At 67.4% G+C, this 115,343-nt stretch carries 84 protein-coding genes and 4 pseudogenes (2 of these 88 running past the window's edge); 48 read left to right on the top strand and 40 right to left on the bottom strand.

Annotated elements, in window-relative coordinates:
* The 4 genes from WS70_RS19430 to WS70_RS19445 form a co-directional block, all read left to right on the top strand.
* Window positions 1-223, top strand: the final stretch of a protein-coding gene (locus tag WS70_RS19430; RefSeq protein WP_059598118.1) for a 3-carboxy-cis,cis-muconate cycloisomerase. 1,136 nt of this gene lie to the left of the window's left edge; the window shows 223 of its 1,359 coding nt (coding positions 1,137-1,359); the start codon falls outside the window, past its left edge; the stop codon is at window positions 221-223.
* A 12-nt stretch (window positions 224-235) separates the two neighbouring features.
* A complete protein-coding gene (gene pcaD / locus WS70_RS19435; RefSeq protein WP_059598119.1) occupies window positions 236-1,021 on the top strand; it encodes a 3-oxoadipate enol-lactonase in 786 nt (261 codons plus the stop codon).
* Between the two features lie 15 nt (window positions 1,022-1,036).
* Window positions 1,037-1,420 (top strand): 4-carboxymuconolactone decarboxylase, encoded by a 384-nt coding sequence (gene pcaC, locus WS70_RS19440; protein WP_059470278.1) that lies wholly within the window; start codon window positions 1,037-1,039, stop codon window positions 1,418-1,420.
* A 140-nt stretch (window positions 1,421-1,560) separates the two neighbouring features.
* On the top strand, window positions 1,561-2,916 hold the full coding sequence (locus WS70_RS19445) for an MFS transporter (RefSeq protein WP_059470277.1): 1,356 nt from the start codon (window positions 1,561-1,563) through the stop codon (window positions 2,914-2,916).
* Between the two features lie 46 nt (window positions 2,917-2,962).
* Here WS70_RS19445 and WS70_RS19450 read toward each other — a convergent pair whose 3' ends face one another.
* The 3 genes from WS70_RS19450 to WS70_RS19460 all read right to left on the bottom strand — a co-directional run bounded on the left by WS70_RS19450 (window position 2,963) and on the right by WS70_RS19460 (window position 5,139).
* Complete coding sequence (locus tag WS70_RS19450; RefSeq protein ID WP_059470276.1) at window positions 2,963-3,211, bottom strand: hypothetical protein; 249 nt, start codon at window positions 3,209-3,211, stop codon at window positions 2,963-2,965.
* Window positions 3,212-3,311: 100 nt separating this feature from the next.
* Entirely contained in the window at window positions 3,312-3,929 is a 618-nt protein-coding gene (locus WS70_RS19455; RefSeq protein WP_059470275.1) for a LysE family translocator, read from the bottom strand.
* A 151-nt stretch (window positions 3,930-4,080) separates the two neighbouring features.
* Window positions 4,081-5,139, bottom strand: coding sequence for an IS630 family transposase (locus WS70_RS19460; RefSeq protein WP_226382921.1), 1,059 nt, complete (start codon window positions 5,137-5,139; stop codon window positions 4,081-4,083).
* A 504-nt stretch (window positions 5,140-5,643) separates the two neighbouring features.
* On the opposite strand from WS70_RS19460, the gene WS70_RS19465 reads away from it, so the two are divergent.
* From WS70_RS19465 to WS70_RS19535, 15 genes and pseudogenes are all read left to right on the top strand, one after another.
* On the top strand, window positions 5,644-7,221 hold the full coding sequence (locus WS70_RS19465) for an ABC transporter substrate-binding protein (protein WP_059470274.1): 1,578 nt from the start codon (window positions 5,644-5,646) through the stop codon (window positions 7,219-7,221).
* Window positions 7,222-7,308: 87 nt separating this feature from the next.
* Entirely contained in the window at window positions 7,309-8,262 is a 954-nt protein-coding gene (locus WS70_RS19470; RefSeq protein WP_059470273.1) for an ABC transporter permease, read from the top strand.
* Window positions 8,263-8,297: 35 nt separating this feature from the next.
* Window positions 8,298-9,254 (top strand): ABC transporter permease, encoded by a 957-nt coding sequence (locus WS70_RS19475; protein WP_059598120.1) that lies wholly within the window; start codon window positions 8,298-8,300, stop codon window positions 9,252-9,254.
* Window positions 9,255-11,123 (top strand): ABC transporter ATP-binding protein, encoded by a 1,869-nt coding sequence (locus tag WS70_RS19480; protein WP_059598121.1) that lies wholly within the window; start codon window positions 9,255-9,257, stop codon window positions 11,121-11,123. It begins immediately after the preceding gene.
* Between the two features lie 93 nt (window positions 11,124-11,216).
* Window positions 11,217-13,259 (top strand): hydantoinase/oxoprolinase family protein, encoded by a 2,043-nt coding sequence (locus WS70_RS19485; RefSeq protein ID WP_059598122.1) that lies wholly within the window; start codon window positions 11,217-11,219, stop codon window positions 13,257-13,259.
* A gap of 13 nt (window positions 13,260-13,272) precedes the next feature.
* Entirely contained in the window at window positions 13,273-15,282 is a 2,010-nt protein-coding gene (locus tag WS70_RS19490; RefSeq protein WP_059598123.1) for a hydantoinase B/oxoprolinase family protein, read from the top strand.
* A gap of 227 nt (window positions 15,283-15,509) precedes the next feature.
* A complete protein-coding gene (locus WS70_RS19495; protein WP_059598124.1) occupies window positions 15,510-16,991 on the top strand; it encodes an aldehyde dehydrogenase family protein in 1,482 nt (493 codons plus the stop codon).
* Between the two features lie 435 nt (window positions 16,992-17,426).
* Window positions 17,427-18,095: a haloacid dehalogenase type II gene (locus tag WS70_RS19500; RefSeq protein WP_059470267.1), complete on the top strand. Its 669-nt coding sequence runs from the start codon at window positions 17,427-17,429 to the stop codon at window positions 18,093-18,095.
* A 64-nt stretch (window positions 18,096-18,159) separates the two neighbouring features.
* Complete coding sequence (locus WS70_RS19505; protein WP_059598125.1) at window positions 18,160-19,437, top strand: NAD(P)/FAD-dependent oxidoreductase; 1,278 nt, start codon at window positions 18,160-18,162, stop codon at window positions 19,435-19,437.
* A gap of 79 nt (window positions 19,438-19,516) precedes the next feature.
* Window positions 19,517-19,825 carry a (2Fe-2S)-binding protein gene (locus tag WS70_RS19510; RefSeq protein WP_059470265.1) on the top strand — a complete coding sequence of 103 codons (309 nt, stop codon included), beginning with the start codon at window positions 19,517-19,519 and terminating at the stop codon, window positions 19,823-19,825.
* A complete protein-coding gene (locus WS70_RS19515; RefSeq protein ID WP_059470264.1) occupies window positions 19,807-21,225 on the top strand; it encodes an FAD/NAD(P)-dependent oxidoreductase in 1,419 nt (472 codons plus the stop codon). The genes WS70_RS19510 and WS70_RS19515 overlap by 19 nt, the downstream gene beginning before the upstream one ends.
* Window positions 21,225-22,376, top strand: coding sequence for an NAD(P)/FAD-dependent oxidoreductase (locus tag WS70_RS19520; RefSeq protein WP_203236027.1), 1,152 nt, complete (start codon window positions 21,225-21,227; stop codon window positions 22,374-22,376). The genes WS70_RS19515 and WS70_RS19520 overlap by 1 nt, the downstream gene beginning before the upstream one ends.
* Before the next feature lie 10 nt (window positions 22,377-22,386).
* Window positions 22,387-22,872 carry a helix-turn-helix domain-containing protein gene (locus tag WS70_RS19525; RefSeq protein ID WP_059598127.1) on the top strand — a complete coding sequence of 162 codons (486 nt, stop codon included), beginning with the start codon at window positions 22,387-22,389 and terminating at the stop codon, window positions 22,870-22,872.
* Between the two features lie 135 nt (window positions 22,873-23,007).
* A pseudogene (locus WS70_RS19530) lies at window positions 23,008-23,407 on the top strand (hypothetical protein); the annotation flags it as partial.
* A gap of 346 nt (window positions 23,408-23,753) precedes the next feature.
* Entirely contained in the window at window positions 23,754-24,131 is a 378-nt protein-coding gene (locus tag WS70_RS19535; protein WP_059470259.1) for a VOC family protein, read from the top strand.
* A 209-nt stretch (window positions 24,132-24,340) separates the two neighbouring features.
* Here the strand turns inward: WS70_RS19535 and WS70_RS19540 are convergent, their stop codons facing one another.
* Both WS70_RS19540 and WS70_RS19545 read right to left on the bottom strand, forming a co-directional pair.
* Window positions 24,341-25,360, bottom strand: a complete 1,020-nt coding sequence (locus WS70_RS19540; protein WP_059470258.1) for an AraC family transcriptional regulator — start codon at window positions 25,358-25,360, stop codon at window positions 24,341-24,343.
* Between the two features lie 18 nt (window positions 25,361-25,378).
* Window positions 25,379-25,831 carry a GNAT family N-acetyltransferase gene (locus WS70_RS19545; RefSeq protein WP_059470306.1) on the bottom strand — a complete coding sequence of 151 codons (453 nt, stop codon included), beginning with the start codon at window positions 25,829-25,831 and terminating at the stop codon, window positions 25,379-25,381.
* Window positions 25,832-26,297: 466 nt separating this feature from the next.
* Here WS70_RS19545 and WS70_RS19550 point away from each other — a divergent pair.
* From WS70_RS19550 to WS70_RS19565, 4 genes and pseudogenes are all read left to right on the top strand, one after another.
* Window positions 26,298-27,016 (top strand): annotated as a pseudogene (locus WS70_RS19550) (ABC transporter permease).
* Complete coding sequence (locus tag WS70_RS19555) at window positions 27,013-28,044, top strand: extracellular solute-binding protein (RefSeq protein WP_059470257.1); 1,032 nt, start codon at window positions 27,013-27,015, stop codon at window positions 28,042-28,044. Before WS70_RS19550 ends, WS70_RS19555 begins: the two are co-directional and overlap by 4 nt.
* 670 nt (window positions 28,045-28,714) lie before the next feature.
* Complete coding sequence (locus WS70_RS19560) at window positions 28,715-29,023, top strand: H-NS histone family protein (protein WP_059598159.1); 309 nt, start codon at window positions 28,715-28,717, stop codon at window positions 29,021-29,023.
* Window positions 29,024-29,142: 119 nt separating this feature from the next.
* A pseudogene (locus WS70_RS19565) lies at window positions 29,143-29,824 on the top strand (transposase); the annotation flags it as partial.
* Window positions 29,825-30,036: 212 nt separating this feature from the next.
* Here WS70_RS19565 and WS70_RS19570 read toward each other — a convergent pair.
* Together WS70_RS19570 and WS70_RS19575 are read right to left on the bottom strand one after the other, a co-directional pair.
* Window positions 30,037-31,431 carry an amidase gene (locus WS70_RS19570; protein ID WP_059469779.1) on the bottom strand — a complete coding sequence of 465 codons (1,395 nt, stop codon included), beginning with the start codon at window positions 31,429-31,431 and terminating at the stop codon, window positions 30,037-30,039.
* A gap of 414 nt (window positions 31,432-31,845) precedes the next feature.
* A complete protein-coding gene (locus WS70_RS19575; RefSeq protein WP_059598128.1) occupies window positions 31,846-32,817 on the bottom strand; it encodes a LysR family transcriptional regulator in 972 nt (323 codons plus the stop codon).
* A 158-nt stretch (window positions 32,818-32,975) separates the two neighbouring features.
* Here WS70_RS19575 and WS70_RS19580 point away from each other — a divergent pair, with 158 nt between their 5' ends.
* From WS70_RS19580 to WS70_RS19600, 4 genes and pseudogenes are all read left to right on the top strand, one after another.
* Window positions 32,976-34,484: a M81 family metallopeptidase gene (locus tag WS70_RS19580; RefSeq protein WP_059598129.1), complete on the top strand. Its 1,509-nt coding sequence runs from the start codon at window positions 32,976-32,978 to the stop codon at window positions 34,482-34,484.
* 315 nt (window positions 34,485-34,799) lie between these two features.
* A pseudogene (locus tag WS70_RS19590) lies at window positions 34,800-35,795 on the top strand (alpha/beta hydrolase).
* 288 nt (window positions 35,796-36,083) lie between these two features.
* Window positions 36,084-38,162, top strand: coding sequence for a carbon starvation CstA family protein (locus WS70_RS19595; protein ID WP_059598130.1), 2,079 nt, complete (start codon window positions 36,084-36,086; stop codon window positions 38,160-38,162).
* Window positions 38,163-38,172: 10 nt separating this feature from the next.
* A complete protein-coding gene (locus tag WS70_RS19600; RefSeq protein ID WP_059469902.1) occupies window positions 38,173-38,379 on the top strand; it encodes a YbdD/YjiX family protein in 207 nt (68 codons plus the stop codon).
* Window positions 38,380-38,517: 138 nt separating this feature from the next.
* On the opposite strand, the gene WS70_RS19605 is transcribed toward WS70_RS19600, so the two are convergent.
* The 11 genes from WS70_RS19605 to ispH form a co-directional block, all read right to left on the bottom strand.
* Complete coding sequence (locus tag WS70_RS19605) at window positions 38,518-38,943, bottom strand: transcriptional regulator (RefSeq protein WP_059598131.1); 426 nt, start codon at window positions 38,941-38,943, stop codon at window positions 38,518-38,520.
* A 669-nt stretch (window positions 38,944-39,612) separates the two neighbouring features.
* Window positions 39,613-40,971, bottom strand: a complete 1,359-nt coding sequence (locus WS70_RS19610; RefSeq protein ID WP_059598132.1) for an aspartate aminotransferase family protein — start codon at window positions 40,969-40,971, stop codon at window positions 39,613-39,615.
* A gap of 332 nt (window positions 40,972-41,303) precedes the next feature.
* Window positions 41,304-41,741, bottom strand: coding sequence for a hypothetical protein (locus tag WS70_RS19615; RefSeq protein ID WP_059469785.1), 438 nt, complete (start codon window positions 41,739-41,741; stop codon window positions 41,304-41,306).
* Between the two features lie 73 nt (window positions 41,742-41,814).
* Complete coding sequence (locus tag WS70_RS19620) at window positions 41,815-43,293, bottom strand: efflux transporter outer membrane subunit (RefSeq protein ID WP_059469786.1); 1,479 nt, start codon at window positions 43,291-43,293, stop codon at window positions 41,815-41,817.
* A 9-nt stretch (window positions 43,294-43,302) separates the two neighbouring features.
* The gene (locus WS70_RS19625; protein WP_059469787.1) at window positions 43,303-44,217 is read right to left on the bottom strand and encodes an HlyD family secretion protein; all 915 of its coding nucleotides are present in this window, start codon (window positions 44,215-44,217) and stop codon (window positions 43,303-43,305) included.
* Window positions 44,218-44,233: 16 nt separating this feature from the next.
* Window positions 44,234-44,428 carry a DUF1656 domain-containing protein gene (locus tag WS70_RS19630; RefSeq protein WP_059469788.1) on the bottom strand — a complete coding sequence of 65 codons (195 nt, stop codon included), beginning with the start codon at window positions 44,426-44,428 and terminating at the stop codon, window positions 44,234-44,236.
* The gene (locus tag WS70_RS19635) at window positions 44,418-46,472 is read right to left on the bottom strand and encodes an FUSC family protein (protein WP_226382922.1); all 2,055 of its coding nucleotides are present in this window, start codon (window positions 46,470-46,472) and stop codon (window positions 44,418-44,420) included. Before WS70_RS19635 ends, WS70_RS19630 begins: the two co-directional genes overlap by 11 nt.
* A gap of 162 nt (window positions 46,473-46,634) precedes the next feature.
* Complete coding sequence (locus WS70_RS19640) at window positions 46,635-47,558, bottom strand: LysR family transcriptional regulator (protein ID WP_059469904.1); 924 nt, start codon at window positions 47,556-47,558, stop codon at window positions 46,635-46,637.
* A gap of 186 nt (window positions 47,559-47,744) precedes the next feature.
* The gene (locus WS70_RS19645; protein ID WP_059469790.1) at window positions 47,745-48,098 is read right to left on the bottom strand and encodes a DOPA 4,5-dioxygenase family protein; all 354 of its coding nucleotides are present in this window, start codon (window positions 48,096-48,098) and stop codon (window positions 47,745-47,747) included.
* A gap of 517 nt (window positions 48,099-48,615) precedes the next feature.
* A complete protein-coding gene (hpnH, locus tag WS70_RS19655) occupies window positions 48,616-49,776 on the bottom strand; it encodes an adenosyl-hopene transferase HpnH (RefSeq protein ID WP_059598135.1) in 1,161 nt (386 codons plus the stop codon).
* Between the two features lie 12 nt (window positions 49,777-49,788).
* The gene (gene ispH, locus WS70_RS19660) at window positions 49,789-50,730 is read right to left on the bottom strand and encodes a 4-hydroxy-3-methylbut-2-enyl diphosphate reductase (RefSeq protein WP_059598136.1); all 942 of its coding nucleotides are present in this window, start codon (window positions 50,728-50,730) and stop codon (window positions 49,789-49,791) included.
* Window positions 50,731-51,111: 381 nt separating this feature from the next.
* Between ispH and WS70_RS19670 the strand changes: the two genes are divergently transcribed.
* Window positions 51,112-52,302 (top strand): glycosyltransferase, encoded by a 1,191-nt coding sequence (locus tag WS70_RS19670; RefSeq protein ID WP_059469793.1) that lies wholly within the window; start codon window positions 51,112-51,114, stop codon window positions 52,300-52,302.
* Between the two features lie 464 nt (window positions 52,303-52,766).
* On the opposite strand, the gene WS70_RS19675 is transcribed toward WS70_RS19670, so the two are convergent.
* Both WS70_RS19675 and hpnA read right to left on the bottom strand, forming a co-directional pair.
* The gene (locus WS70_RS19675; protein ID WP_059598137.1) at window positions 52,767-54,239 is read right to left on the bottom strand and encodes a hypothetical protein; all 1,473 of its coding nucleotides are present in this window, start codon (window positions 54,237-54,239) and stop codon (window positions 52,767-52,769) included.
* An 877-nt stretch (window positions 54,240-55,116) separates the two neighbouring features.
* Window positions 55,117-56,124 (bottom strand): hopanoid-associated sugar epimerase, encoded by a 1,008-nt coding sequence (hpnA, locus tag WS70_RS19680; protein ID WP_059598138.1) that lies wholly within the window; start codon window positions 56,122-56,124, stop codon window positions 55,117-55,119.
* Between the two features lie 162 nt (window positions 56,125-56,286).
* Between hpnA and WS70_RS19685 the strand changes: the two genes are divergently transcribed.
* From WS70_RS19685 to WS70_RS19695, 3 genes are all read left to right on the top strand, one after another.
* Window positions 56,287-56,583 carry an acylphosphatase gene (locus tag WS70_RS19685; protein ID WP_059469796.1) on the top strand — a complete coding sequence of 99 codons (297 nt, stop codon included), beginning with the start codon at window positions 56,287-56,289 and terminating at the stop codon, window positions 56,581-56,583.
* A gap of 431 nt (window positions 56,584-57,014) precedes the next feature.
* The gene (locus WS70_RS19690; RefSeq protein ID WP_059469797.1) at window positions 57,015-58,130 is read left to right on the top strand and encodes an OpgC domain-containing protein; all 1,116 of its coding nucleotides are present in this window, start codon (window positions 57,015-57,017) and stop codon (window positions 58,128-58,130) included.
* A gap of 413 nt (window positions 58,131-58,543) precedes the next feature.
* Entirely contained in the window at window positions 58,544-60,223 is a 1,680-nt protein-coding gene (locus WS70_RS19695; protein ID WP_059598139.1) for a phosphodiester glycosidase family protein, read from the top strand.
* Window positions 60,224-60,264: 41 nt separating this feature from the next.
* Here the strand turns inward: WS70_RS19695 and WS70_RS32165 are convergent, their stop codons facing one another.
* The 3 genes from WS70_RS32165 to WS70_RS32170 form a co-directional block, all read right to left on the bottom strand.
* A complete protein-coding gene (locus WS70_RS32165) occupies window positions 60,265-60,468 on the bottom strand; it encodes a hypothetical protein (RefSeq protein WP_059469799.1) in 204 nt (67 codons plus the stop codon).
* Window positions 60,469-60,579: 111 nt separating this feature from the next.
* A complete protein-coding gene (locus tag WS70_RS19705; RefSeq protein WP_059598140.1) occupies window positions 60,580-62,082 on the bottom strand; it encodes a peptide MFS transporter in 1,503 nt (500 codons plus the stop codon).
* Window positions 62,079-62,510: a hypothetical protein gene (locus WS70_RS32170; RefSeq protein WP_162498992.1), complete on the bottom strand. Its 432-nt coding sequence runs from the start codon at window positions 62,508-62,510 to the stop codon at window positions 62,079-62,081. Before WS70_RS32170 ends, WS70_RS19705 begins: the two co-directional genes overlap by 4 nt.
* Here WS70_RS32170 and WS70_RS33650 point away from each other — a divergent pair.
* The 8 genes from WS70_RS33650 (at window position 62,490) to WS70_RS19750 (ending at window position 70,714) form a co-directional block, all read left to right on the top strand.
* Window positions 62,490-62,735: a hypothetical protein gene (locus WS70_RS33650; protein ID WP_082715967.1), complete on the top strand. Its 246-nt coding sequence runs from the start codon at window positions 62,490-62,492 to the stop codon at window positions 62,733-62,735. The two genes, WS70_RS32170 and WS70_RS33650, sit on opposite strands and share 21 nt — an antisense overlap.
* Window positions 62,719-63,300, top strand: coding sequence for a cupin domain-containing protein (locus tag WS70_RS19720; protein ID WP_059598141.1), 582 nt, complete (start codon window positions 62,719-62,721; stop codon window positions 63,298-63,300). Before WS70_RS33650 ends, WS70_RS19720 begins: the two co-directional genes overlap by 17 nt.
* Window positions 63,301-63,489: 189 nt before the next feature.
* Window positions 63,490-65,109 carry a peptide ABC transporter substrate-binding protein gene (locus WS70_RS19725; protein WP_059598142.1) on the top strand — a complete coding sequence of 540 codons (1,620 nt, stop codon included), beginning with the start codon at window positions 63,490-63,492 and terminating at the stop codon, window positions 65,107-65,109.
* A gap of 12 nt (window positions 65,110-65,121) precedes the next feature.
* Window positions 65,122-66,060, top strand: coding sequence for an ABC transporter permease subunit (locus WS70_RS19730; protein WP_059469803.1), 939 nt, complete (start codon window positions 65,122-65,124; stop codon window positions 66,058-66,060).
* A 12-nt stretch (window positions 66,061-66,072) separates the two neighbouring features.
* Window positions 66,073-66,975: an ABC transporter permease gene (locus tag WS70_RS19735; protein WP_059469804.1), complete on the top strand. Its 903-nt coding sequence runs from the start codon at window positions 66,073-66,075 to the stop codon at window positions 66,973-66,975.
* Window position 66,976: 1 nt separating this feature from the next.
* The gene (locus tag WS70_RS19740) at window positions 66,977-67,966 is read left to right on the top strand and encodes an ABC transporter ATP-binding protein (RefSeq protein WP_059598143.1); all 990 of its coding nucleotides are present in this window, start codon (window positions 66,977-66,979) and stop codon (window positions 67,964-67,966) included.
* Window positions 67,963-69,096 carry an ABC transporter ATP-binding protein gene (locus WS70_RS19745; RefSeq protein ID WP_059469806.1) on the top strand — a complete coding sequence of 378 codons (1,134 nt, stop codon included), beginning with the start codon at window positions 67,963-67,965 and terminating at the stop codon, window positions 69,094-69,096. The genes WS70_RS19740 and WS70_RS19745 overlap by 4 nt, the downstream gene beginning before the upstream one ends.
* Window positions 69,097-69,253: 157 nt before the next feature.
* A complete protein-coding gene (locus WS70_RS19750) occupies window positions 69,254-70,714 on the top strand; it encodes an OprD family porin (RefSeq protein ID WP_059469807.1) in 1,461 nt (486 codons plus the stop codon).
* Between the two features lie 154 nt (window positions 70,715-70,868).
* Here the strand turns inward: WS70_RS19750 and WS70_RS19755 are convergent, their stop codons facing one another.
* From WS70_RS19755 to WS70_RS19770, 3 genes are all read right to left on the bottom strand, one after another.
* Window positions 70,869-71,858, bottom strand: a complete 990-nt coding sequence (locus tag WS70_RS19755; RefSeq protein WP_059598144.1) for a DedA family protein/thiosulfate sulfurtransferase GlpE — start codon at window positions 71,856-71,858, stop codon at window positions 70,869-70,871.
* 158 nt (window positions 71,859-72,016) lie between these two features.
* Window positions 72,017-72,289 (bottom strand): hypothetical protein, encoded by a 273-nt coding sequence (locus WS70_RS32175; protein ID WP_059469809.1) that lies wholly within the window; start codon window positions 72,287-72,289, stop codon window positions 72,017-72,019.
* Between the two features lie 338 nt (window positions 72,290-72,627).
* Complete coding sequence (locus WS70_RS19770) at window positions 72,628-74,031, bottom strand: GntP family permease (RefSeq protein WP_059469810.1); 1,404 nt, start codon at window positions 74,029-74,031, stop codon at window positions 72,628-72,630.
* Between the two features lie 285 nt (window positions 74,032-74,316).
* Here WS70_RS19770 and WS70_RS19775 point away from each other — a divergent pair, with 285 nt between their 5' ends.
* From WS70_RS19775 to WS70_RS19795, 6 genes are all read left to right on the top strand, one after another.
* Window positions 74,317-75,858: a sigma-54 interaction domain-containing protein gene (locus tag WS70_RS19775; protein ID WP_059469811.1), complete on the top strand. Its 1,542-nt coding sequence runs from the start codon at window positions 74,317-74,319 to the stop codon at window positions 75,856-75,858.
* 79 nt (window positions 75,859-75,937) lie between these two features.
* On the top strand, window positions 75,938-76,558 hold the full coding sequence (locus tag WS70_RS19780; protein ID WP_226382923.1) for a BON domain-containing protein: 621 nt from the start codon (window positions 75,938-75,940) through the stop codon (window positions 76,556-76,558).
* A 55-nt stretch (window positions 76,559-76,613) separates the two neighbouring features.
* Window positions 76,614-76,913, top strand: coding sequence for a hypothetical protein (locus WS70_RS33035; RefSeq protein WP_226382988.1), 300 nt, complete (start codon window positions 76,614-76,616; stop codon window positions 76,911-76,913).
* A gap of 102 nt (window positions 76,914-77,015) precedes the next feature.
* Window positions 77,016-77,306: an H-NS histone family protein gene (locus WS70_RS19790; RefSeq protein WP_059469812.1), complete on the top strand. Its 291-nt coding sequence runs from the start codon at window positions 77,016-77,018 to the stop codon at window positions 77,304-77,306.
* Complete coding sequence (locus WS70_RS31695) at window positions 77,264-77,665, top strand: hypothetical protein (protein WP_159082930.1); 402 nt, start codon at window positions 77,264-77,266, stop codon at window positions 77,663-77,665. The genes WS70_RS19790 and WS70_RS31695 overlap by 43 nt, the downstream gene beginning before the upstream one ends.
* Window positions 77,666-78,822: 1,157 nt before the next feature.
* A complete protein-coding gene (locus WS70_RS19795; protein ID WP_059469813.1) occupies window positions 78,823-81,177 on the top strand; it encodes a bifunctional acetate--CoA ligase family protein/GNAT family N-acetyltransferase in 2,355 nt (784 codons plus the stop codon).
* A 331-nt stretch (window positions 81,178-81,508) separates the two neighbouring features.
* On the opposite strand, the gene WS70_RS33450 is transcribed toward WS70_RS19795, so the two are convergent.
* From WS70_RS33450 to WS70_RS19815, 4 genes are all read right to left on the bottom strand, one after another.
* On the bottom strand, window positions 81,509-81,640 hold the full coding sequence (locus WS70_RS33450; protein ID WP_257791904.1) for a hypothetical protein: 132 nt from the start codon (window positions 81,638-81,640) through the stop codon (window positions 81,509-81,511).
* 212 nt (window positions 81,641-81,852) lie between these two features.
* The gene (locus WS70_RS19805) at window positions 81,853-82,404 is read right to left on the bottom strand and encodes a hypothetical protein (RefSeq protein WP_059469814.1); all 552 of its coding nucleotides are present in this window, start codon (window positions 82,402-82,404) and stop codon (window positions 81,853-81,855) included.
* Window positions 82,405-82,535: 131 nt separating this feature from the next.
* A complete protein-coding gene (iaaH, locus tag WS70_RS19810) occupies window positions 82,536-83,939 on the bottom strand; it encodes an indoleacetamide hydrolase (protein WP_059598145.1) in 1,404 nt (467 codons plus the stop codon).
* A 102-nt stretch (window positions 83,940-84,041) separates the two neighbouring features.
* Complete coding sequence (locus WS70_RS19815; protein WP_059598161.1) at window positions 84,042-84,866, bottom strand: IclR family transcriptional regulator; 825 nt, start codon at window positions 84,864-84,866, stop codon at window positions 84,042-84,044.
* 564 nt (window positions 84,867-85,430) lie between these two features.
* Here WS70_RS19815 and WS70_RS19820 point away from each other — a divergent pair.
* A complete protein-coding gene (locus WS70_RS19820; protein ID WP_059469816.1) occupies window positions 85,431-86,279 on the top strand; it encodes an ureidoglycolate lyase in 849 nt (282 codons plus the stop codon).
* Between the two features lie 163 nt (window positions 86,280-86,442).
* Here the strand turns inward: WS70_RS19820 and WS70_RS19825 are convergent, their stop codons facing one another.
* The 9 genes from WS70_RS19825 to WS70_RS19865 all read right to left on the bottom strand — a co-directional run bounded on the left by WS70_RS19825 (window position 86,443) and on the right by WS70_RS19865 (window position 111,891).
* On the bottom strand, window positions 86,443-87,750 hold the full coding sequence (locus tag WS70_RS19825; protein ID WP_059469817.1) for an O-acetylhomoserine aminocarboxypropyltransferase/cysteine synthase family protein: 1,308 nt from the start codon (window positions 87,748-87,750) through the stop codon (window positions 86,443-86,445).
* Window positions 87,751-87,981: 231 nt separating this feature from the next.
* Window positions 87,982-88,374: a VOC family protein gene (locus WS70_RS19830; protein WP_059469818.1), complete on the bottom strand. Its 393-nt coding sequence runs from the start codon at window positions 88,372-88,374 to the stop codon at window positions 87,982-87,984.
* 593 nt (window positions 88,375-88,967) lie between these two features.
* A complete protein-coding gene (locus WS70_RS19835) occupies window positions 88,968-91,931 on the bottom strand; it encodes a salicylate synthase (RefSeq protein ID WP_059469819.1) in 2,964 nt (987 codons plus the stop codon).
* A gap of 15 nt (window positions 91,932-91,946) precedes the next feature.
* Complete coding sequence (locus WS70_RS19840) at window positions 91,947-92,714, bottom strand: thioesterase II family protein (protein ID WP_059598146.1); 768 nt, start codon at window positions 92,712-92,714, stop codon at window positions 91,947-91,949.
* Complete coding sequence (locus WS70_RS19845; RefSeq protein ID WP_059598147.1) at window positions 92,711-93,829, bottom strand: Gfo/Idh/MocA family oxidoreductase; 1,119 nt, start codon at window positions 93,827-93,829, stop codon at window positions 92,711-92,713. The genes WS70_RS19840 and WS70_RS19845 overlap by 4 nt, the downstream gene beginning before the upstream one ends.
* Window positions 93,826-103,581: a type I polyketide synthase gene (locus WS70_RS19850; RefSeq protein ID WP_059598148.1), complete on the bottom strand. Its 9,756-nt coding sequence runs from the start codon at window positions 103,579-103,581 to the stop codon at window positions 93,826-93,828. The genes WS70_RS19845 and WS70_RS19850 overlap by 4 nt, the downstream gene beginning before the upstream one ends.
* Window positions 103,574-104,806 (bottom strand): MFS transporter, encoded by a 1,233-nt coding sequence (locus WS70_RS19855; RefSeq protein ID WP_059598149.1) that lies wholly within the window; start codon window positions 104,804-104,806, stop codon window positions 103,574-103,576. Before WS70_RS19855 ends, WS70_RS19850 begins: the two co-directional genes overlap by 8 nt.
* Complete coding sequence (locus tag WS70_RS19860) at window positions 104,803-111,216, bottom strand: non-ribosomal peptide synthetase (RefSeq protein ID WP_059598150.1); 6,414 nt, start codon at window positions 111,214-111,216, stop codon at window positions 104,803-104,805. Before WS70_RS19860 ends, WS70_RS19855 begins: the two co-directional genes overlap by 4 nt.
* A 231-nt stretch (window positions 111,217-111,447) precedes the next feature.
* Window positions 111,448-111,891 carry a hypothetical protein gene (locus WS70_RS19865; RefSeq protein ID WP_059598151.1) on the bottom strand — a complete coding sequence of 148 codons (444 nt, stop codon included), beginning with the start codon at window positions 111,889-111,891 and terminating at the stop codon, window positions 111,448-111,450.
* 193 nt (window positions 111,892-112,084) lie between these two features.
* Here WS70_RS19865 and WS70_RS31700 point away from each other — a divergent pair, with 193 nt between their 5' ends.
* Window positions 112,085-112,333, top strand: a complete 249-nt coding sequence (locus WS70_RS31700; RefSeq protein WP_159082931.1) for a hypothetical protein — start codon at window positions 112,085-112,087, stop codon at window positions 112,331-112,333.
* Here WS70_RS31700 and WS70_RS19870 read toward each other — a convergent pair.
* Complete coding sequence (locus WS70_RS19870) at window positions 112,317-113,276, bottom strand: helix-turn-helix transcriptional regulator (RefSeq protein ID WP_059469825.1); 960 nt, start codon at window positions 113,274-113,276, stop codon at window positions 112,317-112,319. The two genes, WS70_RS31700 and WS70_RS19870, sit on opposite strands and share 17 nt — an antisense overlap.
* A 342-nt stretch (window positions 113,277-113,618) precedes the next feature.
* On the opposite strand from WS70_RS19870, the gene WS70_RS19875 reads away from it, so the two are divergent.
* A protein-coding gene (locus tag WS70_RS19875) for a TonB-dependent receptor (protein WP_082715974.1) crosses the window boundary here: on the top strand, window positions 113,619-115,343 show its 5' portion. 396 nt of this gene lie beyond the right edge of the window; 1,725 of the gene's 2,121 nt are visible here — the first part of the coding sequence; its start codon is at window positions 113,619-113,621; the stop codon falls past the right edge of the window.

Raw genomic sequence — 115,343 nt, forward strand, 5'->3', positions numbered from 1 at the left:
CGACAAGATCGGCCGGCTCGATGCGCATCATCTCGTCGAGCGCGCATCGAAAGAATCCGTGCGAAGCGGCCGCTCGTTGCATGACGTGCTCGCCGCGGACCCGGACGTCGCCGCGCACCTCGCGCTCGACGCGCTGCGGCAGTTGCTCGACCCCGCTCACTACGTCGGCGAGGCGCACGCCTACGTCGACGCCGTGCTCGCGCTTCACGCGAGCCGCCACTAAGGAGAGATTCCCATGCCTTTCGCTTCAGTCAACGGAGTGCGGCTGCATTACCGGATCGACCGCGCGACGCGCGCTGACGCGCCGTGGCTCGTGTTGTCGAATTCGCTCGGTGCGGATCTGTCGATGTGGGCGCCGCAGATCGGCCCGCTGACGGCGCACTTCAACCTACTGCGCTACGACACGCGCGGCCACGGCCACTCGGATGCACCGGCAGGCTCGTATACGATCGATCAGTTGACGGGCGACGTGATCGGCCTTCTCGATCACGTCGGGATCGCGCGCTCGCACTTCTGCGGAATCTCGATGGGCGGCCTGACGGGCGCGGCGCTCGCCGCGCGCCATGCGAACCGAACCGATCGCGTGGTGCTCTCGAACACGTCGGCGAAAATCGGCTCGCCGGAAGTATGGGGGCCGCGTGCGCAGAAGGCGCGTGCCGAAGGAATGGCGGCGCTTGCCGACGCGGTGCTGCCGCGCTGGTTCACGGCCGCGTTCTTCGAGCGCGAGCCGCGCCTCGTCGACGTGATCCGCGACACGTTCAATCACACCGACAAGGACGGCTACGCGGCGAACTGCGATGCGCTGAACGCCGCCGATCTGCGCGACGAAGTGAAGGGCATCGACGTGCCGACGCTCGTCGTGACGGGCACGCACGACATGTCGACGCCGCCCGACCAGGGCCGCGCGCTCGCCGCGGCGATCGAGGACGCGAAGCACGTCGAATTCGACTGCGCGCACATCTCGAACATCGAGTGCGCGGACGGCTTCAACCAAACGCTGATCGATTTCCTGACGGCCTGACGCGAGAGCATCGAGATGAACGACGATCAACGTTACGAAGCGGGCATGAAGGTGCGCCGCGCTGTGCTCGGCGATATGCACGTCGACCGCTCGCTCGCGAATCGCACCGAGCTGACCGATGAGTTCCAGAACCTGATCACGCGCTATGCGTGGGGCGAGATCTGGACGCGCGACGGGCTGCCGCGCCACACGCGCAGTCTGCTGACGATCGCGATGATGGTTGCGCTCAATCGCGGCGAGGAGCTTGCGCTGCATCTGCGCGCGGCGAAGAACAACGGCGTCACGCGCGACGAGATCAAGGAAGTGCTGCTGCAGACTGCGATCTACTGCGGCGTGCCTGCGGCGAATTCGGCGTTCCATCTCGCGCAGCGCATCTTTGGCGAAGAAGACGCGGCCTGACGCCGCGCGACGCGAAACACGAAGCACACACCGCACGGGCGGCCCGCCGAACGGCTGCTGCCCGTGCGCGACGACATGCGCCGGCATCGCATCGGCGCAGGACGCGAAAGGCGTCGATGACAAACCCAACGGAGACAGCAATGACCGATTTCGCGCGCCAGCTCGATGTGCAGCAGTTCATCGACGAGCGGCGCTTCTCGCCCTATCAGTGGCTGATTCTGATCCTGTGCTTTTTGATCGTCGCGGCGGACGGCTTCGATACCGCCGCGATCGGCTTCGTCGCGCCCGCGCTCGGCCAGGAATGGCACGTGACGAAGGCCGCGCTCGGACCGGTGATGAGTGCGGCGCTCGTCGGCCTCGCGTTCGGCGCGCTCACGGCGGGCCCGCTCGCCGACCGGATCGGTCGCAAGCGCGTGCTGGTCGGCTCGGTCGTGTTGTTCGGACTCTTCAGCATCGGCTGCGCGTTTGCGCAATCGGTGACGGAGCTGGCCGTGCTGCGCTTGCTGACGGGACTCGGTCTCGGCGCCGCGATGCCGAACGCGACGACGCTGATGGCCGAGTACGCGCCGCACGCGAAACGCTCGTTTCTCGTCAACACGATGTTCTGCGGCTTCACGCTCGGCTCGTCGGCGGGCGGCCTCGTCGCCGCCGCGCTGATCCCGGATCACGGCTGGCGCAGCGTATTCGTCGTCGGCGGCATCGCGCCGCTCGTGCTCGGCGCGTTGTTGATCGCGTTGCCCGAGTCGATCCGATTCATGGTGCTGCGTGGCGCGCCGCGCGAGCGGATCGCCGCGGTGCTGCGCCGGATCGCGCCCGGCACGTCGTTCGACGGCGTGCGCTTCGTGCTGCCCGAAGACCGTGGCGAACAGCAGCGCTCGGGTGCGGCCGTCGTGCTGTCGCCGCGCTACCGCGCGGGCACCGCGATGCTGTGGCTCACATACTTCATGGGACTGCTCGTCTACTATCTGCTGACGAGCTGGCTGCCGACGCTGATCCGCGACACCGGCTTCACCGTGCGCGATGCGGCGCTCGTCACCGCGCTCTTTCCGCTCGGCGGCGGCATCGGCGCGATCGCAACCGGCTGGCTGATGGACCGCTTCGAGCCGCATCGCGTGATCGCGGTCACATACGCATTGACGGCGCTGTTCGTCTGGATGATCGGGCTGCAGGCCGGGCATCTCGCGCTGCTCGCGACTGTCGTGTTCGTCGCGGGCGTTTGCATGAATGGCGCACAATCGTCGCTGCCGGCGCTCGCAGCCGCGTTCTATCCGACGAGCGGACGTGCGACGGGCGTCGCCTGGATGCTCGGCGTCGGACGCTTCGGCGGGATTCTGGGCGCGTTTTCAGGCGGCTTGCTGCTGCAGGCGCAGCTCGGGTTCGGCACGATTTTCTCGATGCTCGCGGCGCCGGCGTTGATCGCGGCGGGCGCATTGATGGTCAAGCGCACGGCCGCGTTGCGCGACGCGGAACCGAACGCGCCGACGCGGGCGGCGTGACCGGTTGAGACGACAGGCGGGGCGGCGCGGGGCGCGTTTGGCCCCGTTATTCTTCGGCGTCGTGGATCTTTGCGAAGTGGCGCAGATACGCGCGCAGTGCGGCTTCGCGGCTGCGGTGATCGGCAGGCGTCGACGCGCCCATCTCCTCCTCGTCGCCGAACAGCGCGGACGGTGCGCCGTAAGTACCCACTTCGACGCGCTCACGCAGCACGCGAATCAAGTGTGCGCGATGGCGGTATTCGGCGACCCAATGCAGGCCTTCGATCCGATCGCCTGCTTTCAGCAGTGGCTTCATCTGCGTTCTCCCGGCCGGGACGGGGTCGCGGAACAGCGAACCGGCGTCCGGAAGAACAGCGTACGCTTTACCGGATCGGATCACAACGGTGCGCCGCGTCTCAGTGGCCGGTGATCTTGGCGAACATCGGATAAAGCGACAGAACGAGCAGCGCGGCCATCGTGATGTTGAACACACGCAACCAGCGCCGGTTCGACAGGAAGCCGCGCAACCCTTGGCCGAACGCGGCCCAGACGCTGATGCTCGGCAGACCGACGAAGACGAATACGAGCGCCATCCAGACGGCGTTGCGGCCGTAGTCGGCGGAGAGCTGGATCGTCGTGCCGGCGGTCAGCACCATCATCCATGCCTTCGGATTGACCCATTGGAACGCGATCGCCTCGATGAATGTCATCGGACGCGATTTGCCGTTGTGAGCGCGCACTTCGCCGGACGTGCCGATGCGCCACGCGAGATACAGCAGATAGGCGACGCTCGCGGTCTCGAGCAACGTATAGAGGACCGGGATGCGCTTGAATGCTTCGCCGAGACCGAAGCCGACCGACAGCATCAGGATCGCGACGCCGGCGCTGATGCCGAGCATGTGCGGCAGCGTGCGGCGAAAGCCGAAATTGACGCCGGATGCAAGCAACATCGTGTTGTTCGGGCCGGGGGTGATCGAGGTGACGAGCGCGAACAGCATGCCGGCGGGCAGCGCACTGATGGTGAGGTAGTCCATGGTGATGCTCTCTTCGTCTTTGGAATTCAAGGATGACGAAGGGAGTTTAGTGGACTGTGGCGGTACAGTACCGATACAGTTTGTGGGATGGTTGCCAGTACGGGACGGGGCATCGGCAACAACGGTTCGCACAGTTGTGTCGGCCCCTCAATTACGATGCGCCGTCTTGTAGCGGATAGCTGCGGAAACTCCATTTGAAGGGGCGCGCGGCCCGATTGTGCTCGCTGACGAACCGCTCGGTCCGCTCGCGCAGGTGCGCAGTGCTGGCGTGACTGGCATGGCGCAGCACCCGGCGGGTATAGCGCGCAAACCAGAGTTCGATCTGATTGGCCCAGCTCGCGTGCAACGGCGTGAAGTGGAAATGAAACCGGTTGCCATGCCGCGCGTTGAACTCCTGCCAGACGACCTGGGCGCGATGCGTGTTCAGGTTATCCCAAACCACGTGCACTTGTTTGCCCGGGTGCGCGACTGCCACGCGCTCCATGAAGGCGACCAGATCGTCCTGGGTGCGTCGATCGCGGCACTCGGCGAGCACCTTCCCGGTATGCGCATCGAGCGCGGCAATCAACGTCTGGGTGCCGTGACGGATATATTCGAATTCACGACGACGCAGCCGTCCTGGTGCGGGCGAGCGTTCCGGGTGCTTGCGCTCGATGGCCTGAATGCCGGTCTTCTCGTCGATACTGAGTACCACCGCGTTTCGAGGCGCCTTGCGATACAGCTTGCAAATCCAGTTGACCGTTTCGCGAAAGGCCGGGTCTGAGCTGTGTAGCCATTGCTGGACCCGGTGCGGGCGTACATGCCGGCCCGCAAAATGCGCTGTACCTGGCTGCGGCTGATCTGCCCGACGACACCGCGCTCCACGGCGCGCCACAATCTCGTCGAGCGTCGGTGTGACCCGTCCCTCAGGTTCCTGCGTTTCACACGCCAGCGCGATCAATTGCAGCCGCGCTTCGTGCGTGATGCGTGGCGGACGGCCACTTCGCTCGCCCTCGCGAATGCCTTGGACACCTTGCCGCGCAATGCGCTTGCGCCACAGGCAGACCGTTTTCACCGATACCCCCAGCTCCCGCGCAATGACCGTGTTGGAGTAACCCTCGTGCGCCCACAACGCGATTTGCGCGCGCATCACATCTCGCTGCGCAGCGGTCTTGCGCTCGATCAGCGATAGCAGTTCCTGTCTTTCTTTCCTCGCCAGCTTCACTGGCATTGCTTGGTGGCCTCGGCTCATCCCGCCATCATGTCCGAGGCGATCAATTATTCAATCTATTTATGGGATGTTGTGCTAGGGCGAACTTCTCGTTGGCCCGCCCAGAACCACCTCGCGCGCGAATCGATGCAAAACGCATGGTCCGGCGCGCGAGAACGCGTCGGTTGTGCCGAATCGACTTTTTTGTCGACGATTGCCGGGACGCGCGCCCCTTTACGATTTTCGCCAGGACGTGACGCGTCAAACCGGCGTCGCCGGAACGCCGCTCGCCGCCGGGGTTTTCGCGGACGCGCAGCAAATCGTGCTGCGCTGACCACCTAAAACGGTCGAATCATGTCGTCAAGGCGCGTCGAATCGCGACAATCGGCATTTTTTTCGATGCTTAAATCGTTTTGAAGCGCGCATCGCGGGAACCGGCACCAGCAGGCGGACCCGGACCATACGTCGGAACAAGAAACTGCTGGACACCCAGGATCAACCTTCTCATTGTTAGGAGCTGTTCGGATGAGCGACGAAATCAAACATGGCGGTTTCACGCGCCGCGACATGATGCGTGTGATGGCCGCGGGGGGCGTGTTGGCGACGGGTGCCGCAGGCGGGTTGCTGGCCGGCGCGAAATCCGCGTTCGCCGCTCCGGCGCCGAAGCGCGGCGGCAAGATCCGCGTCGCGTACGACGCGAGCTCGACCGCCGACACGCTCGATCCGGCGAAGGGCTCGACGGGCGCCGATTACATCCGTTTCTTCCTGTTCTACAGCGGCCTGACGCAGCTCGACGAGAGCCTGACGCCGCAGCCGAACATCGCCGAATCGGTGCAGACGAAGGATGCGAAGACCTGGGTCGTCAAGCTGCGCCGCGGCGTGACGTTCCACGACGGCAAGCCGCTCGCGCCCGCGGACGTCGTCTACTCGCTGATGCGCCACAAGAACGCGGCGACCGCGTCGAAGGTGAAGTCGCTCGCCGACCAGTTCGCCGACATCAAGGCGACCGGCCCGAACGAGGTCACGCTGACGCTCGACAACGCGAACGCCGACCTGCCGGTGATCCTCGCGACGCCGCAGTTCGTGATCGTCAAGGACGGCACGACCGATTTCTCGCAGGCGATCGGCACGGGCCCGTACAAGCTGAAGTCGTTCAAGCCGGGCGTGTCGACGGTCGGCGCGCGCAACGACGGCTACTGGAAGTCGGGCGCGCCGTACCTCGACCAGATCGAGCTGATCGGCATCGGCGACGCGGCCGCGCGCGTGAACGCGCTCTTGTCGGGCGACGTGCAGCTGATCAACGGCGTCGATCCGCGCGCGACGCAGCGAGTCGCGTCGACGGCGGGCTATGCGGTGAAGGAGACGAAGTCGGGCCTTTACACCGACTTGATCCTGCGCCGCGACAGCGCGATGACGGGCAACATGGATTTCGTCAACGGGATGAAGTACCTGTTCGATCGCGAGCAGATCCGCTCGGCCGTGTTCCGCGGCTACTCGGTGGTTGCGAACGACCAGCCGATTCCGCCGGGGCATCGCTACTTCAACGCGTCGCTGGCGCAGCGGCCGTTCGACCTCGACCGCGCGAAGTTCCATTTCCAGAAGGCGGGTGCGATCGGCACGACGCTGCCGCCCCTCTATGCGACGACCGACGCGAACGGCTCGGTCGAGATGGCCGTGCTGCTGCAGCAGACGGCGGCGAAGATCGGCGTGAACCTGACGGTGAACCGCGTGCCCGCCGACGGATACTGGTCGAACCACTGGATGAAGCATCCGCTCGGCTTCGGCAGCATCAATCCGCGCTCGAGCGCCGACGTGCTGTTCACGCAGTTCTTCAAGTCGGATGCGACGTGGAACGAGTCGGGCTGGAAGAACCCGAAGTTCGACCAGCTGCTGCTCGCCGCGCGCTCGGAAACCGACGAAGCGAAGCGCAAGCAGATGTACGGCGAGATGCAGGCGCTCGTCGCCGAGCAGGGCGGGATCGGCATTCCGGCGTTCATCAGCATGCTCGATGCGCACGACAAGCGCCTGAAGGGCCTCGGCTCGATCCCGACGGGCGCGCTGATGGGCTTCCAGTTCGCCGAGCACGTCTGGTGGGAAGCGTGATGCGCACGTGATGGAGCCGGCATCGCCGGGCGCCGGGCGCGCATCGCTCCCGGGCCCGGCCCGCGTCGTTTCGAAGAGGCCCCGCAGATGAACCAGACCATAGTCGAGTTGATCGGCAAGCGGATCGCGCTGACGGCGCTCACGCTGCTGATCGTGTCGGTGATCATATTCGCGATCACGAACCTGCTGCCGGGCGACGCCGCGCAGGCGGCGCTCGGCCAGTCGGCGACGCCGGAGACGGTCGCCGCGCTGCGCCTGCAGTTCGGCCTCGATCAGCCGGTCCATCTGCGCTACGGCCACTGGCTCGCGCAGGTGCTGCACGGCGATTTCGGCAAGTCACTGTCGAGCGGGCTGCCCGTCGCCGAGATGATCGACGGGCGGCTGCCGAAGTCGCTGACGCTCGCCGCGATCACGACGGCGTTGTCGGTGCCGGTCGCGCTCGTGCTCGGCATTCTCGCGGCGGTGAAACGCGAGACCGTGATCGATCGGATCGTGAGCCTCGGCACGCTGTCGCTCGTCGCGACGCCCGAGTTCCTGATCGCGACGGTCGCGGTGCTCGTGCTCGCGGTCAAGCTGCACTGGCTGTCCGCGCTGTCGTACAACGGCGAGATCGACAGCGTCGATCACGTCCTGCGCGCGTATGCGATGCCGGTGCTCACGCTGTGCGCGGTCGTGATCGCGCAGATGGCGCGGATGACGCGCGCGGCCGTGATCGAGCAGCTCGGCGCGTCGTACGTCGAGATGGCAATGCTCAAGGGCGCGAGCCCCGCGCGCGTCGTGCTGCGCCACGCGTTGCCGAACGCGATCGGTCCGATCGCCAATGCGGTCGCGCTGAGCCTGTCGTATCTGCTCGGCGGCGTGATCGTCGTCGAGACGATCTTCAACTATCCGGGCCTCGCGAGCCTGATGGTCGACGCGGTCGCGAACCGCGATTTCCCGCTCGTCCAGGCGTGCACGATGATCTTCTGCTTCGGCTATCTCGTGCTCGTGCTGCTCGCCGACCTGTGCTCGATCGTCTCGAATCCGAAGCTGCGGACATGACGAATCCCGGACCCCTTTCGACGGAGACGCGGCCCATGAACCACGCCGATCTGATTCAACGCAGCAGCGCCACCCCCGCCGACGGCCGCGAGCCGTCGTGGAGCGGCGGCGCGCCGTCCGGCGCGCCCGCCTCGCGCGCCGCGCGCAAGCCATTCGCCGCGCGGCTGCGGCTGTCGAAAGGCGGCTGGGTCGGTCTCGCGATGGTGAGCATCGCGCTCTTCGTCGCGGTGTTCGCGCCGTGGCTCGCGCCGCATTCGGTCGGCTCGATCGTGTCGACCGACGTGTTCGCTCCCTTCAGCGCGAAGCTGCCGCTCGGCTCCGACTACCTCGGCCGCGACATGCTGAGCCGCATCGTCTACGGTACGCGCCTGACCGTGCTGCTCGCGCTCGCCGCGGCGCTACTCGCCGCGATCACCGGCACGTCGCTCGGCCTGTTCGCGACGGTCGCGGGCCGTGCGGTCGACGAGACGATGAGCCGCCTGCTCGACGCGATCACGTCGATTCCGTCGAAGATGTTCGCGCTGATGCTCGTCGCGGCGTTCGGCTCGTCGCTGCCGCTCCTGATCCTGACGGCCGCGATCAGCTACATGCCCGGCTCGTACCGGATCGCGCGCTCGCTCGCGCTCAACATCAGCACGTACGAATACGTGCAGGTCGCGCGGGCGCGCGGCGAGCGCCCGGCCTACATCGCGTGCGTCGAGATGCTGCCGAACATGATCCACCCGATGCTCGCCGATACGGGCCTGCGCTTCACGTTCGTCGTGCTGCTGCTGAGCGGCCTGAGCTTCCTCGGCCTCGGCGTGCAGCCGCCGTACGCGGATCTCGGCTCACTCGTGCGGGAGAACATCGCCGGGCTCGGCGAAGGCTCGCCCGTCGTCATCATGCCGGCGCTCGCGATCGCGATCCTGACGGTCGGCGTGAACCTGCTGATCGACGGCCTGCCGCATCGCGGCCGCCGCAGCGACGCGGCAGGCGCCGCAGGAGAATACTGAATGAACGTCGATCGCGACAATCTCGTCGAGGTGCGCGGGCTGCGCGTCGTCGTCGGCCGCCCGGGCGAGCCCGTCACGACGATCGTGCACGGCGTCGACTTCGACGTGCGGCGCGGCGAAGTGCTCGCGCTGATCGGCGAATCCGGTTCCGGCAAGACGACGATCGCGCTGTCGCTGATGGGCCATGCGCGAAGCGGCTGCCGGATCGCGGGCGGTGCGGTCCGCATCGGCGACGCCGACGTGCGAGCCTTGTCGGACAAGGCGCTCGCGTCGCTGCGCGGCCGCAAGGTCGCGTACATCGCGCAGAGCGCGGCCGCCGCGTTCAACCCGGTGCGCACGATCCTCGATCAGGTGATCGAGAGCGCGCTGATCCACAAGACGATGACGCGGCGCGCCGCCGGGGCGAAAGCGGTCGAACTGTTCCGTGCACTCGCGCTGCCCGAGCCGGAGAAGATCGGCGCGCGCTATCCGCACCAGGTGTCGGGCGGGCAACTGCAGCGGCTGATGGCCGCGATGGCGCTGATCACCGATCCTGAGCTCGTGATCCTCGACGAGCCGACCACCGCGCTCGACGTGACGACGCAGATCGACGTGCTGCAGGCGTTCAAGCGCGTGATCCGGCAATGCGGGATGACGGCCGTGTACGTGTCGCACGATCTCGCAGTCGTCGCGCAGATGGCGGACCGCATCGTCGTGCTGAGCGACGGCCGGATCCGCGAGATCGGCGACACCGAGCAGATCCTGCACGCGCCCGCGCATCCGTATACGCAGAGCCTGATCGCGGCGGTGACGCCGACCGATTTCGAGCGCGCGGCCGCGCAGGCGAAAGCCGACGCGGGCCCGCTCCTCGAAGTGCGCCGCGTGACCGCCGGCTACGGCCGCAAGGACGGCAACGGCCGGCCGGCGAAGACGATTCTCGACGACGTCGATCTGAGCATCGGCCGCGGGCAGACGGTCGGCGTGATCGGCGAATCGGGCTCCGGCAAGACGACGCTCGCGAAGGTGATCGCGGGCCTCGTGCCGGCCGCGGGCGGGCAACTGCTGCTCGACGGCGAACCGTTGCCGAGCGACCTGGGCCGCCGCACGAAGGAGCAATACCGGCGCATCCAGATCGTGTTCCAGAACGCGGACACGGCGCTCAATCCGGTGCATACGGTCGAGCGCACGCTCGCGCGGCCGCTCGCGTTCTATCACGGGATGAAGGGCGAGCGCGCGCGGCGGCGCGTCGCCGAGCTGCTCGAGCTCGTGCGGCTGCCGGCGTCGATCGCCGCGCGCCGCACGGTCGAGCTGTCGGGCGGACAGAAGCAGCGCGTGAACCTCGCGCGCGCGCTCGCCGCCGAGCCGGAGCTGATTCTTTGCGACGAAGTGACGTCCGCGCTCGACACGGTCGTCGGCGCGGCGATCATGGACCTGCTGGGCGATCTGCAGCGCAAGCTCGGCGTGTCCTACCTGTTCATCACGCACGACATCGCGAAGGTGCGCGCGATCAGCGACGACATCGTCGTGCTGTACGCGGGCCAGCGCGTCGAGACGGGCAGCCGCGAGGCGCTGTGCGCGCCGCCGTTCCATCCGTATTCGCATCTGCTCGTGTCGTCCGCGCCCGAGCTGCGCGCGGGCTGGCTCGACGACGCGACCGAGCGCTGCCGCCGTCCGCTCGCGCCGATCGGTCCCTCTGCCGGCAACCCGGAGCTGTGCTCGTTCCTGTCGCGCTGCGCGGTGCGGATCGACGGCGTCTGCAATCAGGCGACGCCGTCGCTGCGCACGCTCGACAACGGCGCGCAGGTGCTCTGCCATCGCAGCGAGGCCGACCTGATCCGTTTCCAGGCGCCGCCCGCGAAGGCGGCGCTCGCGCCCGCGGGGCGCTCGTGATGAGGGCGGCGCGTCCTGAAGCGCGGCTTCGGGTGGTCTTTCCTGTCGCCCGGCGGGCCGCGCCTGCCGGGCATCAATGAGCAAGGAATCTTCGTGGGAATCAGAATCGGGGTGGACATCGGCGGCTCGTTCGCCGATTTCGCGGTACTCGACGACGCGACGGGCGAACTGAAGACGCTGAAGGTGTTTTCGCGGCCGGACAGTCCCGGCAGCGAAGTGCTGTGCGGGATGGCGTCGCTCGGCGAGCGCTACGGGATCGCGCCGCGCGATGTCGCGTACTTCACGCACGGCACGACGGTCGGCGTCAACGCGGTCGTGCAGCGCAAGGGCCTGCGGCTCGGTCTCGTCACGACGCGCCACTTCGAGGACGTGCTCGACCTCGCGCGGCTGAAAGGCCCCGACATGTACAACCTGCTGTCGAAGCGGCCCGCGCCGCTCGTGCCGCGCGAGCGCGTGTTCGGCGTGATCGAGCGGCTCGCGGCGGACGGCAGCATCGAGACGCCAGTCGAAGAATCGAGCGTGCTCGACGCGATCGCGCGGCTGCGGCGCGCGAAGTGCGACGGCGTCGTCATCGCGCTGCTGCATTCGTATCGCAATCCAGCGCACGAGCACGCGGTGAAGGGGATCGTCGAGCGTGAGATGCCGGGCTTCTTCGTGTCGTGCTCGTCCGACGTGTGGCCGATCATCCGCGAGTACGAGCGCACGTTGACCGCGGTGATCGGCGGCTATGTGCAGCCGAAGGTGTCGCACTATCTCGGCTCGCTGCAGCGCGCGCTCGCCGAGACGGGCGTTTCGTGCGACATGAAGGTCACGAAATCGAACGGCGGCGTGATGAGCGCCGAAGCGGGCAAGACCAACTGCGTGCAGATGATCCTGTCCGGCACCGCGTCCGGCGTGATCGGCGCGGCATACGTCGCGAAGCAGAGCGGTCTGCCGCGCTGCATGAGCCTCGACATCGGCGGGACGACCGCCGACGTCGCGCTGATCGTCGACGGCGAGCCGCAGTACGCGACCGGCGAATACATCGGCGACTTCCAGATTCACATTCCTTCGGTGTCCGTGTCGTCGATCGGCGACGGCGGCGGTTCGATCGCCTGGGTCGACGATTTCGGCGTGCTGAAGGTTGGCCCGGACAGCGCCGGCTCGAATCCGGGCCCCGTCTGCTACGGGCGCGGCGGCACGCGCGCGACGATCACCGACGCGTTCGTCGTGCTCGGCGTGATCGGCAACGCGAGTCTCGGCTACGACTCGGTGAAGGTCGATCGCGCGGCCGCGCATCGCGCGATCGACGCGCTCGCCGCGCGGCTCGGCAGCGACGCATACCGGACCGCCGAGGCGATCGTCGACGTCGCGGTGTCGGGAATGTATGCGGGCGTGAGCCGGATCGTGTCGCGCTTCGGGATCGATCCGCGCGCGTTCGCGCTGCTGCCGTTCGGCGGCGCGGGGCCGATGCTCGCGTGCCACTTCGCGCGTGCGATCGGCATCGACGAGATCGTCGTGCCGGCCGCGCCGGGCGTGCTGAGCGCGCTGGGCGGCCTGATCGCCGATACGCGCAACGACTTCGTGAAGACGACTTACTACGACCTCGACGCGGCGTCGCTCGCGCAACTCGGCGCGGACGCGCGCGCGCTCGAACGCGCGGCGCGCAGATGGATCGTCGGGCAGATCGGCGACGATCGCGACGCGCGGATCGTGGTGTCGGCCGACATGCGCTACAAGGGCCAGTCGTTCGAGATCGACACGCCGCTCGAGCTCGGCTGGCTGCACGGCGACGATCCGGCGCCGCTGCGCGACGCGTTCGATCGCGAGCACGCGCGCCTGTACGGCCACAGCGATGCGTCGGCGCGCGTGCAGGTCGTCGCGCTGCGGCTCGTGATCTCGGCCGCGACGCCGAAGCCGGCGCTGAAGCCCGTCGACGCGAGCGACGCGCCGCCGACGCCCGCGAACACGATCCGCGTGTTCATGAACGGCGCATTCCACGACGCGGCGCTCTATCTGCGCCGCGACCTGAAGGCGGGCCAGCGCTTCGACGGCCCGGCCGTGATCGCGCAGGACGACTGCACGACGACCGTGCTGCCCGGCTACCGGGCCCGCGTCGACGCGCTCGGCCAACTGATCCTGAACCGTGCGAGCTGATCCGGAGGACGCAATGCAACTCGACAAATCGGTGCTGCAGATTTTCGCGAACTATTGCGTCTCGGCGGCGGAAAGCATGGCGTACACGCTCGTGCGGACCGCGCATTCGACGTTCGTGAAGGAAACCGAAGATTTCTCGTGCGCGATCATGACGCCGGACGGGCTCACGTTCGCGTCACCGAAGACGCTCGGCGCGACGTGGTACGTCGGGCTCGACTACGGCTCGGTGATCCGGATGATCGACGATTACGCGCCGGGCGACGTCTGCATGACGAACGATGCGTACAGCGGCTTCGTCGCGACGCACACGCCCGACATCGTGATCTGGAAGCCCGTGTATTACGGAGACGAGATCGTCTGCTTCGTCGGCGGGCACATCCACAACACCGACATGGGCGGCGCGGTCCCGGCTTCGCTGTCGCGTACGCTGACCGAGATCCAGCAGGAAGGCGTGCGCTTTCCGCCGTGCAAGATCGCGCGCGCGGGCGTCGTCGACGACGCGCTCGTGCGGATCATGGCGACGAATGTGCGCGCGCCCGAGCAGAACGTCGGCGACTTGCTCGCGCAGCTCGCGTCGCTGCACACGGGCGAGCGGCGCGTGCTGGAGATCGTCGAGCGTTTCGGCCTCGACGGCTTCAAGGCCGGGATGCGCGCGCTGCTCGACTATTCCGAGGAACAGGCGCGCACGATCCTGCGCGGCATCCCCGACGGCGACTACGGCTTCGCCGAATACGCGGACGAGGATTCGGTAAACGGCAAGCCGATGCGCGTCGCGCTGACCGCGCGCATCCGCGGCGGCGAAGTCGAGATGGACTACTCGGGCAGCGATCCGCAACTGCAGTCGTCGCTGAACATGCCGACAGGCGGCCACGAACGGCATGCGCTCGCGCTCGTCGGCCTCGTCTACGTGCTGTACACGCTCAATCCCGACATCCTGTTGAACACCGGGATGCTGCGCGTCGCGCGCTGCGTGCTGCCCGAAGGCTCGGTCGTCAACGCGGCGCCGCCCGCCGCGGTCGGCATGCGCAGCCTCACGTGCAAGCTGCTGCATCTGCTGACGTTCGGCGCATTCGCGCGCGCGGTGCCCGAGCGTCTCGCCGCTTGCCCGGCGGGCGGGCTGTCGATCCTCAGCGTGAAGACGATGAGCCGCGAAGGCGAAACCGTGATGGCGTCGATCGGACCGATCGGCGGCGGCGCGGGCGGCAGCGCGACCGACGACGGCGAGGACGGCTCCGGCGCGAACAACGCGTTCCTGCGCAACACACCGGTCGAGATCAACGAGGCCGAGGTGCCGATCCGGATCACGCGCTACGGCGTCGCGCCGGGCTCGGGCGGCGCGGGCCAGTATCGCGGCGGGCAGGGGCTCGTGATGGAGTTCCAGGTGTTCGCGCCGAACACGCTCGTGACCGCGCGCAATCGCGACCGCACGCGCTTCGCGTCGTGGGGCCTCGATGGCGGACTGCCGGGCGGCAACGCGCGCTTCACACGCAATCCCGACACGCCGCAAGCGGAAGCGCTCGACAACAACGATCTCGTCGTGTGCGCGCCCGGCGACGTGATCCGGCTCGTCGGCGCGGGCGCGGGCGGCTACGGCCGGCCGATCGACCGCGAGCCGGCGAAGGTTCGCGACGACGTGCTGCGCGGCTATGTGAGCGCCGATGTCGCGCGCGACGTGTACGGCGTCGCGCTCGACGGCGACGAGGTCGACGTCGAGCAGACCGCCGCGTTGCGCGATGCGGCGCGCGAACGGCTCGCGGGCGAATTCGCGCCGGCGTTTTCGTTCGGTACGTACCGCGAAGCATTCGAGGCGAAGTGGACTCGCGCGCGCTACGCGGCGCTCACGCGCATCCTCACCGGCGTGCCGGTGCCGTGGCGCTACTTCATCAAGCATCGCTTGTTCGATGCGCTCGACGCGCGCATCGCGGTGGATCCGTACGGCTGCGGGGACGGCGGCGGCGAGATCGTCGACGTGCTGTTCGCGGAGCTGTGCCGCGCGTATCCGCAACTGACGCGGGCGGCGTGACGCGATGGGCCGCGCCGCGCGCCGGGAATGCATGAGGCGGGCCGCGTGCACTGCGTCGCGGGCGTGGCGCGAGGCGGCGGTCGCGACGCGGCTCCGGTTCGCATCGCACGAGGCGTTCGCATTGCCTGTGTCGCTTGCGGCGGGAGGTCGCGACGCCGCCGGGCACGGCGAAGCGTGTCGCCGCGCGCCTCGCCGCTCCCTTTCCCTACGTTTCAGGAACACACACGATGGATAGTTTCGATCCGGCGCGCGTCGCGGTACGCAGCGCGCATTTCATCGGCGGCCGGCATGTCGACGGCCCGGGCGTCATCGACGTCAAGCGGCCGTCGGACGGCGTCGTCTATTCGGCGCTGCCGGCGGCGGACGCATCGCTCGTCGACCAGGCGGTCGAAGATGCGTGGCGCGCGTTCAGGACGAGCGACTGGGCGCGCCGCGCGCCGCGCGAGCGCGCGCGTGCGATGCGTCGCTGGGCCGATCTGATCGAGGCGGACGTCGCGACGCTCGCGCCGCTCGAAGCGGTCGGCTCGACGCGCCCGATCGCCGATGCCGCGCGCTGGGACGTGCCGTTCACCGCCGAAGGAATTCGCTTCTTCAGCGAATACGCGGACCGCGTCGGCGGCGAAGTCGCGGCGACGCGCACCGACCATCTCGGGATGACGATCGCCGAGCCGTACGGCGTCGTCGGCGCGATCGCGCCGTGGAATTTTCCGCTCGTGATGGCTTCGTGGAAGGTCGCGCCGGCGCTCGCCGCCGGCAACGCGGTCGTGCTGAAGCCGTCGGAGCTGACACCGTTCTCGTCGGTGCGGTTCGCCGAGCTCGCGATCGAAGCGGGCATTCCGCCCGGCATCTTCAACGTCGTGCACGGCGATGGCCGCACGACAGGCGACGCGCTGTGCCGGCATCCGAAGGTGTCCAAAGTGACGTTCACCGGATCGAGCCAGACGGGCGCCGCGATCATGACCGCGTGCGCGCAGCACGGCACGAAGCCCGTGACGCTCGAATTGGGCGGCAAGAGCCCGCAGCTCGTGTTCGCCGACGCGCCGGATCTCGAGCGCGTCGCGCGTCGCGTCGCGGCGGCGATCGCGGGCAATGCGGGGCAGGTGTGCGTCGCGGGCTCGCGGCTCATCGTCGAGCGCAAGGTCGAGGCGCGCTTCGTCGGCGCGGTCGCGGCCGCGTTCGCCGAGCTGCGGGCGGGCGCGACGTGGGCGCGCGGCACGACGCTGCCGCCGATCATCTCGATGCCGCAGCTACAGCGGATCGACGGCATCGTGCAGCGGACGCTCGACGGCGGCGCGCACGCGGCGACGGGCGGCGCGTGGATCGAACTCGCGGGCGACGGCGCATTCTACGCGCCGACGATCCTGACGGGCGTGACGCCGCAGGCGGAAGCGGTGCGCGAGGAGATCTTCGGGCCGGTGCTGACCGTACAGACGTTCGATGGCGAAGAAGAAGCGCTCGCGCTCGCCGCGCACGACAAATACGGGCTGGCGGCGGGCGTGCATACGGCCGACGTGAGCCGTGCGCTGCGGATGATGCGCGGAATCGAGGCGGGCACGGTATGGATCAATCGCTACGGCCGCACCGCGGATTTCGTGATACCGACGGGCGGCTACAAGCACTCGGGAATCGGCAAGGATCTCGGGCGGCAGGCGTACGAGGCGAATCTGCGCGTGAAGAGCGTGCTGATCGATTTTGGCGAGCACGCGTGATGCGGGGCGGACGGCGAACGGCGCTCTGTGATTGGACGGTGGCCACGGCACGCGCCGGCGTCGCGATCGCGGCTTGTACATCGCTTGCCGCCGCCCGCGATGCAGCGTGCAAGCGGCGGCAAGCCGCCGAAACGCCGCTGAAAAGCGATCGAAAAATGCCGCGCCGCGGCCCTGAAACCCGCGCCGCATAGTGTGCTGCGCCGGCCGCGAAAAACGGCGGATTCTATGCTGCGCGACCGCCAATACAAGACAACTTGGCTTTTTGAAGGTGATTAAATGCTTGGCAACAGGCGTAGTCGACAGCGTGATCGCGGTGCGCCGCAGCTTCGCGACGACGAATGTCCAGCACGCGCTTCGCGCCGGTCGCCGCATGGTTTTCGCGTTTCGAATGGCCCCGTCGCACGGGTTCGATTTTGCTGACAACAGGACAAGGACATGACCCGTTTCAAGCCCAAATACATCACGTTCGATTGCTACGGCACGCTGACGCGCTTCCGGATGGGCGACCTCGCGCGCGAGCTGTTCGCCGGCCGCGTGAGCGCCGGGAACATGGAGCAGTTCGTCATGGATTTCGCCGCGTACCGGCTCGACGAAGTGCTCGGCGCATGGAAGCCGTACCAGGACGTCGTGAAGAACGCGGTCTACCGGACCTGCAAGCGCTGGAACATCGCATACGACGATGCCGAAGCGCAGAAGTTCTACGATGCGGTGCCGACGTGGGGGCCGCATCCGGACGTGCCGGAAGGACTCGCGAAGGTCGCGAAGGAGATTCCGCTCGTGATCCTGTCGAACGCGTCGAACGACCAGATCCAGCGCAACGTCGACAAGCTCGGCGCGCCGTTCCATCGCGTCTACACCGCGCAGATGGCGCAGGCGTACAAGCCTCGGCTGCAGGCGTTCGAGTATCTGCTCGACAACCTCGGCTGCGGCCCCGAGGACATCCTGCACGTGTCGTCGAGCCTGCGCTACGACCTGATGTCCGCGCACGACATGGGCATCGAGCACAAAGTGTTCGTCTCGCGCGGCCACGAGCCGTCGACGCCGTTCTACGGCTACACCGAGATCAAGGACATCGGCGGCCTCGCGGGCGTCGTCGGTCTGTGATCGGCGCGGACCGGCGTCGTGTGACGCCGGTCCGCAACCGTTGGCGAATCGTACGAAGGAACCGATGAAACTCGAATCGTACTGGCTGGATACGCGTCCCGCATTCGACGGAGGCTGCAATGCGCCCGTCGAAGGACGCGCGGACGTCGTCGTGATCGGCGGCGGATTCACCGGGTTGTCGGCCGCGCTCGAACTCGCGAAGCGCGGCGTGCAGGCGGTCGTGCTCGAAGCGGGGCAGGTCGCGGCCGAGGCGTCCGGGCGCAACGGCGGCCAGTGCAACACGGGGCTCGCGCAGGATTACGCAGCGCTCGTCGCGCGAATCGGCGCGCCGCGCGCGCAGGCGTTCTACCGGGCTTACGAGAGCGCGGTCGCGACGGTCGATTCGATCGTCACCGAGCATGCGATCGACTGCAACTTCCTGCGTACCGGCAAGCTGAAGCTCGCCGCGAAGCCGCAGCATTTCGAAGGGCTCGCGAAGACCTGCGAGCTGCTGCGTCGCGACGTCGATCCGAACGTCGAGCTGATCGAGCCCGCGCGGATGCGCGACGAAGTCGGCTCGGACCGTTTCTACGGCGGCCTGCTGCAGCGCACGGGCGCGCAGATGCACATGGGCAAGTTTGGCGTCGGGCTCGCGCGCGCGGCCGTCGCGCACGGCGCGCGGATCCACGAGCACGCGGGCGTCACGCAACTGAAGCGCCTCGACGGCGAGCGCTACGAGATCGCGAGCACGCGCGGCACGATCCGCGCCGATCGCGTGCTGGTCGCGACGGGCGCGTCGCAGTTCGGCCCGTTCCAGTGGTTTCGCCGCCGCATCGCGCCGGTCGGCAGCTTCATCGTCGTCACCGAGCCGCTGCCGAAGGCGCAGCTCGACCGCTTGTTCCCGCAGCGACGCGCATACGTGACGACGCGCCACATCGGCAACTACTTCCGCGTGACGCCCGACGATCGCCTGCTGTTCGGCGGGCGCGCACGCTTCGCAATGTCCAATCCGCGCTCCGACGCGAAGAGCGGCGACATCCTGCGCGCGGGAATGGCCGCGTATTTTCCCGAGCTCGCGAACGTGCGCCTCGACTATTGCTGGGGCGGGCTCGTCGACATCACGGCCGACCGCCTGCCGCGCGCGGGCCAGCACGAAGGGCTGTATTACTCGATGGGCTACAGCGGGCACGGCGTGCAGATGTCGGTGCATATGGGCCGCGTGATGGCGGACGTGCTGTACGGCGCGACCGCGAGCAACCCGTGGCGCGGGCTCGACTGGCCGGCGATGCCGGGCCATTTCGGGCATGCATGGTTCCTGCCGCTCATCGGCGCGTACTACCGCTTGCAGGACATCCTGCATTGATGCCGATGCCGACCGACGCCCGTTGCGCCGCTTCCAACCACGACGCTTTTCGCGCAAGCGAAGCGACTGGAGTGCACGCATGAAATCGCGATTTGTTCGGCTAGCCGAGACCGAACGCCGAACCGTGACGTTTCGCATCGACGGACGAAAGGTCGACGCGCTCGAAGGCGACACGTTGCTCGTGGCGATGCTCTGCAACACGGACCGCGTTCGGCAATCGGAATTCGGCCCCGAGGTGCGCGCGGGCTTCTGTCTGATGGGCGCTTGTCAGGACTGCTGGGTGTGGACGGCCGACGGCGAGCGCGTGCGCGCGTGCACGACGGTCGTCGACGCATCGCTCGACGTCGTCACGCGACAACCGGAGGCGCAATGGCCGAATCTCGTGTGATCGTCGTCGGCGCGGGGCCGGCGGGCGTGCGCTGCGCGGAAGCGCTGGTGCGCGCGGGCGTCCGTCCGCTCGTGGTCGACGAAGGGCGGCGCGACGGCGGGCAGATTTATCGTCGGCAGCCCGAACCGTTCGTGCGGCCGTATGCGAAGCTCTACGGCACCGAGGCGGAGCGCGCACGCAGCCTGCACGACACATTCGAGCGGCTGCGCCCCGTGCTCGACTACTCGCCGGATACGCTCGCGTGGAACGTGTCGGGCGGCGCGCTCTACACGATGCGCGCGGGGCGCTCATATCGGCATCCTTACGATGCGCTGATTCTGTGTCCTGGCGCGACCGACCGTCTGATTCCCGTCAAGGGCTGGCAATACGCGGGCGCATACAGTCTCGGCGCGTCGCAGATCGCGCTGAAGGCGCAGGCATGCGCGATCGGCTCGGAAGTCGTGTTCATGGGCACCGGGCCGCTGCTGTATCTCGTCGCGAGCCAGTACGTGCAGGCGGGGGCGAGCGTCGCCGCGGTGCTCGACACGTCGCTCGCGAGCGACCGGCTGCGCGCGCTGCCGAAGCTCCTCGCGCGCCCGGACGCGCTGTTCAAGGGGACGCGGCTCGTCGCGTCGCTAAAGGATCGCGGCGTGACGATCGAGACCGGCGTGACGCCCGTCGAGATTCACGGCGACGACGCGCGCGGCGTGTCGGGCGTCAGCTATCGCGATGCGCAGGGCGAAGTCCGCCGCATCGGCTGCGATGCGATCGCGCTTGGCTACCACCTTCGTCCCGAGACGCAACTGGCCGATCTCGCCGGCTGCGCGTTCCGCTTCGACGAACAGACGCGCCAATGGCTGCCGCAGCGCGATGAGATGGGGCGCGGCTCGGTCGAGCGCATCTATCTCGCGGGCGACGGCGCGCGGATCCTCGGCGCCGATGGCGCGGAGGCGGCGGGCGAGCTCGCCGCGCTCGCCGCATTGAACGACCTTGGCCGTGCGGTCGACGCACGCCGGATCGCCGCCTTGCAGCGCGTGCTCCAAAAAATGGACCGCTTCCGCGCGGGCCTCGCGCGGGCGTTTCCGTGGCCAGCGCGGCAGGCGGCGCAACTGTCCGACGACACGATCGTATGCCGCTGCGAGGGCATCAGTGCGGGCGAGCTGCGTCGCGTGATCCGCGACGAAGGCGCGTGCGAGGCGAATCGCGCGAAGGCGTTCAGCCGCGTCGGGATGGGGCGCTGCCAAGGGCGCTATTGCGGCCATGCGGCGGCCGAAGTGATCGCGGATGCGGCGAAGCTGCCGCTCGAGGCGGTCGGCCGGTTGCGCGGGCAGGCGCCCGTCAAGCCGCTTGCGATCGCGACGCATGAGATCGCGGACGCGCCGCGGACGCGCGCGACGGACGAAACAGTGGAGGAATCGTGATGCGGGCCGATGCGGATGTGGTGATCGTCGGCGGCGGTTTCATGGGCGCGGCGGCCGCGTTCTTCCTGCGGCAGCGCGGACGCTCGGTGATCCTGCTCGAACGCGCGCTGATCGGGCAGCAGGCGAGCGGCACGAACTTCGGCAACGTGCGCCGGCAAGGCCGCTATCTGCCGCAACTGCCGCTCGCGAACCGGTCGCGTGAGATCTGGGGGAGGCTGCCCGAGCTGATCGGGCACAGCGCGGAATTCCTGCAGACCGGGCACATCCGCGTGTGCTACCGGCAAGAGCAGGACGATTCATTCGAAGTCTATGCGAAGGAAGCGAGCCACTACGGGCTGAAGCTCGACCTGTACCGCGGCGCGGCGATGCGCGCGAAGTTCCCGTTTCTCGGTCCGGAGATCCTGAGCGCATCGCATTCGGAGAAGGACGGCCATGCGAACCCGCGGCTCGCCGCGCCGGCATTCGGCCGCGCGGCGGCGCGCGCGGGTGTGCGGATCGAGGAGAACACCACGATCGCGACCGTCGAGAAGGACGGCGACACGTTTCGCGCGACCGCCGTCGACGGCCGCGTGTTCTGCGCGCCGAATCTGCTCGTGACCGCGGGCGCGTGGGGCAGTCAGTTGAGCGCGCAATTCGGCGAAGCGGTGCCGATCGCGGTGAATGGTCCGCAGATGGCCGTCACGGAGCCCGTGCCTTACGCGATCCGGCCGGTGGTCGGCGTGTCGTCGCCGCACATCGAGGAAGTCGTGTATTTCCGGCAGGTCGAGCGCGGCAACATCGTGATCGGCGGCTGCGCGCGCGCGCCTGCGTATCTCGACGAACGCCGGGCGAAGGTGTTGCCGGAGAGCACGCTGCTGCAGTTCCGTCAGCTCGCGCGCGTCGCGCCGGCGTTGACGCGGCTGAACATCATCCGCGTGTGGAGCGGCGTCGAAGGCTACATGCCGGACGATCGGCCAATCATGGGGCGCAGCGCGAAGGTCGACGGCCTCTATTACGCGTTCGGTTTCTGCGGGCACGGCTTCCAGCTCGGACCCGGCGTCGGCGACACGATGGCTGAGCTGATCGACACGGGCGCGACGAGCACGCCGATCGAGCCATTTTCGATCGCGCGCTTCGTCGAGCCGGCCGCGGTTGCGCACGCGGCGACGTGACGGAGCACGCATGGCGAACGTTCCGGATCGCATTGACGGCGCCGCACCCGCTGCGGCGCGCCCCGGGGCGCGCCCCGTGTCGCGCGCCGTGCGTTGCGCGCTGCGCTTCATCGACACGCACTTCGCGCAGCCGCTCAATCTGCACACGCTCGCGGACGTCGCGGGCCTGAGCGTGTCGCGATTCGCGGCGCGCTTTCGCGACGAAGTGGGCCTGTCACCGCATCGCTATCTGTGCCGCGTGCGGATACGTCGCGCGCAGGATCTGTTGCTGCGAGGCATGCCGCCTTCCGTCGTCGCGACCGAAGTCGGCTTCTTCGACCAGAGCCATCTCGGCCGGCATTTCCGGCGGGCGGTCGGGCTCACGCCGTGCGACTACGTCGCGCGGCCTGTCGCGCAGCTCGGCGAACCGAATCTGGATGCGCCTGACGATGCGCCCGCGCTTACGAGCCGCGCGCGTGCGGCTCGACGCCTGCGCACGTCGCCCGTTGCCGGATAGTCGTTTGCAATGAGCATTTCGCAAATCAATGTTTGTTCCGCTTCGGGCGATTCCATAAGCTTGGCGTTTCGTCGGTCGTGCGCGGCAACGCTTGTTCGAGAGGCTTCCGCCGATGAATCGTCGCGCTTTCCCGCCGCCGTTCGCCGCCCGCCGCCGCGCGTCGGCTCGCCTGCGTCGCTCGGCACTGTCGTGCAGCCCGATTCGCCGGTGCGCGACGTCGCCGACCTGAAGGGATGGACGGTTGTCGTATCGTCCGCGCGCGGCAGCATTTCGCAGTACCAGCTAAACGGGCGGGGCGCTGGGCGCTCGCGCATCCGGACGATCATGCGAAGGTCAATGCGTCGCTCACGCGTCTGTCGCTCGACACGGCCGCCGACATCACGCGCCGCTCGGCGCTCGCGTAGCGGGCGTTCGGCGCGGCCGACGTCGCGGCGCAGCAGCCGGTGGCCGATCGCGCGGTGCGCGACGCGATCCTGCCGCGCCGTGCCGCGTCGACATCGCGTCGATCGCGGTGCAACGCATCGGCGTCGCTTGATCCGCGAGCGGCCTTCGTTGCAGCGCGATGCGATGCCGCACGGCGCGCGGCTTATCGGCCGCTCTGGCGATAAGCGTCGGCTTCGATGATCGAGACGCCGCGCCGGCCCCGCTACGCATCGCGCCGTCGAATCAGGCCGTTCCCGATCGCTGTCGTTTCGATGAAATCCGTCTGTTCGCCGGTCGGCGTCGCGCGCGCTGGTAGGTTGCGCCGACATAGACGTCGCGCTTTCGCAAGGACAGCTTCTTCCGCCGAAATTTCGCACCTCGACCTATTCTTGTATTCGGAGACGATTCTCGCGATCCGGGTGCGACTTACATGGGGTCGCATTCGGCAAGGAGACGACATGAGTGCGCAACTGAACCATACGATCGTCTGGTGCCGCGACAAGCGGCGCTCGACGCAATTCCTGATGGACATCCTCGGCTTGCCGAAGCCCGTTACGTTCGGCCCGATGCTGGTCGTGTCGCTCGCGAACGACGTGTCGCTCGATTTCTACGAAAGCGGCGGCCCGATCTCGACGCAGCATTACGCGTTCCTCGTCGGCGACGACGAATTCGATCGCGCGTTCGCGCGCATTCGCGAACGGGGGCTGACGTACTGGGCCGATCCGGCGAGGCAACGCGCGGGCGAGATCAACACGCACAACGGTGGCCGCAGCGTGTATTTCGACGATCCGGACGGACATTTCCTGGAGTTGCTGACGCGGCCCTACGACGTGTGAACCAAGCTGTTGATCCGTCGAGTCGAACGATCGCATCTTTGCCGTGGTCACTCGGGCCGTCGCTTCGGGCGAGGCGTTCATTGTTGACTACGGATTTGAAATTGCCGAACGCGATCTCGAACGGGCGCGCCGCGAATGCGCTTGCCGTTGCGGCGCCGTAAAGTGCCGAGGCGCGATGATAGCGCTCGAGTGATCGCGACGGGCCAGGATCAATCGACAGTGACTTTTGACCAGCGCTTCATTGCCCGGCTAAACGCGGATGTGTTCTTGTATCCTAATCTCGCCGCAATCTCCTTGGTCGTGAACTGATTTTCAGCAAGATATTGTGACGCGATATCGCGGCGCACCAGATCAAGCAAGGCGCTGAAGGATGTACCCATTTCCTTTAATTTACGCTGCAAACTGCGCGGCGACATTCCTAGCTTTTCTGTAAACCTGGCCACATCTTGGTACATCGGATTCTCGTACATTACTCCGAGTAATCGCTCGACGAGATCGGCAGGTACCCAATGTGACAGCTCGAACTCACGCTTGACGCAAGCTTTTCTCGCGATCTCAAATTCAATCGAATGTGCAAGGGGTAATTTTGTATTTAACAGGTAAGCGTCGAATTCCAGAAAATTATTCCCCGCCTCAAATATCACCTCGCATTTGAATATGTCAGCGTAAACATCGGCATGAGGAGGAGGGGGGAAGGCAAGTCCGACTCGCTTGAATTCCGGAACCCGCCCTATTAGGTCGATCATTTCCCGTCTTACCGCAGCGAGGCACATATCGGTATTGAGAACTAGAAGATCAGTACGATAGGTGTACTCGCCAACGGTAACGCGTGCAGTATCCCCATCCACGTCTAGCGATATCCGAAAATAGCTAATCGCCAGAAGCGGATGGTCGTACGCCAGCCGCATCGCATCACCCAGCGTCGGGCTGACCAACATTGCATGCCCTCTGAGACCATATGCGGTTACCGGTATTTCGCTTCCAATATGAAGTCCGATAGCCGAGTTCCCAGTCGCATCGAGTGCATTCGCAAACAGCACCATTTCTTGAGCGTGCGTTACCATTGCGTTCGCTTGCTCGACCTCTGCCGGTGAAATGCCGGTGTCCCTTAAAAGAACTTCGGCGGGCACACCCATCTCGTTCATCACGTTGAGCGCGATGATGATGGTGTGAAGTGGCGCGGGGCGCTGCGCAGCTGTGCGACTCGACACGTTGGCTACTGGCTTCATCTGAATCCTTCAGGTGGTTCAGTATTTTAGTGATTTCGTGAATATGACCTGACACCCATATTCGTCCAATCCGCCGCGCGTCCAACCGAGGCGTTGATAGAAGCCATCAGCTCGCGAACCTGGATCAGTGACCAACGTAGCTTGTTCCGCACCGTTGTCTTTCAGCCATTTCAACGCACGCTCGAGCAGTTCACGTCCGACGCCCATTCCGTGAAAGGAAGGTCTCACGAAGAGCGCGCAGATAAACGGCGTAGCGGTAATGACAGGAAGGCATACTCCGGCTGCCTCGCCTCGAAATTCGCAGATCCAGCCGCCCTCTTGCCTGATCTGCTCGATCAGAAGATCTCGATCAAGCAGATGGATCTGATGTGGGTGTATCCGATTTTCCCGTACGGAGAACCGCACGTCGTAAAACATTCCGATATCGCTTTCTCTCATGGAGCGGTATTCCAGTTTGTCGGCCATGGTCATATTGATTATCATCACTCTTTTCATAATGTGAAATATTCGAGCGCTAACGCTGAAGCGCCAGAGTCAGTGCTGTAATTGTTGCATAGATGCCGCAGCTGTTCCGTATCGGTGGTTCGAAGCATAAGCTTTGCTACCGGACATCACTCAGTGCATACGAGCCAGCACGACAATTGCGATATCACTACCACAGGTTAATAAACGAATTAGTACGGGAAAGCTGCGTGACTCTCGGGCAATAATCAGTCTGAGAATATTTTGCTATGTGAAACATAGGGGGTGATTGATGCCGGACTGATTATCTGTAACAAATTTGACGCTTAGGGATAACAGATTGGCGCGTTCAGCACAGACGCGCCCTATAAATATGACAGCCAATTTGCTATGCTTTCTATCCGATGAGCTGACCGATTCGAGGTAATTGGTGGTTTTTCGAATATTTATTCGAAATCGACTTAAATCATGGCGAGTGATTTGTGATCCGACAGTACTCGTCACAATTTTCGGCGTCGTGATTCCGTTTATCGTCCTAGCAGTCGCATCGCTTAGCGCCCCGCTCGAATTTGGCGGTATGGCGTGGGGGGGGGATTTCACGATCCGTGCATATGAACGAGTGGCATTCGATCGGGATTGGGACGGCTCGCTCGTGCTCCAGCAAGGCTACGTAAACATCTTTCTTCGTCTTGTGATTACCCACGATTTGATGGTGTTTTCCATGTTCGCATTCGAAGTTGGCTTCGTTGCAGTCCTGTTTGCACACGTGGTCTTTTGCGTGCCGCTCGCGTATCTCACGATCAACGCCCGGGTGAAAACGATCGACCGCACATTGCTCGAAGCCGCTGCCGACTTATCGGCGCCTCCGTGGGCGGCATTTCGACAAATCATCGTTCCTTTGGCTTTGCGCGGCATCGTCGCGGGCGCTCCGCTTTCGTTCGTCGCGTCGATGAACGACTACGTCATGAGCTATTTCCTGGCTGGGGCCGGCATGACTACCTTGCCTATGTACATCTTCAGTGCGTTGCAGATCGGGACTACACCGAAGGTAAGCGCCATTTCAACGGCGGTTATCGCGCTTTCATCGGCTCAGTTGCTCGCGGTCTGGGCTCTCGGTATGCGAGGAGAAAAAAGGGCGCGCCTGAATTATCCGAAACGTACCAATCGAACGTCCAAACAATAGGAACGGTATGAAAAAAATAGTTGGGGCAATGTTGCTTCTTGCTGCCGGTAGTGCGGCGGCCGCTGAGCTTCACATCGGGAGCTGGCCGGATTATCTACCCGACACGCTGATCAAGAGGTTTCAGGCAGAGACAGGGATCAAGACGACACTCGACACGTACGCGAGCGATGCGGCGCTGACTCAGAAACTGCAGTCTGGCGGAGGCGGGTACGATGTCGTGATCGCCGGAGACTACTACGTGCCCGTGCTCGTGAAATCCGGACTCCTGCTTAAGCTCGACAAGAGCAAGTTGCGGAACATCGCGAACATCAAGCCGGAGTATCGACACCCATCGTTCGATCCCCAACGGGATTATGCGATGCCATATACGGTCGTGTTGACCGGTTTTGCCTACGATGGTGCACGCGTACCCGGTGGAAAACTCGATGACAGCTGGAAGTCCTTTTTCGATCCGCCTGCAGAATTGCGCGGGCAGATCGGCGATCTGGACGTCGAAGAGGAACTGTACATGGCCGCGAGCTGGTATTTGGGACAGGACGAATGCACCGAAAACCCTGCCGATGCGAAGCGCGTGCTCGAGGTCTTGCAAAAGCAGAAGCCATTCGTGAAGACGTATAGCAACGATGGAACGATCGATCGCCTCGCCTCCAAGCAAATTACGGTACAGCACATCTGGAGCGGCGCCGCTGCACGCGCCCAGGAGCGTCTTTCGACTGTCACATTCGTGTATCCGAAGGAGGGCGTCCGTCTATTCATGGATAGCCTGCTCATCCCGGCGAAGGCGCGGAATGTCGATTCGGCTTATCAGTTCGTCGACTGGATGATGCGGCCTGAGAATATCGCTCAAGTGACGAACGCCGTTCGCTATAACAGTGAGATTGTCGGGGCCGACCGCTACGTAGATGCGGCGCTGCTGAAGAACCCAGCGATCAAGACGCCGGACTCATACAAAGAGCGGCTCAAACCATACAAGCTGTGCTCACCAACAGCGATTCAGTTGCGAAACAAGGTCTGGTTGAAGTTGAAGGGAAATCGATGAACTGCGGCGGCGCCCGCCGATTGCTGAAAAGGCGGGCTTTGCCGAGGGAAGGAAATTGACCGCTACGGCGACTCGTTCAGTTACCTGGGGCGAAGCGAGTCGTCTTGACCAGAGATCCGAGATGAAGCGGCCGCGGGCGATGCTGTGAACATTGCCCACGGCCTAACCTGGGTGTACACATTGAGAGACCACCATAGCTGCCCGTATTCTACGGCAACATTTGTGTCGTCGCATGTTCACAACGGTGACGATTACCTATGAGCACAAGCGATCCACCCAACGTGTCCGATCTTCGACAAGGGCGCTTCGTTGCGCGATCACGCTGTCCCGACGAAATAGAGCAGTGCTCATGGACCGTTCACACCAAGTGCGTCGAGCGCCGTCGCTTCGCGACCGCCGGTTCAGCGAGATTTCGATTCTCCACTCCAGATGCACTCACGTCTGGGCGTTCGCCCGTACCGTGTAAGCGATTCATAACCACATCGCTTGCGTAGGTCACCGCCTGCTGCTCTCCGATCTGCCTCGGAGCAGGCGGTTTTGCGATCGTCGGTCTCGACGATCGCCTTTTTATTCCTATCGTGCGGACCGGAGCCGTCCGCCCGGAATTGCTCGGCCAGTGCGTCTCGCGACGAGTGCGCATGCCGGGACGACTGCCTATTGGAGATTGACCGTGGCAACCTATGAAGAACTGAAGGTGAAACTCGATGCACTCAATAAGGAAGCCGAAGCAGCCAGGCAGCGAGAGATTTCAACGGTCCTGTCGGATATTCGAGAGGCAGTGTTGAGATATGAGATCCGACCTGAGCAGATTTTCCCGACGTGGACGAGATTGCGTTCGCCCGAAAGGAGACGTGGCCCGCTCCCCTCAAAATATCGAAACCCGATGACGGGACAGACGTGGAGCGGCCGAGGCCGAGTGCCGAAATGGCTTGCCGGTCCGTCGCGCGATGATTTCCTCGTCGATCGGCCGACGCCGTAAGCCACTGGGCCTCGGCGCGAATTTCGGGCCGCAGAAATGGCTGCGCAAATTCGGACAGCCGGATAAGTGGAACGCCCGGGGCCTGAGCCAGCGATAATGCGGGTGAGGGAACCCAGAGGATGACGAAGAGAAACCGGCGGACGCATTCGGCGGCGTTCAAAGCAAAAGTTGTACTGGCAACGATCAAATGTGAGCGGACACTGGCCGAATTGGCGCAGCAGTTCGATGTACATCCGAACCAGATCACAGAATGGAAACGGCAGCTGCAAGAGTGGGCGGCGGACGTGTTCGGTGCAGCCGGCACGTCCGCGAATGAGCCGCCGGTAGATCTGAAGGCGTTGCACGCGAAAATCGGGGCAGTAGTCGCTGGAGAAAGTTTTTTTAGAAGGTGCGCTCACCAAGGCGGGATTGCTGAGCGCAAAGCGATGATCGGCCATACGCGTGCGCTGCCTGTTTCGCAGCAGGCCCGGCTCGTCGGCATCGCGAGATCGAGCGTATATTGCCGGCCGCGGCCGGTGAGCGAGGCGGATCAGTTGTTGATGCGGCGGATCGACGAGCCGCACATGGAGTCCGTTTGCCGGCGCGCGGACGCCGGTGCGTCTCTTGCGCCGCGAGCGCCATGAGGTCGGCAGTCGGCGCGTGCGCATGCTGATGAAGCGCACGGGCGTGGAAGCGCTGTGCTGCAGGCCGGACACGCGCCATCGCAATGCAGAGCACAAGATCTGGTCGTACCTGCTGCGCGGTATGAAGATCGACCGAACCAATCAGGCGTGGGCACTGGACAAAACTTACATTCCGATAAGCTGTACAACCGGAAACGGTCCCATTCGAGCCCGGCGGATCAGACGCCGGATGACGCATACTTCATGACGCTGCCTGCGATCAAATCGGCGGCATGATTGCCTCGGACGTTTCACTTAAAAATCTCAGAAAACTACCCGAGCGAGCGACGCTACATTTTGATGAGTGTGCACTTCGTCAAAATCTTTTGTGGATCCGCATTGAGAATGCCATTAATACGCCACGTCGACGGGATGATTTGCATGCCAGCTGGTCGCCGATTGGTATGCAATGGACGCGTTCACCAATGCCGCTTCAGTAAAGGGCGCGCCGATCAACTGGAAAACAAGAGGCATATTGTTAGCGGAGATTCCACACGGCAAGACCACCGACGGCACGCTCGCCATATTGAACGGGCACGTGAAACGGTGGATGTCGGCAATAAGCTCGTCGTCGATTTTCGACATGCGCTCAATCGTGGGCACACCGGCGGGCAATACGGGCAGCGCCACGACATCGACTCGATCAAACAGCGCGAGCAGCCTTCTACGGAACCCCCGACGGCGCAGCAACAGTCGCTGGTACTGGGTGCCCGACAGCGCGCGCCCTTGCTCGATCAGTGCGGCGAGACTCGGACCGTATTCATTGCTGCGGGATGGGTAGGTTACTTCATGCGCGACCGCCGTTTGCACCGCGCAAACCGGAAACCAGTCCCAGATCATCTCCTCGACGCTTGGCAGGGCAATCTCGACGATCGTGGCGCCAAGGTCGGAGAGTGTCGCAATGGCATCGGATATGGCCGCAGACGTCGCATTGTCAAGGCGCGCGCCGAGCCACGTCGTGTCAACGCCGAGTCGAACGCCTTCGATGTGGCGGCAAGGTTCGACGGGGAATTGAGGCACGGGCCGGGTCGACGTAGTGGGATCGGCAGGGTCCGTGCCGGCGACGGTCTGAAGGACGGCCGCAGCATCGGCGGCCGAGCGTGCGATCACGCCGACGTGGTCAAGCGTCGAGGCCAGCTCGAATGTTCGATGGCGGGATACGCGGCCCCATGTCGGCTTGATGCCCGTGACGCCGTTGGCCGCGGCGGGCAGGCGGATCGAGCCGCCAGTTTCGGACGCGAGCGACGCGTAACAAAGGCCGGCAGATACGGCAACCGCGCTGCCACTCGACGATGCCCCCGGCCAATGGCCCGCATGCCAGGGGTTGCGTGGCGTCGGAAAAGGCGGCCGATGCTCGGCATAAGCGCCTTCCGTCATAGCCAGCTTGCCAAGAATCACAGCGCCCGCCTCGCGCAGACGCCGGATGACTGTGGCGTCTTCTGTTGCGACGGCATCGGCGTGAATACGCATGCCGGCCGTTGTTGGAACGCCTTTCATGTCGAAGATGTCTTTCACGGCGATGGGCACGCCATGCAACGGTCCGCGATTGATTCCCCGCGCGATTTCCTGGTCGGCGCGGTCAGCCTCGGTGAGCGCCGAAGCTGACGTCACCTGGATGTATGCGTGCAGGAATGGGTCGAGCGCGTCGATACGCGAGAGCATGGTCCGCGTAAGCTCAGTCGCGGAAAGTAGTCGGCTCTTCAGCATCGACGAGATCTCGGTCAGGCCTAAGTGTGCGATTTCCATGATGATATTAATTCTATTTATACAGGGGGATTTATAAATTACATTGAGGAGGATGAGTTGGCGGGTCGCTCGATTCATTTGGCGCGATCTTGGGTTGCAAATCGGATCGACGAATACTCTCAAGCATGCTACCGCATTTCTTAAGCATTCATGTTGAAGTTGCTCGTCTTTCGCAGGTGCTTATTTGGGTTGAAAAATTCTGCGGATATGATGCCGGCTATTGGATATCTATCACTATTCCGTGTGAGATTTAACAATCATGATCGAACGGATCGATACTATTGGAAAGGTTAAATGTGAGCATGCGATATATTGGCAGGATGTTATTCGCCGAATATATTGCCGATCAGAATCAATCATACAACCAGACGCGTCGAGAGATTTTCAGGCATCGTTGATTCAACAAGTTTTTGGTCAAGTCGGCGTAGGCTTGCCGTGTCGACCCGTTCGTCTCCCATCGCCGTCGCCGGCAGCCGGCGCCGAAAACACCGCCAACCGAGTCTCGATCCATTTGAGCAATTCGAGCGGACCGGGCGCGAGCGGCCGTCCCGACTTGACGAGCACTCTCGCATGCGTCTCCTCGAATAGCGGATGCGCGATCGGCACCGTCGTCAGCTCGCCGTTCGCGATCTCCCGATAGGCGGCGAATTCGCCGATCAGCGTGATGAAGTTCTCCGCGGTGACGATGCGCTTCAAGGCCGTCAGCGAATTCGTCGTCAACGTCGGCCGGATCGCGACGTTCTCGGCCAGCTCCAGCATCTTCACCACGTGACCGATGCCGAACGTCGGCGGCATCAGCGCGAGCGGGTACGCGCGAAGATCGTCGATGGTCGCCGGCCGCTTGCGCCGCGCGAGCGGGTGATCGCGCCGCAGCAACAGCACGACCGGCTGCGGCGAGCTCGCGCGATACGCGATCTGCGGATGGGGCGGCGGATTGTACGCGAGCCCGATGTGTGCGCGGCTATGCGCGACCTCTTCGAGAATCGAATCGACCGCCAGCATGTCCACGCCGATCGCGAGCTTCGGGTATGTCGCGCAGAACGGCGCCAGCACGTCGTCGACGAGCGTGTCGACGAAGCCTTCGCTGACGACGATCCGGACGTGCCCCTGCTGAAGGTCCTTCAGCACGTGAAGCTGGTCTTCGAGCTTTTCCTGTTGCGACCGGTAGCCCCGCCAGAACTCGAGCAGATGCGCGGCGGCCTCCGTCGGCCGCACGCCGCGCGCCTGCCGCTCGAACAGCGCGGTGCCGAGCTCTTCCTCGAGCAGCCTGATCTGCCGCGTGATGACGGACGGCGACGTGTTGATGTGCTCCGCTGCGCCGCGAATGGCGCCGTGCGTCAGCACTCCATGAAAGTACCGGAGACGCTGATGGTCGATGTCTCGCATCGGGGGCTCCCGTGTCGATCTGTCGTGGCTCACGAGTCAACGATATGTGAACTGAGTTGCTCTTGCCAGTGGCGCCACGCGCTGCCAACATGAACGCCATGCAGCGATCGTCCGACGAAGGCAAGCACGAGATGCCGTCCTCCATACGGAAAAGCGAAATGAACATTCTGATTGCAGGCTTCCAGCACGAGACCAATACGTTCGCGCCGACGCGGGCGTCGTATCAGAGCTTCGTTCGCGGCGAAGGCTTTCCGCCGCTGGCGCGCGGCGCGGACGTGCTGTCGCTGCGCGACGTCAACGTTCCGGTCGGCGGCTTCATCCGGGCCGCTCAGGCGAGCGGACACGTGCTGCTGCCCGCGATCTGGGCGGGCGCGTGCCCGTCCGCGCACGTCACGGCCGACGCGTTCGAGCGGATTGGCGGCGAGATCGTCGCCGCGGTCGAGGCGGGCGGGTTCGACGCGATCTATCTCGACCTGCACGGCGCGATGGTCACCGAGCAGCACGACGACGGCGAAGGCGAGATCCTCGCGCGCGTGCGGCGGATCGTCGGCGGCCGGATGCCGATCGTCGCGTCGCTCGATCTGCACGCGAACGTCACCGCGCGGATGGCCGCGCACGCGAGCGCGCTCGTCGCGTATCGCACCTATCCTCACGTCGACATGGCGGCAACCGGCGAGCGCGCCGCGCAGGTGCTCGAGCGAATCGTGTCCGAGCGCCGGCCGCTGCATTGCGCGATGCGCCGGCTGCCGTTCCTGATCCCGATCAACGCCATGTGCACGCACGCGGAGCCTGCATGCGGCGCGTATCGATTGCTCGCGCAACTCGAAAAGGATGGCGTCGTATCGATGTCGTTCGCTCCGGGCTTTCCGGCAGCCGATTTTCCGGAATGCGGGCCCACGGTGTGGGCGCACGCGTTCGACGGCGATGCGGCCGAGCGCGCGGTCGACGCGCTGTGTGCGAAACTCGTCGACGACGAAGCGCGCTGGAGCGTGCCGTTCCTGATGACCGACGCCGCAGCAGCCGAAGCGATTCGCCTGAGCCGCGGCGCGACGAAGCCCATCGTCATCGCCGACACGCAGGACAACCCCGGCGCGGGTGGCGACGCCGACACGATGGGCATGGTGCGGGCGCTGCTTCGCCACGCGGCGACGGACGCGGCGGTGGGCGTGATCTGGGATCCCGACGCCGCGGCCGCCGCGCACCGCGCGGGCGTCGGCGCGCGCATCCGCCTGCGCCTCGGCGGCCGCTCTGGCGTGCGCGGCGATGCGCCGCTCGCGGCCGATTTCGAGGTCGAGCATCTGTCCGACGGGTGTTTTCGTTTCGACGGCCCGATGTTCAACGGCGCGCGCGGCGATCTCGGTGCGGTGGCCTGCCTGCGCATCGACGGCGTCAGGATCGCGGTGAGCACGAACAAGATGCAGACCTTCGAGCGCAACCAGTTCCGTGTCGCGGGCATCGAGCCCGAGCGGATGCGGATCGTCGTGAACAAGAGCTCGGTTCATTTTCGTGCGGACTTCGAAGCGATCGCCGAGGCGATCCTCGTCGCGAAAGCACCGGGGCCGATGGCCGCCGATCCCGCAGACCTCGCGTGGACGCGCCTCGATCCGGACATTCGCCTCCGGCCGAACGGGCAGACCTTCGCGGCGTTTCGCGCGGCGATGCGTTAGTTCGTTTCTGCTTCCATTCGATTGCACGTCACCGGCGCGCGCGACGTTCGCCTGTCGGCCCGGTTCGCGCCTGCCGTTCCGCGAATGCGGGCGCGGCCCGCGTGTCCGGTGACGCCGATGGTTCGCAGTCCGTCGATTCGATGCATTGCTTCGTTCCGGGAGACCGGGCGATGCCGCGCAATGCCGATCGATCGCCTGTTTACGCGGCGCGCCATGCGCCGCGCATTTTGCCGCCGCGTGCGATTCGGCATGTTCCGGCAACCTTGAAGGAGGACTGATCATGTCCAATGCGATAACGTCCGGCGCCGTCGGCTGATGGGAACCGCGCTCGCGGGCGTCAGCGTGATGAACCTCGGTCTCGACGGGCTCGCCCGCGCGCAGTCCGCGCTGCGATCGACGGGCGCGAACGGCGCAATGGGCGTTTCAAGCGCCCCGAACACCCCGAGCGCCGCGACGTTCGACACGATCGATCAGATCGACGCCGGCCCGCTCAACGTCGGCTACGCGCAAGCCGGGCCGAAGGACGGTCCGGTCGTTATCCTGCTGCACGGATGGCCGTACGACATTCACAGCTTCGTCGATGTGGCGCCGTTCCTCGCATCGACCGGCTATCGCGTCGTCGTGCCGTACCTGCCGGTTACGGCTCGACGCGCTTCCTGTCGGACGGCACGCCGCGCAACGGCCAGCAGGCGGTCATCGCCGCCGCCGTCGTCGCGCTGATGGATGCGCTGAAGATCGATCAGGCCGTGCTCGGCGGCTTCGACTGGGGCGCGCACGGCGGCCGTCGTCGCGGCGTTGCGGCCGCAGCGATGCAAGGCGCTCGTATCGGTGAGCGGCTATCTGATCGGCAGCCAGGAGGCGAACCGCAAGCCGTTGCCGCCGAAAGCCGAGCTTGCATGGTGGTATCAGTTTTACTTCACGACCGAGCGTGGCGCGGCCGGGTATGCAGCGAACCGCGACGATTTCAACCGGCTGATCTGGCGGCTCGCGTCGTCGAAGTGGCAATTCGACGACGCGACGTACGAACGCTTCGCGCAGTCGTTTCGAAATCCGGATCACGTGGCGGTCGTCATCCGCAATTACCGATGGCGTCTGGGGCTCGCGCAGGGCGCGCGTCGATACGACGCGCTCGAGAAGCGTCTCGCGGCCGCGCCGGCGATCTCGGTGCCGACGATCACGCTCGAAGCCGACGCCAATGGCGCGCCGCACCCTGAGCCCGCCGCTTACGCGAAGAAGTTCACCGGCAAGTATCTGCATCGCGACGTCGCGGGCGGCATTGGACCCGCTTCGCCTGCCATCAGGCCCGGGTGAAGGACCGCGATTTCATCTTCACGCGGTTCGCGTCGTAGCGCGTCCGTGCGCGGGCGGTTTTCTTTGTCGCCGTTCGGTTTTATATTCCGACGAATCGAACGGCGCTCGCCCCCCTCGCAAACCCGTACGCAATGCTACGTAGCCGCCGTACGTAGTCATGCGCTTGTTAGGTTTGTTCCGAAGGCGAACAATATGGCCCCATCGCTACGTCCCGACGGAGCGTGACGCTTGCCGTCGTTGCGCGCGGCCGCCCGCCGCGCATATTTCGAAAAATAGACAGGAGACGCCATGAATCGGGCTTCCAGTTATCTGCTCTGGATTGCAGTCGCGCTGCTCGGCGCGTTCGCGTTCGGCACGATCGCGCTTGCGCACGGCGAGCGGGTCAGCGCGCTGTGGATCGTGATCGCCGCCGTTTGCGTGTATTTGATCGCGTACCGCTTCTACAGCCGCTTCATCGCGAGCAAAGTCGTCCAGCTCGACGGCCTGCGGATGACGCCCGCCGTCAAGTTCAACGACGGCCTCGACTACGTGCCGACCAACAAGTACGTGCTGTTCGGCCATCATTTCGCCGCGATCGCCGGCGCCGGGCCGCTCGTCGGCCCCGTGCTCGCCGCGCAGATGGGCTACACGCCGGGGATGCTGTGGATTCTCGCGGGCGTCGTGTTCGCAGGCGCGGTGCAGGATTTCATCGTGCTGTTCATCTCGACGCGCCGCGACGGCCGTTCGCTCGGCGATCTCGTCAAGATGGAGCTCGGCACGGTGCCCGGCGTGATCGCGCTGTTCGGCGCGTTCCTGATCATGGTGATCATCCTCGCGGTGCTCGCGCTGATCGTCGTGAAGGCGCTGACGAACTCGCCGTGGGGCACGTTCACCGTCGCCGCGACGATTCCGATCGCGCTCTTCATGGGCATCTACACGCGCTACATCCGGCCCGGCCGGATCGGCGAAGTGTCGATCATCGGCTTCGTGCTGCTGATGGCGTCGATCGCGTACGGCCAGCACGTGCACGATTCGCCGGCGCTCGCCGCGTGGTTCACGTTCAGCGGCACGGAGCTCACGTGGATTCTGATCGGCTACGGCTTCGTCGCATCGGTGTTGCCGGTGTGGCTGCTGCTCGCGCCGCGCGATTACCTGTCGACGTTCCTGAAGATCGGCACGATCGTCGGTCTTGCGATCGGCATCCTGATCGTCGCGCCCGAGCTGAAAATGCCGGCGCTGACGAGGTTCGTCGATGGCACGGGCCCGGTGTGGTCGGGTAATCTGTTCCCGTTCCTGTTCATCACGATCGCGTGCGGCGCGGTGTCGGGCTTCCATTCGCTGATCGCGTCGGGCACGACGCCGAAGCTGCTCGACAACGAAACCAACGCGCGCTTCATCGGTTACGGCGCGATGCTGATGGAATCGTTCGTCGCGATCATGGCGCTCGTCGCCGCGTGCGTAATCGAGCCGGGCGTCTACTTCGCGATGAACGCGCCCGCGGCCGTGCTCGGCGCGACGCCGGAGGCGGTCGCGCAGACCGTCACGCAATGGGGCTTCATGCTGACGCCCGACATGCTGACCGAAACCGCGAAGGCGGTCGGCGAGACGACGATCATCGCGCGCGCCGGCGGCGCGCCGACGCTCGCGGTCGGCATGGCGCAGATCCTGCATCAGGTGATCGGCGGCCAGGCGATGATGGCGTTCTGGTATCACTTCGCGATCCTGTTCGAAGCGCTCTTCATCCTGACCGCGGTCGACGCGGGCACGCGCGCGGGCCGCTTCATGCTGCAGGATCTGCTCGGCACGTTCCATCCGGCGTTGAAGCGCACCGAATCGCTGCCCGCGAACCTGATCGCGACGGCGCTCTGCGTCGCCGCGTGGGGCTACTTCCTGTATCAGGGCGTGGTCGACCCGCTCGGCGGCATCAACACGCTGTGGCCGCTGTTCGGCATCTCGAACCAGATGCTCGCCGCGATCGCGCTCGTGCTCGGCACGGTCGTGCTGTTCAAGATGAAGCGCGAGCGCTATGCGTGGGTGACGATCGCGCCGACCGTGTGGCTGCTGATCTGCACGCTGACGGCCGGCTGGCAGAAGGTGTTCGACGCGAATCCGAAGGTCGGCTTCCTCGCGCACGCGGCGAAGCTGCAGGCGGCCGCGGCCGAAGGCAAGGTGCTTGCGCCGGCGAAGTCGCTCGCGCAGATGCAGCGGATCATCTTCAACGACTACGTCGACGCGGCGCTTGCGGGGCTCTTCATCCTCGTCGTCGTGAGCATCGCGGCGTACGGCGTGATTGCGGTCGTGCGCGCGCGGCGCGTCGAGCAGCCGACGTCGCGCGAGACGCCGTACGAGCCGATGCCGGCCGCGCCAGCGCTCGGCAGCGGGCGATAAGGAGGCTGCGATGTTCTCCGATCTCGGCGGCGAATTGCGCACGGCGGGCCGTTATCTGGGGCAGGCGTTGCGGCTGATGGTCGGCCTGCCCGATTACGACGGCTATGTCGCGCACATGCGCGCGACGCATCCCGATCGTCCGGTGATGTCGTACGAGGCGTTTTTCCGCGAACGGCAGAACGCGCGGTACGGTTCGGGGGCGGGGAAGTGCTGTTGACGGCGTAGTTCGCGGGCGGTGGTGCTTTCGCGATTTCTGCGATAAAGGAAAAGCGTCATGGCGTAAGCCGTGGCGCTTTTTTCTTTTGCGGTTTTGCTTTGCGGAACCGAATCGATCGAGACGCACGGCTGCGGCCGCTCAGCGGCGTTTCGGCGGATCACCGTAAAAATGCTCGATCAATTCCTGCATCAAATAGCGCTGATGCGGCGACAGCGCCTCGATTTTCGACGCGAGTTCGATCGTCTCCGGCGTCGGCGCGTATTTCTCGTTGCGCCGCAGCGGTTCCGACGTCTTGCTGCCGGGCGCGCCGGGCGGCGGGCCGTAATGGAGCCAATGCAGGTCGACGTGCAGCCAGTCGGCGAGCGTGCGCAACTTGTCCGGCGTCGGGATCGTGCGGCCCGTCAGCCATTTGTGCGCGGTCTGCGGCGAAATCGGCAACGCGCCGCGATGCCGCAGGTTGAAGTGCAGCGCGAGGGCGGTCGCACCGGGGATTTTCTCCGGATTGCGCTTCAAGGCGAATTTGAGGCGTTCTGCGAACGCCGCTTTTTCTTCGAGCGTCGGCATGGCCGCATTGTGCGGCTGCACACCCTCGATGCGGACAACCAAATAAGATATTAATATCTGATATGAGATAAATTTGGCTTGGCGCTGAAAGGTCGTCCAGGTGTTTTTGGTCGCCAGATTGCTTGTTTAAATAGTGTTTATTCTTTTTTGAGGTGTGTTGTGTTTTTCGATTGTCAGGTTTTAATTAACTCGCATGAGATAATCGATGCGCCGTTTAGGCGTTCGCGCAAACCGGCATCTCGTTTTATGCCGCCCCATTTTTCTACGGCATTGCGCGACTGCGCCGCGCGTATTGATCGCTGTCGGCGCGGCTTTCGCACGTTCCGACGCGGATTCGGAATCGAATTATCGATCTTGCCATAGTTGCCAGCCTCGAAGAGGCCACGCAACAATGTGGCGAGTGTTTTGTTTGTGGCAGCGGATTGCTTGCGTGGCTTCGTTGCCGGGAGGCGGGGCGTTTGCGACGCGTGTACATGCGGCCGCGCGCCGCCGTGGAGTGACCGGTCTGCGGCAAGAACGGCCCGCGCAACGGCGGCTTGATCGTCGCACGCCGACGCGCACCTCGATGCCCGTCCGCCGGACGGCCGCCGAGTCGGCCGATCGCGACGCAACGCATGTCCGGTGCGCGTTCCCGCAACGCGCACGCACGCGCCACTCGCGCAACGCCGCTCAAGTCATCTCGCCGACGCACGCGTCGAACGCCGCGATTAGCCGATCGACGTCGTCCTTCGTCGTTTCCGGGCACACCAGCATCATGTTGTGGAACGGCGTGATCAGCACGCCGCGGTTCAGCAGATACAAATGCACGATGTGCTCGAGTTCGCTGTCGAGCTGCTTCCCGGCGTCCGTGCCATTGCGCGGCGGCGTCGGCGCGAACTGGAATTCGGTGCGCGCGCCGATCCGCGTCACGCACCACGGCAGCCCGCGTCGCGCGATCACGTGTTCGAGGCCGGCCGCGAGCCGCTCGGCGAGATCGAACATGTGCGCGTAGGCGGCGTCCGTCATCACGCCGGCGAGCGTCGCGCGGATCGCGCGCATCGCGAGCATGTTCGCGGTCAGCGTCGTGCCGATCCCGGAGTGGCCAGGCGGCGCGCTCGCCTTCGCATGCTGCGCGCGCTCGGCGAACGACGCGCTGAAGCCGTACACCGCGCACGGCACGCCGCCGCCGATCGGCTTGCCGACGACGAGCAGATCCGGCTCGAGCCCGTGCGCGGCCGCATAGCCGCCGGGGCCGCTGCTGATCGTGTGGGTTTCGTCGATCGCGAGCAGCGTGCCGTAGCGGCGCGTCAGCTCGCGGGCTGCGCGCCAGTAGTCGGGATCGGGCAGCACCATGCCGATGTTCGTCATCGCCGGCTCGGCGAGCACGCACGCGACGTCGCCGTCCTCCAGCGCGGCTTCGAGCGCAGCAAGATCGTTGAATTCGACGACGCGCGTGTACGCGAGCAGATCGTGCGCCTGGCCGAGCAGGCTGTCGCGCTGCACCGGCTTGCCGTCGACGAGATCGACGAATATGTCGTCGACGGTGCCGTGATAGCAGCCGTTGAAGACGACGATGTGCTTGCGGCTCGTCGCCGCGCGCGCCCAGCGCAGCACGAAGCGGTTCGCGTCGCTCGCGCTCAGCGCGAACTGCCAGTACGGCAGCCGGAAGCGGCGCGCGAGCTCCGCGCCGACCCACGCGGCATCCTCGCCCGGCAGCATCGTCGTGTAGCCGCGCGTCGCCTGCTCGGCGAGCGCGCGCGCGACGGGCTCGGGCGCGTGGCCGAACATCGCGCCCGTGTCGCCGAGGCAGAAGTCGACGTAGCGATGACCGTCGATGTCGGTGAAATGCGCGCCGCGCGCGTGATCGACATGCAGCGGGAATGGCGTCGACCAGTCGCGCATCCAGTGCAGCGGCACGCCGAACAGCAGGTGTTGCGCCGCTTCGGCGGAGCGTGCGCGCGACTTCGGCATCGCCCGTTCGAAGGCGTCGCGTTCGCGTGCGAGGAGCGTGCGTGCGCGCGCCAGGTTGACTCCGTGGCGGATCTCCAAGTTTGGCTCCTAGTGCGGGGGGAAATGGAATCGCGAAACATTGACGAAAGCTTCGCATATTCGTTCGGGTTGGTCGATCCGGGCGGGATGGGGTTGGGCGGGTGCGGGTGGGGTCGGCGAACGCCGACGCGCGTCGCATTTTCGCCGGCTTCGGGCGAATGGCGGCGACAATGACAAGCGCGACGAGAAACGCCAATGCCGGGCGGACGGATGCCGGATGCGTCAGTGCGGCGTCGACGCCGGCATGCGTCGGCGGCGTGCAGCCGGCGCGCGCTCGCGCCGTCGCCGACGGCCGAGCGTCGCAACCTCCGCCCGGATCGCCGCCGCGCGCATCACGTCTGTCGTGCGTGCGTCGCGACGCCGGTCGTGTCGCTCATGCGCGTGAGCCGTGCCGCGAGCGCCGTCGCCTCGTCGAGCGTCGCAACAGCCTCGTGCGGAATCCCGAACGCCTTGACGGCAGTCTTCCCCTGGTCGGCGACCGCCGCGCGCCGAGCAGGATCGGGCTCGACGCTGATGAGCGCCTTGCACACCACGCCGAGCTCGGTCTTGTTCTGCTTGAGCCACATCGCGCGGTGCTTGCGGTCATCGTGGCTCTCGCCGGCTTCGAGCGATGCGTACACGACGACGAACGGCGCGCCGTGGCGCATCAGCGCGTCGATTTCCTTCTCCCATTGCAGCGCGTAGCCGGGCGTCGCGGCGCTCGCGCGGAACACGCACATCGGAAACCGGCTGACGTCGTGTACGACGAAATCCTGCGGATCGAGATTCATGGCAATTCTCCCGGGACAGATGAAAAAAGGCGACGAAAACGGCGAGGCGGGAAGCGGCGCGCATCAACTCGCATCAACGCGCGCGCGCCTGCGGCGGGCCGTCGGCTTGCGCGACCGGCGCGTCTTGCCGCCAGCCCGCGCCGAGCGCCTTGTATAGCGCGATCACGCCTTGCACCTGCGCGAGCCGGCTCAACGCGAGCGCGTCGCGAGCGCGGTAGGTCGCGCGCTGCGCGATGAGCACCGACAGGTATTCGTTCAGGCCGTTGCGGTAGAGGCGCGTCGCGCGCGACTGCGCGTCCTGGCTGCTGCCGACCGCCGCAACGAGCGCCGCCTGACGGTCGCGCTCGGCATAGATCACAGTCAGCGCGTCTTCGACCTCGCGGAACGCGGCGCGGACGCGTTGCGCATAAGCGATTCGCGCCGCTTCGGCCGCGGCCCGCGCGGCGCTGACGCCCGCCTTCGCGCGGCCGCCGTCGTAGAGCGTTTGCGTGCCTTCGAGCGCGACGGACCACGCGATGCTCGCGCTCTTGAACAGGTCCTGCATGAGGCTCGCGGTCGTGCCGAGGCTCAACGGAATCGCGAAACGCGGGAATTGCGCGGCGCGCGCGAGGCCGATCTGCGCGGTCGCGGCCGCGAAGCGCCGTTCGGCGGCGCGGACGTCCGGCCGTTCACTGATCATGTCCGACGGCAGCGTGACGGGCAACTGCGGTGCGACGGGCAGCGTCGCGCCGGGCGCGTTCAGCGCGTCGCGCAGCTCGCCGGGAAAGCCGCCCGTCAGCACGCCGATCGCGTGCGTGAGCCGCGCGACGTTCGCCCGCAGCGGCGGCAGCGCGGCCTGCGCGAGCTCGCGCTCGGCGCGCGCCTGCGCGACCTCGAACGACGCGCCGAGACCGCGCCGCTCCGAGCGCTCGGTCAGTCGCCGCGTCGCATCGAGGCTCGCGACGTTGTCGGTCGCGATCTGCAGCCGCGCCTGGCTCGCGCGCAGCTCCGCGTAATCCGACGCGAGCTCGGCGAGCAGGCTCACGAGAATCGCGTGGCGGTCTTCGTCGATCGCCTCGACCTGCGCATCCGCCGATTCGATCGCGCGCCGCGTGCCGCCGAAGATGTCGAGTTCCCACGACGCGTCGAAGCCGAGCCGGTACGTGCGCGATTGCCCGATGCCCGGCGGCCAGTCGAGCGCGCGCGACGAGCGCAGCGCTTCGATGGCGCCGCCCGCGGAGACGGTCGGGCCAAGCCGGCTCGCGATCTGGTCGCGCTCGGCGCGCGCCTGCAGCAGCCGCTGGCGCGCGATCGCGAGATCCTGATTGCCTTCGATCGACTGTGCGATCAGCTTGTCGAGCAGCGGATCGCGGAACGCTCGCCACCAGTCCTGCAATTGCGCGGGATCGGTTTGCACAGCGCCGTCGCCGCGCTCGATCCAGCCGGACGGATGCGACGGCTGCGGCGGCCGGTAGTCGGGGCCGACCGTCGTGCACGCGGTGAGCGCGATCGCGCAGGCGCCGGCTGCGAGCGCGGCGGCGAATCGTGCCGGACGAAAAGGACTGAATCGCATCGCAGCCGCCTACATCAACGTGTGCAGCCAGGACGCGAGCCGGCCGCGCGGCGTCGCGCGGCGACCGGTCTCGCCGATCTCGACGCTGCAGGTCATGCCGGCCGCGAGCAGCACGCCGGCCGGCACGTGATCGAGCTCGATGCGCACCGGAATCCGCTGCGCGAGCCGCACCCAGCTGAACGTCGGATTGACGGTCGGCAGCCCGAGCGCGTCGAGGTTGCCGTTCGCGTCGGCGATGCCGCGGCCGATGCTCGTCACGTGGCCGCTCAGCAGCGGATCGAAGCCCATCAGCTTGATCTGCGCGGGCGCATCCGTGGCGATGCGGCGCAGCTTCGTCTCCTCGAAGTAGCCGGTGATCCAGAAGCTGTGCGCATCGAGCACCGAGATGTCCGGCTTGCCCGCGACCGCGTAATCGCCGTGACGCATGCGTAGATGCGTGACGTAGCCGTCGACCGGCGAGCGCAGTGTTGCGCGTTCGAGGTCGAGCTTCGCGATTTCGCGCGCGGCGAGCGCCTTCCGATACTCGGCCTGTGCGATCGACACCGCGCGGCTCGAACGCTGGATGTCCTCTTTCGGCACGAGATCGTCGAGGCCGGCGCGGCGGCGCGCCTCGTCGTTCTTTTGCCGCATCGCCTCGGCGGTTGCGGCGACCTGCGCGTCGGCCTGCTCGATTGCGAGTGCGAAGCGCCGCGGATCGATCCGGTACAGCACGTCGCCTTTCGACACGCGCTGATTGTCGACGACCGCGACTTCGATCACGGTCCCCGACACTTCCGGCGCGATCCGCACGACATGCGCGCTGACGCGGCCGTCGCGGGTCCAGGGGGCGAGCACGTACGCGCGCCAGAGCGCGGCGACGAGCGCGATCGCGAGGCCTACCGCGACGAGCGTCAACAGGGAACGGGTCAAGGGTTTGAGCGACATGACGCAACTCGGTGAACTAGAGATAAAGAACCAGGGCGGCCGCGAGCACGAGCGAGACGGCGAACTCGAACAGCGCCGGGTGCCACACGCGGCGCAGCAGGCCGGCGCGGGCGAGCGCGGCCCGCACGGCCATGTAGAGCGGCACGGTCACGCATGCGTAGACGAAGAACGGCGGCAGGTAGATGCCGGCCACGGCGAATTCACTGAGCACGGCGAGGCGTCTCCGGAGCGGGGGTGAAATACGCGGCGTGCGTGTGCAGCAGCACGTGCACGTCAGCGAACGCGGCCATCAGCCGCTTCAGCTCGGCGTCGTGGCCGGGATGCGCCGTGACGAGCCGGGCGATCGCGCGTGCGGCGCGGCGTGCGTGCATCGCGGCACGCGCGGGTTCGGCGGCGCGGCGAGCGAGCCGTGCGAGACCGGCGCGCGCGCAGTCGAGCGCGGGCGCGGGCAGATCGCCGCGCGCGACGAAGCGCCGGATGCGCCGCAGTTCCTTGCCGACGTGCAGCGCGGCGAGCCCTTCGACGCTCGCCTGCGTCATTGCGGCCGGCTGGCTCTTCAAGAGCGCGCCGAGCTGCGCGATCCGGTGCTGCTGCCGCTGCTGCCACTCGGACGCCGCAGGACGCTTGTCGACGAGAAGCGCGAGCGCGTCGTCGCGGATCGTGCGGCGCAGCCGCGCGATGTCGGCGGTGAGATTGCGCGGCAGGATGAGCTGGAATGTGAGCAGCGTGATGAACGTTGCGAGCACCCACGCGACCGATTGATTGAGGAACAGGCCGACGTCCGGACGGAACGGATTGGCCGCCGCGTTCAGCGTGTTGAACGCGACGAGATAGGCGAGGCCTGCGAGCGCCGTCTTCGGCACGCTCGTCGCGTAGATGCCGGGCAGCCAGAACAGGGCGAGCGCGACGACGAGGAGCGGAAAACCTTCGATGCGCGGCAGGACGCCGAACGCGCAGACGAACGCGGCAGGCACCGCGACGACCGTGCCCTTGATGAATTCCTTCGCGCCCGCGGCGGGATTGCCGGCCGTCGCGAGCAGCGCGCAATACGGCGCGACGACGAGCAGCATCATGTCGCCCTGATCCCAGCCGGTCGCGATCCAGATCGCGCCGGTGATCACGATCGCGCACATCGAGCGCACGCCGTTCCGCACGGCCGAGCGCACGTCGCGATGAAAGCGCACCGGCGCGGGCTTGCCGTACGGCCGCGGTCTTTGCAATTCGGCGAGGCCGCGCAGCGCGGCGAGATAGTCGTCGATCTGCTCGAGCAGGCGCTCGCCCGCGATCAGCAGCGCGGCTTCGTCGCGCGGATCGGCGAACGCGATCTCGGCGAGCGCGGCCTGAAAGCGCGTGCGCGCATCGCCGAGCAGCGTGACTGCGCGCGCGGTGCCGTCGGGGCCGAGGGCGAGCGCGTCGGCGGCGGCTTGCCACGCCGCTTCGAGCCGCGGCTGCAGGCGCGCGATCGCGCGCGCGCTCGGACTGTCGGCGGGCAGCGGCGGCGTGCCGCCAGCCAGCGCGCCGAACAGCGACGCCATTCCGTGCCGCACGGCCATCGCGCGCTGCGCGAGATCTTCGGATTCGGCCTTGCCGAGCGCGAGCAGATCGTCGATCCCGTAGATGTCGGCAAGCAGTGCGAGCCGTTTGTCGTCGCCGGGCGCGGCCGCGATGCCGCCGCGCTGCACGGCGACCGCGCGCGCGACGGCGGCGGCGAGCCGCGTCACCAGCGCTTCGAGTTTCGCGCTGACGTCGCGCGTGCTGACCAGCATCGACACGAGGCTCAGGCACAGCACGCCGATCACGACCGTCGAGCCGCGGCCGATCACGTGCTCGAAGGTCAGCGCGGGGCGCTGCATCGCGCCGTACGTCGCGAGCCCGATCGTATAGCCGGCGACCACGGTGCCCGACGCGCGGAAGTGCCGCAAGAGCGTCATGCCGGCAACGCACAGACCGAGCCAGAAGCCGAAACCGAGCATGAACAGCAGCGGCTTCTGCGCGAACAGTTCCATCAGCACGAACGCGACGAGCATCCCGGCGATCGTGCCGACGATGCGCCACACGCCCTTGCCGATCACCGCGCCTTGGACCGGATTGATCACGAGCAGTACGGTCGACGCAGCCGAATACGGCGTTTCCAGCTCCAGCCGATACGCGACGCCGAGCGCGAGCGCGGCCGCGACGGTCGAGCGTGCGAGATAGGCGCTGCGCGGCGTGAAGAGGTCGATGCGCGCGAGCAGCGCCGCCGTCGCTCGGCTCATGCGTCCGGGCGCCGCCGCGACGGCGGCCGTCTGATCTGCTGCGTCACGCACTGCTTCCGCTCCATGATGAATGACGAAAGCAGTCTATGGGCGTCGCTCGTGCTCAGAAAAGTGAAGTCTTTGCAATCGACGAGTGCGTAGGACGCACGGATCGAGCGCGCGTTACGCGTGCGCCGGCTGCAACGCTGTCTGCCCGGTGCACAGCGCGCGCACGACGCGGCGCAGCCATTGGTGCGCGGCGTCGCTCTGAAAGCGCGGATGCCACGCCTGCGTGATCAGCACGGTCTCGAGCGGCACCGGCAGCTCGAACGCGCGCACGCCGAGTCCCGCCTGTACCGCGCCGCGCGCGAGATGCTCGGGCAGCGGCAGGATCAGGTCCGACGCCTGCAGTGCGAAGACCGCCGCGTACGGTGTCGGCACGACGAGCGACACGTGGCGCTTCAGCCCGCGCTCGGCGAGCGCGGTGTCGACCGGCCCGGACGACTTGCCGCGCCGCGACACGCCGATGTGCGGCCAGCGCGCGAAGCGCTCGGGCGTGATGTCGTCGTCGAAGATCGGATGATCGCTTCGCGCGAGCCCGACGAACGTCGTCGTGAAGAGCGGCTGCACGCGGATTTCGGGCCCGAGGCGCCGCGCCGCGCTGATGAACAGGTCGATGCGGCCGCTGCGCAGCGCGTCGTCGTCGACGTCGTCTTCCTCGGGCGTGAAGCGCAGCATCGCGCGTGGCATCCCGCGCTCCATCTCCTCGAGCAGCCGGCCGCTGTGCATGCCGACGAAGATGTCGTTCGCGCGCACGTTGAACTGTTTGTCGAGCGTGCGCAAATCGACTTCGGCGCTCGGCGCGAGCAACTGCGACGCGCGCTCGACCGTCTCGCGCACGACGCCCCGCAGCGCGAGCGCGCGCGGCGTCGGCACCATCTTGCGGCCGGCCTGGACGAAGATCGGGTCGCCGACGGTTTCGCGAATGCGCGCGAGGGTGCGGCTCATCGCGGGCGGACTGAGATTCATGCGGCGCGCGGCGCCGGCGACGCTGCCTTCTTCGAGCAGCGCGTCGAGCGCAATCAGCAGATTCAGGTCAGGTGCCATCGGCTCCTCCGTGTCGTAGCGTGCATGCCATGCAATGGTAGTGCGAGAGCCGATCGTCTGGCGATCCGCATAATTGCATGTCACGCATGCGACGCGTGTGCGCGACGGCATTGACGATCCGGCTTCGCGGACGCGCGCTGCTTGTCGCCGGAACGCTGCGCGCGGCGTACGGCGGCGCGCCGTCTGTCAGCCGCCGAGCGCGTCGAGATTCAGCGTGTACGAACGGCCGATCCAGACTGCGGCGTCGCGATGATCGCGCAGTTCGTCGCCCGTGTTCGGATGCAGGAACACGTCTAGCGCGTCGTGATGAAGCACGAGCCACGGAACGACTTCGGCGAATTGCGATGGTTCGAACGCGATCTGATACGACCACGCCGGATGCGGCCCGACCAGGCGTTCGTGAAAGCGGCCGAGCTGCACGGTCGCGCCGAAGCGCCGCTCGATGATTTCGCGAAGCGCCCACGCTGCGTCGCGGCTCGCTGCGTCGAAATACACGTGGGCATGCCAGCCGGTGACGGCGGCTACGTTGGATGAAGTCATGGCGGTTCTCGAAATGTCTGCGCGTGCATGGCGGTGTCGGGCGGTTGCACGCGGCGTTGTCGATGGCGGCGCGTGATCGGGCGCCGGTTCGAGAGGATCGTAACGCGACGCGGGCTAGCGCGCTCGCCGACGGGCAACGTCTTCGTTGCCGATCGATGTGCGACGGGCGTCGCGCTGGTCGTCGTGCCGGAAAGCGCGGCGATGGGCGAAGCCGAAGGGCGCGCGCCATGGATTCCGGGTTGCACGCGCTCGCGATGGACGACGCCGCGGGCATCGCCCGAACGCGTCGACTGTCGCGAGCGGCGCTGCCTGTCGTCGGACACACGCCGCACGCCGCACGACAACACGCCACGCACCGCGAAACGCGCGGCACGTCGACCGACGCATCGCAAAGCGCGATGAAAACGCCGGTCCAAACCGTAAAAATTGCGCCCAAAACAAAAGGCGCCCCGGATTCCATCCGGGGCGCCCTCGTCGACGACGGCGGACGCTGCCGCGTCCGCATCGCCTGCGGCCGTCAGGCAGTCGCGGCCGGCTTCACCGACTTCTGCAGCTTGCCCTTGCCCGCGCGCTGGATCTCTTCGAGCTTGATCTCGACGTGGCGCGAGAACACGTACTCGGCCGGACGCTGCTTGTCGATCGAGATGTCCGGCGCGAACTTGCCTTCCGTCTTGATGCCGCTCATCGACACCTTCAGCGCCTTCAGCGGATGCGCGATGGTGTCCATCACGGCCGTCGCCTCGAAGCCGCAGTGGACCATGCAGTCCGCGCACTTTTCGTAGTTGCCGACGCCGTAGTTGTCCCACTCGGTCGTTTCCATCAGCTCCTTGAAGGTCTTCACGTAGCCTTCGCCGACCAGGTAGCACGGCTTCTGCCAGCCGAACACCGTGCGCGCCGGGTTGCCCCACGGCGTGCACTTGTAGGTCTGGTTGCCGGCCAGGAAGTCGAGGAACAGCGACGATTGGCTGAACGACCAGCGCTTGCCGCCTTCGCCGCGTTTCAGGATCTCGCGGAACAGGTTCTTCGTCTTGTCGCGGTTCAGGAAGTGCTGCTGGTCAGGCGCGCGCTCGTACGCGTAGCCCGGCGACACCGTGATGCCGTCGACGCCGATCGGCTTGAGCGTGTCGAAGAACTTCGCGACGCGCTCGGGGATCGCGTCGTTGAACAGCGTGCAGTTGATGTTCACGCGGAAGCCGCGGCGCTTCGCTTCCTTGATCGCCGCGACGGCCTTCTCGTACACGCCTTCCTGCGACACCGAGTGATCGTGCATCTGCTCGTCGCCATCGAGGTGGACCGACCAGACGAAGTACGGGCTCGGCTGATAGTCGTCCATCTTTTTTTCCATCAGGAGCGCGTTCGTGCACAGGTACACGAACTTCTTGCGCTTCATGATGCCCTTGACGATTTCCGGCATGTCCTTGTGCAGCAGCGGCTCGCCGCCCGCGATCGAAACGACGGGCGCGCCGCACTCGTCCACGGCCTGCAGGCATTCCTCGATCGACAGCCGCTGGTTCAGGATCGGATCCGGGTAATCGATCTTGCCGCAACCGTTGCACGCGAGGTTGCAGCGGAACAGCGGCTCGAGCATCAGCGCGAGCGGATAGCGTTTGTTGCCGGACAGATGTTGGCGCACGATGTATGCGCCGACGCGGGCTTGCTGGAGCAGCGGAATAGACAAGAGATGTCCTCCTTAAACTTCGCGGGCGACAGCTTGCGTGAGCTTCGCCGGCAACTTGAATTCGACTTTTTCCTCGCGGCCCGACATCGTCGCGACCTCGACCGGACCGAGCGCGCGCAGGGCGGCGATCACGTCCTCGACCATCTCTTCAGGCGCTGACGCGCCGGCCGTGAGACCGACCGCGCGTGCGCCGGCGAACCATTCGGCGCGGATTTCCGAGCCGTCCGCGACGAGATAGCTAGGCACGCCGCTTTCGGCGCCGATCTCGCGCAGCCGGTTCGAGTTCGAACTGTTCGTCGCGCCGACGACGAGCAGCACATCGACCTGTTCGCTCAGCTCGCGCACGGCCGCCTGGCGGTTCTGCGTCGCGTAGCAGATGTCGCGCGTGTCCGGGCCGACGATGTCGGTGAACCGGCGTTGCAGCGCCTCGATGATGCCGCGCGTGTCGTCGACCGACAGTGTCGTCTGCGTGACGTACGCGACGGGCGTATCGGCGGGCAGCGTCAGCGTGTCGGCCTCGGCTTCGCTCTGGACGAGGATCACCTCGCCCGGAATCTGGCCGATCGTGCCTTCGACTTCCGGATGGCCGGCATGGCCGATCAGAATCAGCCGGCGGCCGGCCGCAACGTACTGGCGCCCCTGCACGTGCACTTTCGTGACGAGCGGGCAGGTCGCGTCGAGGACGTCGAGGCCCCGGGTCTCGGCATCCTTTTCGACAGTCTGGGCGACGCCATGCGCACTGAAGATCGCGACAGCGCCGTGCGGCACTTCGTCGAGTTCCTCAACGAATCGCGCCCCTTTATTTCTCAGGTTTTCAACGACGTGCCGATTATGAACGATTTCGTGACGTACATAGACCGGTGCGCCGTGCTGTTGCAGCGCGCGCTCGACGATCTCGATCGCGCGGACAACCCCCGCACAAAAGCCGCGAGGCTGGGCAAGGATGACTCGCATATTTGGGCGAACTCCGACGACTGACGCGGGGTGCGAGCGGCCGGCAGGCCGGCCCGATCGCCCCAACTTGGATGTTATGAATGCAGGAACGGGCCCGGCACCCCGAAGTAATCGCGCATTTTAACCCTATCGGCTTTTGCGTGCTTTACCGTTCCTGACGTTGTGGCAATTGGAGCAACCCCGGAGGTCCGGCGCTTGCGCGCGTCAAACCCAGTAAACTAGGTAGTTTTCACCGATCCTTTCGGTTCGCTGACGCCGGAAGGCACTTAAAGGGCTGATTTGCATGGAAGTCGATCGTAACGAAACGGGCGCGGCGGCGCGCCGGGCCGCCTGCGCGGGCCGCGCGCCGGGGCGCCGCGGCGCACGGGCGGAGGGCCGCGCATGACGCTGATCGTCGTGTTTCTGCTGTCGTGCCTGTCGCTCGTGATCTGGCTCGTGCTGTTGTTCGTGCGCGGCGGCTTCTGGCGCGCGCGCCCCGCGCGGCGGCTGCCGCCCGACGCGCGCGGCGCGGCCGCCGACGCCGGCTGGCCCGCGGTCGCGGCCGTCGTGCCCGCCCGCAACGAGGCCGACGTGATCGGCGAGGCCGTCAAATCGCTCGTCGAGCAGGACTATGCAGGCCCGTTCCATCTGATCGTCGTCGACGACCACAGCGCCGACGGCACCGCCGACGCCGCACGCGCGGCCGCGGCGGCCGTCGGCCGCGCCGGCCGGTTGACCGTGCTGACCGCCGAGGCGCTGCCTGCCGGCTGGTCGGGCAAGGTGTGGGCGCAGTCGCAGGGGATTGCCGCGGTGCGCTCGCTCGGGCTGCCCGCCGACTATCTGCTGCTGACGGATGCCGACATCGGCCATCCGGCGGACGCGGTCGCGCAGCTCGTCACGCGCGCGCAGGCCGAGAAGCGCGATCTCGTGTCGCTGATGGTGCGGCTGCGGTGCGATTCGTTCTGGGAAAAGGCGCTGATCCCGGCATTCGTGTTCTTCTTCGCGAAGCTCTACCCGTTCTCGTGGGTCAACGATCCGCGCAACAAGACGGCGGGCGCGGCGGGCGGCTGCATGCTCGTGCGCCGCGACGCGCTCGAGGAGGCGGGCGGCATCGAATCGATCCGCGGCGCGCTGATCGACGATTGCAGCCTCGCCGCGCAGATCAAGCATCGCGGCGCCGGGCATCATCCGATCCGGCTCGACCTGGCCGAGCGCAGCGTGTCGTTGCGCCCGTACGATAGCTGGCGCGACATCTGGAACATGATCGCGCGGACCGCGTTCACGCAGCTCCGCTACTCGCCGGTGCTGCTGCTGGGCACGCTCGTCGGAATGACGATCATCTATCTGGCGCCGCCCGTCGCCGCGCTCGCGTATGGCGCGCGCGCGTGGCCGGCGTGGCTCGCGTGGGCGTCGATGTGCACCGCGTACGCGCCGATGCTGAGCTATTACCGCCGCTCGCCGTGGTGGGCGCCTGCGCTGCCGCTCGTCGCGCTGTTCTACGTCGGCGCGACGGTCGCGTCGGCGATGCGCTACTGGCGCGGCAAGGGCGGGCAGTGGAAGGCGCGCGTGCAGGCGCCGGTGCAGGATCGTTGACGCGTCGTGACGGCGGCGCGGTCGTTATGCGCCGCCATTCGGCTGCAGCCGCTTCGCCCGGTTCGGCGTGCGCGTTGGCGTGTGAAGCAAGCGTTTCCGCTATCTCCGGGCGATGCGTTGTCTCGATCAGTCCGTCCGTCTCGGGGCGATTCGGCGGCCGAAGGCATTCGCATTCGGCGATCTCCGGCTGTCACGGTCGTACCCGATTTTTCCTGCAACCGCCGTTTGCGCCGTCGCGCCGGCCGCTCGATCGCCTCGGACGCCTCGATCGCCTCGGACGCACCGGCCAATCCGGGGCACGCGGCGTGGACACGCCGTTCGCCACATTCATTCCCGTGTTTTCGGGGTGACGGTTTTCGCCGTTGTCCCAGTCGCTCGATCAGTCCGGACGCTCTGGCCGATACGCGCCATGCGGCCGCCGTTAGCGGTTCGGCGCGCCGTCAACGAGCCGTCGCGCCGTCGCCTCACTTCTGCGTGAGCAGCATGTATAGCTGGATCACGACGTCCGGCGAGAACGTGAACGGCACCCAGCCGTAGCCGCTGTGCCGCGCGACGAGCAGGCGGTCGCCGTTCACCTGTTTCTGCACAGCCATCAGTGGATTGCGTGTCGACACGAAGCGCCAGCCGTTCGGCAGACCGGTCGGCTGCTCGATCGTCATCGACGCACGCGCGTGCGCCAATTCCTCGATCAGTTGACTGAGCTGCTGCGGCGGCAGCGACACCGAGCGCTCGCCGAGCGCGAGCGTGATTTCGTCCTGAGACGGCCGTGCGACATGCAGCGACGGCTGGCCCGGCTGGCCGTTCGTCGCTCGAATCGTCGCGACCGGCGCAGCGGCTGCGGCGACCGCGCGGTTCTGCTCGGCCTGCGACGCGAGCGATTCGGCCGTCGCCTTGTAGTTCGCGGCGCGCGCGGCAGCGGCTTCCGCGGCCGAGCGTTCGGTCATGGCCTGCGCGAACAGCGACTCCGCCGCCTCCTTGTCGGCCGCCGCCTGGGCGGCGGCCTGCTCGGCAGTAGCGCGGTCCGCCGCCGCTTGGGCGGCGAGCGACTCGGCTGCGGCCTTGTCGCTGGCGGCCTGCGCGGTCGCGGCATCGGCGGTTGCGCGGTCCGTCGCGGCTTGTTCGGTCGCGCGCGCGTCGGCGGCTGCGCGCTCGGCGCTCGCCTGCGCGGCGAGCAATTCCGCTGCCGCCCGGTCGGCCGCTGCGTGCGCGGCGGCCTGCTCGGCAGTAGCGCGGTCCGCCGCCGCTTGGGCGGCGAGCGATTCGGCGGTGGCCTTGTCGGTCGTGGCCTGGCTTGCGGCTTGTTCGGCTGCGGCCCGGTCGGCGGCTGCTTGCGTGACCGCGTGCTCGGCGGTCGCGCGCTCCGATGCCGCCTGTGCGACGAGCGATTCGGCAGAGCGCCTGTCGGTGGCGGCTTGAGCCGCCGCGTGTTCCGCGGCCGCTTGCGCAGCAAGCGCTTCTGCAGTGGCCTTGTCGGTCGCGGCCTGTTCCGCTGTCTCGCGTTCGGTTGCGGCTTGTGCGACGAGCGACTCGGCGGCTGATTTGTCCGCCGCCGCTTGCGCCGCGGCGTGCTCGGCGGCTGCGCGATCCGCTGCCGCCTGGGTGGCGAGCACTTCGGCCGCGGCCTTGTCGGTGACCGCCTGCGCAGCGGCGGCTTCGGCCGCGGCCCGGACGGCGGCAGCCTGTGTCGCGAGCGACTCGGCGGCGTGCTTGTCGGCGGCCGCCTGAGCGGCGAGGGCTTCGAGCGTCGATTGTTCGACGGACATTTCGGCCGCTTCCGCGTGCATCGCGGCGGCTTCTTCGGCGGCGGCCTGCGCGGCGGCCTTGTCCGCGGCGGCAGCGGCGGCGGCTTCCTGGGCTGCGCTCGCTACCACACACACCGTATGGATGAGCTGATCGACGCGGCTGTCGAGCGTATCGATCTGATCGTTCAAGTTCATGCGTGCATTCTCTAGTAAGACCCGCGATTTTACCCGCAGGCCCTGCGTAGGTTCGAACGTTGCATGTAACAAAATGCTGGTAGTGCCGCTGCGACGGTTGCCGGGCGCGTTGGTTTGCGTCGTTGGAGGCGGCTCGGCACGATTCGCGCCAGCATCGGACAAGATGTCGATAGATGGCGGCATGAAGGTCGATGCAAGCACGCTTCGCCGCCTTTGGCGGTCATCCGATTGCCATTTTCTACGCCGGCATGTGGCGGCGCGCTTCACGCCGGTTGCGATCGGATGGCGCTGGCAGACGCTGCCGGCGACAGGCCGACGATATTCGTCGCCGTGTCGGCCGGGATATGTACAAATAGCGACAAGAATGTCGATGCAGGTGGGGCTGCGTCGTGTTTGGCGATCTCGAATCGCGTGTAATTCTCCTGTCGTCGGCCGCACGAGGTTGCCGGCATGGCTTCCGCAGCCGGATGCTCCGGTCGGCGCCGTTGACGACATGGCAGCATCGATCGCGTCCGTCTTGCGCGAGATGCGGGCGGATGGCTGTGCGAAGAGCGGCGATGCGCGCATGGCCGCATGCCGCTCGTGCACCCCACATACCGCGCGACATGCCTTCGATCGTCGATTGCCGCGTCGGCGAGCGGGCGCCGGACTTCGCGCTTTCCGCAAGGAGAAGGCGACGTGCAGAAGGCGACGTGCCGATATCCTGCTGCGAGCCGCGAAAGAACCGGAATGTCGCAAGGGCCGTGAGAAGCGCGTGCCAAAGCGCCGCCTGGTCGCCGCCCGTTCGACTCCGAAGCGCGTCTTCAAAGCGCTCCCAAAGAGCGCCTCCGAATCGCCTCCGAATCGCTGCGGCGATCCGCCCACGCTCGCGCGCCGCTCAGCGCAAGTAGCCTGCCTGCCGGAACCAGTCGAGCGCGTCGCGGATGCCTTCGCGATACGGTCGCGCGCGATAGCCGAGCTCGCGTTCCGCCTTCGTCGACGTGAAATACATCTTGTTCTTCGACATCCTGAGCGCGTCGACCGTCACGAACGGTTCGCGCTTCGTCACCTTCGCGACCGCCTCCGCGCCGAGCGCGATCGGATACAGCGGCCAGCGCGGCAGCGCGAGCGTCGGCGTCTTGCGGCCCGTCAATTGCGCGATGTCGGCGAGCATCGTCTGCAGCGGCAGGTTCTCGCCGCCGAGGATGTAGCGTTCGCCGATCCGCCCGCGCTCGAGCGCGAGCAGGTGGCCAAGCGCGACGTCGTCGACGTGCACGAGGTTCAGCCCCGTGTCGACGAACGCCGGGATCTTGCCGAGCGCGGCTTCGACGATGATCCGGCCGGTCGGCGTCGGCTTCACGTCGCGCGGGCCGATCGGCGTCGACGGATTGACAATCACTGCAGGCAGCCTGTCGTCGGCGATCATCCGCTCGACCGCGCGCTCCGCGAGCACCTTGCTGCGCTTGTATACGCCGATTGCCTGCTCGGCCGCGAGCGGCGACGATTCGTCGGCCGATGCGCCCGACGGCGTCACCTTCAGCGTCGCGACGCTGCTCGTGTAGACGATCCGCTCGACGCCCTCGGCGAGCGCCGCGCGCATCGTCGCGACCGCGCCTTCGAGATTCGCGCGCTCGATCTCGAGCGGGTCGGGCGCCCACAGCCGGTAATCGGCCGCGACGTGCAGCAGGTAGCGCACGCCGCGCAGGGCGGCGCGCATCGACGCCTCGTCGCGCATGTCGCCCGTCGCGATCTCGGCGTCGAGATCCGCGACGTTCGTGCGCGGGCTCGTCGGCCGCACGAGTACACGCACCCGATAGCCTTGCTGCCGCGCGGCGCGCGCGACGGCAGAGCCGACAAAACCGGAAGCGCCGGTCACCAGAACGAGATCGCGTTGTATGTCAGTCATAGTCCTCATGGCCGCGCGGTCGTGCGGCGCGGCTGGCTTGTTGTGCGTCGTGCGAGATTGTACGTGGTCGCCTCGCATGGGCGGCGCGCCGTCCGTCGAGCGCCGTTCACGGCGCGCGACTACAATGCCGGGCTTGATCGATTGGATGACACGGGGGATGCGATGAACGGCGACGATCTGGACGAACGGATCGAAACCTATTACGTGCGGGTGCGCGGCGTGGTGCAGGGCGTGGGCTTCCGGCACGCGACCGTGCGCGAGGCGCATGCGCTTCGTCTGCGCGGCTGGGTTGCGAATCTCGACGACGGCTCGGTCGAGGCGATGCTGCAAGGCACGGCGCCGCAGATCGACCGGATGCTCGCGTGGCTGCGGCACGGGCCGCCCGCCGCGCACGTGACCGAGGTGACGTTCGAGGAGCGCCGGACCGACAAGCGCTTCGAGCGCTTCCAGCAGCATTGACCGCCGCGTCCGAGTATTCGCGGGCGGGGCGGGGGATCGCGCTGTCGGTGGCGGCGTCGGCGCGCATCGATCGCGCGACACGCATGTGAATCCCGCTCATCGCCACAGCGGGCACGCCGCATGCCCATCCGCATCCGCATCCGCGACGAGCGGTCCGTCTTGTAATCTGTCTAAAGATTTCGTTTCATTTTGTTACTTAGGGCATGCCCTTAGCGGCGATTAGAATTTTTTGAACGAATTCTTGCGCCTACGGGCCCGCCCATGAACGGTCATGTTTTCACGTCGCAGGGGCGCTGCTCCTTCACGTCGGCGCATCGCCGGACAATCCCCCGGTACTCGCTTCCGATCGCGGCCGAACGGCTCGCGAGCCTGATTGTTCCGCTCCTCGCCGCCGACGCCGCGCTCGCCACACGCATCGGCCCGGCCGTGCGATGAGTTTTCCCGCCACGTCTCCCCAAGCGGCCGCCGGACGCTCGATCGAGGTCGACTTCTTTCGCGGCCTCGTGTTGCTGACGATCGTCGTCGATCACATCGGCGCGAGCGTGCTGTCGCGCGTGACGCTGCACGCATTCGCGCTGTGCGACGCGGCCGAGGTGTTCGTGTTCCTCGGCGGCTTCGCGACCGCGAGCGCGTATCTCGCCGTTAGCGCGCGGCACGGCGCGGGTGCCGCGCGGCGGCGTTTCGTGCGGCGCGCCGCGCAGATCTATCGCGCGTTTCTCGCGACGTCGACGCTGATGCTCGTCGTGTCGGCCGTGCTCGACCATTACGGGATCGACGCGCCGAACATGGCGCTCGACGACATCAGCGTGCTGCTCGCGTCGCCGCTCGCGGGGCTTATCGAACTGCTGACGTTCAAGCGCCAGCCGTATCTCGCGTCGGTGTTGCCGATGTACGTGCTGTTCGCGCTCGCGACGCCCGTCGTCGTGCCGCTCGCGCGGGCGAAGCCATGGCGGCTGCTGTTCGGCAGCGTGCTGCTGTGGAGTTGCGCGGGCTGGCTCGCGGCCGAGCTCCTCGACACCGATTCGTTCCGTTGGAATTTCAATCCGTTCGCGTGGCAGCTGATGTTCGTGCTCGGCGTGCTCGTGCGCTGCTGGCCGCTGCATCGCGATGTCGCGGCGGGGCCGGGTGGCGCCGCGATCACCGCAGTCGCGCTCACGGTCGTACTCGCGTGCGCGTACTACAAGCTGTTTTCCGGATTGCCGCTGCCGGAAGGCGAGCTCAAGCGCAATCTCGCGTGGCCGCGCGTGATGAACTTCATCGCATTCGCGTGGCTGATGGCCGAACTCGTTCGCTACGGCTGGATCGCGCGGATCGCGCGCGCGGCGTGGCCTGTCGTGGCGGTCGGGCGGCGCGGGATGCTGTGCTTCGTCGTCGGCGCGGCAATATCGCTGACGCTCGATTCGGTGCTGCACGGGATGAACGGCAACGCGCGGATGCTGCAGGTCGGAGTCGGTCTTGCCGCGGATGCGTGCGCGCTTGCGCTGATGCTGACCGTCGCGAGCTCGGGACAATTGTTCCAGCGCATTCGCAGGAGCGTGGCCGCGTAACGCAAGCAGGTGATGCGCACTGCCAATCTTTTTCACGTGCGCTTGCTGTCCGCGTCGTCGTATGCGCCGCACGTATCGCTCATTGCGCGATGAGCATCGGCGGCACCGCCGCGACGTCCTGCCGGTCGTCGAGCCGCCACGGCCCGCCGCACGCTTGCGTTCGGCGCTTGAGCGCGTGTCGCCACGCTTCGCGCATATCGCTTCGAAATCCTCGCGTTGCATCGGCCGGAGCGGGGCGAGCCGTTCAGCGCCGCGTTGCGTGCCCGGGATTCGGCGTCGGCTGAGCGCTGTTTGGCGCGCGGCCGCTCGCTCACGCAGGTCGCCTCGCCTTTAACCGCGCCGTCATGGGCAGTTCGTATACTCGGTCCCCGCCGCGTTGCCTTGCAGCGGACGAAATCGATCGAGGAAAAATCGTGCGGACAACGAAATCAATCAGAATCTTCGCGGCACGTCTGCTGCCCGTCGTCGCGTTGACGCTCACGCTCGCGAGCTGCGGCGGGGACGATCTGACGCCGGCTGCGCAGCGCTGGGCAATGCCCGCGAACGAGATGCCGCTCGGTCCGCAAGGCCTTGCGCAGGGCGTGTCGTCGCAGTCCGTCGCGACGGGCGTCACTTATTACCAGATCAAGCGCGGCGCACCGAGCGCGGCCGACTTCTGGACTGTCAACATCGGCTTCTATGCGACGCAGGCCGCGACGCAAACCGATGCGGCGAATCTCGCCGCCGCCGGCTTCACGGCGCGCGTCGACGCGTCGGCGGGCACCGACCTGCAGGGCAACGTGCTCGGCTACTGGCTGTCGGTCGGCCGCTACGCGGCGCAGGCCGACGCGACGGCGGCGGCCGTGCAGATCGCGCAGGCGACGCAGAATCGCTACAAGCCCGGCACGCGGCATACGTCGCTCGCCGGCAATCCGACGACGGGGCCATGGATCGTCAACGTGCTCGCGATCGATCCGTCGCGGGCCGGCGCGGCGTTGTCGGTCGCGCTGCCGGGCGGCAACGATCTCGGCGCGGGCGGCGAGACGGTATCGGCGGCGCAGGCGCGCGTCAACGCGCTCGCCGGCATCAACGGCGGCTTCTTCACGAACATCAATCCGTTCGGCGCGCCGCTGCCGCCGCGATCGCCCGTCGGCGCGACGGTCGTCGACGGACGCCTTGCCGCCGCGGCGATCGGCAAGCGTCCCGGCCTGCTGCTCGCGCGCGACGCGAACGGCCGCCAGCGCGCGACGATCGTGCGCAACCTCGCGACGACGATCACGCTGACCGACGCACAGGGCAGCGCGATCGCGGTCCAGACGCTGAACCGGCCGATCCTCGGCGCGGTCGTCAATTGCGGCGTGCAGGCGCAGACGCCGACGCGCGAGCCGGCGCAGGACACGGTCTGCACGAACTACGACGACCTGGTGATGTACGACGCGCTATATCTGCGCGGCGGCGCGTCGAACACGCTCGTCGACGCCGGCTATCAGGGCGCGCGCTACGAGCTCGTGGTCGATGCGAACGGCGCGGTGGTGTCGGGCCACGCGACGCTCGGCGCGGCGCCGCCGCCGAACGGCTACGTGCTGCAGGGGCTCGGCGCGAGCGCCGCGTGGCTGCAGGCGCACGCGACGCCCGGCACGCGCCTTGCCGTATCGCAACGGCTGTCGGCGAACGGCGCGGACCTGGCGCTCGCATCGGGCACGTCGCTCGTCGAGGCGGGGCCGACGCTATCGGTATCGAATCTCGCGCAGAGCGCCGCGCAGGAGGGATTCGCGCCGACGGTGGGCGGCGTCGACGCAGGCGAAGGCGGCACCGCGAACGGCAACTGGTACAACGGCTGGTATGTTGCGCGCAACGGGCGCACGGCGGTCGGCGTCGCGGCCGACGGCACGATCCTGCTCGTCGAGATCGACGGCCGGCAGCCGGCGCTGAGCGTCGGCACGAGCATTCCGGAGACGGCGGCGGTGATGGCGTGGCTCGGCGCGACGTCCGCAGTCAATCTCGACGGCGGCGGCTCGAGCAACATGGTGATTGGCGGAAAGACGGTCGGACATCCGTCCGACACGACGGGCGAGCGAGGCGTTGGCGACACACTGATGCTGTTGCCGAGCTGACGAAGAAGCCGCGCGCAAGCGGGGCACGCGGCGTGGCGGCATCAATGGCGCAGATCCGTCCTCGTTTGCCTTGCGCTCGCCGCATCGTCCTGCGACGCGTCGTCCGCGTCGGGGGGATCGTCGTCGCGCTCGGTCAGCAGCGCATCCACGTCGGTTGCCGCAGCCGACGCGCGCAGCGCCGTGCAGCGTTGCGCGCGGCGGATATCCGACAGCATCCGCCAAAGCCTCGTTGTCTTGTTTTTCATCGTTCTCTCCCTGCCGATGTCGCCCGTGCCGGCGAGTTGTTTCAGTGTAGGACGCTTACGGGCGAACCGTAGGGAGAATGTTGCGCGCAAGTCACATGTCGAGGGATTTCACTAGTGCGCGGCGACCGCCTGCGCGTCGCGGCGCTCCGCTTCGCAGCGAAGATGCTCGCGCGACAGCTTGTTCATCAGCGGCAGTAGCAGCAGGCCGATCGCCATGCCGCCCGCTGCGAGCCAGCCGAGGCCCGTGAACAGCTTGATGTAGAGCGGCAGCGACGCGGTCGCGGGGAGATCGTGCGACGGCATCTGCGCGAAGTTCGCGATGACGCTGCCGAGATATTGCGATACGCCCGTCGCGACGAAGTACGCGCCCATCATGAAGCCGCCCATCCGGGCCGGCACGTAGCGCGCGATCATCGCGAGGCCGAGGCCGCTCACGAGCAGTTCGCCGAGCGAGTAGAAGCCGTAGCCCGCCACCATGAACCACGACGACACGCGGCCGTCGACCGCGAAGCGTCCGCTCATCGCGAACGCCAGGTAGCCGAGCGCGACGACGCCGAAGCCGAGCGCGTACTTCCCGGCGACGGGCAGATCGCGGCCGCGCTTCGCGAGACCGTTGTAGATCACGACGAGCAAGGGGCTGAGCAGCATGATCCAGATCGGATTGAGCGCCTGGAACTGCGCGGCGCTCCACGTGAAGAGCGTCGTGCCGAACAGGATGAAACGCGGATCGACGTTGCGCAGCGCGAACAGCGTAAGCGACGTCGACATCTGCACATAGAAGACGAAGAACAGGATCACCTGCGCGATCAGCAGCAGCGCGGCGATGAGGCCCGCGCGCTCGGAGCGGTTCGACTTCACGATCATGTACACGAAGATCGCGAGGATCGCGAATGCGGCGGTCCACACGCTCGCGACCGCGAGCTGCTTGTGGCCCAGCACGTACATCGTGACGAGGCCGAGCGCGACGCCGCCCGCCGCGACCGCCGCGAGGCGCCGCCAGTGGACGCGCTCCGCGTCGGGCTGCGAGCCGATGTGCGCGAGCGTGCGATGCATCAGCACGAAGTTGAGGATGCCGAGCGCCATCCCGGCGCAGCAGACGGCGAACGCCGCGTGCCAGCCCCAGTGATCCTTGATCCACGGCGTCGCGAGCATCGACGCGGTGGAGCCGATGTTGACCGCCATGTAGTAGATCGTGAACGCGCTGTCGATTCGTGCGTCGTCGCCTTCATAGATGCGGCGTACGAGGTTCGCGGCGTTCGACTTGAAGAGCCCGTTGCCGACGACGATCACGCCGAGCGACGCATACATGAACGCGAGATGATCGTTCGGAATCGCAAGCATCAGGTAGCCTGCGCACAGCACGAACGCGCCGGCGATCATCGAGCGGCGCGCGCCGAGCACCTTGTCGCCGATCCAGCCGCCGATCGACGGCGACGCGTAGACGAGCGCGGTGAACGCGCCCCAGGTCAGGTTCGCATGGCCGTCGGTGAAGCCGAGCTTGTCGACCATGAAGAGGACGAGCAGGGCCGCCATCCCGTAATAGCCGAAACGTTCCCACATTTCGATCAGAAAGACCGTGGTAAACGAGCGGGTCTGCGACACGCGAGTATTCATTGTGCACCTCCGGATTGAGCAGACGAAACGCCGCGCGCGACGACGCGGCGGATAGCGGGCGAGACGCCGGCCGCGACGCGGCGGCTAGCCGGGCCCGGCGGATCGGCGCTGGCGCGAGGGCGGTGCAGTGCGGGTGGCGAGATGCGAAAACGTGCGCGCGCGGCGCGCGAGAAAGAGGAAAGGGAAGTCATGTCGATAGGCAGGCAAGCACCCGGATCGGGGCGCACGACGGGGCGCCGCGCGCAGCGGATGGGCTGCGCGCCGTCGCCGGTGAAAAACGAGCGGTCCGCGAGATCGTCGCGGTTCGCGAGGCGGCCGCGATTCTCGCGGCCTGTCGGATCTTCGTCACTCAGGGTAATCCCCGAAAAAGAGGGCTGTCTTCTTTGCTGCTCATGGTCGTGGGCTGATTGAAAGCCGATTGCCGTCATTTGTCGCGATACGCGCAAACCCGCGTGGAGCTTGCCTGTGAAGGCGGCGAGTCTGGCAAGATAGCGTGCCGTCTCGAACTCGGCGCTGCGGCTCGCGGCATCCGATTCGGGCTGGCGGCGCTGCTCGAGACGACGAAGAGTAAGTCATATCTATCAAACTTCGTTATTTTCCATCAAACATTTTTTGACGATAAGATTTCGGCCTGCTATGGTTCCTTCCACTGAAAACACGCGGCCTGCCAATGTCGGCATCGCGCTCGGCAGCAAGATTCGGGCGCTGCGGCAGCGGTTGAAGCGCACGCTCGACGAAACAGCGACCGCAGCGGGCATTTCCAAGCCGTTTTTGTCGCAGGTCGAACGCGGGCTCGCGTCGCCGTCTATCACGTCGCTGGCCGGCATCGCGCATGCACTGGGTGTCACGGTGCAGTATTTCGTCGAGACGCCGAGCGAAGAGCGTTCGGTTTGCCGCGGGGATCAGTTGCGCTTCTTCAGCTTCGCCGATTCGGCGAATCTGTTCGCGCGGATGACGAACGTGATGGAAGGGCGTCAGCTCGAGGCGATTCTCGTGCGGATGCCGCCGGGGCAGAAGCGGTCCGAGGTCACGACGCATGCAGGCGAGGAATTCCTGTATGTGATCGAAGGTGAAGTGTCGTTGACGCTGGAGGGCAAGACGTTCGTCCTGTACGCCGGCGACAGCGCGCATTACCAGTCGACAGTTCCGCATAGCTGGGTCAACACCGCGAAGATCGAGTCGGTGGTGGTCTGGGTCGGGACACCGAGGTTGTTCTAAGGCGGGGCATTCCTTCGTTTCTTCGAACGGGGTGCCTGTCGAAAGCAACGTAAGGAGGACTAACATGAAATACAGGCACCAGGGGCCCCCCGTTTCTTCGCAGCCTTAAGCGTTCTTCGCGCCGCGCACGGCCTCCTTGTACCGCGCCGCGCGTCGCTTTCCCGCTACCACTACTACCTATCGCACACGATGAAACACACGCATGCCTTCGCGGCCGTGCTGGCCGCGCTCGCCCTGACCACGGCGCAGTTCGCCTCGGCCGTCTCCGTTCCCTCGAATGTCGTTCTTGCCGATCAGCAGGATCTGACGCGGCAAGTGCCCGCCGAAGTCGAATCGCTCGATCCCGCGTACATCGAATCCTGGACCGCCAATACGATCGGTTTGGATCTGTTCGAAGGGCTCGCGCGCATCGCCGCGGACGGGAGCGTGGTGCCGGGTGTCGCGCAGTCGTGGGAGCACAAGGCGCCGGATACGTGGATCTTCAAGCTGCGCCGCGACGCGAAGTGGAGCAACGGCCAGCCGGTGACCGCCGCCGATTTCGTGTATTCATGGCAGCGCCTCGCCGATCCGAAGACGAGCTCGAAATACACGATTCTCGTCGAGTTCGTGAAGAACGCGTCGGCGATCATCGCGGGCAAGCAGCCGCCGACGAATCTCGGCATTCGCGCGGTCGACCCGTACACGGTCGAAGTGAAGACCGAGGTGCCGGTATCGTACTTCCCGGAGCTGACCGCGATGGCGCCGCTTGCGCCCGTCAACAAGGACACGGTGACGAAGTTCGGCGGCGCATGGACGCAGCCGAAGAACATCGTGAGCAATGGACCGTACACGCTCGTCGACTGGCAGCCGAACAACCGCATCGTGATGGCGAAGAGCGACAAATACTGGAACGCGCGCAACGTCGTGATCCGCAAGGTCACCTATCTGCCGATCGAGAACGACGAGACCGCGCTACGGATGTACCAGGCGGGTCAGATCGATTACACGTATTCGATTCCCGCGGGCGCCTTCGGCCAGGTCAGCAAGCAGTTCGGCAAGGAGCTGCGGCCGGGGTTGCAGCTTGCGACGTACTACTACTACCTGAAGAACAGCGCCCCGGCGCTGAAGGACAAGCGCGTGCGGGAGGCGCTTGCGATGGTGCTCGATCGCGAGATCCTGACGTCGAAGATCACGCAGGCGGGCGAAGTGCCGATGTACGGGCTGATGCCGAAAGGCGTGAAGGGCGTGCAGCGGCCGTTCACGCCGGACTGGGCGTCGTGGCCGATGGGCAAGCGCGTCGAGTATGCGAAGAACCTGCTGAAGCAGGCGGGCTACGGCGACTCGAATCCGCTCACGTTCACGCTGACCTACAACACGAACGACCTGCACAAGAAGGTCGCGCTCTTCGCGGCATCCGAATGGCGCACGAAGCTCGGCGTGACGGCGAAGCTCGAGAACGTCGAGTTCAAGGTGCTGATGAAGCAACGTCATGACGGCAAGGTGCAGGTCGCGCGCGACGGCTGGTTCGCCGACTACAACGACGCGATGACGTTCTTCGACCTGATCCGCTGCGGCAGCCCGCAGAACACGGTCGGCTATTGCAATCCGAAGGTCGACGCGCTCGTCGCCGAAGCGAACCAGAAGCTCGACGAGGGCTCGCGCACGACGCTCCTCACGCAGGCGCACGATCTCGCGATGAGCGACTATCCGATGGTGTCGCTCTTCCAGTATTCGGCGGACCGTCTCGTGAAGCCGTATGTCGCCGGCTACACGCTGACGAACTACATCGACATGCGCGCGTCGCAGGACATGTATCTGACCAAGCACTGAGCGGAGCCGATCATGCTGGCCTATGCATTGCGGCGCACGCTTTGGGCGGTGCCGACGATTCTCGCCGTCATCACCGTCTGCTATCTGCTGCTGCACTTCACGCCCGGCGGGCCGTTCGACAGCGAGAAGCAGCTGTCCGCCGCGACGCTCGCGAACCTGAACGCGAAGTACCACCTCGACGAGCCGCTGTGGAAGCAGTACTTGCTGTATCTCGGCTCGCTGCTGCACGGCGATCTCGGTCCGTCGTTCCGTTATACGGACTGGACCGTCAACGATCTCGTGCGCAAGGCGCTGCCCGTGAGTCTCGGCGTCGGCGGCGTGTCGATTCCGCTGTCGATCGTGCTCGGCGTGCTGCTCGGCACGATCGCGGCCGTGCGGCGCGACAGCATCGTCGATCGCGTCGTGATGCTGATCGGCAACTTCGGCAACGTGATTCCGCCGTTCGTGCTCGGCCCCGTGCTCGTGCTGATCTTCGCGATCCTGATGAAGACGTCCGAGGGCGCCGGCTGGCTGCCCGCAGGCGGCTGGGGTGACGGCGGCTGGCGCTATCGCGTGCTGCCCGTCGCGCTGCTCACGCTGATCAACGTGTCGTTGCTCGCGCGCGTGATGCGCGGGTCGATGATCGAGACGCTGTCGAGCAACTTCATCCGCACCGCGCGCGCGAAAGGCCTGCCCGGCCGCACGATCGTGATGCGCCATGCGCTGAAGCCCGCGCTGATGCCTGTCGTGTCGCTGTTCGGCACGGTCTGCATCTCGTCCATCACCGCAGCCGTCGTGACGGAATCGGTGTTCGCGCTGCCGGGCCTCGGACAGCTCGTCGTCAACGGCGCGATCAATCGCGACTACACGCTCGTACTCGGTCTCGTCGTGCTGACGACCGTCTGCGCGGTGCTGTTCAACCTGCTGGTCGACCTCGCATACGCGTGGCTCGATCCGCGCATCCGTTATTGAGAGGGCGATGCGATGACGCCTGTTTCTCCTTCGATCGAGCTGTCGCAGCCGGCCGATGCGCCGCTGCGCTCGCGCACGCCGCTCGAGCTTGCCGCACGGCGCTTCGTGCGCAACCGCGCTGCGCTCGCGAGCCTCGCCGTGCTCGTGCTGATCGCGCTCGCGTGCTTCGTCGGGCCGCTTCTTTCTCCTAACGATCCGGCCACGAGTGACTGGTCGTCGATCAGCCTTGCGCCGAGACTCGCGAACATGCACTGGTTCGGCACCGACGAGCTCGGCCGCGATCTGCTCGTGCGCACGCTGGTCGGCGGGCGCGTGTCGCTCGAAGTCGGCCTGCTCGGCACGTTCGTGTCGGGACTCTTCGGCGTTGCGTGGGGCGCAATCGCGGGCTTCGCCGGCGGACGCGTCGACGCGACGATGATGCGAATCGTCGACATGATGTATGCGATTCCGTATCTGCTGATCGCGATCCTGATGATGACGCTGTTCGGCCGCTCGTTCATCCTTGTCGTGCTGACGATCAGCGCGTTCTCGTGGCTCGACATGGCGCGCGTCGTGCGCGGCCAGACGCTGTCGCTGCGCACGCGCGAGTTCGTCGACGCGGCGCGCGCGATCGGCGTCGCGCCCGCGACCATCGTCCGGCGCCACATCGTGCCGAATCTGCTCGGCGTCGTGGTCGTCTACGCGACCGTCAGCGTGCCGACGATCGTGCTGACCGAATCGGTGCTGTCGTTCCTCGGACTCGGTGTGCAGGAGCCGATGACGAGCTGGGGCGTCCTGATCCAGGACGGCGCGCAGAAGCTCGAGGCGATGCCGTGGCTGCTCCTCGCGCCCGCGGTGATGCTGTGCGTGACGCTCTACTGCGTGAACTTCGTCGGCGACGGTCTGCGCGACGCACTCGACCCGAAGGACCGCTGAGATGGCGCTACTCGAAGTCAAGAATCTCGGTGTGCGCTTCACGCGCCGGGAAGGCGAGCCGGTCGATGCGGTGTCGGGAGTGTCGTTCTCGCTCGAAGCGGGCAAGACGCTCGGCATCGTCGGCGAATCGGGCTCCGGCAAGAGCCAGACGGTGATGGCGCTGCTGGGCCTGCTCGCGGGCAACGGCTCGACGTCAGGCGAAGCGCTGTTCGACGGCGAGAATCTGCTCGACATGAGCATGCGGCAGTTGAACGAAGTGCGCGGCAACCGGATCGGGATGATCTTCCAGGATCCGATGACGTCGCTCAATCCGTTCCTGACGATCGAGCGGCAGATGACGGAGAGCCTGCAACTGCATCGGAAGATGTCGCGCAAGGATGCGATCAGGCGCGCGATCGAAGCGCTCGAAGCGGTCAGGATTCCTGACGCCGCGCGCCGGATCCGGATGTACCCGCACGAGTTCTCGGGCGGCATGCGTCAGCGCGTGATGATCGCGATGGCGCTGCTGCTCGAGCCCGAGATCCTGATCGCCGACGAGCCGACGACCGCGCTCGACGTCACCGTGCAGGCGCAGATCATCGAGCTGCTGCGCGAGCTGAACCGCGAGCACGGCACGTCGATCGTGCTGATCACGCACGACATGGGCGTCGTTGCGGGGCTCGCGGACGACGTGATGGTGATGTATGCGGGCCGTACGGTCGAATACGCGAGCGCCGACGCGATCTTCGCCGCGCCGTCGCATCCGTACACGATCGGCCTGCTGAACGCGCTGCCGCGACTCGACGCGCCCGACGACACGCCGCTTGTCGCGATTCCCGGCAACCCGCCGCTACCCGGCCAAGGCATGCTCGGCTGCGCGTTCGCGAAGCGCTGTTCGCATGCATCGGATCGGTGCGGCGCCGAGCGCCCCGAGCTGATCGCCTATTCGGACACGGGCGCCGTGCGCGCGTGTCATCGGCCCATTGCGGAAATCATGGGAGGGCTGCGATGAGCGCCGCGACCGATCTCGTTTCTTCTGTTTCCTCGTTCGTTTCCGCTTCGCCGGACGCGCCGAGCGGCGTCGGAACCTCCAGTTCCGGCGCGCCGGACGCCGTTGCGCGAGGCAACGACACGTCGCACGACGCCGAAGCGCTGCTGTCGGTGCGCGATCTCAAGGTGCATTTCCGCGTGCCACTCGGCGGCTACCCGTGGTCGCCCAAGGGCACGCTGCGCGCGGTCGACGGCGTGTCGTTCGACGTGAAGCGCGGCGAGACCGTCGGGCTCGTCGGCGAATCGGGTTGCGGCAAGTCGACGCTCGCACGCGCGCTGATCGGCCTCGCGCCGGTCACGGCGGGCACCGTGCAATGGCGCGGCGAGCCGATCGTGAGCGGCGCGCGCCGCGACGCGCGCAAGATCCGCCGTGAGATGCAGATGATCTTTCAGGATCCGCTCGCGTCGCTCGATCCGCGGATGACGATCGAGCAGGTCGTCGCCGAGCCGCTCGTCACGCATCGGCCGGGCATCGGCCGCGAAGAAGTGCGCCGTCGCGTGCTGACGATGCTCGAGCGCGTCGGCCTGAACGTCCATCATCTGCTTCGTTATCCGCATGAATTTTCCGGCGGCCAGTGCCAGCGCGTCGGCATTGCGCGCGCGTTGATCGCCGAGCCGCATCTCGTGATCTGCGACGAGCCCGTGTCCGCGCTCGACGTGTCGATCCAGGCGCAGATCGTCAACTTGCTGCGCGATCTGCAGCGAGAGCTGTCGTTGTCCTATCTGTTCGTCGCGCACGATCTCGCGGTCGTCAAGGCGATCAGCCAGCGCGTGCTCGTGATGTATCTCGGCCGCGTGATGGAATTCGGCACGCGCCGCGACGTGTACGGCGCGCCTCAGCATCCGTACACGCGCGCGCTGCTCGCCGCCGCGCCGACGCCGGAGCCCGCGCGCGAGCGCGCGCGGCGGCCGCTGTTGCTCGCGAGCGAGATGCCGTCTCCGCTCGATCCGCCTTCGGGCTGCGCGTTCCGCACGCGGTGTCCGGACGCGATCGACGCCTGCGCGCGCGAGGTGCCGCAGCCCGAGGTGCGCGGCGGATCGGCCGCGCGCGTCGCTTGCATTCGGGCCGGCGTCGCAGGCGCGCAGCGCTGAGCAGTACCGACAAAGACACAACAAGCCAACAGGGGTGTGGACGGCGCGGATGATCTTCGCGTCGTGGGAAGGCGCGTCGTCACGGCGGCGCGCCGGGGTGTCGCCGGCCGCGATGCGCGGCCGGCGAGTGGGTAGTCAACATAAAAAGAGAAGCGCAATGACACAACATCAATCGATGAAGAGGGTCGCGCGAGCAGTCCTGCTCGCGTGGGGACTGCCGATGCTCGCCGGCGTGTCGATCGCAGGCGCGGCGCGTGCGGATGACGCGGCGCCGGCCGCGCCGGCCCGGGCGGCGCCCGCCGCGACGCTTGCGCAGCAGGCGACGACGCCGAACGCGATCATCAACGCCGACGCCACGCAGGAGATCATGCCGCCGGAGCCGGTGTCGAGCCAGTCGACGTCGAAGGGCTTCATTGCCGACAGTCATTTCGACGTGCTGTTCCGCAACTACGCGGACGTGCTCGATTCGAAGGGCGGACCGCATCGCCACGCGTGGGTCCAGGGTGTGATGGCGAACTTCGAGTCCGGCTATACGGGCGGGCTGATCGGCTTCGGCGTCGACGCGTCGATTTACGCCGCGCTGAAGCTCGACGGCGGCGCGGGCGCGAGCAACATGGTGCACATCGCGAAGGGCGGCGGCGGCTCGAACCAGTTCGCATGGGCGTTTCCCGGCATTTATGACGTGAAGGCGCGCATTTCGAACACGGTGATCAAGTACGGTCTGCAGGCGGTCGACAATCCGTTCATGGAGCAGCACGACAACCGCGCATTGCCGCCGACGTTCCTCGGCGCGACGATCGTCAGCAACGAATTCAAGAACGTGATGCTCGAAGCGGGCAGCTTCACGAAGACGGACGCGCGCGGCTACGCGACGCTCACGAACCTGACGACCCAATACGGCGGCACGCGCGTCGATCGCTTCACGTACCTGGGCGGCACCTGGGATTACTCGTCGACGGGCTCGGCGTCGTTCTACGCGGGTCAGGCCGACGACGTATGGCGTCAGTACTACGGCTCGGTCAAGCAGAGCTACGGCTCGCCGCAGGCGATCAAGTGGACGGGCTTCGGCAACTTCTATTCGACGCACGACACGGGCGACGCGCGCCAGGGCAAGATCGACAACAATGCGTACAGCTTGTCGCTCGCCGCGCAGCACGGTCCGCACGAGCTGCTGCTCGGCTATCAGCAGGTGCTCGGCGACCAATTCTTCGATTACCTGAACGAAACGAACGGCATCTTCCTCGTCGATTCGATGGATGTCGACTACAACGCGCCGCACGAAAAATCGCTGCAGTTGCGCTACACGTTCTACGGCAAGGAGGCGGGGCTGCCCGGCTTCAAGGCGATGGTGTGGGGCGTGACGGGCTGGGGCGCGGACGGCTCCGCGGGCGCGGCGCTCGATCCGACGCGCTCGAGCATCTACTGGAAGGACGGCGCGCCGGTGCAGGGCCGCCACCACGAGTTCGGCTTCATCCCGTCGTACACGATCCAGAGCGGCAAGTTCAAGGACACGAAGATCACGTTCATCGCGATGTGGCACGTCGGCTCGACGCACTACTCGGACAGCACCAACCAGGAATACCGGCTGGTCGTGAACGTGCCGGTGAAGGTGTTCTGAGCATTCCGAAACGATTCGCGCGGCGGCGCAAGCTCGGCTGCCGCCCGACATCGGCATTTCTGCGGCGGCATGCGGCTCGCGTCCGAATGCAAAAGCCGCCGCCGTTCTCCGCGCCCCGGACGATGCGCGTGCACGCTGCTGCGCGTCCGTTCGATCAGGCGGTTTTCGGTGCGGGTGCGAGCACCGCTTCGCTCGCTGCCTGCGGATCGAGCTCGATCAATTGCCGGCCCGTGTCGCGCCATGCGTCGAGGCCGCCGCGCAGCGCGAGCGCGTCGGCGAAGCCGGCTTGCTTGAGGCGCTGAGCCATCAGCGCCGCCGTCACTTCGTTCGGGCACGAGCAATAGATCACGAATTTCTGCGTCGCCGGATAGTGCGCGACGATGGCGTGCAGATCGCGTTCGTCGGCGAACTGCGCGCCCGGGATCGCGTACGGATCGAGCTTGCGGTGCTCGGGCGAGCGCGCGTCGACGATGACTGGCGAGGGATCGGCTTGCAGCAACTGGTCGAGTTCGTCGACATCGATCCGCGCGTTCGCGAGCTGGCGAATCAGCGCGCGGCGGCGCATCCAGCGCACGGCCGTATAGAGCGCGAGCAGCACGACGATCACGACGAGCACCGCGCGGCCGAGCCGGTTCGCGCCGGTGAAAAGCCAATCGATCTGTTTCGCGAACACGAACCCGACGGCGATGCCGCAGCCCGCCCACAGCAGCGCGCCCAAGCCGTCGTAGCCGACGAACGTCCGATAGCGCGTGCCGAGCGCGCCCGCCATCGGCACCGAGATCAGCGACAGGCCGGGGATGAAGCGCGCGACGGCGAGCACGCGCACGCCCCAGCGGCCGAAGAAGCGTTCGGTTTTTTTCACGCAGCTGTCGCGTGACAGCGAAAGCTTGCATAAGGTTTTCAGCGCGCGGCCGCCGAAATGCCGGCCGGCGACGTACCACGCGGTGTCGCCGATCAGCGCCGCGAGCACCGCGAGTGCGAGCACGGGCGCGAGCTGCGCGCCGATCGCGTCCGGATGCAGCGTCGCCATTGCGCCGAACAGCACGAGCGTCGGCATGGCGGGCACGGGCAGGCCGATCGCGGCCGCGAGCACGTTGGCGAACACGATGAGCGGCCCGAAACGGGCGACGAGATCATGAAGCATGACGAAACGATGGAGGGTCGCCGCGAGAAGCGCGCGGCATGGAGCGCGTGGATGTGCCGATTATCGGCTATTTTCGGGAAGGGGATCACAGCGCGCATCGGCGCGCGGCGGAGACGGTGAGGGCGCGGGCCGGCCGCGGCCTCACCATGGCGGCGGGATCAGGGTGTCGTGCTGCGGACGAGCGGGGTGGCGCCGTGCGTTTCGCCCGGCAGCTCCGCGCCGTGCGAACGAATCGCGGCGATCAACTCGGCGGGCGTGATTTCGTAGCGTACTTCCCGATGGATGCCGGGCTTGCGTTCGTCGATTTCGATGAGCAGTACGCTTTTGCCGTCTTCGGTGGCCGCGAGACGCAGCGAGCGAAGCTCGCGGCCGTCGGCCGGATCGAATTCGGTCAGCAGGGTCATGGCCCCGGAAGAACCGGTCGTGCGCATTGAACGTGTCCTCGTGTCGTGAAATAGGAAATGTTGCTTTGCGGACTGCTTGAATGCAGTTTAACCGAAGCGGGCGGCCGCAATGAGAATTTCGCGAGGCGTTCGATCGGTATGGTCGGGCGGCTTGCCGGAGCGTTGCCGCGCGTTGCGCGGCGGGCCCGCCGGCGTTCGCACAAATCCGCATGTTGCAGCGGCGCGTCACGATAAAAGTATGAGAGAAAACGGAATCGGCCCGGCGCGCCGTCGAGCGGCGGGCGCCGGGCCGATTTGTTCGCCGGCGCTTCGTCGAAGCCGGCCGGCGGCGGTCGCGAGACGGGCGCGTTGCGCCTGTCGTCAGATCATACGAGCCCTGTCAGATAATAGACGGCGATCACGAAGAACACCGCGAGCGTCTTGATGACGGTCACCGCGAAGATGTCGCGATACGACTCGCGGTGCGTGAGGCCCGTCACCGCGAGCAGCGTGATCACCGCGCCGTTGTGCGGCAGCGTATCCATGCCGCCGCTCGCCATCGCGACGACCCGGTGCAGCACTTCCATCGGAATCTGCGCGGCCTGCGCGCCCTTGACGAAGAGATCCGACATCGCCGCGAGCGCGATGCTCATGCCGCCCGACGCCGAGCCCGTGATACCCGCGAGCGAGCTGACCGACACGGCGGCGTTGACGAGCGGATTCGGGATGTGCTTCAGCGCATCGCCGACGACGATGAAGCCCGGCAGCGCGGCGATCACGCCGCCGAAGCCGTATTCGGACGCGGTGTTCATCGCGGCGAGGAGCGCGCCGCCGACTGCCGCCTTGGTACCGGTCGCAAAGCGCTCGTGCACGCGCTTGAACGCGGTGATGACGACGAGCAGGATGCCGAGCAGCAGCGCCGCTTCGACCGACCAGATCGCGACGACGGTCTTGATCGGCGTCGTGATCGGCGCGTGGACGCCGGGCAGCACGTCGGGCGGGACCGTGTACGATGCGCCGCCGTACCACACTGGAATCAGTTTCGTCAGCGTGAAGTTCGCGACGCCGACGAGCACGAGCGGCGACACCGCGAGGATCGGATGCGGCAGCGACTGCGTTTCGACGCGCTCGGGCTCGTTGATGAGCGAGGTGCCGTAGCCTTCGCCGCGCGCGAGCGCCGAGCGGCGGCGCCATTCGAGATACGACAGGCCGACGACGATGATGAACACCGACCCGATCGTGCCGAGCGCGGGCGCGGCCCACGCGGTGGTCTTGAAGAACGTCGTCGGGATGATGTTCTGGATCTGAGGCGTGCCCGGCAGCGAGTCCATCGTGAACGAGAACGCGCCGAGCGCGATCGCGCCTGGCATCAGCCGCTTCGGAATGTTGCTCTGACGATAGAGCTCGGCCGCAAACGGATAGACGGCGAACACCACGACGAACAGCGACACGCCGCCATAGGTGAGGAGCGCGCAGACCGCGACGATCACCGCATTCGCGCGCGAGCGGCCGATGTAGCGGATCGCGGCCGCGACGATCGCCTCGGAGAAGCCGGACAGCTCGATGACCTTGCCGAACACCGCGCCGAGCAGGAACACCGGGAAGTAGAGTTTGACGAAGCCGACCATCTTTTCCATGAAGATGCCGGAGAAGACGGGGGCGACGGCGGCGGGATCGGTCAGCAGCACCGCGCCCAGTGCGGCGACGGGCGCGAACAGGATCACGCTGTAGCCGCGGTACGCGGCGAACATCAGGAAGGCCAGCGCAGCGAGGACGATCAAGAATGACAAGAGAGTCTCCTAAACCTTGGTTGTTGTGCGGGCGGGCGCGCCAGACAGACGGCGCGACGCTCCGGCAGCTCTTCCGCAGGATTCGTGCCATCGGACGTGCGGCGGGCCGCAGCCGCGCCGGCAGCGGGGCGTGCTGCGCCGCCGGCTGCCGGCTGCGTCCGATTCTACAGAAAACGTCTCTATATGTAGACGAATGCGGCGCGGCCGGCGTCTCGATCGGCCCGTCAGGCTTGCGTGACGGCCTCTTGCTGTCTGTCTCCTGCATGAGATAATCCGTCTCGCTTTGTGGACAAGAAAGAAATAGTGGAGACGAACGCACAGATTTCGAACGGCTGGGCCGCGCTGCCCGTCGATTACGGCGACGTGCTGCGGCGCGCGGCGGAGTCCCTTTTCAAGACCTTCGAGCATTCGAGTGTCGGCACGCTGATCGTCGACAAGGATGCGCGCGTCGTCTGGATCAATCAGCGCTATGCCGCGCGCTTCGGCTTTGCCGATCCGCAGCAGGCGATCGGCCGCGATTGCGAGGCGGTGATTCCGCACAGCCTGATGCGCGAGGTGGTCGCGACTGGCCGCCCGATCCTGCTCGACATCATGGAGACCGGCCGCGAGCCGCTCATCGTCACGCGCCTGCCGCTCACGGGCGAGGCGGGCGAAACCGTCGGCGCGATCGGCTTCGCGTTGTTCGACGAGCTGAAGACGCTGACGCCGCTCTTTTCCCGCTATATGCAGGTCCAGCAGGAGCTGATTGCGACGCAGCGCTCGCTCGCGCAGGCGCGGCGTCCGAAATACACGTTCGCGAGCTTCGTCGGCACGAGCGCCGTGAGCCTCGAAACGAAGCGGCAGGGGCGGCGCGCCGCGCAGGTCGATTCGCCCGTCTTGCTGCTCGGCGAGACGGGCACTGGCAAGGAGCTGCTCGCCCATGCGATTCACGCCGCGTCCGCGCGCGCGCTGAAGCCGCTCGTGACGGTCAACGTCGCGGCGATTCCCGACGCGCTGCTCGAAACCGAGTTCTTCGGCGCGGCACCGGGCGCGTATACGGGCGCGGACCGCAAGGGCCGCGTCGGCAAGTTCGAGCTCGCCGACGGCGGCACGCTCTTTCTCGACGAAATCGGCGACATGCCGCTGCCGCTGCAGGGCAAGCTGCTGCGCGTGCTGCAGGACAAGGAGTTCGAGCCCGTCGGCTCGAACCGGATCGTGCGCGCGAACGTGCGGATCATCGCGGCGACGTCGGCCGAGCTGCCGGCGCTCGTCGCCGAGGGGCGCTTTCGCGCGGACCTTTATTACCGGCTGAACGTGCTGACGATCCATGCGCCGCCGCTGCGCGAGCGCGCATCGGATATCGAGGCGCTCGTCTATACGATGCTCGAGGAGCTTGCCGCGCAGCACGGACTTGCCGAGCACTGCGAACTGACCGACGATGCGCTGCGTCTGCTGTGTGCCTATCCATGGCCCGGCAACGTGCGCGAACTACGCAACACGCTCGAGCGTGCGCTGATGCTGTCCGATCGCGCGCTGATCGATGCGCGCGCGCTCGCGCCGTTCATCGGGCCCGGGCGTGGGGCGGCCGCGGTTTTCGGCGCCGCGCCCGCTGCCGGCGCAAGTGCGACGGCCGGTGCGGGTTCGGTTTCCGGCGCGGTATCGACGGTTGCGTCCGATGCGCGCGCCGCATCTTTGTCCTATGCGTCCGCGTACGCCGCGTGGGAGCGCCAGTTCCTGATGGACGCCCTGGCCGCATGCAACGGCAAGGTGACGGAGGCGGCCGCGCGCATCGGCATCGGGCGCGCGACGTTCTACAAGAAGCTCGCGGCGCTCGGCATCGACACATAGCAGACCGATGCGCGGGATGCATTCGCCGCGCAGGTGTCGACGCTCGCGCATGAGCGGGCGTATCCGCATGGAGGTTGCGATGAAGCGCATCGAGATCGCCGCATCGTGCGTGACGCTCGCGGCCGCCGCGCATGTTGTGTTCGCGCAGGACGGCGTGCCGCCTGCATCGTCCGTATCGACTGCGGCGTCGAACACTTCGGCGCCGACGGCATCTGAGTCGCCTGCGTCATCGACGTCGTTCGCATCGTCGGGATCGCCTGCTTTGGTCGAGCGACGCAATTGGTACGGCGATCCTTTTTTTGCATTGTCGAATGCGATTGCCGAATGCCCGGTTCCGCTCGGTCCGTTGATGACGCGTGCGCAAATGGAGGACGATGCGCATTACCGCGTCGAGCGCGGAACGACTTGCTGGCTCGCGCATCGCTGCAGCAAACCGAATTCATATTTATACGACAAGCCGATTGCCGGAGAACTAAAAAAGGAATTTGCCGGCGGCGATGCGGCTTTGGCCGGCACGAGCATCTGGATCACGATTCAGCGCCGCTTCATTTATGCCGAGGGATGCGCGCCCGCATCGTTCGATCGCGATGCGTTGCGACGCAGGCTCGAGGCGCTGCCCGACGTCGAGCAAGTATTCATTCGGCTTACCGACGATCCACGCGGCCGTGCGCCCTATAAGACACTCGTTGCACCCGATTGACCCTTTGTCGCGTGGCTTGGCATATACTCGCGTCGTCCAAGAAGAAAGCGGAGCGATAGGCAGATTCATGAAACAGACGGGTGCGCCGGCGCCGGGGCAATGCGGCGCGTTCTTGCGGACAGGATTTTTGATTGCTTTAATAGCGGGGCTTTCAGGCTGCGGAGGTAGCGCGCCGCTGTTTACGTCCGACGGGCGTTCGACCACGATGGTCCAATGCCCCGCCGGCGGTCCTTGGGACACCTGCATTCAGAATGCGCGCGGCATTTGCGGCGGCGATTTCGACACGATCAGGCAATCGGTCGATAACGGCGTGCGGTACCTTCTCTTCGCATGCAAGGCTGGAAATGGCTTTTGAGCATCGCTTGCGGGATATGAAAGCAATGCGAAAAATGTTCGATTGATTTGGAATTGATTCATATACTTCCATCTATAAATAACGAGACGGAGCTTCATCCATATGGCGACCTATAGGCAACTGACTGCACAGCTCGAAAAACTTCAACAGAAAATCGACAAGGAACGCGAAAAAGCGATCGCGGACGCCATTGCCGATATCAAGGCGAAGATCGAAGAATACGACATCACACCGGACGAATTGGGATTCAGGAGTATCAAGACGACGGCGAAGCCGAAGCGCCCGCTGCCGCCGAAGTACCTCAATCCGAAGACGGGCGAGACCTGGAGCGGCCGCGGCCGTGCTCCGGCTTGGCTCGGCAAGAATCGCAACCGCTTCCTGATCAAGGACTGATCCCGGAAACTCTCACCTTTGGCGCCTTGAACGACGGTGCGAACGGCAAACTGGCCATTCGCACCATTTTGTTTTTGGCACGCGGTTCGTTTGTTTCACGGCGGCCGCGCGATTTCATGCCGCAGGTGGTTGTGCGTAGATTTGACGTTGAAGCGAGCGGATTTAGCCAGATATTGCGTTATTCCATGTTCGACTCGAACTTGCCGATTCGGCGAAGTTGTTTCACGCTGCATCGTGCAGACGGGACGCCGTATGCGTTTTTTTCGTTTCGATTTGCGATATTTGCGCAGCCCGGTGCGCAATCCCGAATATCCTCACCTTGGCTCCCGAAAACGCTCACCTTTGGCGACGAGACGTGAGTCCTGTTTTCGTACCATCTGTGTTTCGCCTTACGCTCGGATCGGGAGCGCGAAACGCGATTCGATTGCGATGCCAATAAAGCGGCGGCGCGCCGACACGTTGATTCGTCTGTCCAATCCCGCCATGCGATGTGCGGGAATGGACAACGTGTCCGAACCGTGGACCCGCGCAGACGACCTTCTTGAGACGGGGTTCTCAATCGAACGGCATTCCGCTTGATGCATGTCGTAGTCGGTGCGAATGGAAAACGATCGTTATTCACGGAAGAAGCGTTTTTCGATGCCTCGCAGCGCCGGTTAGCGCACATTTGCGTTCGTCGTGAAGCGCGAGCACATGCGTATCGCGAGCGGCGCATCGTTTGCGAGACCGCGAACGAAGGGCCGTTCGACGGTGCGATACGCGATGCGGCGGCTGTTCTTGCACCTGGCTGCGCCACGATTTCGACTCCACTCGAACTTCGAACTGTGTCGTTCGATTGCTCGCGTAGCGGGCCTGCGCAATGCGCGAAGATTGTCTGCTATTCGGCAACGCATCAATTTTTCTAGCCTGGCTTTTCCGATTCTTCATTCGGTGCGATCGAATTTTCGAGACGGCAGTTTCAAAACGAATGCGCGTGCCTTTTTAATGCCGTGCGGCGAGGCACGGCGAGAGGCGAGTCTGGACGCAGACGCGTAAGCAGTTTCGAATTTCGACTGCTGGAATCGAAACCGCGAGGGCGGCGGCCATTCGAGCGGACCGTGGTTGGCCGCGTTGTCGGTAGCCGTGTCGCCGGCCGAGTCGGCGGGGCAAGCGAGTCGAGCATCGCGCGCAGCGTGCCGGCGACGGCGTGTTTGCGGTGCGAGCAGCACGCAATTTCGTCAAAGAGGCGGGGCGTCGTCGCCGGGAGCGCGGTTTGCCCGATGCATCCGTTCATTCTCGTTTTACTCCATTTCGAAAGACCGGTATTCCCGACCCGCGTTTTCGGCGGAGAAGGGCTTGTTCGACACCGACGGGGCGGCGTCGGTATTGATGATGCCGATGCTTGCGCGAATCGGCGATTCGGCCGAACGGCATATAGGCGTCGCCCGGCGCTTCGCCTATCCTATGGACTCGCAGGCTCGGTCCGGCAGGGCTGCGCCTTCGATCGTCGTCGCTCATTCCTTTCAGCGGAGCTGCCGTGACCGTTCGCAATCTCGATGCGTTGTTCCAGCCGACCTCCGTCGCCGTGGTCGGCGCGTCGCCGCGTCCCGGCAGCGTCGGCGCGATGGTCTGGGCGTGCGTGCTCGATGGCCGGTTCGGCGGCGCGATCTGGCCCGTCAATCCTAAATACGGCGAACTGAACGGGCACAAGGTGTACCCGTACGTCGATCAGCTACCGAGCGCGCCGTCGGTCGCGCTCGTCTGCACGCCGCCCGCGACGTGGCCCGGCATCGTGCGCAAGCTCGGCGGCCTGGGTGTCCGTGCGGCGATCATCGTCGGCGAGGCCCGTTCGAGCACGGACCGGGCCGCGCTCGAACGCACGCTCGCCGCGGCGAAGCCGTACCTGCTGCGCATCGTCGGGCCGGGCAGCCTCGGTGTCGCCTCGCCCGTGCTGAACGCGCATTTCGGCGCGCCGGCGTGCATCGTCAAGGCGGGCGGGGTCGCGTGGGTATCGCAGTCGAACGCATTGACGAACGCGGTGCTCGGCTGGGCGCATGCGCGCGGACTCGGTTTCTCGCACGCCGTCGCGCTCGGCAGCGAGGCGGACGTCGACGCGGCCGACGTGCTCGATTACCTGGCGAGCGATGCCGCGACGCGCGCGATCCTGCTCGAGCTCGATACGGTGAAGTCGGCGCGCAAGTTCATGTCGGCCGCGCGCGCGGCGGCGCGCAACAAGCCGGTGCTCGCGCTCCGCACCGGACGCGGCGATTCGGGCGATCTGCTCTATACGGCCGCGTTTCAGCGCGCCGGGATGGTTCGCGTCGAGGCGCTCGACGATCTCCTCGACGAAATCGAAACGCTCGGCGTCGGCCGGGCGGCGGCGAGCGGCGCGGCGACGCTCGTGACGAGCGACAAAGGCGTCGCCAAGCTGGCGGTCGATGCGCTCGCGGCGGCGGGCGAGACGCTCGCGCAATGGCCGCAGGCTGCCCTCGACGAGGTCGCCGGCGCGCTGCCTGCCGGAATCGCCGCCGGCAATCCGTTGCTGCTCGGCGACGATGCGCGTCCCGAGCATTTCGGCGCGGCATTGAAGGCCCTCGCGCAGCATCCGCCGACGGGCACCGTGTTCGTCGTTCACGCGACGTCGCATAGCGCGCCTGCTGGCGACGTCGCGCGCGCGCTGATCGAATCGCGCAAGTTCGCGCGCCGCGGCATGCTTGCGTGCTTCTTCGGCGGCGTCGACGCCGCCACGCGCGATGCGTTGCACGAGCACGGCATTCCCGTGCACACGACGCCGCAGCGTCTCGCGCGCGCACATGCGCGTCTCGTCGACTATCAACTGGGCCGCGAGTTGTTGATGCAGACGCCGGAGGGCTCGCCGCCGCAACCTGCGGCGTCGATCTCGGCTGCGCAAGAGGTCGCGCGCACGGCGCTCGCGCAGGGGCGCGACGCATTCGAAGGCGATGCGGCGCTCGGCTGGCTCGCCGGCTTCGGCGTCGAGCGCACAACCGATACGGACGTCGGCGATGCGATCGTCGACATCACGGTCGACATGTTCGACGACCAGAACTTCGGTCCGGTATTTCGTTATTCGGTGCCGCCGGCGGATGGCGTTTCGGCGCCGTTCGTCGTCTACGGGCTGCCGCCCTTCAATACCGTGCTGGCGCGAGCGGTTGTCGCGCGGTCGCCGTATGCGCGCCGCGCGCCGCCCGAGCCGCTGCTGCATGCGCTGACCGCGCTTTCGCAAGCCGTGTGCGAGGTGCGCGAAGTCGTGCAGATGTCGCTCGTGTTGCGCGTGCGGGCCGAGCGCGTCGTCGCGGTCGCGCCGCACATCCGGCTCGCGACGGGGCGCAGCCGGCTTGCGATCGTCCCGTATCCCCGCTACCTGGAGCAGAAGATCGACTGGCGCGGCGAGCACGTCACGGTGCGCCCGATTCGTCCCGAGGACGAGGATGCGCATCGGGAGTTGCTGAGCGCGATGACGCCGGATGATTTGCGGATGCGTTTCTTCGGCGCGATACGCAACTTCGATCATTCGCAGATCGCGCGGATGACGCAGATCGATTACGACCGCGAGATGGCGTTGATTGCGACGGTCGACGACGCCGAAGGCCGCGCGCATACGCTCGGCGCTGTACGCGCGGTGACCGATCCGGACAATGAAGCAACGGAATTTGCGATCGCAGTGCGGCCCGATCAGAAGGGCAAGGGACTCGGACGACTGCTGATGGGACGCATCATCGAATACGCACGTTCGCGCGGAACGGGTTGGATGATCGGCGAGGCGCTGCGCGAGAACACGGCGATGATCTCACTTGCGAAAGACAGCGGCTTTGCCGTGTCGGCGACGCAAGAGCCGGGGGTGGTCGGTTTCAGATTGAAGCTGCAGCAATGATGCGGCCGTACGGCGTGCGTCGTTGCACGCGTGCATCCGGTGGGCGAGTCGGGTTGTCGTCGCGGCGGTATGCGGTCGGTGTAGTCGGCGCTTCTTAATCCAGTGCTGCAAGGGCTGCCGACGAGTTGGATGTTGCCGAAGCCGTCGGGGCTGCCAACATCCCTGACGGCTGACGGCTGACGGCTGACGGCTGACGGCTGACGGCCTCGACGCCCCACGCACCCCACGCGTTCCACGCGTTCCACGCGATTCACGCGATTCACGCGATTCACGCGATTCACGCGATTCACGCGATTCACGCGATTCACGCGATTCACACGATTCACACGATTCACACGACCAACACGACCAACACGACCAACACGACCAACACGACCAACACGACCAACACGACCAACACGACCAACACGACCAACACGACCAACACGACCAACACGACCAACACGACCAACACGACCAACACGACCAACACGACCAACACGACCAACACGATTTCTCGACGGTGAGATCTTACGGGATATGAAATCGGGAGAGAGGTGAGGTTTTCCGGGAGAAGACTCGACCGACGCGCATCGCGCAGCGCTTTTCATCGACCGCATCGGGCGGCGACGCACCGGTGGCATGCACGAACGCGCATCCGCCAATCCATCACGCCCGAATGCGTGAGGAAAAGAATCAAGCCGCGAGCTTCGCCGCTGCCTCGTCCACCTGCACGCGAGAGATCGCGAGCTCTTCGAGCAGCGCTTCCGCGTAGACGGCGCCCGTCTCACGCTCGAGACGCGCGACCGTCAGCGCGCAGCGGGCAGTGTCCTTCGGCATCGCGATGAAGCGCTTGATCGATTCGCCCGCCTTGAACGCGTCGAAGAGCGGCAGCCGCACTTCATCCGGCAGCGTCTTCGTCCATTGATACGGCTTGCCGTTGACCGTCAGCGACGGCGGCAGCGAGCGCTCCTTCTTGCCCGCCGCAATGAGGCCGTACGTGCGCGCGGCTTCGCCGATCTGCTCGGGGGAGAAGAGCTCGTCGGGCGTGATTTCGAATTGCGCGACGTAGTTTTCGATCGCATGCATCGCGGCCGCGCGGTCGTCGCGCTTCTGCTGCGCGCGCGCGACGATGTCGCGCAGTTCGTCCGCTTCCCCGGGCGTGATCGTGAAGCTTGCTTGCTTCTGCTGAAGTTCGGAGAAACGTTGGAATTCGAGATCGGTCAGAAGTTTGGCCATGACGTCCATAAGGCGCCCGCCGTCAGTGACGACAGCGGGCGGTATTTTGAAGGGGGCGCTATTTTAGCGTAGCGCCGCGCGCACGGCGGATTCGCGCGCCCGATCCGCATCAGTACGCCGGCTCGTGCGCCAGCCTTGCGTCACGCCGTACGCGTGAGCAGCCGCTCCACTTCACGCGCGATCGCGAGCAAGCGCCGGTCGCTGCCCGCCGGTCCTTCGAGCATCAGTCCGACGGGCATGCCGGTGTGCTTCGACAGCCCCGCGGGAATCGACACCGACGGCACGCCGCCGAGCGTCGCCGGCCCCGTCTGACGGATCACGCGCGCAAACAGCGCATGCGCGGCGTCGGGCGGCAGGTCGTGGCCGCTGTCGGCGACGAGCGGCGCTTCGCATTGAACGGTCGGCAGCACGATGCAATCGACGCCCGTCCGGTGGAACGCCTGGTCGTACCAGCGCACGATGTCCTGCAGCACGCCGAGTGCCGCCGCGTACGCGTCGCTCGACGGCGGCGCGTCGAGCAGCATCTGGAAGATGTGCCGCACGTCGTTGCTGCCGAGCCGTGCAACGAACTCCGCGAACGGCAGATCGAGTTGCTCGGCGCTGAAGCGCCGCCAGTACGCGAGCGCCTCGAACCCGGCGATCGCGAAGCCGCACGCGTCGTCCGTTTCATACAGCGCGCGGGCGGCGAGCGGGATCAGGCGCGCGCCCGCGCCCGTCAGTGCGGCGAGCGCGCGCTCAGTCAGTTCGGCGACGGCCGGGTCGAGTCCGTCGAAGTACGGCGCATCCGGCACGCCGATCGTCAGTCCCGTAAGCGCGAGCGGCGCGGGTTCGCTCGCGTCGCGCGTCAGTACGGCATCGAGCAACAGCAGATCGTCGATGCCGTGCGTGATCGGGCCGACCGTATCGCGTGTCGGCGACAGCGCGAGCACGCCTTCCGTCGAATAGCGGCGCAGCGTCGGTCGCAGCCCGGCGACGCCGCAGAACGCCGCCGGAATCCGTACCGAGCCGCCTGTGTCAGTGCCGAGGCCGAACGGAATGCCCGCCGCGACCACGGACGCCGTGCCGCCGCTCGAGCCGCCCGCGATGCGCGCCGGGTCGTGCGGGTTGCGGACCGCGCCGAAATGGCCGTTCGCGCTCGTGACGCCGAACGCGAGCTCGTGCATGTTCGCCTTGCCGAGCGGCACGGCGCCCGCGTCGAGCAACTGCTGGACGGCCGTCGCGTTGCGCGTCGCGTCGAAGCCGAGCAGCGCGGGGCTCGCGGCGTGCGTCGGCATGTCGGCGGTGAAGAGGTTGTCCTTGATGACGAACGGCACGCCCGCGAGCGGCAGCTTGCGGCCGCTCGCGATCTGCGCGTCGACGTGCGCGGCGGCTTGCCGCGCGATCTCCGGCGCGACGTGCGTCATCGCGTCGAGCGGCTCGATGAGCGCGAGGCGCTCGAGCGCCGCCTCGGCATGCTGGACCGCGCGCGTCCGCCCGCTGTTCACGGAATCCGCGACGTCCCGCACGCCGGCGGACTGAGCGAAGGTTTCACGATGTGACGTCATTGGCCTGTCTCCATGTGATGTGCGCCGCCGGAGGCAGCGCTCGTGATCGGCATGATCGGAACGACGAGGCCTCGATGATTTCACATTTTCGTCAGATCGATGTCAGGCGGATGTCTCCTTGAACATCGACAGATGCTTCGCGGTGTCGCGCAGCTGCGTGGCGACTTCGTCGATCGGCGGCGCGACGTATGCGTCGATCCGGCGCATGTGCGGACACGTGAGCGCGGCGATCGCGTGGCCGGCCGGCCCGAGAACCGGATAGGCGATGTCCGTGACGCCGAACGCCTGGCGGCTCTCCTGCTTGAGCCAGCCCGTCGCGCGGATCTCGCGCAACTGCGCGTCGAACCCGTGCATGTCGAGCGCGCTCTCGCCTTCGGCCTTCGTATGCTCGGCGAGCATCTGCGTGCGCAGCTCGGGCGTCTGGAACGCGAGCATCACGGGGCCCGACGCGGTGTCGACGAGCCCGACGCGCGAGCCGAGCCGCACCGAGATTCCCCATGCGCCGGGTCCGTCGACCTGCGCGATCACGAGCAGGTTGCCGCGATCGAAGACGGACAGATGGCACGACTGCTCGGCCGCCTCGGCGAAGCGCTGCATCGGCGGCAGCGCCTCGGCGATCAGTCGCTTGAGCGGCGGATGGCGATGCGCGAGCGCGTAGAGCTTCAGGCTGAGCGTGTAGCGGTCGCCGGCCGGCGAGCGGATCACGTAGCGGCGCGCGACGAGCCGTTCGAGCATCCGGTAGATCTCGCTCGCGTTGCGGCCGAGCTCCTTCGTGATCTCGGTGCGCGTCAGGCCTTCCTTCTGCTCGGCGAGCAGCTCGAGAATGTCGAGCCCCTTGTCGAGCGCGGGCGCGCGATAGCGCTCGATCTCTTCGCAATCCTGCGGCTCGTCGACGTCGTCGGCCGGCCGGTCTTTCGTGGGTTTCATCGGTGGGTTGATCTTGTGGGACGCGACGCGTCGATTGCCGGTGCTGCGCATGCTTCGCGGCGGCGCGGCGTGTGTCGATGGACCGTTGATTCGTAAATCAATTAAGCAACTGCTCCAACAGCAATGATAATCAACAAATGCAAAACCAATGCTAGATTTGTATGCATTTGTTGAATAAAAAACGCCGCCGGAGCATCGATGCGGTCAAAGTGTGCGTTGGAACGGCGCGCCGGCCGCGTACCGGCAGTCGGCGCGGAATGTGGAGTCGAAGCCGAGCTGACGTCAGACGCGCACGCGCACGCGCGTCGCGCCTGTCGGCCGCCGGCACGGGCGGCAGACGCAGGCGGCGACTCGCCCGTGGCCACGAACGCCGCCGGCTGCCGTCGCCACCGCCGAGCATGCGCGTCGCCAGTGTCTGCTCCAATAGTCGTTATCCGCGATGCAGCGTTTCTTATCGCGCCGCGGATGGTACAAATTCCGCAACGGGCCCACGCGACGCCGCTGCGCCGCCTGAATTGAGCTCGCTGGGTTTTCGTCCGTCCTGAACTGAAGAGGTCGCTTGCCATGAAACTGCTTCGATACGGCCCCGTGGGCCAGGAAAAGCCCGGTCTGCTCGACGCCGACGGCCGCATCCGCGATCTGTCGGCACTGATCGGCGACGTCGCGGGCGATGTGCTGTCCGATGCGAGTCTCGCGCGGCTCGCGGGCGTCGATCCCGCGTCGCTGCCGCTCGTCGCGGGCGAGCCGCGAATCGGCGCGTGCGTCGGCCGGATCGGCAAGTTCGTCTGCATCGGTCTGAACTACGCGGACCACGCGGCGGAAGCGGGCCTTGCGGTGCCGGCCGAGCCCGTCGTGTTCGGCAAGTGGACGAGCGCGGTGAGCGGCCCGCACGACGGCATCGAGATTCCGCGCGGGTCGGTGAAGACCGATTGGGAAGTCGAGCTCGGTGTCGTGATCGGCCGCGCGTGCAAGAACGTCGACGAAGCCGACGCGCTGTCGTACGTCGCCGGCTATTGCGTCGTCAACGACGTGTCCGAGCGCGAATGGCAGATCGAGCGCGGCGGCCAGTGGGACAAGGGCAAGGGCTTCGACACGTTCGGGCCGCTCGGTCCTTGGCTCGTCACGCGCGACGAAGTTGCCGATCCGCAGGCGCTCGATCTGTGGCTCGACGTGGACGGCCGGCGTTATCAGAACGGCAACACGCGCACGATGGTGTTCACGGTCGCGCAGTTGATCGCGTATCTGTCGCGCTGCATGAGCCTGCAGCCCGGCGACGTGATCTCGACCGGCACGCCGCCCGGCGTCGGGATGGGCGCGAAGCCGTCGCCCGTCTATCTGAAGCCGGGGCAGACGGTGCGCTGCGGGGTCGCGGGTCTCGGCGAGCAGCGGCAGACGACGCGCGCGGCGGAGTGACGCCGCCGCGCGTCGGTGCGCGGCAGCCGATGTGCCGGCAGCGGTTCGCGTTGCACGGCCTCGTCCGCTGCTTCGCGTGACGGACGGCGTGTGTGCGACGAGGCGTCGATCGTCGCCGTTGCGCGCGTTGTGTCGCGTCGTGATCGAACGCGCGGACGTTCGATCACGATGTCGTTCGCACCTTCGCCAGCGCCTGATCGAGATCGGCGAGCAGATCGTCGATGTGCTCGATGCCGATCGACAGCCGCACCGTCTCTTCCTTCACGCCCGCCTTCGCGAGCTCTTCCGGCGATAGCTGACGATGCGTCGTCGAAGCGGGATGCGTCGCGAGCGACTTCGCGTCGCCGATGTTGACGAGCCGCGTGAAGAGCTTCAGCGCATCCTGGAACGCGGCGCCGCCCGCGCGCCCGCCCTTCACGCCGAACGTGAGGATGCCCGGCGCGCGGCCCGACAGATAGCGGTCGACGAGCGCGTGATCCGGATGATTCGGCAATCCGGAATAATCGACCCATTCGACCTTCTCGTGCCCCGCGAGATGCTGCGCGATCCTCAGCGCGTTCTCGCTGATGCGGTCGATGCGCAGCGCGAGCGTCTCGATGCCTTGCAGGATCTGGAACGCGTTGAACGGCGAGAGCGCCGCGCCGGTGTTGCGCAGCGGGACGACGCGTGCGCGGCCGATATACGCGGCGTCGCCGAACGCTTCGGTGTAGACGACGCCGTGATAGCTGACGTCCGGTTCGTTCAGCCGCTTGAAACGGTCGGCGTGCTTCGCCCACGGGAACGTGCCCGAATCGACGATCGCGCCGCCGAGGCTCGTGCCGTGTCCGCCGAGATACTTCGTCAGCGAATGGACGACGATGTCCGCGCCGTGCTCGAACGGACGCAGCAGATACGGCGTCGGCACCGTGTTGTCGACGATGAGCGGCAGGCCATGGCGATGCGCGACGTCGGCGAGCGCGGCGATGTCGGTGATGTTGCCGAGCGGATTGCCGACCGACTCCGCGAAGATCGCTTTCGTGCGCGAATCGATCAGCGCTTCGAATGCCGCCGGGTTGCGCGGATCGGCGAAGCGCGTCGTGATCCCGTACTGCGGCAGCGTATGCGCGAAGAGGTTGTAGGTGCCGCCGTACAGCGTGCTCGACGAGACGATGTTGTCGCCCGCCTCGGCGATCGTCAGGATCGAATAGGTGACGGCCGCCTGGCCCGATGCGAGCGCCAGCGCGCCGACGCCGCCTTCGAGCGCCGCGACGCGCTGTTCGAGCACGTCGTTGGTCGGATTCATGATCCGCGAATAGATGTTGCCCTGGACCTTCAGGTCGAACAGGTCGGCGCCGTGCTGCGTGTCGTCGAACGCGAACGCGACCGTCTGATAGATCGGCACCGCGGCGGCGCGCGTCGTCGGATCGGGGCGATAGCCGCCGTGCACGGCGATGGTCTCGAGGCGCCAGTCGGCGGATGCGGGTTCGGTCATGACGAGTCTCCGATCGGTCTGCTTTTGTGAAGGTGTCGGCCGATTATAGGAGCCGCGGCCGCGCGCTTTTAGCTTGTTTGGTGCCAAGCTTATTCGCGGACAGGACAAAATGCCGGGGCGGTGTGCGCAGGCGTGCGGACGACGGGCGACGAGCCGGGCGCGGACGTATCGTGCGTGCGCTTTCGTCGCTCGTTTGCTTCGCGTGCTCGTTTGCCGGCTCGTGCGCGAGCGTTAGCCGTCGGCGTCCGCCATGAAATTCAATTCGACGCCGTTTCCCGCCGGATCGTCGAAGAACAATTGATGCTGACGCGTCAGCGGCACGTCGGCGCTCGTGTATCGGATGTCGAATTGCTGCAGACGGGCAATCGTTCCCGGCAGATCGCTGCAGGAGAACGCGACGTGGTCGAACGTGTTCGTGACATTCGGCGCACGCGATTCACCGGGCCCGGCTTCCGACAGATGCAGCACCGCTCGCGCGCCGGCATACAGCCAATAGCCGTGGCTCCGGAACGGCGGGCGATCGCCGAGCCGCAAGCCGACCGCGTTCACGTAGAAATCGCGCAGCGTGTCGAGGAGCGGACGAGGCGCGCGGAGGTTGTAGTGATCGAGGCCGGTGACGGGCATGGCGGGCGGTCGGGGAGGGAACCGGAGCGGTCATTCTAGCGCGTGTCGAAGGCGATGTGATGGGGCGCGTCGAATGGCCGGCGCGGTGTTTCGACGGTTGATTCGCCGCATGCAACAGAGACGAGGCCAATTGCTCGGGACGTGCGAACAGGGCTGCGGATTCGCCAGGCGACGGGCGTCCGTCCGCCGCCCGCCGCGATGTTCGGATCGTTCGCCGCTGTCGCCGTGTGAAGCGCCGGTTGCGGAACGATATCGAGCTTCGTCGAGGGGGCGCAGGCGCATCGTTGCGACGCGCGATTCGTCCCGAGGGCGGCGGACGGCCGCAGCGCCCGCGTCCGGGCGGGCGATTGTCGGAACAGCTTCGACGGCAGACGTTGCTTGCTCCCGAAGGCCGGCGTCGCGATGTCGATGCGTGCGAAGCCGCTTGCGCAAGTTTCCGGCGCTGCGCGACTGCCGCGCTCGCCCGCCGCGTCATCGACTGGTTCCGACCAATCGCACGGCCAGGTATCGTGTCGCGCGGTGCGGCTTCATGGACGCTTCCGCCACGTCACGTCACGCCGTGGTCACGCCGCCCCGCCCCGCGGCTTCCGCGCCTAGCCGCCCGCCCGCCCCTGCAAATGACGCGCGACCGAAGCGAGCTTTTCGCAAGTCTCCGTCCATTCGCGATCGGGCGTCGACAGCGGAACGAGCCCCGCACCGGCCTGTAGCCAGCAGCGTTCGCCGTCGCGATACACGGAGCGCAGCACGAGCGCGGCATCCATCGCGCCTTCGCTGTCGACGACGAATACGCAGCCGCTGTACAAGCCGCGCAAGCGCTGCTCGTGGCGTCGAATGCTGTCGAGCGCCTCGCGCTTCGGAATGCCCGAAGCGGTGACGGCGGGGAACAACTTTTCGAACGCATGCCATGCGTGGCGGCCCGCCGCGAGCCGCCCGCGCACGCGCGATGCGAGATGCTGGACGGTGCCGCGCCGATAGACGCTCATGAATTCGCTGACGCCGAGCGTATCTGCGTCGCAGACCGACGACATTTCGTCCATCGCCAATTGCACCGACACCGCGTGTTCGGCGATTTCCTTCGCATCCCGCAGCAGTTCGCGCCGCAGACGCGCGTCTTCGGCGTCGTCGCCCGTCAATGCGCGCGTGCCGGCGAGCGGTTGCGTGCTGACGAAGCCGTCGGCGCTCACTTCGACCACCGTTTCGGGGCTGAAGCCATATGCTTCGAAATCGCCGTCGCGGAGCAGGAACGAGCGGGCCGGCGTGTTCGTCCGCCGGCCCGCGACGTAGCTCGACACCGTGTCGAGCGACGCCGGAACCTCGACCGCGCGCGACAGAATCACTTTCTGATACGCGTCGGCCTGCATTTCGCGCACCGCGGACGCGACCTGCTCCTTGTACGCGCGCGCGTCGCGTTCGCCGTCGATTGTTTCGAGACGCGCGCCGGGCTCGGTCTGCTGCGCGGCGTCCTGTGCGTCGACCAATTCGACGAGTGTCGCGAGCGCGCCGGGGTCCAGGCTGCGGATCAGCGCGCGGCCGCTCGATACGCGAATCTCGCTTTGCGGAATCGCGAGCCGCAGCAACGGCTCGTCGCCGCGCGCGCCGTCGATGCCGTACGTCAGATGAGAAAACTCGAAATGGGCGCGCCCGTATGCGCGCCAAGCGTCGATCTTCACGTCCGCGAGCGCGTGTGCGATCGCGTCGCACGGCCGCGCGTCGCGCCAGCATGCGCCGTCGCTGCGGCGCACTGTTCCGTCCGGCTCGACGATCACGCTCAGCGCCGAATCGATGCCGATGCTCCATTCGCCGCCGCGCTCGTAGAGCATGCAGTGCCGGCTCGGCAGTGCGCGCATGATGCGCGACGCCAGATCCAGCGGGTCGCTTCGCACGCTCAGATGGCGTTCGACGTAGCGTCGCGCCGGGGCGGCGTCGCGCGCCTTGGCGATCGCGATCAATCGTTGCTTGTCGATCTTGCCGACCGACGTCAACGGCCAATGCGCGGCGATTTCGATCTGATCAGGCAGCTTGAATTCGCTGAGCCCGCGTGCGCGCAGCGCCTGCTTGAGCGTCGCTGCATCGAGCGCGTCGCGTCGCGGCCGCACGAATGCGCAGATGCGTTCGCCGAGCAGCGTGTCGGGAACCGCGACGACGGCCGAGTCCTGTACATCCGGCAACGCGTCGATCAGCAGCTCGATTTCCGCGGCGGAGATTTTTTCGCCGCCGCGATTGATCTGCTCTTTGATGCGCCCTTCGACGATCAGATTGCCGGCCGCGTCGCGGCGCACGAGATCGCCCGTGCGGTAGTAGCCGTCACCCGTGAAGCTGCGCGCGTTGTGCTCCGGCGCGCGGTAGTAGCCTCGAATCGTGTACGGCCCGCGAGTCAGCAGCTCGCCGACGTCGCCAGCGGCGACGTCGCGGCCGTGCGCGTCGACGATGCGGACTTCGTCGCGCGGCGACAGCGGCCGCCCCTGTGTATGCGCGATCGTGTCGGGCGGATCGTCGAGCCGCGTGTAGCACAGCAGTCCTTCAGCCATCCCGAATACCTGCTGCAGACGGCAGCCGAGCACGTCGGGCAGGCGGCGCGCGAGCGCCGGGTCCAGCCGCGCGCCGCCGACCTGGACGAGCCGCAGGCTCGACAGATCGCTGCGTTCCCATTCGCGCGCTTGCACCCAGAGCTGCGCGAGCGGCGGCACGAGCGCGACTTGCGTGACCCGCTCGCGCGCGATCAGCGGCATCGCTTCGTCGCAGCTCGCCGTGTCGGACAACACGACCGTGCCGCCGCTCGCGAGCGTGCCGAGTATGCCGGGGCATGCGAGCGTGAAGTTGTGCGCGGCGGGCAGCACCGCCAGATAGACGCTCGTATCGTCGAGTCCGCAGAGCGCGGCCGACGCGCTGAAGTTATACGCGTAGTCCGCGTGCGTGCGCGGAATCAGCTTCGGCGTGCCGGTCGTGCCGCCCGACAGGAGCAGCAGCGCGACGTCGTTCGGCGCGGGCGGCGTCAGTGCGCGCGGCGGCGCGTCGAGCGACGCGAGCGGCACGACGCGCTCGTCGGCATCGTCATCATCGTCGCGACGGCCGGGCTCGCCGTCGACGACGAGCCGGCGCAGCGACGGATGCGCGTCGAGCATGTCGGCGGCGAGCGATCGGGCGTCGAAGCCGTCCATTCCGTCCGCGATGAAATAAGCGGCGGGCTCGGCGATGCGGCAGAGTGCGTCGATGTCATGCGAGCGTTGGGCCGGCATCGCGAGTACGGGCACCACGCCGAGACGGAACAGCGCGAAGCAGACGGTGACGAACGCGATGCCGTTCGGCAACTGCACCATCGCACGGTCGCCGGGGCGCAGGCCCAGCTCGTGCAGTGCGGCCGCGAGCCGGTCGACCCGGCGATCGAGCGCGACGAACGGTACGCGTTCGCCGCCGGCGACGAGCGCGGTGCGCGTCGCATGGTCGGCCGCCCAGCGGCGCAAATGCTCGCCGAGCGGCAGCGCGGCGGACGAGATGTCGGGTTCGGCGGCCACGGCGTCGGCCGTTTCGTTCGGATTCGGATGAAGAAGAGTTTCCATGAGCTTCTCTGAGGGTCATACACACGCGGAGGTCGACTCGAGCCGGCGCAGGATCTGTTGCAGAAAGGCGCGCGGTCTGCGGGTCACGTAGAAGTGGTCGCCGGGCATCGCGATTGGTTCGTCCGCGCGACGCAGCCAGTCGCGCCACGCGGCGACTTCTTCGCGCGACGCTTCGATGTCGCGGCTGCCGTGGACGAGCAGCGTCGGCGTGTCGATGCGGCGCCGGTCGGCGCGCGGCATGCGGCGATAGGCTTCGGTGATCCGGAAATCGGCGCGCAGCATCGGCAGGAAGATCGCGAGCAGCGATGGATCGGACAGCAGGGTGGCGTCGCTGCCGCCGATCTCGACGAGCTGATCGACGAACGCGCGGTCGTCGAGATGGCTGAGCAGGCGACGTCCTTTCAGGTGCGGCGCGTGGCAGCCGGACAGCACGAGCGCGAACGGCGGCGCGCCGCGCCGCTCGAGACGCTCGCAGGTCTCGAACGCCACTTGCGCGCCCATGCTGTGGCCGGCGAGGATCAGCTTGCCGGGCGGCGCCTGCGCATCGACCAGCTCGTCGGCGAGTTGATCGGCGAGCCAGCCGATGTCGTCCGCGCCCGGCTCGCGCATCCGGTGGTCGCGGCCCGGATAGATCGCGAGCGAGACGTCGATGCCGAAGTCGTCGACGTTGCGCCAATCGCGGAATGCACTGCTGCTGCCGCCCGCGAACGGGCACATGACGAGCCGCCACGCAGCCGGCTCCGGCGACATGATCCACGGGCGCAGCATCCGCCGCTCGTTCATGCCGCCACCTGTTCGTCGGGCGCGGCGTCGACGAGCGTGCGCGGGTCGATCGCCGGCGGCGGCGCGACGCGGCGCTCGCGCGCGGGACCCGCGCATTGCAGTGTCTTTTGCCAGACGCGGGCGAGCGTGAGCTGATAGGCGGGATCGAACGCGGCGGGCGCCGCCGCGCCGTCGAGATGCTGGCGCAGCGCGTGCAGCACGTGCGCGACGCCCGCGGGGCCGTCGACTTCGAGCGCGTCGCGCCAGCTTGCCGGCGCGGGATGCAGCGGCAGGGCGGGCGGCCGATCGAGATGCGCGCTTTCGGCGCCCGTCGTCCGGTACGCGCTGCGATTGCCGTCGCGATGCTGCGGATCGTATAGCGCGGCGGTCCAGACGACCGGGCCGTAGCTCGCGTCGAGCGACAGATAGCCGGAAGGCCAGCCGAGCGTGAGCTGATGCATCGCGAGGCTGTGCAGATCGGGATCGTCGGGATCGAGATAGGTCTGCAGACGCAGCGTCGCGCGGCAGCCGGGCAGGCCGACTCGCAGCGCGTGGAACGCGGGATCGTCGTCGTCCACGGCGTCGACTGTCGCGTCGACGGCGCCGCTCGCCTGCAGCAGCAGATCGAGCGACGAGTAGAGCAACTGTCGGCTCGTCGCGAGATGCGCGAAGTGCGCGTGCTCGCCGCCGAGCGCGCGCCGCACGCGCCGAGCGCGATCGATCCAGCAGCGGCCGGCCGGCGTGTGCGCATAGAAGCTGTTGACCCAATAGGCGCGCTCGCGTTGCGCGGCGAGCCGCTGCAGGCGGGCGACGTCGTCCGGATGCAGCGGATGCTCCTGCACGACGTGCGCGCCGCGTTCGAGAAATGCCTGCGCGAGCGACGTGCCGGCGCCGCCGACGACCGTCGAGCGGATGACCACGCATGCGATGTCGATGTCGCCGGGCACGTCGTCGATCGACGTGTAGAGCGGAATGCCGAACGCGTGAGCGAGTTGCCGCGCGCGCGGGCTGCCGTTCGCGAGGAGTCCCGCGAGCTCGAGCCCCGGCTGCGGCGCGAGGAACGCATTCAGATAGATTTCGCCGAATTTTGCGCCGGCGACGAGCACGCGCCTGTTGCGCGGGTTGAGCGGTTTCATGCGACTTTCTCCTGCGGGCGGCGAGGGTTGTCGCGCCACTGCCGGAACAGGGCGGCGACGTTCTGTGCTCGTGCGTCGTCCATCACGAGCGTCCAGTGGTCTGCGTCGAGCGTGTGGCGTTCCGCATGCGTGTCCCAGCCTTGCCAGTCGAGTTCGGCCGATCGCCAGCGGGACGGGCGGTGCGCGGCGGCGATCCACAGACAGCGGATCGGCAGCGGGGCGGGCGCGTGGTGGCGCGCGAGCAGGCCGAGCAGGTCGCCGATGCGCGTCAGCCAGCGCTGCGCATCGGCGGCGCTCGTGCGCTCCGGCAGCAGCCCGGCCGTTTGCGCGGCGCGGACGAAGCACGCGGTCTGCTCGTCGGCGTCGAGCTGTTCGAGGTCGTCGGGCAGCGGCACGACGGCGCGCCCTTGTGCAAGCAGACGCAGCAGCGACGCGCGATCGGCATGATCGAAATCGGCGCGGCAGACGGGATCGAGCAGCGCGAGTTCGACCGTCTCGCCGCGCTCGTGCAGCAAGCGCGCGGCCTCGGCGGCGACGGACGCGCCATAGGACCACCCGATCAACGTATACGGCCCGTGCGGCTGCGACGCGCGGATGGCTTGCACGTAGCGATCGGCGAGCGCGCCGAGATCGTCGGGCAGCGTCGCGTCCGTCGCGCGCAAGCCGTGAACGCGGCAGTCCAGATGCCGCGCGAGCGGCACGTACGCGGCGAGCTCGCCGTCGGACGCGTGGAACATGAACACACGCGCCGGATCGCGCCCTTCGGCGAGCGCCACCAGGCAGCCGCCCGCATCCGCTGCCACGGCCGCTTCGGACGCGGGCGGCGCGTTCAGCGTCGCGCAGAACGCGCCGAGCGTCGGTTCGGCGAAGAGCGCTTGCAGACTCGCGTTGCGCATGCCGTCGCGATTGAGCTGCGCGATCATTCGCGTCGCGATCAGACTGTCGCCGCCGGATTGGAAGAAATCGCTGTCGCGATGGACCGGGCACTTCAGCAGCGCCTGCCACACCGCGCCGACGCTGCGTTCGAGCGCGGCTTGCGCTTGCGGATCGCGCGGCGGCGCGACGGCCGCGGTCGACGTGTGCGACGCGCGAGCCGCGCGGCTCGGCGCGCCTTCGTTCGCTTCGTCGCGCTGCGCCGCGTGGCGGTCCGCATGTCGATCGATGCGCTCGCATTGCCGGATGCGCACCGGCGGCAGCGCGTCGCCGCAGCGTGCGCGCAGGCCGCGTTCGAGCGCCCCGAGATCGAGCCGGCCGACGTGCGTCGCGCGTGCGAGCACCAGGTGCTGACGCAGCGGGCTGGATTCCTGCTCCGGCCACGCGAGTTCGACCGAAAAGCCCGCTTGCCCGAGCGCGTCGCGCCACGTCGGCAGATCGAGCATCGGCTTGTCGTCGGCCGTGCGGAAATCGTCGTAGCCGTTCAGGCCTTCGATGAAGCCGATGCTCGCCATCTGCAGCGCGCTGTCGCGCTCGGTCGCCTCGATCATCAACAGGCGGCCGCCCGGTCTCAGCAATTGCCCGAGGCGGCGCAGCGACCGCACGACGTCGCTCGCGTCGTGCAGCACGTTGACCGCGACGACGACGTCGTAGCCTGCTTCCGGATGCGTATCGAAATCGACCGGCGCGTTGATGTCGAAGCGCGCGTAGTCGAGCTTCGCGTGGCCGGCGAAGCGTTCGCGGGCGGCGTCGAGGAACAGCGTCGACACGTCGGTGAAGCGGTAGCTGTGCAGCCGGCCGTCGAGCGCCGGCACGAGGTGGCGCGTCGTCGCGGCGGTGCCGGCGCCGACTTCGAGCACGCGCAGCCCGCCCGAGCGCTCACCGAGCGCGCGCGCGATCTGCGCGGCGCCGCGATTCAGGCAGTCGATCGCCGGATTGTCGCTGTACAGCGCGCGGGTGACCGCATCGTCGTCGTCGAACAGCAGCGCGAGCGGCGCTTGCGTGCCGTCGAACAGCGCATCGTGACGTGCGATGCACGTATCCAGATACGCGCCGAGCGCGCGGCTCCAGCCGGCTTGCGGTAGCGCCTCGGCCGGGCCGGGAACGGTATCGAGCGCACGTTCGCCGACGAACGCGTCGCCTTCGCGGCGCAGCCAGCCGCGCTCGGCCAGCGCGAGCAGCCATTGCCGCGCGAGCCGGCGGTACTGCGGTTGCGCGCGCAGGCGCGACTGCACTTCGTCGAGATCGTGGCGTTGCCCGGCCTGCGCGAACAGGCCGTGGCGATGCAGCGTCCGGGCGATGCCGCGCAGCGCGCGCGCTTCGAGCCAGTGCCATGTCGCATCGATTTCCGCGAGCTGCGACGCGTCGAGCATCGGCAGCGCAGACGTCAGGGCCAGCGGCGCGTCGATCGCGGGCGGCGGCGCGACCTGCGCGCCGGCGGCCGACACGACGATGTCGAGCGTGCGACCGTCTTCGGCGAGCGCCGCGTCGGCGTCGGATACGCCGTCCTGCGCGCGCAGCAGGTCTTCGATGTCGCGCAGATCCATGCCCGCGTCGCCGGCTCGCAGCGGCCAGCGGTGACGCGCGAAATCCACCCATGCGCCGTCGTCGCGCAGCTTCGCGAGCCCGGGCTGCGTCATCCGTTCCGGTTGCGCGGCGATTCCGCGCAGCAGGCATCGATAATCGTCGAACATCGCCTGCGCGGCGCCGTGCGCGAGCACGTCGTCCATGCAGTACCAACTGAACACGAGATCGCCGTCGACTTCCATCACCTGATGATCGAGCCAGACCTGCGGCGTTTGAGTGAACACATGGACCGGCTCGCCGAACAGGCTCGTCATCGCCTGATCGATGCTCAGGCCGTCGAGCGACATCCCCAGCATGCTCGTGAACACGATCGGCATCAGCGGCCGGCGAGGATCGTGCGCGCGGCCGCGCGACAGCTCGCGCATCAGCTCGACGCCGTTGACCTGGCTGTGCGCAAGGCGCTGCCAGAGCCGCTCCTGCGTGCGCTCGATCGTGTCGCGCAGCGTCGGCGCGCCGTTCAGTGCGAAGTCGATCAGCAGCACCGACGTAAAATCGCCGATCAGTTGAGAGACCTGCGGATGATCGGGACGCCGGTTGAAGAACGTCAGGTTCAGCGTGAAATCAGGATGCCGGCTCCAGCGTTCGAGCGTGTGCGCGAAGAGCGCGAGCAGCGCGGCCGACGGCGTCGCGCCCCAGCGCTGCCATTCGCGTTTGAGCTTGTCCCAGTCCGCGCGTTCGAGGCGCGCCTGATATGTGGTGAAGCGGGGCCGCGCGCGGTCGGCGCGTTCGGGGTCGAGCGGCAGCGCGGGCGCGGGCGGCAGTTGCGGGAGCGTGCGCTGCCAGTAGCGCCACGATGCCTGCCAGTCGGGCGCGTCGCGGCGCGCCTGATCGGCGAGCACGTAGTCGCGGAACGTGATCTGCAGCGGTTCGAGCGTCGCGCCGCGATAGGCGCGCGCGAGGTCGTCCATCATCACCTTGAAGCTCTGCACGTCGAACAGCAGCAGGTCGAGGTTCATGTGGAGCCGGTAGCGCGCATCGTCGAGCTCGGTCACGACGAGCTCGAACAGCGGCCAGCGGTCGGCGGGCAGCACGCGGTACGACAGTTCGTCGCGGATGTGTTCGAGCGCGCGCGCCTGCTCGTCGGCGGCGAGGCGCTTCAGGTCGTGCCGCCGCGGCCGGTAGGCGGGCACGTCGCGCAGGATGCGCTGGCGGCCGTCCGAATCGACGATCATCCGCAGCATGTCGTGACGCGCGACGAGCGCGTTCCAGGCGGCCTCGAAGCGTGCGAGGTCGAACGTGTCGCGCCGCATGTCCCATTCGAACAGCACGTGACACGCGACGCCGCCGTAGGCGATCAGATCGGTGCGGCCGAGCCAGTACGCGTGCTGGATCGGCGTCAACGGGAACGGCTCGAAGCGGTTCGCGGGATCGTGGATGAGCGCGCCGGCGTCCGAAGCGGGCGCGCTGGCGTCGGCGGGCGCGGATTCGACGATCAGCCGGCCGATTCCGGCGACCGTCATGTCGCGATACGCGCGCTCGGCGTCGAGCTTGACGCCGAGCTGTGATTCGACGGCGCTCCGCAATTCGAGGAACAGCAGCGAATCGAGGCCGAGCTTCAGCAGATCGCGTTTCGGCGTGAGTTGAGCGAGATCGTCGAGCTTCAGCTGCGCGGCGATGCGCGCCGTCAACCATTGGCAGACGGCATCGGCATCGCGCGGATCGGGGCGTGCGGCGGCGGGTGCCATAGCGGCTGCCGCTGACGCCGAAGCGGCGCGGGAGGCCGCCGCCGGCGAGCGCGCGAGCCGGGCGGATGGCGTATCGGCGCCGGCGTTGATGTCGGCGTCGAACAGCGCGCGGCGGCCGGCGTCGAGCCGCTCGCGCAGCACGCGCATCGCGAGCCGGTATGGCGCGCCGCGCATCACGGCCTGTTCTAGATGCCACAGGCCTTCCGCGCTCGACAGCGCGCCCATCCCGCTTTCCGCGAGCTTGTGTTGCAATGCGGGCTCGGCAGCGCGTCCGGCTTCGCTCCACGCGCCCCACGCGATGGAGATCACCGCCGGTGTTTCGCCGCTTGCGCGCGCTTCGGCGAGCCCGTCGAGATAGGCGCTCGCGAACGCGTGCGCGCCTTGTCCCGGCGCGCCGAGCGCGGCGGCCGCCGACGAATAGAAGAGCAGATAGCGCGCGTCGTGTGCGCCGAGCCAGTCGCGCAGCACGCGCGCCGCGTCGGCCTTCACAGCGAGCACGGGTGCGATGCGTTCGGCGTCGAGCGTGGCGAGCGGCGCGTCGTCGAGGACGCCGGCCGCATGGATCGCGCCCGCGACGCCGCCATCCGCGTGCAGCGCTTGCAGCGCCGCCGTCAACTGCGCGGGCTCGGCGACGTCGCAGCGCACCCAGCGCAATTCGCATGCATGGTGCGCTTCGACTTCATGCTGGAACGCAGACCAGTCGTCATGCGCGCGAGGCGCGACGAGCGCGATGCGGCGCGCGCCGTGGCGCGCGAGCCAGCGCACGCTCAGCCGGCCGAGACCGCCGAACGCGCCGGTGACGACGTGCCAGCGTTCGCCGGCGAGCGCGCCGGCGGGCAGCGCGGGCGCGACGTAGGGTTCCGCCGCGAGCGATGGCGCGTGCGCGCGGCCGTCGCGGACCGCGAGCCAGCGAGCGCCGCTGCCGAGCGCATCGAGCGCCGGCAGCAGATCGCGCCACGCGGCGGCCGGATGCAGGTCGATCGCGGCGAGCACGCGGTCCGGCCGTTCGGCGGCCGCGACGCGCAGCAGCCCCCAGGCGGCGCGATGCGCGGCGTCGACGAAATCGTCGGCGTGGACCTTCCATGCGCCGCGGGTCACCACGACGAGCGGCGCGCGGCTTGCTTCGGACAGCGCGGCGAGCAATGCCGACGCGATCGCCTGTAGCGGCTTCTCATCCGGATCGAGGATGAACAATCGGCGATCCGCGTGCGGCGCGATCGGCATGCCCGCGTCGCGCAGCGCGTCGGCGAACGACGCCGACTCGGCGTGCAACGCGATGCCGTTCGCATCCGGCGACGCATCGGACACGGGCCGCCACTGCCAGCCGTAATGCGTATCGCGCGCAGGCAGCGGCGCGGGCAGGCCGTCTTCGGGGGAGTCGGCGTCGAGCGGCCGCCACGCGCCGGATTCGTCGCGCGCGTCGAGCGCGATCCGCGCCGCGCCGAACGGACTGGCGCACCAGCGCAGGCGCACGAGCGTCAGCCACGCCGGCGCGCGCTCGGGCGCGCGAATCGTCGGCGCCGTCTGGCCGCCGCCGTGGCGGCCCGCCAGTTCCGCGCCGCCGCGCGCGAGCCGTTGCTGCCAAGCCTCGCGCCGGCCCGCGCAATCGGACCAGTCGGCGAGATACACGCCGTCGTCGGTGAGCGGCTGACCGAGCAGCGGATCGGCGTCGTCGGCGAGCCACGGCGCGACGCCCGCCGAGCGGCCCGGCGCGGACGCGAGCACGATGTGCTCGCTGATGCCCGACGTCGGCGCGCCGTCGTCCGGCAGCCAGTCGATGCGCTCGAAGCCCGCCGCGACGCATTGTTCCTTCCAGCGCGCGGTCGACAGGAACAGCTCGCCGCCGCGCGCGTCCTCGTCGTGCAGCGGCAACACGAGCGGGCCGAATACGAAATCGAAGAGGCGCATCGGCCGCGTGATCTCGCGCATCAGCAGACGGCCGCCCGGCTTCAGCAGCGGCGCGAGGTTCGCGAGCGCGCGGCCGACGTGCTGCGTCGCGTGGATCACGTTGGCCGCGACGATCAGGTCGTATGCGCCCGCTTCGAAGCCTTGCGCTTGCGCGTCTTTTTGCAGATCGAACACGCGATAGTCGACGCATTCGTGAGCGGCGAATTTCTGCTCGGCGCGCCGCGTGAAAATCGGCGAGATGTCGGTGAAGTCGTAGCGGACGTTCGGCTCGCCGTCGAGTTCCGGCAGCAGCCACGCGGTCGTGCCGCCGGTGCCGCCGCCGACTTCGAGAATCCGGAACGGGCGGTGCCGGCGACGGTTCGTCCGCCGCTCGCGGACCAGCCCCGCGACGACGCCCGCGGCGATCTGGTTGAAATAGCGCCCGAAGCTGAATTCCTGATACAGCACTTCGACGCCGCTCGACGCGCTGTCCGGGAAGATCACCGCGACCGGCTCGATGTCGCCGCTCATCATCGCGTGCAGGCTGTCTCCCGCGCGCGCGACGGTGTCGGCGATCACGTCGAAGCCTTCGCAGCAGTCGCGCAGGATCTGCAGCAGCGCGTCGCGCTCCGCGTGGGGCGCCGCGAGCGCGGGTGCGTAGCGGTCGTCGTCGCGGCGGTAGTAGCCGTCTTCGACGCATGCATTCAGGAGACGCACGAGCAGCTGGCGATGGCGCGGCAGCAGACGGCCCGCGCGCAGGATGTCGAGCGCGGTCGCGCCCTCGTCGAAGCGCTCGCCGATGCAGCGGCGCACGAGCCGATCGACGTAGATCGCATGCAACTGCGTGACACAGTCGTAGAGTCGTTGCAGGCGCGGCAGATCGAGCGATGCGGCGGCTGCGGCCGCGACCCGGCGGCCTTCGGCGAGCGCCGGGTCGATATCGCCGCCGTGCGCCGCGGGCGGTGTGACGGCCGCCGGCTGCGCATCGCGCCAATAGCGTTCGGCATCGAACGGATAGCGCGGCGCGTGCAGCTTGCGGCCGGACGAAGGCAGCACGTTCGCCCACGGCAGCGCGACGCCCGCCGCATAGAGTTCGAGCGTCGCTTGCCGCGTTTGCGCGAGCGCGGGCTGTTGCCGGCGCGCGCTCGCGATCCAGCGCGCGCGTTGAGGCGACTCGCGCAGGCCGATCCCCGTCAGCTGCGCATCGGGCCCGAGTTCGAGAAACACGCCCGCGCCCTGTGCGATCGCGTGACGGACCGCGTCGGCGTAACGGACCGGTTCGCGCATGTGCCGGCGCCAGTAGCCGTGCGCGTTGAGCCCATCGGCGTCGATCGGCTCGCCGACCAGCGTCGATACGAGCTGCACACGGCCGGGCGTCGCATGCAGCTGCGCGGCCGCGCGTTCGAACGCGTCGAGCACCGGATCGAGCAGCGCCGAATGCGCGGCGCCCGGGACCGTAAGCCGCGCGTGGCGGATGTCTTTCGCGGCGAGCGCGGCGGCGAGCGCGTCGACTGCATCGCGACGGCCGGAGAACACGAGATGACGCTCGCCGTTATGCGCGGCGACGTCGACGCCCGCTTGCCTGGCGAGCGGCAGCAATTCGTCGGCGCACGCGAACGCGGCGAGCATCGCGCCCTCCGCGCAGCGCTGCATCAGCGCGCCGCGCAGCCGGACGAGCGGCATCGCCTGCTCGATCTCGTAGTGTCCGGCGACGACCGCGGCCGCGTATTCGCCGACCGAATGACCGATCACGATCTGCGGCTCGAGACCGAGTGCGCGCCAGTGCGCGGCCATCGCGAGTTCGAATGCGACGATCGCGGGTTGCGCGTAGTCCATCCGTTCGAGCAGATCGCCGCGCTCGCCGAACATCGCGTCGCGCAGCGGGACGTCGAGCTCGCCGTCGCAGGCCGCGAAGCAGCGGTCGAGACACGCGGCGAACGCGGGCGATTGCCGATAGAGCGCCTGTCCCATGCCGGGCCAGTGCGAGCCCTGGCCCGTGAAAAGCCAGGCCATTTGTCCGGCTTCGCCGCTGCCGCGATGGACGAGCGCATCGTCTTCGCCCAGCGCGAACGCGTCGAGTGCCGCGACGGTTTCTTCGCAGAACGGCACCGCGAGCCGGTGCGGCAGGTCGAGCTGCCGTCCGCGCAGCGCGGTATGGAGCAAGTCGCGCGCGCTCGCATGCTGCAGCGCGTCCGCGTAGCCGCGCGCGAGGCGTTGCAGCGCGGGCTCGCTCGCCGCGCTCAGCAGCAGCGCCGCGCCCGCGTCCGGCTGCGCACGGTCGTCGCCGCCAACCGCCGCGCGCAACGCGTCCGGCAGCGACGCGACGACCACATGGCAGTTCGTGCCGCCGATGCCGAACGACGACACGCCCGCGACGCGCGATGCGTCGTCCCAGGGCTGCGCTTCGGTGGGCACGTAAAACGGGCTGTCGTCGAGGCCGAGCGCCGGATTCGGCTTGCGGAAGTGCAGGCTCGGCGGAATCGCGCGCCGCTCGACGGCGAGCACGGCTTTCAGCAGGCTCGCGATGCCGGCCGCCGTATCGAGGTGCCCGATGTTGCTCTTGACCGAGCCGAGCGCGCAGCGCGGTCCTTCGCCCGCCCGATGAAAGACGCCGCGCAGCGCTTCGAGCTCGATCGGATCGCCGAGCGGCGTGCCGGTGCCGTGCGCCTCGACGAGGCCGATCTGCGTGCTGTCGACGCCCGCGAGCATCAGCGCGTCGCGGATCGCGTCGCGCTGTCCGGCCGCCGACGGCGCGGTGTAGCCGACCTTGCGGTCGCCGTCGTTGTTGATCGCGCTGCCGAGCAGCACCGCGATGACGGGGTCGCCGTCGCGCAGCGCGTCGCCGAGCCGCCGCAGCACGACCGCGCCGACGCCGTTGCCGGCGAACGTGCCTTGCGCGTCGGCGTCGAACGGCCGGCAGCGGCCGTCCGGCGAGAAGATCATGCCCGGCTGATGCAGATAGCCCGCGTGCTGCGGAAACGATACGGCCGCGCCGCCCGCGACGGCCATGTCGCATTCGCCGGCGCGCAGGCTTTCGCAAGCCAGGTGCGTCGCGACGAGCGAGCTCGAGCACGCGGTCTGCACGGCGAGCGCCGGGCCGCGCAGGTTCAGCTTGTACGCGACGCGCGTCGCGACATAGTCCTTGTCGTTGCCCATCAGCGACTGCAGGCCCTTGACCTGCGCGACTTCGGCGATCCGCAGCGGCTCCCTGCCCGGATACGTGCTGATGCGCGCGGACCCGAACACGCCGGTGCGGTGCGGAACGTCGCGCGGCGCGTAGCCCGCGTGCTCGAGCGCGTGCCAGACGATCTGCAGGAAGAGGCGCTGCTGCGGGTCGATCGATTCGGCTTCCTGACGGGAATAGCCGAACAGCGCGGCGTCGAACGCGTCGGCGTCGCGCACGACGGTGCCGACGTTGACGAAGTTCGGCGCGTCGATCGTCGCGGCGTCGAGGCCCGCGTCGAGCAACGCCTGCCGCGTGAAGCGGCGGCTGCATTCGGCGCCGGCGAGCAGATTGCGCCAGAACGCGTCGCTGTCGTCCGCTTCCGGAAAGCGGCATGCGTGGCCGATCACGGCGATCGGCTCGCCGTTCGGGTAATGCGTCGCGAGCAGCGCGTCGAGGTCCGCGGCCGGGCGAGCGGACGAGGTGGCTTTATCCATGACTGGTTTCGAGAGAGGGTTCGTGGGCGGCGGGAGAAGGCGCGGGCGTGGCCGGCCGCGCGAGCCGGCGGCACAGCCGGATCGCGGGCCACAGGCTCGCGACGGCCAGCGCGGCGAGCAAAGCGAGCACCGGGCGATAGCCGACGGCGTGACTGACGCGCAGGACGGCCATCGACATCAGCATGGCGACGGCCATGTCGGTCGACTGGAACAGCGCGTAGTCGGATGCCGGCTGGTGAGGGCGGGTGAGTCCCATCAGCACGTTGTAGAGCGTGACGAAGCCGATCGCCGCCGCGACGTTGACGAAGCCGAACGCGAGCGTCCATTCGCGTATGCCGAAGCGGGGATAGCCGATGGCGAGCACGCCCGCGAGCAGCGGGAACGACAGCATGACGGGCAGCACGCACCGCCACGCGCCGAAACGGCGCATGGCCCAGCCACCGAGCGCGATGCCGACGCCGCTCGCGACCGTGCTGTAGATCGTGACGACTTCGCCGAGCGCGCTCAGGCCGAGCCCCGCATCGACGAGCAGCACGGTCTGCAGCGCCATCAGCCCGCGCATCGCGACGAGGTAGATCGCGGTCAGCGCGAGCGCGGGCCCGATCCCGCGCAGATCGCGCCAGTGCAGGCGCGGGCGCGCCGAGCCGACGGGCGCGGCCTGCATCGGCTGGCGGATCAGCAGCGACGGAATTAGCAGCAGCAGCGACAGCGCGGCGATGCCCGCGAAGCCGCAGCGCCAGCCGGCGCGCTCGGCGATCGCGAGGAACACGAACGAACCGAGCGGAATCCCCAGATAGCTGCCGCCGACTTGCGCGACGTTCGCGAACGGGCGGCTGCGGGCGTCGGTCGTGCAGATCGCGATGCCGTTCGCGTAGATGCCGTGGCTCGCGGACAGCAGCGACAGCAGTGTCAGCGACACGACGATCGCGCCCGCCGCGTGCGCCGGCGGCAGCAAGCCGATGCACGCGATGAGGGCCGCCATGCCGAGTTGCAGCAGCGCGAGGCTGCCCTGATAGCGGTTGCCGCGCAGCGGCAGCGCGTGACGCTCGCACCACGGCGCCCACAGGAATTTGCCGACCCAGGGCAGCATCGCGAGCGACAGCCAGCTCAACTGAGCGAGGTCGGCGCCCGCGTGCCGGAAGTAGCCGACGACGCCCTGCATCGTCAGCGCGCTGACCATGCCCTGGTGCGCGTAGTACGACCAGTACGGCAGATAGCGCTTCATGCGGCGGCTCCTCGCCGGCGCTGCAGCTTCGCTCTGCGTTGGTCGAGGAGCGTGCGCCGGTTCGCGTCGTCGGCCTGGGCCGGCGCGTGCGCGCCGCCGAGATGCGCGGCGAGCGCGTGCGGCGACGCATGCGTGAAGAGATCCGTCACCGCGAGCGACGCGTAGCCCGCGTGCCGAAGTTTGACGTGCCATTGAACGAGTTCGAGCGACGACGCGCCGGCTTCGAAGAAGCTCTGTCGCGCGGCGATCGGCAGGCCGAGCGTCTGTTCGAAATGCTGGCGCAGCCGGCCGACGAGCGCGGCGTCGACCGGTGCGTCGTCGCGAAGCGCGGTGATCGGCGCCGCAGGCGCGGCGGTGGCGGAGCCGACGGCGCGCGCGTCGCGCATCGACCGCGCGCCGGCCTGGCCGACACGCGGCACGAGGACGTCGAGCGGCAGCCGCCACGCCGATGCGTCGGTCGCGAGCCGCTGCAGCAGCGCGACGTACTGATCGAACATCGCGCGCAACCGGTCGGGCTCGAACAGCGCTTCGACCGCATCCCAGTTGAAGCGCAGCTCGCCTTCCGATTCGTAGACCTGGTGATCGAGCCATACCTGCGGCGTCTGCGAGATGCCCGAGCGCGGTTCGAGCCACGACGCGTGGGCGAGGAAGCGGTCGTGATCGAAGCCGAGCGCGCTCGTGAACACGACCGGCATTTCGGCGGCGGCCCGGCCGTGCCGCTGCGCGAGCTGGCGCATCACCCAGAGCGCCGACACGTCGCGGTGCGCGAGGTCTTGCCACAGCCGCTGTTGCAGCCGCTGCGCGCTCGCGAGCCAGTCATTCGCGGGCTGCCACGCGAGCAACAGCAGCGACGTGAAGTCGCCGAGCACCTGCTCGATCTGCGGATGCACCGGCTGCCGATCGAACAGCGTCAGGTTCACGCACAGCTCGCGCTGCGCGCTCCACGCGGACAGCACGGCCGAATACGCGGCGAGCAGCAGGGCCGACGGCGTCAGGCTCGCCGCGCCGGCGCTCGCCTTCAGCGCGTGCCATTGCGCGCGCGACAGGCGCGCCGACAGCCGCACGAAGCGCGGCGTCCCGATTTCCGCGGGCGTGCGGCGAAGCGGCAGTTGCGGCGCGGAGGGCAGGCCGTCGAGCCGGCGCTGCCAGTAGGCGAGCGACGCTTCGCTGGCGCGCCGGCCGGCGACGTGCGTCACGTAATCGCGAAAGCCGATGTCGAGCGGCGGCAGCGCGCGATCGGGCGCGACATACAGCTGTTCGAGCTCGGCGAGCAGGATCTGCATGCTGAGACCGTCGAGCATCAGATTGTCGAGACACACGTAGAGCCGGCTGCGCTCGCCGCCGTCTTCGGCCGCTTGCACGTCGAACACGGGCCAGCGCGCGGGATCGAGGACCTGATGCGCGAGCCGCTCGCGCAGCGCGGCGGCGTCGGGACCGTCGAGGCTCGCGACGCGATGGCGCGTCAACGCGAACGGCGGCGCTTCGGCGAGCACCTGCTGCCGGCCGTCGCGGACGACCGCGCGCAGCATGTCGTGGCGCGCGATCAGGCGGTTCCACGCCGCTTCGAAACGCACGACGTCGAGCCGCTCGACTTCGAATTCGACGAAGAAGTGCGAGCCGACGCCGCCCAGCGCGAAGCCGGCCTGGCGGCCGACGAGATACGCCTGCTGGACGTCGGTGAGCGGGAACGGCTGGAAGCGCGACGCGGCGTCGGGCCGCAGTGCGTCCGCTGCCGGCTCGATGCGCGGGCGCAGCGTCGCGGCGAAGGCGGCGAGCGTCGGGTAGTCGAACAGATCGCCGAGCCGCGCCGTGTAGCCCGCCCGATCGAGTTCGCCGATCAGGCGCGTCGCGAGCAGGCTGTCGCCGCCGAGCTGCAGGAAGTGGCTGTGCCGATGCACCGCATCGACTTGCAGCAGGCGTCGCCACAGCGCGGCGACGGCCGTTTCGGCGTCGCCCTGCGGCGCTTGCCGCTCGGTGTCGGCATCGGCATCGGCATCGGCGACAGCGGCAGCGGGCGCGCAGCGGGCCAGCAGCGCCTTGTGGTCGATCTTGCCGTTCGCGGTGAGCGGCAGGGCGTCGATGAAGTAGAGGCGCTGCGGCAGCATGTAGGACGGCAGGTGCGCGGCGAGCGCTGCGCCCAGCTTTCGCGGATCGGGCGTGCGCACGATGGCGGGCGCTCGTAGCACGAAGCGCCGGTGCGCGCCGACGTCGTCCGACTGCTCGCATGCAAGCGCGCGATCGTCGAATGCGCGTCGCCAGTCTTCCGCGCGGCGCAGGCTGTGCTGCGCGGCGGCGCCGCCCGCGAGCAGGTCGGCGCTGACGAGCGCGAGCGCCGACGCATCGCGCAGCTCGGTCACATAGATGAGCGCCGACGGCGCGGCCAGCTCGACGAGTTCGTCGAGCGCCGCATCGCCGAGGCGGTGCAGCGCGTTGTTGGCCCAGATCACGTCAGCGCCGTGCGCGAGATCGTTCAGCGACGCGGGGGCCGCGCGCCGCGCTTGCGCATGTGGGAACGCGGCGAGGCGCGCCTGCGCGCGCAGCACCATGTCCTGCGACGCGTCGATGGCCGTGTAGATCAGCCGTTGCGCGTCGAGGCGGCGCAGCAGCGCTTCGCCGCACAGGCCGCTGCGCGCGCCGATCTCGACGAGCCGTGCGGGCCGCCCCAGCGAGCGGGATAGCGCCGCGACCGCGGCGGCGAGCGCATCGATCGCTTGCCCGGCGCCGTCGCTGCGCAGCAGCAGCGATTCCGGCGACCAGAACGGATGGTCGAGCAGCGTGTGCGCCGGGCGCAGCCCGCGCAGGATCGCGCCGAGCGCGTCGTGGTGAGTGAGCAACGCGTCGGCGGTCGTGAAGAGCGGGTCGTCGGCGCGCGGCCGGCGGCGCGCGTGGTCGTAGCGCGGGCCGCGGCGATACGCGCCGTCCTGTTCGACGAGGCGGCCGTGCGCGGCCAGCAGCGCGAGCCAGCGCGCGAACAGCGCACGCCACGCCGGCTGCGCGCGATAACGCGCGAGCGCCGCGTCGACGTCGAGCGGCGCGTCGAAGGTCACGCCCTCGCGTTGCAGATGGTCGTGCAGGAAATCGGCGATGAGACGTTCGATAGCCGCGTCGGACTTCGCGATGGTGTAGGCATCGGCATCGGCATCGACATCGCGGCTGGCGTCCGCGATTGCGCTCGCGTTGCCGATGGCGTCGATGGCGTCGATGGCGTCGATGGCGTCGACGGCGTCGATGGCGTCGACGGCGCGGCCGGCGTGTGCGTCCGCATCCGCATCCGGATCGGCTTCCCGAGCGGCGCCGCAATCGCCCATGGGCGCGAACAGCGCGCGAAAGTCGGACGGCCATGCCGGATCCGCGCGCCGTTCGTCGAACAGCGCGTCGCCCGATGGCACGACGAACGCCGCAAGCGATTTGTCGCGTTCGCCGACCGCGAGCGCGATGCCGGTCTTGACGCCGTCGATGCGATTGAGCGCCGCGTCGATCTCGCCGAGCTCGATCCGGTAGCCGCCGATCTTCACCTGCTTGTCGCGCCGGCCGAGAAACTCGAGTGTGCCGTCGGGCCAGTAGCAGCCGTGATCGCCTGTTCGATACCAGCGGCTGCTCGCGTCGTCGACGAATTGCCGCGCGGTGCGTTCGGCGTCGTTGAAGTAGCCGAGCGCGACGCCTTCGCCGCCGATCCACAGTTCGCCCGGCACCCAGTCCGGGCAATCGCGGCCCTGCTCGTCGACGACGCGATAGCGCTGGTTCGCGAGCGGATAGCCATAAGGGATCGAGCGCCAGGGCGGCGGCACGTCGCCGACATCGTAAGCGTTCGACCAGATCGACGCCTCGGTCGCGCCGCCCATGGCGACGAGCTCGCCGTCCGCGCGAAACGCGCGGTAGCGCGCAGGCAGATCCAGACCGATCCAGTCGCCGGACAACATCGCGACGCGCAGCGTCGACGGCGCGCGCAGCTCGAAGCCTTCGGCGTACGTGACGAGCATGTCGAACAGCGCGGGCACGCTGTTCCATATGGTCACGCGATGGCGGTCGAGCAGTTCGCACCAGACGGCCGGATCGCGCCGCTGCGCTTCGTCGACCAGCACGAGCGCGCCGCCCGCCGCGAGCACGCCGAAGATGTCGTAGACCGACAGATCGAAGTGCAGCGCGGACAGCGCGAGCACGCGATCATCGGAGCCGACGCGGTAGCGCCGGTTCAGCTCCGCGCACGTGTTGAGCGCGCCGCGATGCGAGATCACGACGCCCTTCGGCGTGCCGGTCGAGCCGGACGTGTAGATCACGTACGCCGGCGTGCGCGGATCGACCGCGACGGGATCGCGCAGCGCGTCGGCCGCGACGGCGTCCTGCCACGCGAGATAGCGCGCCGGATCGTCCGGCGCCGCGATCGCCGCCGGATCGTCGCGGCAGACGAGCACCCGCTTCACGCGCGCGTCGTCGTAGATCTTGCGGCGGCGTTCTTCCGGCTGGTCGAGCGGCACGGGGACGTAGACCGCGCCCGCGTGCAGCACGCCGAGCACCGCGACGATCTGCCCGATGCCCTTCGACATGCTGACGGCGACGGTGTCGCCCGCTCCCACGCCGCGCGCCGCGAGCGCGCCCGCGCAGCGGCGCGCCTGTTCGGCGAGCGTCGCGTAGCTGATTCGCGCGTCGCGATGGATCAGCGCGACGGCGTCGGGCGCGCGCCCGGCCGCGTGGAAGAAGCCGTCGTGCAGGCAACCGTCCGGCACCGGCCGGGCGGTGTCGTTGATGCGCGCGCGGACCGCGCGCTGCGCGTCGGGCATCGGATCGGGCAGCGGCTTGCGCCAGGCGCCGGCGTCACGCACGAGATGCCGCACGAGCGCGACGTACGCATCGAACAGCGCATCGACGAGGCTTGCCGGAAAGAGCGCGTCGACGCTGTCCCACTGCAGCCATACCGACGCGCCGTGTTCGAACGCGAGATGGTCGATCCATACTTGCGGCGTTTGCGAGATGCCCCACGCGGGCTCGCCGAGCGCGGCGGCGGTGTCGCGGCCGTACAGCGGGCGGCCGAGATTGCTCGTGAACACGACGGGCGCGCCGTGCGGATGACGTTGTTCCTTGCGCAGCTCGCGCAGCAGCTCGACGCCCGACCAGTGGCGATGCTCGTATGCGTCGGCGAACGTCGCCTGGTTCGCGCGCGCGAGCGCGTCGAACGGCGCGCCTTCGGCGGCGAGATCGATCAGCAGGATGTTCGTGAAGTCGGCGATCATCCGCTCGACCGCCGGATCGAGCGGCTGTCGATCGAACAGCGTCAGGTTCAGCAGCAGGCGCGGCTCGCCGCTCCAGCGCGCGAGCACCGCGCCGAAGCACGTCGCGAGCGCCATCGTCGGCGTGACGCCGCACGCGCTCGCCTGCGTCTTGAACGCGCGCCAGTCGGCCTCGCCGAGCGCCGCGCGGCGGCGGCTGAAGCGCACCGGCGCGACGCGCTCGGGCTCCTGGGCGAGCGGCAGACGCGGCGCGGCCGGCAGTTCGGGCAGCTTCGCGCGCCAGTAATGCTGCGCCGTTTCGCGCGCGGCCGCGCTGTCGTGCTGCAGATGCGCGACGTAGCTGCGAAAGTCGTAACCGCTGCCGATGGCCGGCAACGCGCGGCCGCCGGCGAGCGCCGCGAGCTCGTCGAACACCAGCGTGAAGCTCGCCGCGTCGAGCACGAGCAGATCGAGGTCGACGTGCAGACGATGCCGCCCGCCGGGAAGCAGCGACAACTGGAAGTCGAACGTCTCGCCGTGCTCGACGTCGAGCACGCGATGGCCGAGGCGTTCGCGCAATGCGGCGAGCGCGTGCTCGCGTTCCGCATCGCCGCAGGCGCGCAAATCGTGCACGGCGACGCCGGGCCAGCTCGAACCCGCACGCCATTGCTGGCGGCCGTCCGCGCGGAACGCGACGCTCAGCATCGGATGGCGGGCGATCAGCGCGCGGACGGCGGATTCGAGCCTGTCCGGCGTGAGTCCCGCGCCGTCGAACTCCTGATACAGATGGCAGCCGACGCCGCCGAGCGGCTGCTGCGCGGAGCGACCGACGAGATACGCGTGCTGGACGGGCGTGAGCGCGAACGCTTCGCCGTCGCGCATCGTCGGCCATGCCCGCGGCGCGGCGGGCCGCTCGGCGACGCGCGCGGGGCTGCGCCGCATCAGCGCGAGCCAGCCGGCGAGCGTCGGCTCGCGGTACAGCTCGCGCAGCGTCAGCGTGTGGCCGCGCGAACGCAGCCGGTTCAGCCAGGCCATCAGGCGCATCGAGTCGAGGCCCAGTTGCAGCAGGTTGGCGTCGGCGTCCAGCCGTTCGGGATCGACGGACAGATCGGCGGCAAGCTCGCCGCGCAGCGATGCGCCGTCGAGCGCGATGCAACCGGCTTCGACGGCTGGATCGGGGGCGAGGCTCGTATGAAGGTCGGACATGAATGAAGATCTCGAGTCGGTTGTGATGCGAAACCCTGAACGCAAAGACACCCCGTCGACGTGTACGCCGCCGCCCGTTTGCGGGCGATGGCGCGATGCGTCGTGCGGTCGTCGGTCATTGGATGAGTGGCGGCGGCATGCGCACGCGACGCGGAGCGACGGCGGCAGCGGCGTGTGCGATGCGCGACGCCGCGTGCCGGTTCGATCGGCGCAGCGTTCCCGCGCGCGTCGCTAAGGACTTCGGCGCGCGCCGCGCGTCGCGGCCGACGTGCGTGCGCGGCCGCTGCGCTGCTCGAGCCAGGCTTGCGCCTGCGCGCGCGCTTCGATGTGCGTCGCGGCGATGCGGAACGGATAGGGCGCGTGCTCGGCGCGATCCCACGCGCGGGCTTTCTCTGCGTAGGCGCGCCGCCGCGCGACGTCCGCCTCGATGCGGATCGCGCCGGCGCAAAGCCGCTGCTGCGCGACGTTGTCGCGACTCCATTGAACGTAGGCGGATACGAAGCGCGGCGAATGACGCGGCAATTCCTCGCCGTCCATCAGCAGCACGAACGGCTCGGCGCGCGTGTACAGCGCCTTGAACTGCGCGAGCCGCGCGTCCGCTTCCGTATCGGGAACCTGCGCAGGCATGTGCAGGTACACGAGCGGCCAGGAGCGGGTGTCGATGAAGTCGTTCATGAGTCCCTCGTCGGTAACGCCACGCAAGCGGCAAGACTCGGGACAGACGATGCGTCGAACGGTTTCGGGCGAGACGCGCAATCGATTCGCGGTTGCCTGAAAGAACCGTTGACGGATCTGCGATCCGTCATCTGCCTGCCCCGAGTGCAGCGGCGCTGTGCGACGCACGCTGCCTCGATTTGCGGTGCCTCTTATGACTGTGAACGATAAGCATTGTTGTTTAGAAGCTCTACCCGAAACGGATTTATTTCCGCTCGCATCGGTATCTTGCCGCCGCTCCAATAGGGCTCGCCCGGCACGGATGGCGATGCATCCGCGCCGGGCGAGCAAGGCGGGCAAGGGCGGCGAAAAGCGCGTGCGGGCGCGGACGGGCCGCGCCGCGAAAGAGAACGTCGCGAAAAGCCCGAACGCCGCCGAACCGATCGTCAGCGACGCTGCTTGAACGCCGAGGGATTGACGCCGAACTGCTTCTGGAACGCCGCCGTGAAGTGGCTCGCGTTCGCGTAGCCCATGTCGGCGGCGACGGTCATCACCGGCATGTCGGCGCTCGACAGCCGGCGGCGCGCTTCGTGCATTCGCTCTTGCTGGAAGAGACCGTAGACGCTGTGATCGAACAACTGCCGGAACCCGCGCTTGAGCTTGAGCACGCTGAGCCCCGTTTCCTTCGCGAGCATCGCGATCGTCGGCGCGCGGCTCAGGTCCGCGAGCAGAAGATCCCGCGCGCGCAGCAGTTTCTGCCGCTCCGCCGCCGGCAGCGGCCACGCATGCGGCGCGGCGTCGCCGTGCGCTTCGATCACGAGGCTCGCGAGCGCGAGGCTCTGTCCGAGCAGCCACATCGACGGGCGGCCCGCGCGGCCGTGCGCGCACCGATGCCTGTCCTGCAGCGCGTGGCTCAACGATTGCGCGGTCGCGCGCATCTCCGCGTCGCACCGGCACGGCGCGCAGCAGCGCGCCGAATCGAGCTTGCGCTCGAGCGCCGCGTCGAGATCGGGTGCGAGCTCACGCACGAGATCCGGCCGGATCGACACAGTCACGCTTTCGATCTGGCCCGAATGCATTGCGCGGCCGCTGCAATCCGGTGTGTAGCTGATGCATCCCGTGCCCGCCGACAGCACGTGCTCGGTTTCGCTGCTGCCGGCGTCGATCGAGAAGCGCGAGCGACCTTGCAGCGCGCAGCAGAAATGAACGCGGCCCCAGTCGTCGCGGATATTCATCGAGATCGGCTGCCGCAGCGCGCCTTGCCAGACGAGCACATCGATGCCGTCTTGCAGCGCGACTCTGAGCAGCCGGCAATCGGGCGCGGACTCGGCGGGCGGCGTCGGATCGGCGAGCAGCGTCGATATCGCGACTTCGGGTTTCGCAAGCGTAGAACTGGAAGAAGGCATCGGTGATCGTCTCCGCGCGGCATACCGATTGGGGTAGAAGTCGACCCGATCGGGGTAGAAATGTAAATGAGAATTGTTATCATTATTGCAATTCCAGTCGCCGCCGTCGAGACAATCTGCTCGTTCCGGAGAGTCAGTCTGTCTCGGCGGCTTCTCGCGCCCTTCGGGCGCGCGACGGTCTCGTCTCGCCATGGCGCGCGCCCACGGCGAGACAGGATTTCTTCGTGACGCACGATTGCACGATGAGTCCGCCCGGCCGTCTTTCGAGATCAACAAGGAGTGTGTGTGATGCGGTATCAGCGAGCCTGGCGGGGCAGGCTCCCGGCGTCGAACGCCTTTGCGATGGCAGTCGCGATTTCCCTCATTCCTTTGTCGAGCGTCGCTCATGCAAGCGCCGCCGGCACGCCGTCGGCGAAGCCGTCGGGCAGCGGTCCGGCCGGGGCCGGCGCGGCGTCCGGCGTGACGGCGGCCGGCGAGCTGTCCGCCGTGACCGTCACCGCGAGCAAACGCGATCAGCCGCTCGCGACGCTCAACGGCGCGGCGGTCGTCGTCGAACAGCCGGCGCTCGACGATGCGCAGGTCGCGAACACACTCGATCTCGCGCGGGTGCTGCCCGGCGTGCAGATCACGAGCGGCGGCTCGATGCTGTTTCCGATGATCGGCCTGCGCGGCATCTCGTCCGCACAGGATTTCTACAACCCGGCGTTGACCGTGTATGTCGACGGCGTGCCGCAATTGCCGACGTTTTCGTCGCAGACGCTCCTCAGCGTCGATCGCGTCGAGTTGCTCAAGGGTCCGCAAGGCACGCTGTATGGCAAGAGCGCGGAAGGCGGCGTGCTGAACATCGTCACGCTGCCGCCCGACAACACGCCGCGCGTGCATCTGCGGGCGGGCGTCTCGAGCCGCGGCGGCAACGTCGAGCAGGCGGAGGTCGCGGGGCCGATCGTCAAGGACTTGCTGTACGGCGCGGTGTCGCTCGCGCACGTCGACGCGCCCGGCGACCTGCGCAATCCGGCCAGCGGCGCGAATCATCAGGGCGGATCACGCTCGTTCGCCGGCAGCGCGAAGCTGCGACTCGCGCCTTCCGGCGCACCGTGGGAAGTGAACGTGTCGGTCGGGCGCGATTGCGCGAAGGCGACGCAGGACATCTATGTGCCCTTCGACGACATCGGCAGCCGCACCGCTGACATCGATCCGCGGCTGCCCGCGCAATATGCGGAGTCGTACATGCGCCGCTGCGGGAACAGCTATGCGCTGTCCGGGCGCTACGATTTCGGCCAGTGGCGTCTGTCCGCGATTTCCGCCTGGCAGACGGTCGACATCGAGCGGCGCTTTCCGTTTCTCCAGTATTTCACGCAGCAGCCGGAGGACTGGCGGCAGAACGTGCAGGAACTGCGGCTCGCGACGCACGCGCCCGGCCGGCGCTGGGACGCGGTGTTCGGCCTCTATCGGCAGGACGTGCATCAGTCGCGCACGTACGTCAACGACATGGTGATTCCGTCGGTCGTCAATCTGTCGACGACCGCATCGAGCAACGAGAGCAAGTCGCTCGCCGCGTACGGCGACGTCACCTGGCACGTGACGGACGCGCTCGATCTGTCGGCCGGCCTGCGGGCGTCACGCGATCAGGCGTGGACGCAGTTCGCCGGCGCCGCGATGGCGTCCGCGTCGACGTATGCGCCTTTCGCCGGCGTGAACGGCGCGGCCGGCAACCGGATTCTCGGCAAAGTGTCCGCCGGCTATCAGATCGATCCGGCGTGGCGCGTCTATGCGAACGTGTCGCAAGGCTATAAGCCGGGCGGCTTCAATCTCGCGCCGTCGAGCCTCGCGGATGCGCAGGGCTACGGTCCGGAGCGTGCGGTCAGCTATGAGCTCGGCGCGCGCTATGACGGGCGGTCACTGCGCGGCAGCGTCGCGCTCTATCGGATCGACATCCGCAATGCCCAGCTCTACAGCAGCGATTCACTCGGCTATCAGTCGCTGCGCAACGTTGGCGACACGCGCTCGACGGGCGTCGAGTTCGGTGTCGAATGGGGTATCGCGCGAGGCTGGAAGGCCGGGCTCGAC

The sequence above is a fragment of the Burkholderia mayonis genome, assembly GCF_001523745.2.
In the GTDB taxonomy this organism is placed as follows: Bacteria; Pseudomonadota; Gammaproteobacteria; order Burkholderiales; family Burkholderiaceae; genus Burkholderia; species Burkholderia mayonis.

Coding starts and splice junctions, on each gene's coding strand:
- pcaD (WP_059598119.1), top strand. CDS start 236: ATGCCTTTCGCTTCAGTCAACGGAGTGCGGCTGCATTACCGGATCGAC.
- pcaC (WP_059470278.1), top strand. CDS start 1,037: ATGAACGACGATCAACGTTACGAAGCGGGCATGAAGGTGCGCCGCGCT.
- WS70_RS19445 (WP_059470277.1), top strand. CDS start 1,561: ATGACCGATTTCGCGCGCCAGCTCGATGTGCAGCAGTTCATCGACGAG.
- WS70_RS19450 (WP_059470276.1), bottom strand. CDS start 3,211: ATGAAGCCACTGCTGAAAGCAGGCGATCGGATCGAAGGCCTGCATTGG.
- WS70_RS19455 (WP_059470275.1), bottom strand. CDS start 3,929: ATGGACTACCTCACCATCAGTGCGCTGCCCGCCGGCATGCTGTTCGCG.
- WS70_RS19460 (WP_226382921.1), bottom strand. CDS start 5,139: ATGCCAGTGAAGCTGGCGAGGAAAGAAAGACAGGAACTGCTATCGCTG.
- WS70_RS19465 (WP_059470274.1), top strand. CDS start 5,644: ATGAGCGACGAAATCAAACATGGCGGTTTCACGCGCCGCGACATGATG.
- WS70_RS19470 (WP_059470273.1), top strand. CDS start 7,309: ATGAACCAGACCATAGTCGAGTTGATCGGCAAGCGGATCGCGCTGACG.
- WS70_RS19475 (WP_059598120.1), top strand. CDS start 8,298: ATGAACCACGCCGATCTGATTCAACGCAGCAGCGCCACCCCCGCCGAC.
- WS70_RS19480 (WP_059598121.1), top strand. CDS start 9,255: ATGAACGTCGATCGCGACAATCTCGTCGAGGTGCGCGGGCTGCGCGTC.
- WS70_RS19490 (WP_059598123.1), top strand. CDS start 13,273: ATGCAACTCGACAAATCGGTGCTGCAGATTTTCGCGAACTATTGCGTC.
- WS70_RS19495 (WP_059598124.1), top strand. CDS start 15,510: ATGGATAGTTTCGATCCGGCGCGCGTCGCGGTACGCAGCGCGCATTTC.
- WS70_RS19500 (WP_059470267.1), top strand. CDS start 17,427: ATGACCCGTTTCAAGCCCAAATACATCACGTTCGATTGCTACGGCACG.
- WS70_RS19505 (WP_059598125.1), top strand. CDS start 18,160: ATGAAACTCGAATCGTACTGGCTGGATACGCGTCCCGCATTCGACGGA.
- WS70_RS19510 (WP_059470265.1), top strand. CDS start 19,517: ATGAAATCGCGATTTGTTCGGCTAGCCGAGACCGAACGCCGAACCGTG.
- WS70_RS19515 (WP_059470264.1), top strand. CDS start 19,807: ATGGCCGAATCTCGTGTGATCGTCGTCGGCGCGGGGCCGGCGGGCGTG.
- WS70_RS19520 (WP_203236027.1), top strand. CDS start 21,225: ATGCGGGCCGATGCGGATGTGGTGATCGTCGGCGGCGGTTTCATGGGC.
- WS70_RS19525 (WP_059598127.1), top strand. CDS start 22,387: ATGGCGAACGTTCCGGATCGCATTGACGGCGCCGCACCCGCTGCGGCG.
- WS70_RS19535 (WP_059470259.1), top strand. CDS start 23,754: ATGAGTGCGCAACTGAACCATACGATCGTCTGGTGCCGCGACAAGCGG.
- WS70_RS19540 (WP_059470258.1), bottom strand. CDS start 25,360: ATGAAGCCAGTAGCCAACGTGTCGAGTCGCACAGCTGCGCAGCGCCCC.
- WS70_RS19545 (WP_059470306.1), bottom strand. CDS start 25,831: ATGACCATGGCCGACAAACTGGAATACCGCTCCATGAGAGAAAGCGAT.
- WS70_RS19555 (WP_059470257.1), top strand. CDS start 27,013: ATGAAAAAAATAGTTGGGGCAATGTTGCTTCTTGCTGCCGGTAGTGCG.
- WS70_RS19570 (WP_059469779.1), bottom strand. CDS start 31,431: ATGGAAATCGCACACTTAGGCCTGACCGAGATCTCGTCGATGCTGAAG.
- WS70_RS19575 (WP_059598128.1), bottom strand. CDS start 32,817: ATGCGAGACATCGACCATCAGCGTCTCCGGTACTTTCATGGAGTGCTG.
- WS70_RS19580 (WP_059598129.1), top strand. CDS start 32,976: ATGAACATTCTGATTGCAGGCTTCCAGCACGAGACCAATACGTTCGCG.
- WS70_RS19595 (WP_059598130.1), top strand. CDS start 36,084: ATGAATCGGGCTTCCAGTTATCTGCTCTGGATTGCAGTCGCGCTGCTC.
- WS70_RS19600 (WP_059469902.1), top strand. CDS start 38,173: ATGTTCTCCGATCTCGGCGGCGAATTGCGCACGGCGGGCCGTTATCTG.
- WS70_RS19605 (WP_059598131.1), bottom strand. CDS start 38,943: ATGCCGACGCTCGAAGAAAAAGCGGCGTTCGCAGAACGCCTCAAATTC.
- WS70_RS19615 (WP_059469785.1), bottom strand. CDS start 41,741: ATGAATCTCGATCCGCAGGATTTCGTCGTACACGACGTCAGCCGGTTT.
- WS70_RS19620 (WP_059469786.1), bottom strand. CDS start 43,293: ATGCGATTCAGTCCTTTTCGTCCGGCACGATTCGCCGCCGCGCTCGCA.
- WS70_RS19625 (WP_059469787.1), bottom strand. CDS start 44,217: ATGTCGCTCAAACCCTTGACCCGTTCCCTGTTGACGCTCGTCGCGGTA.
- WS70_RS19635 (WP_226382922.1), bottom strand. CDS start 46,472: ATGAGCCGAGCGACGGCGGCGCTGCTCGCGCGCATCGACCTCTTCACG.
- WS70_RS19640 (WP_059469904.1), bottom strand. CDS start 47,558: ATGGCACCTGACCTGAATCTGCTGATTGCGCTCGACGCGCTGCTCGAA.
- WS70_RS19645 (WP_059469790.1), bottom strand. CDS start 48,098: ATGACTTCATCCAACGTAGCCGCCGTCACCGGCTGGCATGCCCACGTG.
- ispH (WP_059598136.1), bottom strand. CDS start 50,730: ATGCGAGTCATCCTTGCCCAGCCTCGCGGCTTTTGTGCGGGGGTTGTC.
- WS70_RS19670 (WP_059469793.1), top strand. CDS start 51,112: ATGACGCTGATCGTCGTGTTTCTGCTGTCGTGCCTGTCGCTCGTGATC.
- WS70_RS19675 (WP_059598137.1), bottom strand. CDS start 54,239: ATGAACTTGAACGATCAGATCGATACGCTCGACAGCCGCGTCGATCAG.
- hpnA (WP_059598138.1), bottom strand. CDS start 56,124: ATGACTGACATACAACGCGATCTCGTTCTGGTGACCGGCGCTTCCGGT.
- WS70_RS19685 (WP_059469796.1), top strand. CDS start 56,287: ATGAACGGCGACGATCTGGACGAACGGATCGAAACCTATTACGTGCGG.
- WS70_RS19690 (WP_059469797.1), top strand. CDS start 57,015: ATGAGTTTTCCCGCCACGTCTCCCCAAGCGGCCGCCGGACGCTCGATC.
- WS70_RS32165 (WP_059469799.1), bottom strand. CDS start 60,468: ATGAAAAACAAGACAACGAGGCTTTGGCGGATGCTGTCGGATATCCGC.
- WS70_RS19705 (WP_059598140.1), bottom strand. CDS start 62,082: ATGAATACTCGCGTGTCGCAGACCCGCTCGTTTACCACGGTCTTTCTG.
- WS70_RS32170 (WP_162498992.1), bottom strand. CDS start 62,510: ATGACGGCAATCGGCTTTCAATCAGCCCACGACCATGAGCAGCAAAGA.
- WS70_RS19720 (WP_059598141.1), top strand. CDS start 62,719: ATGGTTCCTTCCACTGAAAACACGCGGCCTGCCAATGTCGGCATCGCG.
- WS70_RS19725 (WP_059598142.1), top strand. CDS start 63,490: ATGAAACACACGCATGCCTTCGCGGCCGTGCTGGCCGCGCTCGCCCTG.
- WS70_RS19730 (WP_059469803.1), top strand. CDS start 65,122: ATGCTGGCCTATGCATTGCGGCGCACGCTTTGGGCGGTGCCGACGATT.
- WS70_RS19735 (WP_059469804.1), top strand. CDS start 66,073: ATGACGCCTGTTTCTCCTTCGATCGAGCTGTCGCAGCCGGCCGATGCG.
- WS70_RS19740 (WP_059598143.1), top strand. CDS start 66,977: ATGGCGCTACTCGAAGTCAAGAATCTCGGTGTGCGCTTCACGCGCCGG.
- WS70_RS19745 (WP_059469806.1), top strand. CDS start 67,963: ATGAGCGCCGCGACCGATCTCGTTTCTTCTGTTTCCTCGTTCGTTTCC.
- WS70_RS19750 (WP_059469807.1), top strand. CDS start 69,254: ATGACACAACATCAATCGATGAAGAGGGTCGCGCGAGCAGTCCTGCTC.
- WS70_RS19755 (WP_059598144.1), bottom strand. CDS start 71,858: ATGCTTCATGATCTCGTCGCCCGTTTCGGGCCGCTCATCGTGTTCGCC.
- WS70_RS32175 (WP_059469809.1), bottom strand. CDS start 72,289: ATGCGCACGACCGGTTCTTCCGGGGCCATGACCCTGCTGACCGAATTC.
- WS70_RS19780 (WP_226382923.1), top strand. CDS start 75,938: ATGAAGCGCATCGAGATCGCCGCATCGTGCGTGACGCTCGCGGCCGCC.
- WS70_RS19790 (WP_059469812.1), top strand. CDS start 77,016: ATGGCGACCTATAGGCAACTGACTGCACAGCTCGAAAAACTTCAACAG.
- WS70_RS19805 (WP_059469814.1), bottom strand. CDS start 82,404: ATGGACGTCATGGCCAAACTTCTGACCGATCTCGAATTCCAACGTTTC.
- iaaH (WP_059598145.1), bottom strand. CDS start 83,939: ATGACGTCACATCGTGAAACCTTCGCTCAGTCCGCCGGCGTGCGGGAC.
- WS70_RS19815 (WP_059598161.1), bottom strand. CDS start 84,866: ATGAAACCCACGAAAGACCGGCCGGCCGACGACGTCGACGAGCCGCAG.
- WS70_RS19820 (WP_059469816.1), top strand. CDS start 85,431: ATGAAACTGCTTCGATACGGCCCCGTGGGCCAGGAAAAGCCCGGTCTG.
- WS70_RS19825 (WP_059469817.1), bottom strand. CDS start 87,750: ATGACCGAACCCGCATCCGCCGACTGGCGCCTCGAGACCATCGCCGTG.
- WS70_RS19830 (WP_059469818.1), bottom strand. CDS start 88,374: ATGCCCGTCACCGGCCTCGATCACTACAACCTCCGCGCGCCTCGTCCG.
- WS70_RS19835 (WP_059469819.1), bottom strand. CDS start 91,931: ATGGAAACTCTTCTTCATCCGAATCCGAACGAAACGGCCGACGCCGTG.
- WS70_RS19840 (WP_059598146.1), bottom strand. CDS start 92,714: ATGAACGAGCGGCGGATGCTGCGCCCGTGGATCATGTCGCCGGAGCCG.
- WS70_RS19845 (WP_059598147.1), bottom strand. CDS start 93,829: ATGAAACCGCTCAACCCGCGCAACAGGCGCGTGCTCGTCGCCGGCGCA.
- WS70_RS19850 (WP_059598148.1), bottom strand. CDS start 103,581: ATGGATAAAGCCACCTCGTCCGCTCGCCCGGCCGCGGACCTCGACGCG.
- WS70_RS19855 (WP_059598149.1), bottom strand. CDS start 104,806: ATGAAGCGCTATCTGCCGTACTGGTCGTACTACGCGCACCAGGGCATG.
- WS70_RS19860 (WP_059598150.1), bottom strand. CDS start 111,216: ATGTCCGACCTTCATACGAGCCTCGCCCCCGATCCAGCCGTCGAAGCC.
- WS70_RS19865 (WP_059598151.1), bottom strand. CDS start 111,891: ATGAACGACTTCATCGACACCCGCTCCTGGCCGCTCGTGTACCTGCAC.
- WS70_RS31700 (WP_159082931.1), top strand. CDS start 112,085: ATGACTGTGAACGATAAGCATTGTTGTTTAGAAGCTCTACCCGAAACG.
- WS70_RS19870 (WP_059469825.1), bottom strand. CDS start 113,276: ATGCCTTCTTCCAGTTCTACGCTTGCGAAACCCGAAGTCGCGATATCG.